Genomic DNA, 115,004 nt, shown 5'->3' on the forward strand with positions numbered 1-115,004 from the left:
CGCGTACGGTCTCCGAGAAAGCCGGAAATGGCCTTTTCGTGACCCGCCCCTCCCCACCCGAGTATTTCCGCCAAGACAGTAGCGGACCAAATCCGCCCGATTACTGGGCCCGTCACGACGGGAATAACGGGCCACTTCCGCCGTCGCGCAAATTTCCTGACCAAACCCTTTCATACTCGGCCATGGCCGTCCGCTGCCTGTTATCCGGCGCGTCCTCATTAAAAGCTCCAAACCACTATTCGTCGCAACTAACACGATCCACAGTGGCGTTGAACGCACGATTTTCTGCTTTCACCGGCACTTCGCGGGCGATCAAAGATGCCTCCATCCGACGTTTCATAAAGTCTTGACATCCCTATTTTGTTGAACAATATTATTAACATTGTTCAACAATTTGGATCGCCAAGAGTGATCCTTTCTTCAGAAAGGGAACGTCCATGCACGCCTATCGTCCGTCCTTCTCGCCGCGTCGCGCCCTGCTTTCCGGGCTCACAGGTCTGATGCTGCTCGTCCTGCAGGGTGCGGCCAACGCCGCCACGCAGGCACCGCCCACCATCGCCTCGGGCACGCTTACCATTGGTTCCGACCTGACCTACCCGCCGTACGCATTCATGGACGGCGACACACCCGCCGGACTCGATCCTGATTTCATGACCTCGCTCGCGTCGCACTTGCAACTCAAGCCGCAGTTCGTCGACACGCGGTTCGCCAACCTGATCCTGGGGATCAACGCGAAGCGCATCGACATCATTGCGTCCGCGCTCTATGTCACGCCCGAACGCGCCAAACAGATCGATTTCGTGCCTTACTTCAAGACCGGCGGCTCGCTCCTTGCGCTGACCGGCAGCGGTTTCGTGCCCGCGACGCCCGAAGCCCTGTGCGGCAAACGCGTCAGTTCGATCAAGGGCGCCTCGTGGATTCCCAAGCTGGCGAAAGTCAGTCAGGACACCTGTGCAACGAAGGGCCTCCCGCCTATCGATGTACGCGAGTTCGAGACCTCGCCGCAAGCCTCGCAGGCGCTGTTGGCCCACGCTGTCGATGCGCAGTTCGAGGACTCGGCCGTGGCAAAGATGGCCGTCGACAAGATGAGTGGGCGCCTTGCCATCACATCGACTACGCCGCTGTTCCCGGTGGTGGTCGGCCTGGGTGTGGCCAAGAACGACCCGGCGCTGCTTGCTGCGGTGAAAGGCGCGCTCGACACGATGAAGCATGACGGCGAGTACGCCACGCTGCTCAAGCGCTACAACGTCGCCGAACCGACCGGCGCGGAAATCGCACAAGCACTCGGCGCGGCGAATTGAGCGTCATTTAACTGAGCGTCATTTAACTGAGCGTCATATCACTTGGCGTCATACACCAGTCCCACACCAGTCACGGACAACGCGGCGCGTTTGAACGGCCGCGTTGCCCTGCGGAGAAAGATGAATGATTTTTGACTGGCACTACGCCCTGTCGCTACTCGCCGACAAGGCATTCTGGAGCGCATCCTGGCGCGTGGTCGAACTCAGCATGGCGACGTGGGTGATTGGCATCGTGGCCGGGTTCCTGCTGGCGCTCGGCAAGCAGTCTCGCATCGCACCATTGCGTGTGGCGTGCTCGGCTTACATCTGGCTGTTTCGCAGCTTACCGTTGCTGGTGCTGCTGATCTTCGTGTACAACCTCCCGCAAGTGTTCCCGGCATCGAGCATGGTGCTCGCCGACCCGTTCTGGGCGGGCTTGATTGCGCTGTCGATCAGTGAAGCCGCTTATATAGCGGAGATTCATCGGGGCGGGTTGCTTTCCATCGGCCGAGGCCAGTTCGAGGCCGGTCGCGCGCTGGGATTGCGGACCCTCGGGCTGCAGCGGCTGGTGGTGGTGCCGCAGGCGTTTCGCGTGGCCTTGCCGTCGCTCGTCAACGAATACATCACGATAGTGAAGCTCACCTCGCTCGTGTCCGTGATCTCGCTCGCCGAAATATTGCTGGTGGGTGAGCGGCTCTACACGCAGAACTTCAAGGTCCTGGAGACGATGCTCGCAGTGTCGTTCTACTACGTGTTGATCGTGACCGTGGTCGGGTACGCGCTGAAACTGCTTGAACTGCGCCTGGACGTTGTGCGCAGGGAGCCCGCGGCGTTCAGTCCTGCTGAGCCGGCGGCGCCCATCAACACACCAACGGCGCAGGTCGGAAAGACCGGTCGCGTAGCGCTTGAGGCGCTCGGCTTGCGCAAGCGCTATGGCGTGCACGAAGTGCTGAAAGGCGTCAACCTCAAGGTGCAGGCGGGTGAAGTCATCTCGGTGATCGGGCCGTCGGGGTCAGGAAAGACTTCGCTGATCCGTACACTCAATGGTCTTGAGGCACTCGACGAGGGCGAGATCGTGCTTCACGGCAAGCTGTTCCAATGGGGTGCAAGCCGAGCACGACGAGCGGTGTCGCATCGCGAGCACATGCGTGGCATTGTCGATATCGGCATGGTGTTCCAGAGCTTTAATCTCTTCCCGCATCGCAGCGTGCTCGACAACGTGACGCTGGCGCCACGCTATCACGCTCGTGGCTCAAAGGCTGCGCTGCGCGCGCTCGGCATGGAGATGCTTTCAAAGGTCGGATTGGCCGCGCATGCGCACAAGTATCCGCACCAGCTATCCGGCGGCCAGCAACAGCGGGTGGCGATTGCGCGGGCGCTGGCCATGAAACCATCGATCGTCCTCTTCGACGAACCGACCTCCGCGCTCGACCCCGAACTGGTGGCGGAGGTCCTGAAAGTCATCGAGCAGCTTGCGCGCGAAGGGATGACAATGGTGATCGTCACGCACGAGATCAATTTCGCATTCCGGATCTCGGATCGGATAATCTTCCTGGAGAATGGCTCGATCGTGGCGGATGCCGCGCCTCACGTCATGACTGCGTTCGACAAGGATTCCCGCGTTGCGCACTTTCTCAAAGACCTCCAGATCGCATGACCGATCAGTTTCATCGACCGATTCCGTGACCGTTTCCCTGACCGATTTCAACCGCGCCGTGACCAAGAACAAGACCGTGACCGAGCACATCGAAGAAGAGTCCGTGACCGAGCGCATCGTCACGCAGATCCGCGACAAGATCATCTGCGGCGACCTGTCTCCCGGCACTCCGCTCACCGAAGCCGATCTGACGAAGGCGTACGACGTCTCGCGCAATACGCTTCGCGAGGCGCTGCGGCAGATTTGCCGTGAAGGATTGACCGTGCATTACCGGCATCGAGGCGTGGTGGTGCGCACGCTCACACGCACCGACGTGCGCGATATCTTCCGGGTCCGCCGGACCCTGGAACTGCAGGCGCTTGCGCTGCCGGGAAAGACCGACCCGCCCGACCCTGAGGTGCTGCGCGCCATGGCCGATGCCTGCGATGCCGCTGCGCAAGCCGTCTCGCAAGAAGACTGGCGAAGCGTGGGCACGCATAGCTTGCGGTTTCATCAGCACATTGTGGAGATGATCGGCAGCGCGCTGCTCGACCAGTTCTTCCGCACGATTCTCGCGCAGTTGCGCTTGCTGTTCTCCGCTGCACCCGACGAACGGCGCTTCCAGTTGCCGTGGATCGAGCGTGACCGGGAACTCTACGACCTGATCGTGGCCGGGGAACTCAAGCGGGCGAGCAAGAAACTTTCCGACTACCTGGACCGCTCCGAAGAAGCGTTGATCGACCTTCTCTGAACCGCTTCTTTCCAGGGTCCTTTTCGCGAGCGAGGCCTGGCGCCCCGCATCGATTCATTCAGGAGAATCAGAACCATGTTGAACTACCCTGCCGCTTATCAGGTAACCCAGGGTTCCGCACTCGAAGTAGACCGGGACTTTTATACGCGCGTTGCCACCGCGCAGGAAACGCGCACGCTGGTGGACTCGGCGGTAGTGCCAATCCGCTCCGGCTATGCGTGGAAGGTACCGGCCGGACACGTGTTCCGGATCGTAACCATTGAAGGCCCGCAGGTCGCGGATCTCAACATCTGGAACCTGCACAATCCGCGTGAGCGCTTCTGGGCATCACGCACGCGCCAGTTGCAACAGGCGCATGTGAGCACATTCGACCGGCTGTGGTCGACCCTGCCGTATCTCCGGCCGCTCGTGACGATCACCGACGACAGCCTGGCCGGCTACGGAGTCGACGAACATGGCGGCCGCGTTCACGACCTGCTGGGCACACGCTGCGATCCGTACGTGAACCGGATGCTGACCGGCGAAGATTTCGATTTCCATTGCCATTCGAACCTGACGCGCGCGATCGCACCGTACGGTCTCACCGAATTCGATGTGCACGATGTACTGAACGTGTTCCAGTGCACCGGGCTCAATCTGAACGACCAGTATTTCATGAAGGCGTGCCCGGCGAAGAAAGGTGACTACCTGGAGTTCTTCGCGGAGATCGACCTGTTGTGCGCGCTGTCGACTTGCCCGGGCGGCGATTTGTCCTTGCCGATGTGGGGCCCGGACGCGCGCGATCCGCTCGAAGTATGCCGGCCGCTGGGTGTGGAGGTATATCGGCTTGCGCCCCAGATGCTCGATGGATGGAGTTCGCCGGAGGTACCGCCTTACCGCGGTCTGCATGGAATGCGGCTCGATACATCGGGACGTGGCGGCTGTTGCTGAGAGCCGTGTTCCGGATGTCCTCTGCTTAAATGGTGATGACGCCATCGGGCGGGCCGCTCGATGGCGCCGGTCATCTGCGAATGCCACAACCCATACTATTCACGATGATGCGAAGTACGGCGCAGCTTGTCGCAGCCAATTGCCATCGCGAATGAGACCGCCCAGAAGGCGATGATTGCACCAATGAAAAGCAGGTCCACGATTTGTCTCCTGACGGATTGATAGGTCTTTGTCTTTAAGACTAGGCAAGGACCAGTCAACGAGGTGCTAAGAGATCGACGGGACTTATCAAAAAGGGGTAAAGGCCGCGTGAACTGATTGCGGATGGCAGCACGGTTCGGTTACTCGCTGTCAAATTGCGTCGTGGTACTGCTCGGCACGCCGCCCGGTCCGGCAGGATTGGGGTTGCCAAAACGCGGAAGCGACCCGTCCGCACGAGCGCGAGCCAGCTCCGCGCGCACCTGGGCACGCGTCTTTGGAGCTTGATCGGATTGCATTGGAAGCGGCTTTGGCGCTACAGGCTGTACTGCTGGCAGCACTTCCTTGACCCGCGGCTTCGCGAGAACTAACGCTACCCGTGGTGCCGTGCTGGCTGCGGTTGGCGCTCCCTCTGGCGAACCTGGATTTTTCCTTCCGGCTCCCAAGGCCGGGCTTGCTGCTTCGGCATCTACAGCGCCATTCGATAGAGTTTTGATCTGTGGCGTATCCCCGATCAAGGACTCAAGAGACGTGCCCATCGCATGCTCGCGCACCCGGGATTTGCCCTTATGTGAACGTTCGGCTCTCGCAGGCAAACGCGTTGCAGGCCGACTCGACTTTGCCGTATTGCGCGAGTTGTCAGGCGGCGTAACAGGCGGCACTGAGTCAGCTTTTTCCTCACGCGCCTGCAACTCTTTCTGGAACGGGAGCGCGCGGCTATCGTCCATGTGAAGCGTTTGAACCGCCCCCGAGAGAACCTTCGCGGAAGCAAGATCGTTACGCTTCAAGTTTTCTCGAATCACCCGAAGAATATGGAAGATATCGTCGGAATGGCTGCTCGCTGAAGACAGATTTGATATCTGGGATTCAACTGAGCCATCCTCCGGATCGCCGGAAATGGAAGCGCCATCGCGTTGCGAGCCTGATTGCGCCTGCGGCAGTTTGTCTTCGCCTGACCGCATTACAGATGCGCCGATCACCAGGGCACCGAGAAGGAGGCTCGCGAGGAGTATCCTCTTAGGATTGCTCAACATAAGTGTCTGTCCCGTAGCTTGGAAATGCACATCCGACACCCGGATAACATCGGCTTCACCGACCTTCACTCGCATGGATGCAGCGCAAAAAGGAACGCGCATGCGCTGCGGTCTTGCCAACTATAACTTACGCGCTCAAATGGAAGATTGGATGCGCCAAACCCTAGCCGCTATCCGCCAAAGTTAGAATTTCTGAAGGGCTCCAAACGGTGCCGTTCCCCGGATTGTTTGTTAGGACGATTGGAATTCTCCTTCCGTTTTATCGACAGCCGTCGTTTGCACTCGTCAATCCTGCCGGAACGACAAACGGTGGCAGGCAATTCGGCGGTATGATAATAACTGTACATTCATACAGCTATCATGAACGACCTTACATTCGCGGGTCAGGCTGAATCCCAACAGCGCTTCTACTATCTCCACAATTTCGAGTTCGCTCTCCAATGGCTCGCCGATCGATACGACGACCTGTGGATCGACGACGAACGTGCTTTCCTGATAGCGTTCCCTACCCTTCCCCTGGCGTCCCGCGCACTGCTGGTGCGAATGCTGATGCGCACCGGGCCACTGTTCCGGGTAAGCGCGTTGGGCTATGACGAGATAGGCAGCCCTACAGAAGCCGTCAGTCCTCTCAACGCGTTGGGATGGGTCGATCCCGACCCGGCACTGACAATCGACGAAATATTTCGCCTGCATACCGTGCGCGAACTGGCGAATATCTTTCCTGATGCATTCGGAACGACGAAACTGCGCAAGTCCGAATTGCTCGAGACGCTTCGCAGCCGGCTTCAGACAGCGTGCACCTATTTGCACTGGTGGCCCGGATCGAATGATCAGGTGGTACGCGTGAACGTGGCATCACTGTGCGATCGCTTGAGACTCATGTTCTTCGGTAATTTTCGTCAAACCTGGTCCGAGTTTGTTGTGAGTGACCTGGGGATTATCCGGTATCAGCACGTCCCAATTCAGCCGTCCTCCCGCGCGTTTCAAAGCCGTAAGGATATCGAATCATTCCTGACGATTCATGCCTGTCGGGAATATCTGGAGACGTGCGATGCAATCGATTCTACCGAGCATGCGGCCTCTCTCGAGGCAATGATCCAAGTGATAGAAGCGCTCCCCTGCGGGCAGGGCTGGATCGACGCGCGGCAACAAAAGCTTCTGTTTCGTATCGGCCAGCACTTCGAACGGCGGCGGAACTGGAATGCTGCGCTGGCGTGTTATGGCAACTGCCGTTTTCCCGGCTCCCGGCACCGACGCATGCGAGTCCTGGAACTATTCGGGCGCCACCAGGAGGCGCACGATTTGGCGCTCCAGGCGCAAGCCGACCCCGAAAGCGAAGAGGAAGCGCAACGAGCAGGACGGATGTTGCCCCGGCTCCGCCGTGAGTTGGGACTCTCGGTGAAGGTGATGCGCAGGCCGGACCCGGTCAAGCGCATCGATCTCATCCTGCCACGGCCGGCCGAGCCCACCCCGGTCGAGATGATCGTGTGCAACGCGTTGAGCGAACCCGGTACAACGGTGCATTACGTTGAGAACGCGCTGATCAATTCCTTGTTCGGATTGCTCTGCTGGGATGCGATTTTCGCGCCGCTGCCTGGCGCGTTTTTTCACCCGTTCCAGCGCGGTCCGGCGGACCTGCATTCCCCCGGCTTCTACGCAACACGGCGAGAGGAATTTACACGATGCCTGGAGCGGCTCGACAATGGCGGCTATGTGAACGCCATTCGACAAACATTCCAGACGAAGGCCGGGGTGGCATCGCCCTTCGTGCACTGGCGCCTTCTCACAAACGAGGTTCTTGAAGCGGCGCTCCGTTGCATTCCGGCCGCGCATCTTAAGAAGTGGTTCGTTCGGCTCGCTCAGGACGTTCGCTTGAACCGTACAGGCTTTCCCGACCTGATTCGTTTTTGGCCCGCAGAAGGCCGATACGAAATGATTGAGGTTAAAGGCCCTGGCGATCGACTGCAGGACAACCAGATCCGGTGGCTGGCCTATTGCGTCGAGCACGGCATGCCGGTGCGCGTCGTCCACGTTCAATGGTCGCAGGAATCTTTCGAGTTAATAACGCAGTCTTGACGTGGTCGATGACGCACGCGTGTGATTCACAGGCGCGCTGGCTTGTCCGTCCAAGCGCGCCTGCCTGCGCTGCTACACTTGCCGCAATATTAATTGCCGCGCAATGCTCGCCGCCCGGCACGATGCCGATCGGTATCCGCCATAAACCCGCGTCCATTCTTCTTCTGACAAAGTCTGCAACCCATGCTTCGATTCGAGAACCTCTGTAAACGATACGACGAGCGCGTCATCTTCCAGGGATTGCGTTATAGCGCCGGCACTGGATGCGTGGCACTGAACGATGAAAGCGGCAGCGGCAAGTCCACGTTGCTCGGTATTATCGCGGGCGAGATTGAACCTGATCACGGCGAGGTATGGATAGACGGGCATTCCCTGCGTAGCGCCCCGCTCGCGGCAAAGTCCCTGCTCACATACGTGCCGGACGACTGCATGCCGTACTCGCTGCAGACCGGTCGCGAGTATCTGGAGCGGGTGGCAGCGAACAGGAAAACAGACGTCGACAGCCGCACGCTCGACTTGGCGGACCGCTTTGGCTTAACGCCACATTTGGAGAAGCGTTTCGAGCAGATGTCGTTTGGCACGCGCAAGAAAATCTTCCTCACGGCGGCGGCGTTGGGCGATGTGAAGCTTGTTATCGCGGATGAACCAGGAGCCGGCCTCGATGCGCCCGCGCGCGCTGTTCTGATTGATTTGTTCAGGACCCTGGGTGAAGACCGAACGGTTTTCTTTTCGAGCTATGACGTGGATTTTTCCCAGGCTTGTAGCGCGAAAGTGATCAGTTTTGCTGAGCTTGGCGTAGGGGTGTAAGCGAGTGCTGAGAGCGTGAGCCATCGCGCTCGAACGTACACCGGGATGCTTCATCCAAGCCCCATTGCTCGAACGAGCATGGCCAACCCGGCCACAACGACGACGGCTCCGATAGCTCTCGCCACGCGCTCACCTTCCGGTGCGAGACGTTCGACGGTAATGACTGCCGTCACGGCAGCCATCGCGCGCAGATCCATCACGCCGATCACGAGAAGGACCGCCGTCAGGCCGGCACAGCAGGTGCTGCAGTGAAGCCCGAGGCGCAAGCCATGTCGCCAGGCCGTGCCGGCGTCTGCCTGCAACGCCTGCAACATACAGCCGTGCCTCGACGTGACCCGGCAGCAGGCAAGGTGATGTGCCTTCCACGCAGTGAACTGAAGCGCACCAGCGATCACGACGACCACGCCGGACGCGATCGGAACAGTGCGCGCGAGTGCAGGCACCTGCATTTGGAGCGACGCCAGCGCGCTGCCCAGCGCAAAGGTGGCCATTCCAAATACGGCCCATACGGAGAAGTATCCGATGCCCACCAGCGCAGTCATCCAGCCCGGTCCTGTCCTGTCAAAGGCCTGACGGTAGCGCCAGAGCATGGGAGCGAGGGATGGCAGCATCATCGCCACCATCATCGCGACCCACATGCCGATGAACGACGCCGCAGCATTGGGCCACGTCTGTCCGCACATTCGCATCCATGCCATCGACATCGTCCAGCCGCCGGGCATCGGCATCTCGCCCATCGCCGACATGGACGCGCACCAGACGATCGTCACCGTCGCGCTGGCGGCGAAGAGCACCGCAGAGACGCCGAAGAAGATCCGCTGGGAAACGCGTTCGGAAACCATGCTTTGTGGCATCTCCTGCCTCCCGCGATTTCGCTCAGCGCTTGCCGTACTCGTCGTGGCGCTTCCACCAGACACCTGTCTCGTTGCGCCCCTTGGGCGCGCGATCAAGCCACTGGTACATGCCCCATAGGCCATCCACACCACGCGAATAGGAGGAATAGGTGTGATAGACCACGCCGTCCTCAAGCACAAAGGCACTGACGCCCGGTCGCTCGCGTGCATACGTAGCCGTGTCGGTGCCGGACATGGTCGCGAACGTAGTGACCCCGTCGGGGGTCGTACGCGAGGGTATGTCGACCACAGGCGCCTCGCGAACGTAGTTGTATTCGACCGTCCCCTCGCGCTGTTGCTGCTCCGTGAGCGAGATGTTGAAGTCGAAGTTAAAGTCGCTGCCGAACGAAGACGCCCAGGGAAACGTCCACCCCATCCGACGCTGGTACGCCTGCAACTTCGCGAGCGGCGCCCGCGACACCGCCATAAGCGTGACGTCATGGTTCGCAAGGTGCACAACAACGCCGTCGAACCCATCCGCGATCGACGAGCACGACGGGCACCCCGCGGTGTAGTCGGGCCCGAACATGAAGTGATACACGAGGAGTTGCGAACGCCCCTGGAAGAGGTCTGCCAGTGAGACGCTCCCTTCATTGGTCTCGAACCGGTAGTCCTTGTCGACGCGGACCCACGGAAGTGCCTGACGTTGCCGCGCCAGCTCGTCGCCGCGCCGCGTGAGTTCCTTCTCCGCACCCAGCAGCTTGAGCCGCGCTGCCAGCCATTCTTCACGTGTCCCGGTTACGTGTGTCGTCATCGTTCTTGCCTCCGTTGGGTGGTCTTCGTCGTTCGTTAGGTGATAGATTAGTACCGTGCATCGAACGATGGGAGTGACAAGTGTGGCGGGATTCAGATAGACCATGGACCCACTAGTTGCGGCCGCGGCGCGTGCGCTTGCCACCGGTGACCCGCTCGGCGCGCTGAACCGGATCGCCTTGCGCGACGATGCGCCCGCGCTCGCGCTTCGAGGCATCGCGATGGCGCAACTCGGCGATCTTGTTCGAGCGAAGGCCCTCATGCGAAGTGCGGCGCGCGCGTTCGGTCCGAAGGAAGCCGTGGCCCGCGCAAGGTGTGTCGTCGCCGAGGCCGAGATCGCGCTCGCCTCGAGAGACCTGGGCTGGCCCGTGAAGACGCTCGACGCAGCGCAGGCGACGCTCGAAGCACACGGCGATCGCGTGAACGCCGCCCATGCGAGGTATCTCGCGGTCCGGCGCCTGCTCCTGATCGGCCAACTCGATGAGGCCGAACAGACGCTCGCCAGGCTGGACCCCACGCCCTTCCCGCCCGCGTTGAGGGTGGCGCACGAACTGGTCGTGGCGGGCATCGCCATGCGGCGCCTCCAGGCGAAGACGGCGCGCGCTGCGCTTGCGCGGGCCGAACACGCCGCGCAGCATGCGGGTATTCCTGCGCTCACCGCAGAGGTCGAAAGCGCATCCCTCATACTGAATACGCCCGCCGCGCGCGTGATTTCGGGTGGTGAGGAACGGCTCATGCTGCTCGATGATGTCGAGGCGTTACTGGCATCGAAGGCGCTCGTGGTGGACGCGTGCCGCCAGATCGTGCGCGACACAGGCAACGTGGTCTTGTTGGCGAGGCGTCCGGTATTGTTCGCGCTCGCACGCGCGCTGGGCGAAGCCTGGCCCGAAGACGTGCCCAGGGACACGCTCGTCGCGCGGGCATTCCGGGCGAAACACGCCGATGAATCGCATCGCGCACGCTTGCGGGTTGAAGTCGGACGGCTTCGTGCGGTGCTCGGGACGCTGGCCGGCGTAAGCGCGACGAAGCGAGGGTTTGTACTGGTGCCACGTGCCGCACGCGAGGTCGTCGTGCTGGCACGGCCCGTTGAAGACAAACATGCGGCAGTGCTGGTCTTCCTCGCCGACGGCGAGTCGTGGACGAGCTCGGCTCTCGCGCTTGTGCTTGGAGCCAGCCAGCGCACCGTGCAACGTTCACTCGACGTGCTTGCGGCAGAAGGCCGGGTGCAGTCGTTTGGGCGTGGGCGGGCACGTCGCTGGGTGACCCCGCCGGTTCCGGGATTCGCGACAAGCTTGTTACTCCCCGCACCACTTAACTAATGATTAGGATGCCACTATGAAACGAGCAGAGGCAGAAATCATCCGCGAATATGGGCCCTTTCCGGGTATCGATAGCGTGCATGGCGTCACGTATGACGGTCAGCATGTCTGGTTTGGATCCGGGGACAAACTGAACGCCTTCGATCCGGCGAGCGCCAACCCGGCGCTACGCTCGCTTGATGTCCCCGCCGACGCGGGAACGGCCTTCGACGGCCAGCACCTGTTTCAAATCGACGGCGATCGTATCCAGAAGATCGATCCGAAAACCGGTCAGGTGCTCGCCACGATCCCCGCGCCCGATGGCGGTGGCAACTCAGGGCTCGCGTGGGCCGAAGGCTCGCTTTGGGTGGGGCAGTATCGGAGCCGGAAGATTCATCAGGTCGATCCTGAAACGGGGGCGATTCTTCGCGCCATAGAATCCAATCGCTTCGTCACCGGTGTGACATGGGTCGATGGAGATCTCTGGCACGGCACTTGGGAAGATGACGCGAGCGAGCTGAGACATATCGATTCGCAAACGGGTGAGGTCCTGGAAAGCCTCGAGATGCCGACTGGAGTCTACGTGTCGGGGCTCGAATCCGATGGCGGCGAGCAACTCTTCTGCGGCGGCGGAACCAGCGGCAAGGTAAGAGCGGTTCGCCGCCCCCGCCGAGACTCGGCGGCCGGCAGCGATGCCGGCGTTCCTATCGAATCTACTAGCGAGTAGTTCAAACGGTGGGCGCGTTTCGAAGTCGGACTCTGGTGCTGACCGCGCACTCGTCCGTTCTTGAAAGATCGCCTTACGGATTCAGTGCATCGAGCGTCAATCCACGCATCAGACTTCGTCCGATCTCAGGCTCCTGAGTCAATGCGCAAGCTCCGTATCGCGAAGCACCATTCCGTGGCGCTGCCGGGCGATGTCGCGGGACGCTTCGATTTCCTGCCGCGTGCGGACCGCGTCCCATCCCAACACCCCCGCCGCGATCGCCGCAATCTCATCCAGCAAAGCGCCGGTCAATTGGCCAGAGATCGCGATCGTCGTTCGGCGGAAAAGCAGGTCCGCAAGATGCGTCACTGCTTCGTGCTCGCATAGGTACTGAATCTCTCGCACGGTGTAACTCGGCTCGCTTGCGAGCGGCTTGTCGTGCGGCGCGTCGTGCATCGGCGAGCAGAATGCTGCGATGACCGATGCACTCGTGCCGTAACGCGTGAACAAGGTTTCAGCTCGTGCGACCGGAAGACCACAACGCGCGGCAAGCTCGCTGATCCATGCAGCCCGATTCGCGGAGGTGAGCGGAAAATCATGGCCGCCACCAATGGCTTCGTCGCGAGTGCTGACCCGGCGCGTACGCCCGAGGCGCTTGAGGGTATCGTCGGCGACGGATTCGGCGAATCCGCGGAAGGTTGTCCATTTGCCGCCCACCAGCGAGAGCACAGGAATCGCGGTATTGGGCAGATGATCGATGTGCACTACGTGATCGCGACTCACGTCGCCGGGATTCGCGGCATCGGAATACGGCAGCGGCCGCACGCCGCTATAGCGGAACGTGATGTTCGATGCATCCAGTTCCAGGCGAGGAAATATTTCACGCAAGACGCCGAGCATATAGTCGACCTCACTGTCCTCACAGCGAACCTGGTCGGGATCGCTCACGCGTATATCGGTCGAACCGATCAGCAGCCGATCCATAAACGGATAGACAAGACAGATGCGGCCGTCCTTCGAGCCGAAGTACACCATGCGGCCCCGCAGTTGCGCATGGAGCTCCGGGTGCGTCACGATCAAGTGCGATCCTTTCGCTCCACCGATGTACTTTCGCTCGATCGCGAGCGACCGGTTCACGCTGTCGATCCAGGCGCCACCAGCGTTGATGATAACGGTCGGTGTCACAGAAAAGAGCCGCTGCGACACGAGATCCCGTAGCCAGACCGTGTCGCCTTCCACATGGTCAACCGTCACGTAGTTTGCCGCCGCGGCTTCCTCGCAAGCGGCCAGGCCATCGGCGACCAGTTCGTAGTTCAGTCGTTCGGCCTGTGTCACCTGTGCGTCGAAATACGTGGCGGTTGCCTTGATGGCAGGATCGAGCAACGGAAGACCCTGGAGAGAACGTCTCCTGAGCGCGACATGGTGGCGCGGCATGGTCCGGTGATGGCGACCGAGAAAATCGTAGATCGAGAGACCCAGTTTTGAAATGATCGCGCCGCGGTCGGCGAGCTTCGACTTGACACCGAAAAAACGCAGCGTCGACGCGACAATGCCACCAAAGTAAGAATGGATCGGCAATACCGTTTCAAGCGGCAATACAAAGTGCGGCGCGTTTTTCAGCAAGAGGTTGCGTTCCAGTGTGGATTCGGCAACCAGGCCAAATTCCCCGGTTTCAAGGTACTTCAGGCCGCCGTGAATGAGCCTCGATGGCGCTGAACTCGCCCCTGAAGCGAAGTCCGCCTTGTCGATCAGCAAGCAGTCGACCTGTTGCAACGACAGGTCACGGAATAGTCCCGCACCATTAATCCCGCCACCAATAATCAGCACGCTGACACGGCGCTGTTGCGTAAGCCGGTCGAGAAAAAATTCGCGGGATCGTTCGGTCATCGCTTGTCTCGTATCAATCGCATCATCAGTCGCATCGTCAATACCCGGTGGCTGCGCGATCGAGCGCCGGCCACAATGGGTTCATGCCTGAAATGAGCTGCATGTAAAGGTTGTACGCCTCGGTGAGCCGGCAGTGACGTTGCGGGTCCGGCAGGTGCGTCCGCTGAATGCGGCATGCTTTCATGCCGGCCTCCGCCAGCGATGCAAACACTCCCGCGCTCACGCCGGCACAGAGCGCGGCGCCAAGCGCACTGGCTTCCTGATTTTCCGGAATATCGATAGGAATCCCGAGGGTGTCGGCAAATAACTGGGCAAGCATGGGACTCGATGATCCTCCACCGGTCAAACCCACCCGCCGCGCGGGAAGCACGCTGGTCAGTGCTTCGACGTGGTATCGGTGATTGAAGACCATGCCTTCAAGCACTGCCCGCGCCATATGGGCACGACGGTGCCAGCCGCGGATGCCGAAGAACGAAGCGCTCGCGGGCTGCTCGAAGGGGGAACCGAACAGGAATGGATGGAACATGACGGAACTCGGCTCGGCGAATGCAGCCTGCAATTCGTCGCCGATCAGGTCGAACAGCGAGCATCCACGTTCTGCCGCCTGTTCCGCTTCGTGCGCGAAAAACTCGCGCAAAAACCAGTCGACATTGCTCGACGAGGCCGGCGAAATCGACATGTTCATCCATTGGCCGGGACGTGTGCCATTGCGGCACGACCAGCGCGGATCCAGTTGAGGACGATCAGAGAGGATCTCGTTGATGCTGAATGTCCCCGCCGTAATCGACACAATACCCGGCTCCGTGTTGCCCATCCCCAGGGCGCTGGATGTGACATCGTGCAATCCGCAGGCAACAGGCATACCCTCCTTCAGGCCCGTCTGTGCGGCAGCTTGTGCGGTGACACGTCCAGCAATTGCTCCGGACGGCACGATTGGCGGTAACGCGGGAGCAATAGATGTGAGGCCGTATAAATCCAGTACCTCGGCGCTGTATTGTTGCGTGCGGACATCGGTAAAGGAGGAACTGGCTTCCGTCGGATCAGTCGCCGCGACGCCAGTCAGACAGAGACGCAGCCAGTCCTTGCAGAAGAGCACATGGCCTATCTTTGCGTACCGCTCAGGTTCGTTGACCTGGATCCATTTCAACAGGCTGACAGCGGCGTACGGATACGGCTGCTGCCCGGTCAATTCCAGCGCCTGTGGCAACAAACCTGCTTCGCGCCATTGATCGCGAACGTCAAAGGCCCGGCTGTCGAGCGACAGGATCCCGGGTCCAAGGGGAGCACCGTCGTGGTCGACCAGGTACAAGCCGTCGCCGTGCCCCGTCACCCCGACGGCCGCGATCGCGTCGGCGGGCACATGGCTAAGCTCGAGCGCATCGCGAATGGCGCCGCTTGCCGCTGCCCAGGTTTCCTGCATGTCCCGCTCGACGTGACGCGGACGCGGCTGCCGCTGCTCCACGCGCCGGGATCCAACGGCTACGGTACGGCCAGCGGTGTCGAAGATAACGGCCTTCGTCGCGGTCGAACCGCTGTCAAGGCCGAGCAGATATGTCTCCATCGTGTCTCCGATCCATTGTGATGCTGCCGCGACGTCCCTCGGAGCGCAGGAAGCGGTAAAGAATGAGGCTTACTTCAACATGCCCGGCGGTAGCGCATGATTCCGCCGATACTTAACCGTGGTATTTGGAATCAAGCTCGTTAATTGCTGCCACGTTGCCTGCGCTTCGGCCGTTCTCGTCGAAGGTCAGTGCAAGAAACGCATCGGCAATAGTCTTGGCCACCTCGGTCCCGATCACTCGAGAACCCATCGTGATGATCTGCGCATTGTTCGACAGTGCGGCGCGCTCCGCGGAATACGTATCGTGGCACAAAGCAGCGCGGATTCCGGGCACCTTGTTGGCCGAGATGCTGACGCCGATCCCCGTGCCGCAGACCAGAATGGCGCGGTCGTAATCGCCGCGGATCACGCCCGAAGCCACGCGGTCGGACAGGTTTGCATAGAACTCCTTCGGATCCGCCTCATTGGTCGACACCTCGAAAACTTCGAAGCGGTCCTTGAGGTGTTCAGCCAGCACATGGGCCAGTCCTTCCCCCGCGCTATCTCCTGCAATTGCCAGTTTCATGAAGATCTCCTTCAGTTGAAATTCCACGCATGCGGAACGGTCAGAGCACCGCCCTGACGCGCTCCACAATGTCCAGATACCCAGTGACGTCCCAGGCAGAGCGCCCGATGAACAGCCCGTCGATATGTGCGCACGCAGCGAGTTCAGCGCAGTTGCCGGGGTTCACCGAGCCGCCGTAAAGGCACGGCACACGACGGCCAAGAATCTCTTGCGCGACCTCGATGATCTCGGCCTGGCGAGCATCGGCATAGTCGGCGCTGGCCGGTATGCCGTGTTCGCCGATAGCCCAAACCGGCTCGTATGCAAGCAGGATCGGGGCAGCGTGTTGTTCCGGCTTTAGTCGAGCCAGTGCGCCGCGAACTTCGGCAGCCAGGACTTCGGGTGCTCGCCCGCCTTCGCGATCGGCAAGCGTCTCGCCAATGCAGATCAGCGGCGTCAGCCCGTGACGCACCGCCGCCTCGACCTTCAATCCGACCTTTTCATCGGTCTCGCCAAAATGTTCGCGCCGCTCGGAGTGGCCGAGTTCAACCAGGTCCATGGCGCAATCGACCAGCATCGTCGGTGAGATTTCGCCGGTCCAGGCGCCGTGATCGGCCCAGTGCATGTTCTGCGCGCCGACCTTCACCGTCGTGTCTTTGAGGATTGCCTTGACCTCGCAAATCGCGGTGAACGGCGGAATGACGAAACGCTGCATGCGTGGGTCGGCGACGTCTGTAAGCAGACCTTGGGCAAAAGCGCGCGCCTGCGCCAGGGTCTTGTTCATTTTCCAGCTGGTACCGATCCAGAAAGGGGAATGGGTCATGATGATGTCGTCAATCGGATGCACGAACCGGCGCTGCTGTGCGTCGCGCCGGCGTGGGTTCCGCTACCCCGGCGCGCAGCGTGAAAAAACCGCAGGTACCTTTCGGTGCCCTGCGGGTTCGAGCCATAGCATTACTTCGAAAGCGTAAATGCCGAGGTGTACTTATCCACGTTGGCCTTGGTGATCAGGACGCAATCGAAGAGCTGCTTTTCAGTCTTGGCGCCCGTCTTGCCGGTCTTCAGGAACTGATCGGCCTCCTGCACCGCCTTGACGGAAAACGTGGCTACCGGCTGCAGCACCGTGTACTGCAACTCGCCGGCCTTGACCGCGGCCACCGCTGTCGGCGAACCGTCAAAACCACCCACCTTGATGCTCGACAGTTTGTTCGCCTGCTTGAGTGCGGCAATCCCGCCAAGCGCCATTTCGTCGTTGCCGCTGATCACGCCAATGATGTCCGGGTGCGCTTGCAACAGGCTCTGCATCGCGTTGAAACCCTTGGTGCGATCCCAGTCGGCCACTTGCGACCCGACCTTCTTCAGGTCCGGATACTGGCTAAGCACTGACGTATAGCCGTTGGAACGCGTGGCGGCGTTGTTGTCGGACGGCGCGCCGAGCAATTCGACGTAGTTGCCCTTCGATCCGACGTCCTTCACCCATTGCTGTGCGCCCAGCGCCGCACCCTGTGCGTTGTTGGACACGAGCTGCGCCTTGGCCAGGCCTTCCTGGTTGATCTCGGCATTGACGAGGAAAACCGGAATGTTGGCCGCAACCGCCTTTTTCACCGCACCAACGGACCCGCTCGCATTCGCCGGATCGAGAATGATCGCAACCGATTTGTTGGTGATGGCGGTGTCGATCAACTGGCTCTCGGTGTTAGTGTCGCCTTTCGAAGCCGCGACGTTAGCGGTGTATCCGAGCCGTTTCGCCTCGGCGGCGGCAACGTTGCCTTCGGTAAGCCAGTACGGGTTCGAGGGATCGTTGACGATAATGGTCACGAGCCCTCCCGCCGCGTGAGCTTGCGTGGCGAACAGAGGCGCAGCGATGGCGACGGCGGCGAGCAGCAGGGTTCTTCTCTTGGTTGTCATGGTAAGTCTCCGTTTTTGATTGGTGATAACGTCGATATAAGACATTCTTCTCAAGGACCGGTGGCGCGGCTCAAGCCTTGCCGCCTTGTGGAGAAGTGGGTTGGCCAGCGGTCGGCGCAGGACGCTTGACACGGCGGCGATATTGAATGGCGTTGAGCAACACCGCGAGCACGATGACCGCGCCGGTGAACACCGTCTGCCAGTAAGAAGAGATGCCGATGATCACCAGACCGTCGGACAGGAAACCGATCACGAAGGCCCCGAGAAGCGTTCCGCGGATGTTGCCGGTGCCCCCCATCAACGACGCGCCGCCGATCACCACCGCGGCGATGGCCGTCAGTTCATAGGTCGTGCCTGCCGTCGGACCTGCGGACGTGAGCTGCGAGGAAAGGATCAACCCGGCAATGGCCGCACAGACTCCCGAAAGCATGTACACGCTGATCTGCACTCGTTTCACCGGCACGCCGGAGAGCTGGGCCGCGCGCTCGTTGCCGCCTGAGCCATACAGCCAGCGGCCGAACGCCGTGCGGTTGAGCATGATGCTGCCCAGGACTCCGATCACCGCGAGGATCAGGACGCCGACGGGAACATTGAACAGACGATCGAAGCCGAGCCCGTTGAAGCCGACGTTGCCCAGATCAGCATGGCCGCCCAGGTTGTTATAGGTCAGGCCGTTAGTCATCAGGAGAGCCAGCCCGCGCACCACGTACATCACCCCGAGCGTGGCGACGAAGGCAGGCACTTTGAAGCGCGCGATGAGCACGCCGTTGACCAGGCCGATAAAGGCGCCAAGCAAACAGCACAGCACCACCACGACCCAGACCGCCGGATACAGCACGACGCCGAACAGGTTCAGTGTCACCCCTTGCAGGAAGAATCCCGCGACCACACCAGAGAGCCCAAGCGTGGACCCCACCGAGAGATCGATGCCCCCGTTGATAATCACCAGCAGCATGCCGATCGCGAGGATGCCGTAAATGGCCACATGCGAGGCCATCGTCAGGAAGTTTTCCGTTGCGAAGTAATACGGCGAGAGAAACGAAAATACGATGATGATCACGATCAGCGCAAAGAACGCACGCCCTTCGAGCAGCATCTTGCCCAGGTCGAAACCGTCGCCGAACCGGCTGGCGCGGGTTGACGTGGAAGGTTTGGCGGAGTCGTTCATGTTCTAGTCTCCATGCATTTCTATGATCAGATCGCCACGGCTTCGCCGGAGGCGGCCATGATCTGGTCTTTGGTGGCATCGGTGCCGAATTCTGCGGAAATCTTGCCGCGGCGCATGACAACAATGCGATGCGCAATGCTCAGGCATTCACCCACTTCCGACGTGGAAAACACCACGGCCAGGCCCTTCGCGGCGCTCTCGCTGAGCAAGCGAAAGACCTCGGCTTTGGCGCCGATGTCGATGCCACGGCTGGGCTCGTCGAGCAGGATGACTTTCGGGCGGGTGGCGAGCATCTTGCCGATCACGACTTTCTGCTGGTTGCCGCCGGACAAGGAGCCGATAGGTGCACCCGGGCCAGCCGTCTTGACGTGAACGTTTCGGATCGATTGATCGACGAGCGCACGCTCGCGGGGGAAGGACAGCAGCATCCCCCTGACGAACGTGCCGATGCTCGCAAGCGACAGGTTCGTGCCAACGCTCATAGTGGGCACCAGGCCATCGCGCTGCCGATCTTCCGGCACCAGCACGAGGCCGCGGGCAATCCGCCCGGCGATGCTCAGGGAGGCTATATCCTCGCCTTCGAGCAGGACCTTTCCACCGGACACTTGAGAGCGACCGGCAACCGCTTCAAGCAGTTCCGTGCGCCCCGCCCCCATCAAACCGTAGATGCACACGATCTCTCCCGCGCGCACCTCGAGCGACAGATGATCCACCACCGAAATGCCGGACCCGGCGTCGTCGGCCACGCTGACATCGTCTATCGCCAGCGCCACGTCGCCAAACGCGTAGCCTGTCGGCGGCGAGCCGAGGTCGAAGTTCTCACCCACCATGTTGCGCACGATCCACGCGAGGTCGATATCCTTGGCCTCGGCAGTAGCCGTCATCCTGCCGTCGCGCAGCACCACGGCGTAGTCGGTGATTTGCAGCGCCTCTTCCAGATGATGCGAGATATAGACAATCGACACGCCGCGGCTGGTGAGGTCGCGGATCACCTTGAACAGCACCTCGACTTCGGACGCGCTCAGCGCGGAAGTCGGCTCATCCATGATGAGGATGCGCGATTCAACGGAAAGCGCGCGAGCAATTTCGACGACTTGCTGCTGGCCCAGGCGCAAGTCCTGGACGCGCGTCAATGGATCGATTTCTTCCTCGAGATCGGCCATCAGCGCCCGCGCCTGCCGCGCTTCTTCGGCGAAGTTGACGCCTGTAGCAGCGCGCAACTCCCGGCCCATGAAGATGTTGTCGCGCACGCTGAGGTTGGGCGCGAGACTCAACTCCTGATGGATGATCGAGATACCGTGGTCGCGCGCATCGTTTGACGAAGCAAACGCAACGCGCTGACCATCGAGTTCGATATGCCCCGATGTCGGCATCTCGACCCCGGCGAGGATCTTCATCAAGGTCGATTTGCCCGCGCCGTTTTCGCCGAACAGGGTGGTGACCTTGCCGCGATGGATATCGAAGTTCACGCCCTTCAACGCATGCACTCCGCCATATGACTTGACGATGTCACGCGCCGACAGCAGGACTTCGTCGGCCACGGGCTGAGTTTGACGGGTTTCGTTTAGAGTGCTCATTTCACGTCCAGCTTCACCGGTGTCACCAGCCAGCCGTTCGGATTGATCAACTGGAAGACGCCGACAACCGAAATGGTCTTGCCCGTCAGCTTGGCGGCATCGACCTTCGACAGGACCGCTTTTTTCATCGCCGTGTTGATCGCGTATCCGGCATTCTGATAGTCGATCTGGTTGGTGAATTGCTCGAAGCCGATGGTGCCGGTGGCATCGCGCAGATCCGTGCCGTTGATCGCCGGTCCGGTCTGCACGCGGATGACCACCGAGTCGGGCACGTTCGGCACCTTCAGGGTATAGATCCCGGCATCTTCACTGCCCGCCACGCCAGTGAACTTGACCGATATTTCAGGGCCGATGCCGCCTGCAACGCCGTACTGCTTGCCGGCAGCGTCCTGGTCCTTGGCGATGGCCGCGGCCAGCGTGTCGGCGCTGACTGCGCGGCCATCGATTGCCGCCTGTGTCTTTGGAAATTGCGCTTCGCCGTAGGCCGCGGGATCGAAGGTCTTCACTTGCGCGTCGCCGGCAGACCCGATCTTCACGACCTTGGTGCTGAAGGCCATCGCCACGAGCAGGATCACCACCAGCACTGCGGCGATGGCTGCGCGAACGCTGCGCTTCGAGCGACGATTCATCGATGGGGTAAGTGTGCTCATGAGGTTGTCTCCCGTACTTCTGAACTATGCAAATGCAAAGCGGACGTGGTGAATCCCTTCGCTTTGACCACTATTTCATGCTGTGCCACGTTGCCCCCAGTCATCAGCAATCACGTTGAGCACCATCGCCGCGGATGCCGCGCCAGGATCGATATGTCCAAGACTGCGCTCGCCGAGACGCGCCGAGCGACCCTTGGTCGCGACCATCGATTTGGTTGCCTCGGCGCCTTCAGCTGCGGCATAGCGGACCCGCGCCACGATCTCGGGCAGCGACAGCCCATTTGCCATGCCTTGCTCCGCCGCTGCGGCGGCGGGCGTCCAGACATCGACCATGGTTTTTTCTCCCTGCTCCGCCTTGCCACGCGACCGGATGCCTTCGGCCATTGCGACGATCAGCATCGGCGCTTCGGTCAGCGGCATTTCTGCGCGCGCCCCGGCAGCCTTCGCCGCACGCATGAGCGCGGTGGCGTAGAGCGGCCCCGACGAGGCGCCGACAGCGTTCAGGAACGCCTTTGCCGCGGTGTTGAATTGATCGGCGAGCGTTGCTTCCACAGACAGCGCCTCGATCGCACTCGATGCCGCGGCAAATCCGTCCGCCATCGCGATGCCGTGGTCGGCATCGCCGATCACACCGTCGAGCCGGCACAGCTCATCTCGCGCTGCGCGGATGGTTTCGGCGAGCTGGCGGAACAGGCGCGCAATGTCAGCGGTCGTCAGCATCGCCCGGTCCCCTGTTGGAACATCGCGCACTCGCACGGATGATCCAGCAAGCGCTGCAGTTCTTCGTCGAGATGCATCAGCGTGATCGACGCACCGGCCATTTCGAGCGACGTGCACAGCGGCCCGACCAGCGTGCGATGCACGATCAACCCTGCCTCGGCCAGGCGCTGCGCGACGCGGCGGTTCATGATGTACAGCTCCATCAACGGCGTCGCGCCGAGCGAGTTCACCAGCACCGCCACGCGGTCTCCTTTGGTCGCGCCCATCTCAGCGAGGATGGCGTCCATGATCTCGTCGACCACGGCATCAGCGGGACGCAGCGCCTCGCGACGCATCCCCGGCTCCCCGTGGATGCCCATGCCGATCTCCATCTCGCCCACTCCGATCTCGAAGTTGGCGCGCCGCGTCTGCGGTAACGAACAGGGCGCAAGCGCCACGCCTAATGTGTAAATGCGGGCGTTGGCGTGACGCGCCACTCGCACCACTTCGTCCAGCGACATCATCAAATCAGCCGCTGCACCGGCAGCTTTGAAAATGAACACATTGCCTGCCACCCCGCGCCGTTGTTCGCGCTTGTCACGCGGCGCGGAAGCGATGTCGTCGGTGGTCAGCACGGTGCGCGCCTCGACGCCCTCCAGCTCCAGCAATTCGGTGGCCATGTCGAAATTCATCACGTCGCCGGCATAGTTGCCGTACATGAACAGCACGCCTGCGCCTCCGTGCGTGGCGAGCGCCGCATCGACGGCCGGTTGCGGCGGCGGTGAGGCAAACACATTGCCGATTGCGGCCGCGTCGGCCAATCCTTTGCCGACGAAGCCCAAAAAAGTAGGCTCGTGACCGGACCCGCCGCCGATCACCAGCGAGACCTTTCCTTGTCGCGGTCCGTGACGCGCGACGATCGCACGCGGCGCGGCGTCCAGGCGCCGCAGCAAGTTGCCGTGTGCGGCCATCACGCCATCCAGCATCTCGTCGACGGCGGCATTGCCGTCGTTGATCAGCTTCTGTGTCATCGCATCTTGCATGGCAGTCTCCCCTTCAGATGTTCAGGTCGGAAACGCCGGTATCGAAATGAGGAGCCCAGAACGCCACCGATTCAGCGATCTGCTCAACGACCTGTCGATCCTTCGGTTCGCGTTCCTTGAACGACAACTCCAGGCATATTTCGTTATCCTGTCCACCGCCCGCTTGAATGGCTTCGATCAACGGGCCGGGCTGGATGCGCCCGCGTGCGTTGAACTCGGCGGTGAAAGGATGGTGACCGCCCTTGTCCATCAGCGACTGCTTGATGTGGATGATGGGCGAGACGCGCGGCACCGCGCGTGCCCAGGCGTAGGGGTCAAAGTCGTCGGGGTTCGAGCTGGTGACGTCGCCGTGATCAATGTCGGCCATCATCCACATTGGCACCGCCATGTTTGCGGCGCTCAGCCGTTTTTGCAGCGCCATGCACGCAGCGATCGTCTCGCCGAACTCGCGCCCGACCGACATCGGTTCCCAGAACACGTATTGCAACCCGGCGCGCTTGGCGTGTTCTGCGACTTCCGCCCAGCAATCGATAGCGATCTGCATCAACGCCTCGCGACGGCCGGCATCGTCGAAGTCGCGGTAGGTGAAGATGGCGAACTGAGTGCCGATTGAATTCCCGCCAAGGTCCGCCGTGATGTCGGCGAAGGTCTTGAACCAATCGACGTAATAGCGCCGTACATCGGCATCCGGGTGGCCGAAGTGGTTGAGGCGACCATAGGGGCCCGTCATACCCGACGTGATGCGCACGCCGGTTCGCGCCATCGCCGCACGCATCTGGCGCGTCAGGCGTCGCGTGACTGCAGCGGGCCACGACGGATTGATGAACTCATGCGTGAGTTGCACGTCGCGGATCTTCATCTTGTGCGCGATGGCGTCAATGAGATCATCCGGCTCGGCAAAGCGATTCACCAGCGGATTCGTGTTGAGTGCGAGAGTGAAAGCCATTTGCGTCTCGTGTTATATGTGGTTCAGCCGAAGCGTCAGGCGGTTTTTCTATCGAGGCCGTCGAACCAGGCACCGAACGCCGCCGTTTGCTCAGTACTCATGTGCAGTCCGTGCTTGGTGCGCCGCGTCAGGATGTCCGGCGCCGTCTCGGCCCACTCTTGCGCCATCAAGTAGCGCACTTCGGCCTCGTACAAATTCGGTCCGAACTTGCGGCCGAGATCGGGTACCGAATGGGCCGAGCCGATCACCTGAGCCGTGCGCGCACCATAGGTCCGCGCGTAATGAAGCATCAGATCCCGTGGCAACCAGCCAAACTCGCGTTGCAAACGCGCGATGAATTTCGGCACGTCGGCGTTCTCGATCTCCCCACCGGGCAGCGTTGCTGTCGACGTCCAGTCTTTCCCCATGTCGGGAAAGGTCGGCCGAAGGTGTTGCATCGCGTGCTCGGAGAGCTTGCGAAAAGTCGTGATCTTGCCGCCGAAGACATTGAGCAGAGGCGCGCCGCCATTGGTGTCGAGGTCGAACACATAGTCGCGCGTCACCGCCGACGGATTGCCTGCACCGTCGTCGTAAAGCGGGCGCACACCGGAGAAGGTCTGCACCACGTCCTGGCGTCGCAGCGGCTGCTTGAAGTAACGGTTCACCGCAGCCAGCAGGTAGTCGATTTCCGCTTCGTCGATCGATACGTTTTCAGGCGCGCCGTCCCAGGGGATGTCCGTGGTGCCGATGAGCGCCTTGTCGCCTTCGTACGGGTTAATGAAAATCACCCGCTTGTCGTGGTTCTGCACCAGATAGGAATGCGGGCCGTCCCAGAACTTGGGGGTAACAATGTGGCTGCCCTTGACGAGCCGCACCTTGCGGGTCGAATGACCGCCCGCGCGTTCGATGACGTCGGCCACCCACGGCCCTGCGGCGTTGACCAGCGCCCGCGCAGTGACAACGCGGGTTGCACCGTTGCGCGTGTTGCGCAACTCGATGCGCCACGCATTGCCCTCGCGCCGCGCCGAGACGCATGCGGTGCGCGTAAGCACTTGCGCGCCGAGTTGCGCTGCGTCGACGGCATTGAGCACCACGAGGCGCGCGTCATCGACCCAACAATCGGAATATTCAAAACCCCTGTGGTACTCGTCCTTGATCGGCGCGCCTTCCGGACTGCGCCGCAGATCGAGGGTCCGCGTGCCCGGCAGCTTCTTGCGGCCGCCGAGGTGATCGTATAAAAACAGCCCCAGCCTCACCAGCCACGCCGGGCGATCATCCGGACTGTGAGGAAGCACAAAACGCAGCGGCCAGATGATATGCGGCGCAGCGTTGAGCAGCACTTCGCGCTCGATCAACGCCTCACGCACGAGCCGGAATTCGTAGTACTCAAGATAGCGCAGTCCTCCATGCACCAGCTTGCCCGAGCGCGACGAGGTACCTTGCGCCAGGTCGTCCTTCTCGCACAAAATCACCGACAGCCCGCGTCCCGCAGCATCGCGCGCAATGCCCGCGCCGTTGATGCCACCGCCAATGACGAACAGGTCGACCATCTGGCTGCCGTTCATCTCACCGCCCTCCGTTCGACTGCTTTATTGACCGTGCCAAGGGCTCCGGGATGACTCCTGCCCCTAGCCTGCCGTGCCATTTCATCCCACACGGGTTCCAGAGCGTGTCGCGCCTTCTGGTAGACCGGGAACGCCTGTGCATAGGTTTGCATCCGCTCCGGATCGGGCGTCTCGACCGGTCCCAGCAGCGGAGTAACCCACTCGGCGATGCACGCCTGCATGTCGGGATAAACGCCAAGTGCGACCGCCGCCATCATGGCCGCACCGGCCGCGCCCGCTTCTTCACGCGTGGACGTTCGCACCGGAGCGCCTACCACTGCGCCAAGCACCGCACGCAACGCGCGCGACCGGGTTGCACCGCCTGTCAGGCGGAGCTCTGCCGGCATCGCGCCGCCCATTGCCGCATAGCAATCGCGCGCGGCCATTCCGAGCCCCTCGACCACCGCAAGCAACAAATCCGGGAAACGGCTTTCGCTTGTCAGTCCTGTGAAGTTGGCGCGCGCGTTGGCGTTAACGAATGGACCACGCTCGCCTGCATCGGAGATATAAGGGTGGTAAAGGTGCGCTCCTGGCCGGCCTGCTTGCAGCCATCCATCGATGCGTTTCACCCGATCACTTTGCGAGAGCGGTGTGCCGAATTCCGCGAGCAGGTCGCACGCCAGATTCAAGAGCCAGTCAACGTTCAGCGTCGCCGCCATGTTCGACTGCACCTGCGCCGACATGCCCGGCATTGGCAACGCGATGACGTACCCGGTGCCCTCGGCGTTCAGATATACGTCGGTGTTCTGTACTGCACGCATATGCATGCCCGTCGATCCTATGATCGAGCAGGTGGCGCCCACCGCACCCTCTGTGTGGATGCCGGCGCCCAACGCCGTCAGAACAATATCGACGAATCCCAGGCACACCGGCGTTCCAGCCAAGAGGCCCGTTGCCGCCGAAGCTTCAGGCGACAGCGCATGGGTGGTCTCGGTGCCGTCGACGATCTCGGGCAACAGACCACGCCGCGCCGACAGGCCCAACGTTTCGATCACCGAGTCGTCATAGCGCCGGGTGCGGAAATTGCCATAGGTAAAGCTCGCCTCCGACGGGTCCGTTGCGCGCACCCCGGTGAGGTTGAGATATAGCCAGTCCTTGCAATGCAACGCGACTTCGGAGCGATCGAGCACATCGGGCGTCGTCGCGTCCATGTGCGCGATCTGCGCGCCCTGGCTGCACGCCGCCAGCCCGGTGCCCGTGGCCTCGAAGCGAGCACGGCTTGCCGGGCTTCCTTGTAGCCGTCGCACGGTATCCGCGGCACGCGCGTCCAGCCAAAGCCAGGCGTCGGTCGCGGGCTTATTTCCCGCACCGACCAGCCAGGTTCCATCGCCCTGCCCCGTCACCGCCACCGCCGCGGTGCGTCGCGCCAGGCCATCGACCTTGGCGCCAAGATCACGCAGCGTCTGCGCGCAGTCCGCCCACGTTTGGTCCAGCGACTGAAAGGCCGCGCCATCGGCACTCGTGGTGTAGCGGTTAGGAACCGATGCAACCGCAATCTGCCGCCCTGCCAGGTCGAAGGCAACAGCCTTGATGACCGACGTGCCGGCGTCGATACCGATCAGGAGATCGCGTCCGGCGCTGGCGCTCGGTGAGGGAACCATCACGCGGCCTCCTCGTTGATCGTTCCGCGATTCAACGCGAGCGCCGTGGCTTCATCCGTGATCAATCCGCTGAGGAGCCCGCTGTTCAGAACGGCCCGGATCGCGTCCACCTTTTCAGCGCCCCCGGCGATGGCGACAATGCGCCGCCCGGTCAGATCAGAGAGATTGGGCGCCACCGTGCGCGCAGCCAACGATGTTTCGACGGACTTGCCAGCCTCATCGAAAAAGTGGCCCAGCACTTCCCCTTGGCCGCCCATGTCGCGTACTTCGCGAATTTCTGCCGGCTCGATCATCTGCGATGCAACGAGTTGCGCGTCGGGCTGCGCGGTGCCGATACCGACGATCATCAGGTCCGCATGCGCCGCCAGATCGAACACCTCCCGCACGCCGCGCTGCGACAGCAACACCTCGCGGTCTTCAGCCGTATTGGCGAAAAACGGCAGCGGCAGCACGTAAGACACAGCACCAGTTTTTTCCGCCAGACGGTGAATGACGTCGTACGGATTCGCCGTGTAGTTGCGCGTGACGCCGCCCAGCAGCGACACGAAACGCACCTTGCCGGCATCGATGCGCGGCATGTCGGCCACGACGGCAGCAAGCGTCCGGCCATGCCCCATGCCGATCACGCCGCCTTGACGAGCCGCGATCTCGCGCTGCAGAAAGTGCGCCCCGGCAACGCCGAGCGCACGCAGCGGCAAGCCAACCTCGTGCAGATCCGGAACTACTTCGCAATACGCCAGCCCGTAGCGCTCGGCAAGTTCTGCTTCCAGTACGACGCATTCGGCCACGTCGCCGTCGATCGTGACCTTTACCGCGCCGCTCTGATTAGCGCGCGTGATAAGCCGATGCGCCTTGACGTTGCTTACCCCGAGGCGCAAGGCGACATCGGCCTGCGTCTGCCCTGCCGCGTAATGCAACCACGCCGCCCTGATCGCGAGACTGTCTTCGGCATCACGCCTGTCGGCGGACTTCGTCATGTCTTCTCCACGTGCAAATCGAAAAAATGAATTTTTTTTCGTCTGCTGTAATTTATTTCATCTGTGCCAAGGATAGCAAGCAAATCCCCTGTCGGCATCCGCTAAAACCCTTACTCGCAAGCCGTCATACTTATGAAAGCTTGGTCGCGAGAGTTTGGGTTTGGGGAAGGTTCAGCGATGCTTCCGGCGGCCATTCGCATAGATCAGCCGTATGGGATGATTTGCAATCTGGATAAAGGAAGGACGAGCGATGAACATCGAAGCGTTGAGCGACGGCAAGATAATCGAGGCCTGGAAGCGCAACGCTTCGCCCTGGACGAATGCGGTTCGTGCCGGCGAAATCGAGAGCCGGAGATTGGTGACCGATCGCGCAATCCTGGACGCGGTGCTCGCGTGCAAACCGCAGACGGTCATTGATCTGGGTTGTGGCGAAGGCTGGCTTGCCCTTGCGCTCCAGCAGAATGGGATCGAGGTAACGGCGGTGGATGCGGTGCCGGCATTGGCCCTCGCTGCGAGGCAGGCGGGCGTGGTCGACAGCCGCGTGATGTCTTACGAAGAGATCGCGGAAGGACAGCTAAAACTTAGCGCCGATGTCGTGGTCTGCAACTTCGCGCTACTCGGAAAGGAATCCGTAGACGGCCTGCTGCGGACCGTTCCACAGTTGCTCAAGCCGGATGGCGCCTTGATCGTGCAAACGCTGCATCCGCTTGTTTCATGCGGTGATCTGCCTTACGTCGACGGCTGGCGGCCAGGTTCATGGGCAGGGTTTGGCCCCGCATTCACCGATGCCCCGCCCTGGTACTTCAGGACATTGGGCACGTGGCTCGACCTCATACGGACTAGCGGGCTGACGCTTCGCGCACTGCAAGAGCCCATAGACCCGCGAACTGGCAGGCCGGCATCCGTTGTGTTTCGTGCGCATCGGATTGGATGACCGGCCCCAACTACACACTACGCGGACTGTAACGCCATCACGATCATGGTCACCAGCGACACGACGAAGATCGAAGCGCCGATCGTCTTGCGTCGATTCAGCTCGGTCCAAAGCAGCACGCCGGTAAGCGACAGCAAAATCAGGCTGCCCGCGATCGAATCCGCAAACAGGATCCAGCCGACACCTGCTCCTTCCGAGCGATGCAACCCTTCAAGTGTGCTAATCAAACCCTGATCGCGACGTTCGACGTTGACGAGGTTCCCGCCCTTCCACATATCCGCCGTGACCAGATAGTGCGGCGCTATAAAGCGGATCACCCAGTGCTCGGGCTGGATCACGGACTGGTCGCCCCACGTGACGGGTTTGGCCTTTTCACGCGTCACTCGCTCGGCAGGACGGTCGAGCTTTAATTCGGCCTGCAGAAATTGCGCAAGCTCAGCAGGCGACTTGGGCGGTGGCGTCGGCATGGCGACCTGGATCGCCGATACGCTGGGACCGCCGACCTTGATCTTCATCGTCGCACGATGATTCTGGAGTATCCCTGTCACGCCAAAGAGCAGGCCGAGTACCGCACCCCACAATCCGATCCAGCCGTGAACGCGGCGCAGCCACTTGAGAAAAGTGCTGCGGCGAGAGCGCGATTTCTGCGCGCTGTCCTGGGATGCCGCCGCCGGTTCGGCGTTATTTTTTAGTGTGCTTGCCTGCATGGTTTCGTGTGGGTGTATTGAGGGGAAGCGCGAAGCGCTAGAAATCGAACGTAGAACTAAGCTCGAGCGTGCGGCCGAGGCCAACACCAATCTGATTCGATCCGACGGCACTCCAGTAACGCTTGTTGGTCGCGTTTTCAAGGTTCGCCTGGATCGTCGCCCGCTTGCCGAAGATGCGCGTCGTGTAGCGCAGGCCGGCGGTCAACAACGTGTAGCCGCCTATCGACGCCTGGTCGAGATCGTTCACCGCGCGAGGCCCGATGTAGTACAACCCGCCATTGATCGAGAGCCCGGCCACCGCCGGTATGCGGTAGTCGGCAAACAGGCTCGCGGTGACGTGAGCAGCGTTTTCGGGGGTCTTGCCTACCAGTGTTGGATCGGGCGAGTCGACCTGCGTCGCATCAAGATAGACTGCTGAAGCGATGACCGACAGGTCGCGCGTCAGATCCCCTTGCAGCGAAAATTCGACGCCTCTATACCGTGCATTGCCGTTCATCACGAAGACGTTGTCGGCGTTGGTACCGGTCGATGGCTGACGCAAATTGAACAACGCGACCGACGCGAGCATGTTGTTCGTGATCCGGGTCCGCACGCCGATTTCTTCTTGCTTGCTGACACCAGCAGGCAGGATCTGATTGGCGTTTTCGGCGGTGGCGGGTGCGCTGCCTTCGGACTCCAGCGCTTCGACATAGCTCGCGTAGACGCTGGTGCTTGGCGTCACCCTGAAGCTCAGGCTGGCGGACGGTGTTGTCCTGCTGATGTCGGAGTTGGGTGTTCCCGCTTGCGACGTGATGTATTCGGATTGCCGTAGCCCCGGAATGAATTGCAGCCGTGAGGTCAGGTCGATCCGGTCGAACACATAAGCGCCGCCGTTGCGCACATGCTGCGCGAAGAATTGCTTCGGCGTGCCGCTTGGCGTCAGCGTGGTGATATCGACAGGGTTGTAAAGGTTTTGCGGCGCAGTGAAGGTGTACGACGTGAAGTTCGGCTGATACATCCAGTCTTGCGAGACGCCCATCGTCAGGTCATGAGCGATCGAGCCGGTCTTGAACACGCCGTTCGTCTCGAGGCGGACCGTCTCGTTCTGGTATCGCTGACCGAATTGCTGGGTGGCCTGCACGGTGCCGGCGCCCGTTGTCACATTGTATTTCTGGAAGACCCAGTTCCAGCGGTCGCGCCGCGTGATCGACTCGCCCGCTGCAAGGTTCACGCTCCAGTTGTCCGATAAAGCGTAGTTGGCGCGGAACAGGTTCGTGTCTGCGCTTGAACGCGTCGGATAGCCGGCGCCTGACAACAATTTGTTTGGATCAGGAATGCCGGGCAGGGAAATGACGCCCTGTTTGTTCGCCGCGAGCGGCACGATGCCCGCTTGCTCGACAATGCTGGTCTCGATGTGTTCAAGATCGTACTGGAGCGTCAAGCGGCTGTTCACACGCCAGTCGAGCGCCGCACTGATGAACTTTCGATAACCGTGATCGCCCTCGATCGGCGCCTCGACATGCTCGTCCATCGCGTTGACGCGCACGCCGAACTGATCGTCCGTGCCGAAGCGCCGGGCGATGTCGACGTGCGTGCCGTACGACCCTCGCGAATCACCGAGCAGCGAGACACTCGTAACCGGCTCGGTGCCGGCGTGCTTGGTGACCATGTTCACGATGCCGGCCGGTGCGGCAAATCCGTAGTAGAGCGCGGACGCCGCTTTCAGGACTTCGACGCGCTCCTTGTCTTCCATCGGCATCCAGATGTTGTTGTCGATCGGCAGGATCCCGTTGAAGTAGAAGCTCGCGCGGTTGTCGAGCGGGATGCCGCGAATAGACAGATTATCGTAAGCAAGACCGCTGAGCTGCTGGCGAGTAACGCCGGCCACATTGCGCAGCGCATCGTAAAGGCCGGTGTCTCCCTGAGCATCCATCACGCTGCGCGTCACTACATTTACGGTAGCGGGCACGTCAAGCACATCCATTCCACGATACGGACCCGTTTCAACCGATGCAGGCGCAAAGCCCTGTGCCCGCTGACTTGTAACCGTTACCGCGGGAAGCTGCTGGGCGCCCGATTCATCGGTTGTGGGAACTGCTGTGCTGCTGGTTGTATCGGCCATCGCCGGCCGTGCTGCCATTCCGATCAAGCCTGCTGCCACCAAAGCGCTGACGAGCGGCGCCCTTTTATTGAGCGGCAACCGTCTACCCGCCCTTTTTCCGCGACACATCGTTAAAACCCCCGAATGAACGTGTGAGCGCGATCCCGCAGGCCAGCCGTTTAAGCTGGATCGAGGGATGCGCACTCCCGTTCATTTATTCAACAAATAAGAATGATTCGTGTTTATATTATTATTTATGTAAAAAATCAAGTGACACTTTCGCGTCGAGTGCTGCGGGCGTAGTGTTCGGGCCTCGCGGCGGGTCAGGATTATCAATAGGAATGCTGATCGTCTTGCTTACGCATGACAATTTGAAAGAACCCGCTCACGCTCACGGCTCACTGCGACCGTTCGACATTGCGGTCCGAATCGCCGACAATCGCACCTGGCGTGCTTCCTCACGACCGAAACCGCAGCAAGACTGTCCGCACACCTATAACAACCGCCATCCATGCTTTCAACTTCTAGCGCCACGCTGATGACGTTAGGCACCGCTATCGTGCTTGTCATGCCGGGTCCGACCAACACGTTGCTCGCCACCGCCGGTCTAAGATGCGGTTTAAGGCGCTCTGCCCATCTGACTGCCGCCGAGTTCGCCGGCTACCTCGTGTCGATTTCAGGCTGGGGATATTTCCTGTCACATGCGGCGACCTCGCTCACCTGGCTACCGACGCTATTGCGTATTGCGAGCGGCCTTTATCTTGCCTACCTCTCGGTTCGCATGTGGCAAACAGCGAACTCGTTGCCTTCATCGGCGCAAGGGACGATCGGCCTGCGTGTGTTGTTTACCGCGACATTGCTCAACCCGAAAGCCATCCTGTTCGGCGGCACGATTTTCCCCGTGGTTGCGTTCGAGAGTTTCGGCGCTTATCTTGAAGCCATGGCAATCTTCACGGCCCTGCTAGTTCCAATCGGGCTGGCATGGATCGCATTTGGCGCAGAACTCGGCAGCGGCCGCTTGATGCGGGTCAGTCCGGTGCACATGCAGCGTTGTGCATCGATTGTCCTGGCGGCCTTTTCCTTATCTCTTGCGTGGGCAGCCTTGCATTAGCCTCTGCCGACACACCACCCGCGTTTCACGAACGCACCAAGCACATTACACTTCGCTGCGCTTGAGCAAGTAATCGAGCCCACCCACGCGATACCACCGGTAGCCATAAGGCTCGAGAACGACGCTATGGCGGCCATCGGCGCCCACTTGGCTGTGGTCGTCGGACAGCAGGTTGACGAGCATGTCGTCGCCGGGATTCGTACAGCCCGACCTGAACTTCACCGTGCACGCCTCAGCGCTGAAGTTATGCAGGCACAAGACCGAATTGTTGCGCCAGTCGTAGCGCAGGGCGAGGACATCGTTGCGAGAAACGCGTAAGACCGCGAAGTCGCCCCAACTGATCTCAGGCACCTCCCGACGCATGCGAATCAGGCGTTCCGTCCAGTTCAGGAACGAATTGGGGTCGCGCCGCTGGTCGGCCACATTGACCCGTTCGTAACCGTACGGACCACCCGAAATGACTCGCGCGACAGGCCGCGGATGCTTGGTAAAACCTCCATGCGGCTCGCTGGACCACTGCATCGGCGTACGCGCGCATTCACGTTCTGGCAGACGCAGATCGTCACCCATGCCGATTTCATCGCCGTATCGGAAGACTGGAGTTCCCGGCAGCGTCAACATCAAGCTGTAAGCCAGTTCAAGACGACGCCGGTCGCCGGAGAGCATCGGCGCAATCCTTCTGCGGATGCCCCTTTCGTATAGCTGCATGTCCGGATCCGGCCCGAAGGCCGCAAAGACCGTGGCACGTTGCTCAGGCGTCAGGCGGCCGAGATCCAGTTCATCGTGGTTGCGCAGGAACACGCCCCATTGCGCCGTCGCCGGCCGCGGTCGGGTCGCGAGCAGCGCCTTCTTCAGCGGCGCCGTATCCGCGCTAGCCAGCGTGTAGAACGTATTCTGGTTGACCTGGAAATTGAACATCATCTGGAGACGCTCGCCGTCGTCGCCGAAATAATCCAGGTCGGTATCGGGCAGGACATTCGCCTCCGCGAGGATGATCGCGTCGCCCTTGCGCCACTGCAGGAACTCCCGGAAGGTACGCAGCATGTCGTACTGCTCGACCGGCTTCGTGACCTTGGCGCCCTTTGTCGATATCACGAAGGGCACGGCGTCCATCCGGAAACCCGACACGCCAAGTTGAATCCAGAAGCCCATCACTTTCAGGATCTCCGCCTGCACATGCGGGTTGGCGGTATTCAAGTCCGGCTGGAAGTCATAGAAACGATGGAAGTACCAAAGCGCTGCTTGCTTGTCGTAAGTCCACGTCGACTTCTGAACGCCCGGGAACACGATTCCGTCCCGGGCATTGCGCGGTTTCTTGTCGGCCCACACATACCAGTCGCGATATTTCGAGTCAGGATCGCTACGTGCTTCGCGGAACCATGCGTGCTGATCGGACGTGTGGTTGACCACGAGATCGATCATGACGCGCAGGCCGCGCTGATGGCAGGCATGCGCAAACTCGGCGAAATCGCCTAGCGTGCCGTAGCGGGGATCGACGTTGTAGTAGTCAGAGATGTCATAGCCGGCATCAAGGCCGGGCGACGGCTGGAACGGCATCAGCCAGATAGTGGTAATGCCGAGGCCTTGCAGATAATCAAGGCGGCGGATAAGGCCCTGGAAGTCGCCGACGCCATCGCCGTTTGCGTCCATGAACGTGCCTACCGAGAGGCAATAGACGACTGCATTCTTGTACCAGAGGTCGTTTAGCATTTAAACCTGCTCGTTGGGTCCAACCTGTGCAGTCATTCGAGGAACGAAAATGTCAGACTTGGCGTGGTGGCAGCGAGGCGTGATTTACCAGGTCTATCCGCGATCTTTCCAGGACGAAAACGGCGACGGCATTGGCGATCTTGCGGGCATCACGGCGCGTCTGGACTACCTCCGCGCGCTTGGCGCAGACGCTGTATGGATCTCGCCTGTGTACCCATCGCCCATGGCCGACTTCGGCTACGACGTCGCCGACTATTGCGCCATCGCGCCGGTGTTCGGGACGCTTGGCGACTTCGACCGGCTCGTGGCACATGCGCACGAACTGGGCCTGAAGGTGCTGCTCGATTTTGTCCCCAATCATTCCTCCGACCAGCATCCGTGGTTCACGGAGAGCCGCTCATCACGCGATAACCCGAAGCGCGACTGGTATTTGTGGCGGGATCCCGCTCCCGATGGCGGGCCTCCGAACAACTGGCTGAGCCGCATGGGTGGTTCGGCGTGGGAATGGGACGCCCTCACGGGCCAATACTACTATCACGCGTTCCTGCGCGAACAGCCCGATCTCAACTGGCGCAACGCCGAGGTACGCACGGCAATGGACGGCGTCTTGCGTTTCTGGCTGGATCGGGGCGTCGATGGCTTTCGTGTGGATGTACTGTGGTTGCTCATCAAGGACGCGCTCTTCCGCGACAATCCACCGAACCCGCAGTTCAAGGCCGGTGAACCGGATCATCATCGGCAGTTGCAGACCTATACGGAAGATCAGCCTGAAGTCCATGACATTGTCCGGTCGATGCGCGCGACGCTCGACGAATACGGCGAGCGCGTGCTGATCGGCGAGATTTATTTGCCCGTGCATCAACTCGTCAGCTATTACGGACCGAATGGTAACGGCGCAAACATGCCGTTCAACTTTCAACTGATCAGCGCGCCCTGGAACGCGGCGGAGATTGCGCGGATCGTGTCCGAATACGACGATGCGCTTCCGTTGCATGCATGGCCGAACTGGGTGCTCGGCAATCACGACAACCCGCGTGTTGCGTCACGCATCGGCGCGGGCCAGGCGCGAGTCGCCGCGATGTTGCTGCTCACCCTGCGCGGCACGCCCACGCTCTATTACGGCGATGAAATCGGCATGGTTGACGGCGTGATTCCGCCCGATCGCGTGCAGGATCCTGCAGAGTTACGACAACCTGGCATTGGTCAGGGCCGCGACCCGGAACGAACGCCCATGCAATGGGATGGATCGCCGAACGCCGGCTTTTCAAGCGGTGTGCCTTGGTTGCCAATAAGCGGTGGCGATGGCGTCAATGTCATTGATGAGGATCGCGAAGCATCGTCTATGCTGACGTTTTATCGACGCTTGCTTGCGTTGCGCAGAAGCGAACCGGCGTTGGTGGAAGGAACGATCGAACGGGTTGCTTCCAGCGGGAGCGTATTGACCTATGAACGCCGGCTGAACGGGGACCGGTTTTTCATCGCGTTGAACATGGCAGGAGCGGATGCGCCGGTGCAAGTACCTCCGGGAATCGTGGTGTTATCGACCACGGAAGATCGTGAGGGTAAGCGAGTCGCAGGACCCGGCTTAGTGCTCGCCGGCAATGAGGGCATCGTCATTCGCGCTCCGGAACCGGGTTAGCAGGTGCCTGAATATGTCCTGAGAATTGTGGCGTTCGCTATGCCGCTGTGACGCCGGGCGGGTTTCGCACGGCGCACCGGGTCAGACCTTCAAGTTCTCGACGGCCATCCATGCTGCGTTCAGCGCGGGCAAGTCAAGGGCAGCCTGCGTCTCACAAGGCTTCCAGCACATTGATGACACGACTGGCGAGCAAGGGCTTGGTAGCACGCCCATATTCGGCCATATGCGCAGAGGCGCCATGTGCCTTCAACGCCTCGGCGCTTTCCCAGCGTTCAATTACTGCAAACGTGTCATTACCGAGCGGTGTCTGAATCGCCCCGAAATCCGGTACGTCGATTACCGCTTCGTAGCTGATGCATCCAACTTCGGCCAGCACCGCTGGACGGTTCTTGCTGAATAGTTCCAGCACGGCGTCGCGTGAACCGGGCAGCGCGGTGATCGTGGCAATGACGTGAATCATCCGGACATTCTCCTTTCGTGTTGGGCAGGGCTTGCCGTTCATAATCATAGCCGCGTCCGGAAACGTATGCTGCCAGCGGCCTCTGTTGTATCGCAGCCAGGTCTATGTCTTGAAGGTGTGTCCCCGCGATAGTTCTCTTCATTCCGAAGTCCGCTTTTGTTCTCTGGCGAACTCGGTGAAAACGTTGTAGCGCCCCATTACCGACTACACCTGTGGCTAAGGCCGAGCCCGACGTTCCAGCATCGTTAGTGGCATGTCGAACGCCCTCAAATTCCTACTCGCGCGCCATACTGATCAACACGTGGGCAGCTGCGATCGCGTCCGCGTGTAAACTAGCGGACTTTTTGACACTGGTGGTAAGGTGCAAGCCCCTCAGCGCACAGCTTTCAGCGGTCCGACACTTATTCGCTTACTGGCTCGTCTGGCGGATGTCGAAGTTACCGAATCCAGACAGCCGCTCTCTGACAGGCTGAGCCAATGGCTGCACTGGACAGACGCCATCGCGCTGTCCACGGCGCTTAGCGGCAATGTGCCTGCCGTCCCTCCCGGCGCGCGAGCCCCCGGCAGTGCGGAGGAGACCGAGTGTGCCCGCGTGCGCGGCACGTTGGTGAATGCCATCGCCGGCGGTGCGCCCGCCGCCAAGCGGCACGGAGCCGCGAAAACATCCGCTCATGGAGCGCCCATGGACGCTGCCGTCGACTACGCGGCTTTTCGTCAGATCTATCTGTCGATGCAGCAGACGATGGAGACGGGCATCGGCAACCTGCGTGGCCGCCTGCGGACAAAGCTTTCCGCCGGGACACCCGGCATGAACCGGCTGGCGGAGGTCGATGCCGTCATGGAGCGCGCGCTAGGCGCGCGCGAGCGGAGTCTGCTGGCCACCGTACCCGGGTTGCTCGGCGGGCACTTCGAGCGCTTGCGTAAAGCCGAGCGGGAGACGCTGGCCGACGCCCAGGCGCCGGAGGACGCCCCGGTGGGTAAGCCGGGCGCGTGGCTGAACGTGTTCCGCAAGGATATGCAGAGCGTGTTGCTGGCCGAACTGGATCTTCGTTTTCAACCGGTCGAAGGGTTGCTCGCGGCCCTTCGCACCCGCTAACTGGGACGCTATGTCCAGATATTTGAATCTTGTCGTTTTTTTGGTAGGTCTGGCCGCTGTGTGCTGGATCGGCGCGGGCTACGTCGGCTCGAACACGCTGGCGCTGGCCGTCACTATGTTGGTGGCGGCCTGCTATCTGGCGGGCGCGCTCGAGTTGCAACGCTACAGCCAGGCCACTTCAACCTTGGCGCGTGCCGTCACGGACCTGTCCGGACCTCCGCCCAGCCTTGCCGCGTGGCTTGACCGGTTGCATCCCAGCTTGCGCAACCCGGTGCGCCTGCGCATCGAGGGCGAACGTGTGGCCTTGCCCGGACCGGCGCTTGCGCCCTATCTGGTCGGCTTGCTCGTGTTGCTGGGCATGCTCGGCACGCTCCTGGGCATGGTCGCGACCCTGAGAGGGACAGGCATGGCGCTGGAAAGCGCGACGGACCTGCAGGCTATCCGCGATTCGCTGGCCGCACCGGTCAAGGGCTTGGGCTTTGCGTTCGGCACTTCGATTGCAGGCGTGGCCACCTCCGCCATGCTCGGGTTGCTTTCCGCGCTGTGCCGGCGCGAGCGAATCGAGGCCGGGCAGATGCTCGACGTGAAGATCGCGACCACATTACGCATCTATTCGCAGACTCATCAGCGCGAGGAAACCTTCAAGCTCCTGCAGCGCCAGGCCGACGGGATGCCTGAGCTGGTCAATCGTCTACAGATGATGATGGCGGCCATCGAGCAACAGAACCTCGCCGTGAACGCGCGGCAGATCGCCAGTCAGGAGGCCTTCCACGACAAGGCCGAGGCCACCTACGCCCGGCTCGCTTCATCGGTGGAGCGATCGTTGAAGGAGAGCGTCGCCGACAGCACCCGTGCCGCCGGCGCCGCGCTGCAGCCGGTCATGGAAGCTACGATGGCAGGCCTTGCCCGCGAGACGGCTTCGTTGCACGCCACCGTCACTCACGCCGTGCAGCAGCAACTGGACGGATTGTCGAGCGGCTTCGAGGCCAGCACCGCGACCGTCGCCGGTATCTGGAATCAGGCGCTAGAAGGACACCAACGCTCGAGCGAGGCGCTGGTCCAACAGCTTGGCACCTCGCTGGATCGATTCACCGAAACCTTCGAGCAACGTTCTGCCGGCCTGCTTGCAGGCGTGGCCTCGCGCCTGGACGCTACGGCAGGCAGTGTGTCCGCAGCGTGGAACGAAGCGCTGTCACGGCAAGAACGCGCGGGCGAGACGCTGGCGGCTCACAACCAGCAGGCCTTGGCCGAGGCCGCCGCGACCTTCGAGCAGCATTCAGCTTCGCTGCTGCGCACCGTGGGCCAGTCGCAGGCGGACTTGCAGGGCGAATTGGCATCGAGGGACGAGCAACGGCTTGCGGTCTGGACCGAGACGCTTGGTTCGATGGCCGCTACGTTGAGCCGCGAGTGGGAACAGGCGGGCACGCGCACAGCGAGCCGGCAGCAGGAAATGTGCGACACGCTGGCGCAAACTGCACGCGATATATCGGTCCAGACGCAGGCGCACGCCACCAACACGATCGCCGAAATCGACCGGCTGGTACAAGCTGCGTCGGAAGCGCCCAAGGCCGCGGCGAACCTGCAGGCGGAATTGGCATCGCGCGATCAGCAGCGGCTGGCGGCGTGGACCGAGACGCTTGGTTCAATGGCCGCTACGCTGAGCCGCGAGTGGGAACAGGTTGGTACGCGTACCGCGAGCCGGCAGCAGGAAATCTGCGACACGCTGGAGCGGACCGCGCACGAGATATCGGCCCAGACGCAGGCACACGCCAGCAACACGATCGCTGAGATCTCCGGGCTCGTGCAGGCGGCATCGGAGGCCCCCAAGGCTGCGGCCGAAGTCGTTGCCGAACTGCGCCAGAAGCTCTCCGACAGCATGGTCCGCGACACCGCGATGCTGGAGGAGCGCAGCCGTCTGCTGGCCACGCTTGAAACCCTGCTCGATGCGGTGAACCATGCATCCACCGAGCAGCGCACAGCCGTTGACGCGCTGGTCGCGACGTCGGCAGGTCTGCTGGAGCGTGTGGGCACCCAGTTCGCCGATAAGGTCGAAGCTGAAACCGGCAAGCTCGGCGCCGTAGCCGCGCAGGTCACCGGCAGCGCGGTCGAGGTCGCGAGCCTGGGTGAAGCATTCGGCATGGCCGTACAGGTGTTCGGCGATTCGAACGACAAGCTGGTGACGCATCTCCAGCGGATTGAAACCGCGCTGGACAAATCGCTCGCACGCAGCGACGAACAGCTTGCCTATTACGTGGCGCAGGCTCGGGAAGTCATCGACTTGAGCATGATGTCGCAGAAGCAGATTGTTGAAGACCTGCAACAGCTCGCCGGACGGCGTGCGTCCGCCGGAGCCGAAGCTGCATGAGCGAGGATATCGACGGCGGCGTGGAGACGGCCGCGCCTGTATGGCCTGCGTTCGCCGACTTGATGTCGGTGCTGCTGGGCGCCTTCATGCTGATCATGATCGGCGTCATCGGCGTGCAGCTCGAGCTGTCTTCCAAGCTCGAACAAGAGGTCAAGCAGCGGCAGATGGAAACGCAGCGCCGCAAGACGCTGGAGCAGGCGCTGGCCGGGCCGCTGGCTGCTGGCCGGGTGACGCTGGTCAACGGACGTATTGGCATCAACGGCAGCGTGTTGTTCGCGCTCAACTCCGATCAATTGCAGCCCGAAGGCCGGGAAGTATTGAAGAGCCTCGCCGGGCCGCTAAAAGTTTATCTCCAAGCCAACGAGCAGATCCTGATGGTGAGCGGCTTTACCGATGACCGGCAGTTGCGAGAGGGCAACCGTCGCTTTGCCGACAACTGGGAGCTGTCGGCCCAGCGCGCGTTGACGGTAACCCGCGCGTTGATCGACGCGGGCGTCCCCTCCTCCTCGGTATTCGCAGCCGCGTTCGGCTCACAGCAGCCCGTGAGCTCGAATACCGACAACGAGGGGCGGGCGAAGAATCGACGAGTGGAAATAGCGCCGGTCCCAAGGCCGTCGAGCGCAACGGTGAAGCCCGGTGAATAGCGACGCTGGTGGTGTAACGAACAGTGTTCGCTCGACGCTCGATGCATGGCGCGAGCGCGGCGCCGATCGGCTGGATCCTGTCCGGTTTTATTTTATGGAAGCGCTGGATCGGCGAGCGGCCAGCCATAGCGGCGAGGCGCGACGCATCCTGGATGACAGGCTGGCCAAACTGCTTCAGGCGTATGCCGACGATCTCGAGAATGCTCCGTCCCAAACTGCCAGTGCTGGTGAGTCCGCTCGGGGTGCGCTCGCCGGGCTGACCGAGTACATGCGCAGCCGTGCGCCGGCGGATGGTGACGAGGGTCACGCCCTGCCCCGCCCCGCGTCCTATCCAGAATTGGAAGTGCTCGATTACTTCCGGAAAACCTGGACCAGGGTCAGCGCCGAAAAACAATTTCGACAGTCGCTGGCGCAAGTGCCCGGGAATGCCGGTCCGCTCAATTCGAGCAGCCTTGTGCATCGGTCGCTCTCGCTGATGCGCGAGTTGTCGCCGGGGTATCTGGAGCAGTTCTTGTCGTACATCGACGCCTTGTCGTGGATGGAGCAGATGAACGGCGGCGGCGCCTTGCCGGATAAAGACGCGTCTCGCTCCGGCAACCCTCGGAAAAGTACGCGCGGCAAAGCACGCTAGCGAGGCACCGGTCGTCAACGATGCTCACCCAGCGTCAATCTCCCAGCCTAATGACCAAGACCGCTCGCCGCAACCTGCTGCTCCACGTACTGCGCGAACAGCGAATGCAGACGCGTCGTCGGATGAATATCGTCGGCGAATATGTATGTCTGATCGGCATTGGCCGTCGCATAGGTGGCAGGCGAGCAGAGCAATGACGTGTCATCAGGCGTTTTCGAAGGGTCGCAGGCGGTAGCGGTGTTCGACACGACAAAACCATTCGCCTGAAAGTTCGCGATGATCTGATCCGCCCATGTGTAAGCATCGATCTGGATCACCTTGCCTTGCAGGCCATCGGCTTGCAGGGCAGCGTTCAAGTCATTGTTGAACAGTTGTGACAACTGGGTCAGGTTTGCCCCGCCGTCGGCCGATGTAATGCCTTTGGGCGTCAGTCCGATATTCGGGACATTCACCACCACGACATGAGTGGCGCCCCCCTGCACGATCTGTCCGACAACTTGAGCCAGGGTGCTTGCCGCCGTCTGCACGATCGGCGCCGCGGCCGGTAGCGATCCGGCGCGGAGCACGTCGTTCGCGCCAGCCCAGACGAGCACCAGTTGACCGGAGTTAAAGCTGCCGTGAGCGGCCAGATAGCTCGACACCTGCTGATTGACGGGCATTTCTATATTGCCGATCACGTCAGTCAGAAAGTCATACAGGTTTGCCGGCGTGGCCACGGTCGCACCGCCCTGCGCATAGCCTAGACCGCCTTGCGCCTTCAACTCGTGAGTGATGTCGATCGTAAAGGCAGCGGTGAGCACGTCACCGTAGTACTGCGCAACATCCTGAGTCCACACCTGCCCTGGATTGGTCGTGAAACGCCCGCCGCCGACCGCGCTGGCGAGCGGCGCGTACGTCCCGACGTCCGACAGACTGTCGCCGAAGGAGACGACTTGCAGATCGATGCCGCCGGGCGGTGAAGGCGCGCCGCTCGAACCGCTGCCGCCCCCGCCACATGAGCTAAGCAGCGAAACCACTACGGCAAGAATTGCAGCGCGTACCCGGTCATTGCTTCCTGGCATAGATCCTCCCCTGCTGGTTGGCCGGGCAGCGGCCCTTGTGCGTTGGGCTTGTCGTCAGCCTGTGTATCGCTCTCGCGTTACACACCTTCGCTTAAGCAAAAAGCATGCGCTGTCGTCCGGAAGCCCCCGATCCACTAACCCTTCCGCGCTTTCACGGAATCAGCCCGGCCGCCCGGTATGCCGTAATCGCGCGGTCGAACATGGCGATGTCGCCCCGCCCTCTGGCCACGAGTTGAGCCCCTCCAATGGCGGCGTAGATCGCCAGCGCCTGGTGTTGAATTGCATCTTTGCCTGTCTTGGCTTTTCGAAGTGAGAGCACTTCAGTCAACCATTTGACGTTGACGTCGGCGAATCGGTCCACCTCTGTTCGCACTTCATCGGGCAAGTCGTCGTATTCGGCGGACATCAGTCCTACAAGGCACATCCGATTGTCATTGAGCAACGCAGCACGAAAGATCGCCGCGTAACCCGTCATGCATTTGTGAGCGTCTTTGGACGTAGCCAGCAATTTTTCAAGCGCCACGCTGCCGTCGTCTGTGTAGCGTTGCGCCAGGGCGGCGCCAAGGTCGCCTTTCGTCGGAAAGTGATGGTGGATGCTCGCGCTGGACACACCCACCTCTTTTCCAATTTCACGAAAACTTAGCGCGTTGTAGCCGTGCGCCTGCACCATGAGCCGCGCCACGCTCATGATTCGTTCCTTGGTGTCTGGGGTGGTCATCAGGAGTCTTCGCCGGAGAAGGAGATAAGTTGCCGCGAGTATATCTCTATCGATAGATAAGCACAATTGTTCGGCTTTCCTATCGATAGATAGTTGTTGACAGCGTGACCTCCGCGTTTCATGCTTCGTTCCGCGCCTTACCTATCGATAGATAACACGGAGAATTGATCATGAAAATTTACGACATCCCTGGCTTCCCGAATCCGGCCCGCATTCGTATCGTCCTCGCCGAGAAGGGACTGGATTCCGAAATCGAATTCGTCAAAGTGGATCTGTTTGCGGCCGAGCACAAGCAAAGCGCGTTTCTCGCCATCAATCCGACGGGGACGGTGCCCGTTCTCGAACTCGACGATGGCACGTTCATCTCGGAAGGCGTTGCGATTACGGAATATCTCGACAACCTGGATGGGAACCCCACGCTCACCGGCAAGACTCCGAAGGAAAAAGCGGTCATTCACATGATGCAGAAACGGGCCGACGATCAACTCATTGATGCCGTCGGCATCTATTTTCACCATGCAACGCCTGGACTGGGTGCACGCCTGGAAGCCTACAAGAGCCCCGAATGGGCGCACAGGAAGGAATGGGGTGAGCGCCACCTTGAGAAGTTCGTGCGCGGCATGAAGTACTTCGACGGGGTCCTTAAAGCGCACCCCTACGTGGCTGGCGATGATTTCTCAATGGCCGATATCACGGTCTATGCCGCGCTGATGCACGCCGGCGCCGCAGGCATTGCGATTCCAGACGATTGTTCGGCGTTGTCCGCGTGGCAGGCGAAGATATCGGAGCGGCCGAGCGTGAAGAATCGAAGCGGACAGGTGATGGAACTGCCCGGCTGATACAAGCAGTGCGAAGGCCGTTTGCTGCGGCCCATGGCTCAGGCCGCCCGTTTGCTCCGCGGCGGCCCCGTCAGCGCATCCACGTTAGCCTTCGCGATCCGGATGGCTTTGTCGAAGCTGCTATCGGTAGCCACGTGCCTGTTATTCACGCTTACGAGCCAACGGTCCCCGCTGCAGCACCAGCGGATCCTCCGCTCCTCGAGGAGCGGTGCGAACCACCGCCAGATGGCGGCGTCGTCGGCGTTGGCGGCCAGGGCCGCTGCCACCCTGACCTGGCTCATATCAATCTCCATCGTCCCTTCTCCAATCCGTTTGCACGCCAGTCTGCTTATCTAAATCATTCATTGGAATTCGGCATTGTGGAACGCGGCATTCCGGTTGCCCGAAGGCGGATGCGAGCACGCCGGCTAATTCTCAAACCCCGTTAACCCCAGCCTAATCGCCCCTTCCGCAACCAGTAATTGAGCAAAGACTTTGGCTGTTGCACGCTGTCACTTATCGAAGCACGGCAATGCATCAGCTTTGCTTCACGCGACGGCTATCCGTTTTCATCAACTTATCGACTCCAACTCGTCACCATGTCAGCCAACTGGCCGGAAACTATCTTCGAGCACTTCAAAGCCGCTGACGTGCGGCAAGTGGCCTATGTGCCGGATGCGGGGCACAAACTTCTTATCGAACGCTGCGAGGCGGATGCCGACATTCACGCTGTTTCCCTGACCACCGAAGAAGAAGGCGTGGCCATGATGGGCGGCGCATGGGTCGGCGGCCAGCGCGGTGTACTGCTCCTGCAGTCGAGCGGCGTGGGCAACTGCATCAACATGCTCTCGCTACAGCACGAATGCCGCATGCCGATCGTGATGCTGGTCACCATGCGCGGAGAGTGGGGCGAATTCAATCCCTGGCAGGTTGCCATGGGCAAATCCACGCAGACGGCCCTTGAATCAGCGGGCGTCTACGTCTACCGCGCCGATGATCCCGACGACGTCGCCGAGACCGTGCGCGCCGCGTTGAATTTCGGCTACAACACGTCCCGCATGGTTGCTGTCCTCATCGGACAGCGTGTCATCGGCACCAAGAACTTCCAGAAGTGATGTCATCAGTGAGGTCAACCATGACACAGCAGACGAAACCCTTGAACCGCCGGCTGGCGGTGAAGCGGATTCTCCGCGATCGACAGCAGGATGTGCTGGCTGTGACCAGCCTTGGCAATCCGACCTTCGACGTGGCAGCCGCCGGCGACACGCCACAGAACTTCTATCTTTGGGGGGCAATGGGTGGAGCCGTCACCTTCGGCCTGGGCGTGGCACTGGCCCAACCAGCGAAGGGCGTGATCGTATTCGTGGGCGATGGTGAAATGATGATGGGCCTGGGGTCGCTCGCGACAGTGGGAGTCGATCGACCCGCCAATCTGTCGATCGTCGTAATCGACAACGAACACTACGCAGAGACAGGCATGCAATTGGCGCACGCAGGCCGTGGGGTGGACATCACGGCCATTGCACGCGCCGCAGGATTCGAAAAGGCAACGACGATCCGTGCTGAGAACGAACTCGAGGAGTACGTCGACGTCATTCTCAAAGCTACGGGTCCGGTGCTTGCCACCGTGAAGGTCGGCACCGATCCCGAGCCGACCGCCCTTCCCCCCCGAGATGGTCCGTATCTACGCAGCCGTTTCCGCGAAGCGCTATTGGGCGCCAAGGCCCACGCAAGTCAGTAGGCTAGCATTGGAGATCCTCTGCAAGAGTGTGTTGAAGGGGGCAAGCATTCTTCGATCTCGCCCCCTTTTTTAGCCTCTGTACAATCGGGATTAATTGTAACTTCACAATGATCCCCCATGCCCGCCAAGGCCTATTCCGATATGTTGGTGGAGGTCTTTCGTCAGTTGGACCGCCAGCCTGAGATGCTTGAGCGCGTCTTCGACTGCTTTCCGGATGTGCTGTACTACATCAAGGATGCGCAGGCGCGTTATCTTTCCGTCAATCAAACCCTCATCACCCGAAGCGGATTGTCACGCGACGATGTGATCGGAAAGACCGCCGACCAGCTATTCCCGGTTACCGGTGCAAGTACCAACGCGCAGGACTTGAACATTATCGAAACGCGCTCTCCCATCGTCGATCGGCTGCGCCTCTACTCCGCAGGAATGGGGCATCGATACTGGTGCCTGAGCTCCAAGTTTCCGGTACTCAACGAAGATGGAATGGCGATCGGATTGATCGGTATATCGCGCGATCTGCCGCGGCCTGACGAACGTCACCACGGCTACCGGCGTTTGCTCGAGTATCTGGATTATCTGGAACAGAACCTTGGACAGAACATCCTGGTCACTGAAGCGGCGCAGCGCGCCTCCATATCTGTCGACACCCTGGAACGTCTGACCCGTGAAGTGTTTCATCTCACGCCCAAACAGTTGCTGATGAAAATGCGGATCGATCACGCGTGCAAGCTGTTGGAAACGACTGATAACACTATCACGGAAATCGCGACGGATTGTGGTTACGCCGATCACAGCGCGTTCACGCGTCAATTCAAATCTGCCACGCACCTCACGCCCCGGCAATATAGAAACGCGCGAGGGCGTGGCCTGAACCCTCACTGATAAAACGGCCGGTCGTGGGCGTCAGTAGTTAGTAAACACCCTCTTCGATCACCAGTTGGCCCGACGTAAGCCGCGCCGGCGAGAGAGGCGAGAGGTCCAGCGTTTTGAAATCGCCGAAGCTCAACAACTCGGCAACGGCCCGCCCCACACCCGGACTGTGCATCATGCCGTGGCCGCTGAAACCCGCCGCCACGAACGAGTTCTCCGGCCCCGACTGACCGACGATACCGTTCTGGTCGAGAATGTTGTATTCATAGTAGCCGGCCCACGCGTGTTCCACGCGCAGCGCTTCAAACGCGGGGATCCGCTCTGCTAAGGCCGGCCAGATTACCTCGTCAAATTCGGAAAACTGCACGTCAAGGGGCGGGTAATCCAGATCAAGCTCCGCGGAGGGCGAGACGATACACAGGAAATGGTTCTGTTCACGGCGCAAGTACACGCCGGAGGTATCAATCAGGATCGGCATATCCGGAATCGACGTAGGGCATGACACGACGAACGCTGAACGTCGTCGCGGCCGAACCGGCAAATCGACACCCACGCTTTTCGCGAGATCTGCGCACCACGCTCCGCTGGCATTGACAAACTTGTTCCCAGCGATTTCCCGCCCATCCTTCAGTTCCACATGAGTGATCAAGTTTGCGCGCATACGGTAAGCCGCCGCTTCACCCGTGACGAAGTGGACGCCCGCTTCGCGCGCACGATTCCTAAACCATTGCATGACGCTGTAACCATCGAACCAGCCCTCACCGGCAAGACCTTCGACAGCGTAAGTCAGATCGCTTACGTTCATCCATGGATAACGCCGCTGCAGCTCTTCAACGGAATGTTCCCGCAATTCGACACCTAACGATCTGGCAAGTGTGCTTCGTCGACGTAGAACCTCCTCTTGTTCAGCATTCCCAACAAATAGATATCCGCAATCCACCAGATCGACGCCGCTACCGTATCGCGTCTTTTCTCGCTCGCAAGCGGAGAAGAACTCATAACCGAACTGCGATAGCTGAATGCAGATGGGTGTCGAAAACTGCTGGCGGATCGAACTGGCCGAAAGCGATGACGACGCGATCCTGTACGTCGGATCTTTTTCAATGACCCAGATCTCACGCTTGGCAGATTCCTGGAGACTCAGGAAATAGGCGATGGAACAGCCAATCGCGCCTCCGCCCGTGATGACAATTCGTTCGCTCATGCTTTACCTTCGAATGGGAACCCGGCAATGCGGATAGCAGACATTCAAACAACTGCTGTTTCGAGGCTTTGACACGCGGCACGAATCCGGCTCAGCGCTTCGTTCAATTCTGCAATGGACGCCGCATAAGAGAGCCTGAAGTATGGCGAGAGCAGAAAACCTGAACCCGAAACGACGGCCACGTTCGCCTCTTCCAGCAGGTACATGACGAAGTCCTGATCGTTCTCCAGCAACCTTCCCTTCGCCGTCCGACTTCCAACGACTCCGTGACAGCCGACGAACGCATAGAACGCGCCCTCGGGCTGGTTACTTCTTAGTCCCGGTATGTTGCCCAGTGTCTTGACGACCAGCTTCCTGCGTTCATCGAAAGCCAGTCGCGAGGTTTCGACGAAGGACTGGTCCCCTGTGAGCGCTTCGATCGCAGCGTACTGTGATATCGACGATGCACTGGTTACAATCTGGCCTTGCACCAGATTCATGGCCCGGATGAGCGCCGCGGGTCCAGCAGCGTAGCCAATTCGCCAGCCTGTCATCGAATACATCTTCGACACGCCGTTGATGATGAGCGTGCGCTCTTTTAGATCCGGCGCGACGTTCAGGATATTAACGAACGGTCTGCCGGTATAGATGAGCTTTTCGTAGATGTCGTCGGACAGAACCCAGACTTGGGGGTGTCGACGAAGCACCTCCGCGATCGCGCTGAGTTCGTCAGCCGAGTACACGGCGCCAGTCGGATTCGATGGCGAATTCAGCATCAGCCACTTCGTACGCGGCGTGATTGACGCATCAAGCTGAGCCGGCGTGAGTTTGAATCCCGCCCCTTCACCGCACTCCACGACGATGGGTATTCCATTCGCCATCTTTACGATCTCCGGATAGGAGACCCAGCAAGGCGCCGGCACGATCACTTCATCGTCCGGATTCAGCGAGGCAAAAAATGCCGCGAAAATGGCCTGCTTCGCGCCGACCGATACGCTGACGCAATCAACCGGATAATCAACGCCATTGTCCCGCTTCAGCTTCGCGACTATCGCCTCCCGTAACTCTCGAACACCGGCCGCCTCGGTGTAACGTGTCTTGCCTTGGCGCATCGCACGAATAGCCGCAGCCTGGATATTCTCGGGTGTGTGAAAGTCCGGTTCGCCCTGCGACAGGGAGATAACGTTCTTCCCCTCTCGCCGCAGTTCCGCCGCTTTTGCCGCCATTGCCATGGTCTGCGCAGGGGCAATCTGGCCAATGCGATCTGCAATGAAGCCCATTTTATTTGTTCCGTTCAATTGGGAAATCTGACCCGTCACTAGGGGCCACCCCGGGTGACGGACCTGACAGCACTTGCTTTTACAAACGCTCAGCCACTGACTTCATCTGCAGGAACTGCAGAAGGTAGTCGGGGCCTCCAGTCTTCGTATCGGTGCCACTGAGGTTGAAACCACCGAACGGCTGAATGCCAACGAGCGCACCGGTACATTTGCGGTTGAAGTAAAGATTTCCGACATGAAAGTCGCGACGGGCTCGCTCCATGCGACCGCGGTCGTTCGAGAAGAGCGCGCCTGTCAGGCCGTAGACGGTGTCGTTGACAACGGCCAGGCCTTCTTCAAAATCCTTGACGCGGATGGCGGCGACGAACGGGCCGAACACCTCCTCTTGCGCAATGCGCGCGCGAGGCGACACGTCACCAAAGATGGTCGGTTCGATCAGAAAACCCGCGGCATTTTCAACGGCCTTGCCGCCTGTCAGCAGTTTCCCCTCAGTGTGACCAATATCGATGTACGACAGCACCTTCTTGTACTGCAATTCGTTGCACACCGGACCGAAACTTGGATTGTCCCTGGCGTCACTGACAACCAGTTCCTTTGCCTTCGCGACGATCTTCTCGAGCAACGCGTCGTAGACCGAATCAACTACGATCAAACGCGAGCAAGCGGAGCATTTCTGGCCTGAGTACCCGAAAGCGGCCTGGATAACGCCAGCCGCCGCGTCATCGAGGTTCGCAGTTTCATCGACCAGGATTGCGTCTTTGCCACCGAGCTCAAGGAAAACCCGCTTGAGCCATTTCTGGCCTTTGGCAAGTTTCGCTGCAGACTCGTTGATCTGCGCACCGGTCGCGAGAGAGCCCGTAAAGTTGATAAAGCGCGTCTTGGGGTGAGCGACCAGATATGAGCCGATCTCCCGGCCGGTGCCCGGCAGATAGTTCACCACGCCGGGCGGCAGGCCCGCTTGCGCGAAGATGTCGAAGATCTTTGCGAGTGAAACCACCGTGTCTTCGGCCGGCTTGCAGACGACCGTGTTACCCACCACGATCGCGCCGACAGTCATGCCGGTCATCAACGCCATCGGAAAGTTCCACGGCGAGATGGTGACTCCCACGCCCAGCGGAATATAGAAGCTCTCGTTCTCTTCGCCCGGAGCATCGACCAGCGACCCCAGGGCGCCCACGTGCTTGATCGCCTGGCGTGCGTAGTATTCGGTGAAGTCGATCATCTCCGCGACTTCGGCGCTTGCTTCCACATAGTTCTTGCCGATTTCATAGACCAGCCACGCCTCTAGTTCGCGCTTGCGTCTGCGCATGATTGCAGCCGCCTTCAGCATGACGCGCGACCGGTCTTCCTGGCTCCAGCGCTTCCACGATTCGAATGCTGCCCATGCTGCATCCAGTGCGGCGTCCGCGTGCTGTGTTGTCGCCTTGGCGGTGTAGCCGACGATCTCTTGCGGATTCGACGGATTCGTCGAGACGAGTTTTGCCTCGGTCTGCACACGCTCGCCGTTGATCACCAGCGGATACGTCTGGCCAAACTCGGAACGCACCTTTTTCAAAGCCCGCTGCATATCTGCTTTAGCATCTTCGGTATCGAACAAATCGAACGGCTCGTTCTTGAACGGTGCAATCAGCATCGCTTTCTCCAGGTTGAATGGTTCTGGCTGCGCGGCCGCCCGACGAGCACGGCACGCTACCGAGAAGCCATTGTCCGGCGCGAAATTGTTCCGGTCTTGATCGGACTTCCTTTAATATTTGCGGCGTTTTGCATAGTTGCGTCCATGCGCAAGTTCCGGAATGCAAGCCAATAGTCAATTTCTATAAGGATTCCTGCAAATCATCCTCAAGATATAGTAAATACCGATTTTCGGATTTCTGCTATTTGCTACACTTAGATTAACGGCAGCATCTCTTCATTCGGAGCACGCATCATGGCCATGCATTTCGATCTGGTGGATCTTCGTCTTATCACCTGTATTGCCGAGACGGACAGCTTGACGCGCGGTGCCGAGCGGTTCCATATGTCAGTACCTGCAGCAAGCACCCGCATTAAGAATCTCGAAGAAAGCATGGGGACAAAGCTGTTGTATCGGACGAGCCAGGGTGTGACCCTCACGCCACCGGGCCAGGCGTTCCTTCATCACGCCCGGCTAGTGCTGTCGCAACTCGAACAGTTGCGCGGCGACATGCAGGAGTACGCGCGCGGCGTCAAAGGTCATGTGCGGATCTTTGCGAACACCACGGCCACCACTGAATTTCTTCCTAACGACCTGCGTGACTTCCTCGCCGAGCATCCTGACGTGAACGTCGAGCTCCGCGAGCGGTTGAGCCATGATGTGGTGCGTGCAGTCAGTGAAGGCACCGCAGATGTCGGCATTGTGGCAGGCAATGTCAGACCCGAGTCCTTACAGGTCCTGCCCTATCGATCAGACCGGCTCATTCTGGCGGTTTCGAATTCGCATCCCCTAAGCGAGAAGGCGTCGATTCCTTTCCAGGAGGCAACGGCGTTCGACTTCGTCTGCATGCCGGAAGCCAGCGCAATCCACACCTTCCTGAATCGGGTTGCAAATGACATGCACAAGAAACTCCAGGTGCGCATCGAGGTCGGCAACTTTGAAGCGTTGTGCCGGATGATCGAGGCCAACGTCGGGATCGGCGTACTGCCGTGTTCATCGGCGGTGCGCTACGTGAAGACCATGAATATCAAGCTCGTTGAAATTGAAGACGACTGGGCCACGCGTAACTTGTTGATTTGCGTGCGCAACCTCGACCTGTTGCCGTCGTTCGCGCGGGAACTGGTCGACCTCCTCACGCAAAAGTGCAAAAACGACAGCGGCTCCGAAGCCTCGGCTCACATAGCCTCTCATTTAGCCTCGCACTCAGCTTGAACGTCAGCTTTAGTCTGCGTTTAAAGCCCTCTTCTCAAGACACAAATTGTAGTCAGCGCGCCGGTGCGTCAATCTAGCTTCAACGACGCTTCCCGACGACCCCATGACTGCTGAACTCAACTATCTGCGCACCTGGATCGGCCGTACACAGGCCGAGCAGGAATTCGTCTCCCCTCGGCTTGCCAGCCAGCTTGCGGCCACGCTGGGATTTGAGGGCGAGGTAGGCATCCGCAGTCCTTTGCCGCTTTTATGGCACTGGGCGCTCTTTCCTCATATTGTTTCTCAATCGAACATCGGCTCGGATGGGCATCCGAAACGCGGTGGATTCCTGCCGCCCGTACCCCTGCAAAGACGTATGTGGGCGGGTAGCCGGGTTCGGTTCGACCGCTCACTCCTGGTCGGTAGCGAAGTCTCCAGGACGTCCCAGATACTCGATGTCGCAGAGAAGGATGGGCGCTCCGGAAAGCTCGTATTTGTGCGTCTGCGTCATGAACTGGAAGACCTCGACGGCCCGCTGATTTCCGAGGAGCAAGACATTGTGTACCGCGAGTCCTCGACGACGGCGTACACCGCGGCGACGGGCCCGTTGGCGCCAACGGAGTTCACGTGGCAACGGCAGATCGTGCCCGACCCGGTTCTGCTGTTCCGCTACTCGGCTGACACCTTCAATGGGCACCGCATTCACTATGACCGCACCTACGCGCATGAGCAGGAAGGTTATCCCGCGTTGGTCGTCCACGGGCCACTGACTGCAACGTTGCTGATCGATCTCGTCCGGCGCAACATTCCTGGTAAATCGATCGCTTCCTTCTCGTTCAAAGCGGTCAACCCGCTCTTTGATCACGCCCCGTTTCACATCAATGCGGCCCATGCCCCCGGATCGACCGAGGTGAAGCTCTGGGCTGCCAATTCCGATGGCGTGCTGTGCGTCGACGCAGCGGCAACGCTAACAGCAAACAACTAACGGCAAGCTAACGGCGCCCGCAGGTATTTTCCAGGAATGACGATAAAGGAGCAGAGACAAGTGTTGGCTGACATTGACCCCTATCAGGACATTCGCGAAGCGGTTCGCGACCTGTGCTCCAATTTTCCGGCCGAGTATTTCCGCAAGATCGACGAGGAGCGGGCCTATCCCGAGACCTTCGTGCAAGCCCTGACGGACGCGGGATGGCTCGCGGCCCTCATTCCCCAGGACTACGGCGGCTCCGGGCTCGGACTGACTGAAGCGTCGGTGATCATGGAAGAGATCAACCGCAGCGGCGGCAATTCCGGCGCGTGTCACGGGCAGATGTACAACATGGGGACACTGCTCAGGCATGGTTCCGAAGAGCAAAAGGCTCGCTACCTTCCGGATATCGCCAGCGGCAAGTTGCGGCTGCAATCGATGGGCGTAACCGAGCCGACAACGGGTAGCGACACCACCAAGCTCAAGACGACCGCGGTTCGCTACGGCGACCGATATGTGGTCAATGGACAGAAGGTCTGGATCTCCCGGGTTCAACATTCCGACCTGATGATTCTGCTGGCGCGGACCACGCCTATCGATCAGGTCGCAAAGAAATCGGAGGGCATGTCCATATTCCTGGTCGACCTGCATCAGGCAATCAGCAAAGGCATGACGGTCCGCCCTATCCCGAACATGGTCAATCACGAGACGAACGAACTCTTCTTCGACAACCTCGAGATCCCGGCGGAAAACCTCATCGGCGAAGAAGGCAAAGGCTTCAAGTACATCCTCGATGGCTTGAATGCGGAACGAACGCTGATCGCTGCCGAGTGCATCGGCGACGGATACTGGTTCCTCGACAAGGTCTGCAATTACGTTAAAGACCGTGTCGTCTTCGGCCGCCCGATTGGACAGAACCAGGGCGTGCAATTCCCGATAGCGCGCGCGTATGTCAACGTGGAAGCGGCGAGCTTGATGCGATATAAGGCCTGCGAGTTGTTCGATGCCAGGCGGCCGGCAGGCGCGCAAGCCAACATGGCAAAGCTGCTCGCCGCGGACGCTTCGTGGGAGGCAGCAAACGCTTGCCTGCAATTTCACGGTGGCTTCGGGTTCGCAAACGAATACGACATCGAACGCAAATTCCGCGAGACAAGGCTATATCAGGTCGCGCCCATCTCGACCAATCTCATCCTTTCGTATGTAGCCGAGCATCTGCTCGGTCTGCCGCGTTCCTTTTGAAGGGGCGAACATGAAACCGCTTGACGGCGTGAAGGTCATCACCCTCGAACACGCGATTGCAGCCCCGTTTTGTACGCGTCAACTTGCAGATCTCGGCGCACGCGTGATCAAGATCGAACGCCCAGGTGTTGGTGATTTCGCCCGAGCCTACGATGAGCGCGTGCACGGTATGGCCTCGCATTTTGTATGGTGCAATCGCTCGAAGGAAAGTCTGACACTGGACGTCAAGGCCCCACAGGCAAACGAAATTCTCGAGCGGTTGCTGGAAAATACCGACGTGCTGGTTCAAAACCTTGCGCCCGGCGCGGCCGCGCGGCTGGGACTGTCGTTTGAAGCACTGCATGAAAAGTATCCGCGCTTGATTGTCTGCAACATCTCGGGTTATGGATCCGATGGCTCCTACCGGGACAAGAAAGCCTACGACCTCCTGATCCAGAGTGAATCAGGATTCCTGTCTATTACCGGGGACCCGGATTCACCAGCCAAGGCAGGCTGCTCCATCGCTGATATTGCCGCAGGGATGTATGCGTACACCAACATCCTCTCCGCGCTTTTGCAACGAGGAAAGACCGGCCTGGGAAAGGACATAGACGTTTCAATGCTGGAGAGCATGGTGGAATGGATGAGCTACCCCATGTACTACGCATTCGAGGGGGCACCTCCTCCCCCTCGCGCCGGGGCCGCTCATGCGACGATCTATCCCTACGGTCCCTTCCCTGCCGGCGATGCCAAGACCGTTCTGCTGGGATTGCAGAACGAGCGTGAATGGGCGGCCTTCTGCTCGCAAGTCCTCCTTGCACCTGAACTCGCGACGGATCCCCGCTTCAATTCCAATTCGAAGCGAACAGCGGCCCGGCTGGAACTCCGCGACATCATCGTGGCCGCATTCAGAGAATTGACTTCCGAAGAAGTCATCAGCCGGCTGGATGCAGCACAGATTGCCAACGCCCGCATGAACGACATGGCCGATGTGTGGTCACATCCGCAACTGCAAGAGCGCAATCGCTGGGTCACGGTCGATTCACCCGCCGGACAAATTCCCGCCTTGCTGCCACCCGGCATCAGCAACGCAATCGATGTTCGACTGGGCGCCGTTCCCGCGCTCGGCCAACACACAGACGCCCTCTTGAGTGAATTGGGCTTTTCGACCGATGCCATCCGCGAGCTTCGCGAAGCAGCCATCGTCTAACCCATTTTCCAAGGTAAGCCTTTCATGAGCAACACCCGGATTCTTGCTTCGTTCGCGGCCAATCTCGAGTTTGAGCAGATTCCAAAGGCGGTGGTGGACCGCACGGAAGATCTGTTCCTTGACTGGTTCGGCTCGGCACTAGCCGGCCGCGGCGCCCGCCCCGTTGAGACGATCCAGAAACAGGCATTTGACTTTGGCCCGCAGTCCGGTCGCTGTGAAGTGCTGATCTCGCGACGATCGACCAGCCCGCTTTTCGCGGCGATGATCAACGCGGCCGCATCGCATTTCGCTGAACAGGACGACCTCCACAACAGCTCAGTCCTGCACCCGGCCACCGTCGTGTTTCCCGCAGCGTGGGCCGTCGCGCAAGCACTTGGCAGAAGCGGCAAGGAGTTCATCGCGGCGTGCGTCGCGGGGTATGAGGTGGGCATTCGCGTCGGTGAATTTCTCGGTCGCTCGCACTACAAGATTTTTCATACCACCGGCACAGTCGGTACGATCGCAGCCGCCGCGGCGGTCGGACACCTTTTGCGATTGAACGACGAGCAGATGGTGAATGCGTTCGGCTCTGCCGGCACGCAAGCAGCCGGACTCTGGGAGTTCCTGAAAGACGCGGCGGACTCCAAGCAACTGCATACGGCTAAAGCGGCGTCGAACGGACTTCTGGCAGCCTACCTGGCGGCCGACGGCTTCACCGGCGCGAAGGATATATTCGAGGGTGCAAAAGGCATGGGCGCCGGCATGTCTGCGCAAACGTATCCAGACAAGCTCACAGAAGCGCTAGGCACGCGATGGGCGCTGATCGAAACGTCGTTCAAATATCACGCTTCCTGCCGGCACACTCATCCGGCGGCCGATGCTCTTCTGCAGGTTATTCAGCGTGAGAAGCTCTCGCCAGATGACATCGAGACGGTGGTGACTCATGTTCATCAGGCTGCCATTGATGTCCTTGGACCCGTAACCGATCCAAAGACAGTCCATCAGGCGAAGTTTTCCATGGGCACCGTGCTTGCTCTGGTTGCGAAGTTCGGCCACGCGGGCGTGCGTGAGTTCGACGACCACTACAAGGAAGGCGCGATCGCGCACTTCTGCAACAAGGTTTCGATGGTCTTCGACCAAGAAGTCGACACAGCCTATCCGTCACGCTGGATCGGGAAGGTGACGGTTCAAACGAAGGATGGCCGGACGTTCGAGGGACGCGTCGATGACCCGAAAGGAGACCCGGGCAACACGCTAACACGCGCTGAAATCGAGCATAAAACTATCACGCTTGGTCTGTATGGCAATGCGGCCACTGAAGACGAACTCAAGCGCGCAATCGTGTCGGTATGGGCGATTACGGAAGCTGTTGTCGTACCCAAGCTACTCCCTGAATCGATACTGGAAATTCATCATGGCTGACCTTGCTCCCCGGTCCTATCTCTTTGTCCCCGGCAACCGCCCGGACAGGTTTGCCAAGGCCGCTGCATCGGGTGTCGATGTGGTCGTGATCGACCTGGAGGACGCCGTGCCGCCGACCGAGAAGAAGGTCGCACGGGCCGCGCTTGCAGAGTGGCTGTCGGCCAGTAGTACACCGGTGACCGTACGCGTCAATGACGTGAACAGCGAATGGTTTCGCGACGACATTGCCCTATGCCGCGCCCCGTCCGTCACCGCAGTCATGCTGCCGAAGACAGAACGCATCGACGATATCTTCCTCTGCGAGTTCGCCGGCAAGCCGACTGACATCTTGCCAATGATCGAAACCGCCCAAGGTTTTCGAAATGTGGTCGCCATCGCCCAGCACCGGCTGACCAACCGCCTCGTATTCGGGAATGTGGATTTCCAGCTCGATCTCGGCATAGATGGCGACGATGAGCAACTCCTCTACTTCCGCTCACAGATCGTCTTCGCCTCCCGCATCGGCAATTTGCTTCCACCGGTGGACGGCGTCAGTATCACACTCGACGACGCCGAGCAGATCACGCGCGACACACTCCGCGCAAAACGGCTCGGCTTCGGCGCCAAGCTTTGCATTCACCCCAGGCAGGTAGCTGCAGTCAATGCGGCGTTCGCCCCCACTGTGAAAGATCTGGAATGGGCGCGACGGGTTGTTGAAGGCGCGACTGCATCCCATGGAGCAGCCGTCGCTGTGGACGGCCGCATGGTCGACCGGCCGGTCATTTTAAAAGCCCGGGAAATACTGGCAGAGTCTCAGCGACGTCCGCCCGTTAGCGCGTGATGCGATAGCACTGGTTCAAAAGGAGACGAAAGTCATGCAACGATTTGAAATGGTTATCAACGGCGAATCATGCCCGTCGGCATCGGGCGAATGGTTCGATACTGAAAACCCCTTTACGGCACAAACCTGGGCGCAAATCCCAAGAGGTAATGGCACTGACGTCGATCGCGCTGTGCAGGCGGCGCATGCGGCATTCAGTACGGGGCCATGGTCGCAGATGTCTCCGAGCCAGCGAGGTCTGCTGCTTCATCGCGTGGGCGACCTGATCGCGCGCGACGCGCAGAAGCTTGCCGCGCTCGAAGTACGGGACAACGGCAAGCTCATGGCGGAGATGCTCGGCCAATGCCAATATTTGCCCCAGTGGTATTACTACTTTGGCGGCCTGGCGGACAAGGTTCAGGGCACCGTCATTCCGCTCGACAAGAAGGGCTACTTCAATTTCACGCGCAATGAACCGCTAGGTGTCGTTGCTGCCATTACGCCGTGGAATTCACCGCTATTGCTAGCCACGTGGAAAATCGCGCCCGCGTTGGCCGCAGGTTGCACGATAGTGATCAAACCGTCGGAGTTCACTTCAGCGTCCACAATCGAGTTTGCAAAGTTGTTCGCTGAGGCCGGTTTTCCGCCGGGCGTGATAAACGTCGTGACCGGATTCGGTGCGGACGTTGGCTCTCCTTTAGTTGAACATCCGCTAGTCAAGAAGATCACCTTTACCGGCGCAGATTCCACGGGCCGCAAGATCAACGAAGCGGCAGCTCGACAATTCAAACACGTGAGCCTCGAACTCGGCGGGAAGTCGCCCAATATCGTTTTCGACGATGCCGATCTGGACGACGCCGTAAATGGTGCGGTCTCAGGCATCTTCGCCGCGACCGGACAGACCTGCATTGCGGGTTCGCGGCTGTTGTTGCAGGAAAGCATCTACGAGACGTTCGTCGACAAACTCCTCACCCTGGCACGGACCGCGAAAATGGGCGATCCGTCGAGTATGGATACACAGGTCGGGCCGGTAACTACACGCCCTCAATACCAGAAGGTCTTGTCCTACATCGAGACCGCGAAGCAGGAAGGCGCTTCGTTGTTGCTCGGTGGAAAACCCGGCAGTGCGCCCGAATGCGGCAATGGCTGGTTTATCGAACCGACCATTTTCGGCGATGTGAACAACAAGATGCGGATTGCGCAGGAAGAAGTCTTCGGTCCTATCCTGTCGATCATCAAGTTCAAGGACGAAGACGAGGCGGTCGCGCTTGCCAACGATGTGCGCTTTGGCCTGGGCTCAGGCGTCTGGACGAAGGATATCGGCCGGTCGATTCGTGTCGCCGAAAAACTGCAGGCGGGCATGGTCTGGGTGAACAGCTATCGCGCAGTGAGTTATATGTCGCCGTTCGGCGGCTACAAGGATTCCGGACTCGGCCGCGAAAACGGCATCGACGCGATCCGCGAGTATTTGCAAACGAAGAGCGTGTGGATCAATACGGGCGTCAAGACTGCGAACCCGTTTGTCATGCGGTGAAAGTGTTGAAGCCCCGCGGCGAGCCGCGGGGCAGTAGCAAATTTTGGTAAATCTATTTGGATAACGAAATATCTACGCGTTGCCTGGCGATACTCGCCGGACATCAGGACTTGATACCTTGAGGTCCCTTGCTGCTCGGCGCGCGGATCTCCAACGTGACCCCTGCGCCTTCGTTGACGGTTTTGAAGTACGTGAACCCGCTTCGATCATCAAGACGTCCCCGTGCGAGAACATCCAGTCCGGCGTTCGATGCCTGTTCCTCCGCCTTGTCGCAGCTGTCGACAGAAAATCCGAGATGAAAAACACCCTCGCCGCGTGTCTCCAGAAAACGTCGTTGCGGCGTGTCTCCTTTGCCCGGCTGGCAAAGCTGCAGTTGCGCGTTTTCGATGTTGGCGAACTTATAGCGCATCTTCAGGAAGGCCTCGCGATCGTAGCCGTTCAATTCGTACGCATCCAACGGTGGAAAATCAGTCCAGGGGCCAACTCCGATCGACTCGTAATACTTCACAGCGTTCTCGATATCACGAACCACAATGCAGACGTGGTGCAGCTTTTGAAAAATCGGCAGTTTTTCCATTTCGCGTTTGATTCCTGGTGAGTTTTGATAACGGATCAGCCGGCCTTGGCAATCTTTGTCGGGACAAAAGTTTCTGCCGCCTCGCCATGCGATTGTCCGGTGGCTGGGTTCCACTGGAATCCGGAACGGGCTACGACTCCCGGCTTCAGACGCTGGTCCGGACCATAGTCCGCATGAGGGTGAAAGAACAAAGGCTCCGTGCTTTCGATATTGCGCAAACGCGCTGCGTAACTGTCGAGGTATGCCTGCCGCTCCTCGGGCGTCACACGACCCGGCATCCAGGACATATGTGGCGGCAGCACGTCGAAGCCGAGGTACTTGAAGATCCCATTGTGGATTGGCCAGAGAATGTGGTTGATGTCGCCGTCGACGCCATCCGGTTCGTAGAGACTGGAGGCCGTTCCGGTCGTGGCCGAGACCATGGCGCGGCGGCCCTTGAACATGCCGGTGTCGTATTTCCGGCCAGTGGCATACGCGAATCCACGCGTCATTACACGGTCCACCCAGCCCTTCAGTATTGCCGGCATCCCGAACCACCACATGGGATATTGGAAGATGATCAGATCGCACCAGAGCACTTTCTGTTGTTCGGCGTAGACATCGGGTGTCGGCTTCGTCGACGTCCCGAACATGTGCTCCTGTTCCGCCGAAAGGTCGAGGAAGTCCGGGTCAAGACGCTCACCCACGAAGTCTTCCGGGCCAAGCTCGGGCCGCCACTTCAGTTGGTACAAGTCTGTCACCTGAACCTCGTGACCCTCTTCGTTCAGGGTCGACACAGCCGTATCTTTCAGCGCACCGTTGAACGACTTAGGTTCCGGGTGGGCAAAAACGATGAGCACTTTCATGCCAATACTCCATAAAAATCAGTTCATTGAGCGTGCCGGCCGTTAGCCCACGCTTGTTGGATTCGTTCCCTATATGCGGCGATCTTCCCGCGCAAAAATCAGCGAAAAAGCTGATCTATCGACCGCGACGCTGAGGATCGATCCCGGCGTAGCGCTCGAATCGGTTTACAACATTCTGGATCTTTACAAGATTCCGGTCTTGAAGGGGCTCGGCTAATTTGCGCGGAATTCTGCACATTTCCCGGTGGCACGCGCACCGGCACAGGTCATTGAACCCTCCGTCACCATAGCCTTTACGTATCCTTGCAACGCACCAGTGGATCTGCGGAGAACTGCTGCATTTCACCTGCACAGAGTGTCGGGATGACAGTCGCGAGCCGTAAGCGCCTTCCGGAACACTTACGCTCAAGCCGCATCCAGCTGGGCGGCATCACCTTCAAGATACGCTGCCCGCACTGCAGGGTTAGCGAGCAATTCGGCGCCGCTCCCCTCAAGGGCAATCTGTCCATGCTGAAGAACGTACCCTCGATGTGCAACACGCAAGGCGTGATGAGCGTTCTGTTCAACAAGCAGGATCGTCATACCCAACTGCTCGTTCAACTCCTTGATGACCGAAAAAATCTTCTTGATGAAAATGGGTGCGAGACCAAGCGATGGTTCGTCGAGTAACAACAACCTCGGCTGCGACATCAATGCGCGGCCAATGGCGAGCATCTGCTGCTCGCCTCCCGACAGCGTGCCCGCGCGCTGCGAGGCCCGGCCTCTGAGGATCGGGAACATCTCGTACATACGCTCGAGGTCATCACCGGTCCTGCGGTTATCCGACGTATCGCCCATCAGGAGGTTCTCGAGAACGGTCATCCGCTGAAAAATGCGGCGTCCCTCAGGCACCACTGCAATATCGAGTTTGCCGATCGCATGCGATGCCAGGCTCGTAATATTCCGGTCATCGAATTCGACCTTGCCGCTACTCGCCCGGGGATAGCCGAAAATGGTATTCATGAGGGTTGACTTGCCAGCGCCGTTCGCACCGATCAACGTGACAATCTCACCGGTATTCACAATCAGGCTGACACCGCGCAGCGCTTGCACGCTGCCATAGTGAGCACTTAGATCGGTAATCCTAAGCATGGGCTGATCTCTCCTACGATGCTTCGTCGTGTAGCGACGTCTCGTCATCCTCTCCAAGGTAAGCGCTGATCACATCGGGATTCGCCTTGATCGCGCTAGGCGGCCCTTCTGCGATCTTCTTTCCATGGTTGAGGACGACAATATGGTCTGACACTTTCATGACTACGCTCATATCGTGCTCGATCAACAGTATGCCAATACCCTGCTCCCTGGAGAGCGTGGTCAACAGCGCTGTCAGTTCAGACGACTCGCGCGGATTAAGGCCGGCAGCCGGTTCATCCAGGCAGAGAAAAATCGGCCCCGCAGACATCGCACGCGCGATCTCTACCCGTCGCTGAACCCCGTATGGCATGTCACCAGCAGGTTTATTGGCTAACTCTCGAACGCTTAAACGCTCGAGCCACGTCAAAGCGTTTTCTATTGCCTTATCGTTCGCACGCCGGTACGACTTTGAACAGAACATCCCGGCAATCGAGAACCTCGACGCTTCCTGCAAAACGTTGTGTTGGGCGATCATCAGGTTTTCGAGCACCGTCATACGCGGAAACAGCCGTATGTTCTGGAACGTCCTGACGACCTGGCCAACCCGCGCAACATCCACGTTCCGCATTTCATCAAGCCGGAGTTCGCCATGCTGTGGATGAGTCAGCTTGACGCAACCTTTTGTGGGCTTATAGAAGCCCGTCAAGCAGTTAAAGAAGGTCGTCTTTCCGGCTCCGTTCGGCCCAATCACTGAAGTCACCTCTGCGGATCGAGCGCTCATGGAGAGGTCTTCAATGGCGCGAAGTCCGCCGAATTGCATCGTCAGGCACTCCACGCTGAGCAGCGGTTTGCTGGCATTCATGGCTTCGCCTCCACGCCTGGAACGCTGACAGTGGCGCGGCGATGACTGATGAGTCCGCCGGGCCGCACTATCATGATGAAGACCATAGCGACACCGAACAGCAGCATTCTGTACTCGGAGAAATCGCGCCCCAACTCCGGCAGAATCACGAGCAGCGAAGCCGCCAGGACGACACCGAGTTGGCTGCCCATGCCGCCCAGCACCACGATCGCAAGGATGGTGGCCGACTCCGAGAATGTGAAGCTCTCCGGCGAGATAAACCCCTGCCGTGCCGCGAAGAAAACGCCGCCGAATCCTGCCAGCATTGCACCGGTTGCGAAAGCCGACAGTTTCACATTCGTCACGTTGATGCCCATTGCCTTGCAGGCGATCTCGTCCTCGCGCACCGCTTCCCACGCGCGTCCGACAGGCAAGCGCCTGAGTCTCGAGACAAGGAGGTTTGTGAGCAGTGCAAGTACAAGGATCAGGTAGTACAGGAAGACGACTCTCTGACCGGCCGAGTATTCAAGGCCGAACACGGAGGCAAACGTAGGCCCCTCTCCCGACGCCTGCATGGGGAGGCCGAAGAAGGTCGGTTTCGGAATGGACGAGATGCCGTTTGGTCCACCGGTGACATCCCCCCAATTGACGAGCACCAACCGTATGATCTCTCCGAATCCCAGCGTCACGATGGCCAGATAGTCGCCCCTGAGTCTGAGCGTGGGATAGCCGAGCACCACGCCGAACGTGGCAGCAAGCCCACCGGCAATCGGCAGACACTGCCAGAACCCGAGACCGAAATGAGTCGATAACAGGCCGTACGTGTACGCCCCGACTGCGTAAAACGCGACGTAGCCCAGGTCGAGCAAACCCGCAAGACCGACAACCACGTTCAGACCCCAGCCCAGCATCACGTAGATCAGTACGGTCGTCGCGGTATCGACCACATAGCGGTTTCCTGCGAACAGCGCCGGGAGCAGCACGGCGAATGCCACACATGCAGCGCCGGCCCACACGAGCGAGCCGTTGCCGGTGACCTCGGAAACGGGCCTGGCGCGCAATCGCCGCTTTGAAAACAGATGAAAGCGTTGAAGCAGCATTTGCAATGTGATGCGTCCGGCAAACGCGATGACAATGAAAGCGCCGAGCAGCGCCCATCGGGTCTGAACCTCCAGGCCATTGGCTCCGTCTCGCGTCGTCAAACCCAGCATCGGCAAGCCGACAAGGCCGGCGACCACCGCTGCGCCGAGCGCGTCCTTGACACGAAAGTGCAGATTCATTTCTTGCGTGGCAGTCGAACTCATCACACTTTCTCCACTTCGGGGCGGCCGAGAAGCCCGGATGGGCGAAACATCAAAACAACAATCAGAATCACGAACGTAGCCACATCTTTGTATTCCGGTGAAAGATAAGCAGACCAGAATGCTTCGATCAAGCCGATGATCACACCGCCCAGCATCGCCCCGGGGATTGAGCCAATTCCACCGAGCACCGCTGCGGTAAATGCCTTGATACCCGCCTCGAATCCGATAGAGAAGTCGATCACGCCGTAGTACAGCGTCACCATCACGCCTGCGACGGCAGCCAGTGCAGCGCCAATCATGAAGGTAAGCGCAATAATCCGATCCACGTTGTAGCCGAGGAATTGCATCATTCTTTGATCTTGCTCACACGCTCTCTGCTGTCTGCCGAAAGCGGTTTTGTTGATAAACAACGTGAACGCGATCATCAGCAGGATCGTCACCGCCACGATCAGAAGTTGCACGTACGACACGTAGGGTCCGTGGAATCCTTCGCCCCCGAAAAGGCTCACACCTCCCGTTACCATCGGCGGAATCGATTTGACCCGTGCGCCCTGGGTCAGCTGGACCATGTTCTGCAGGAAGATGGAAATCCCGATTGACGAGATCAGCGGTGCGAGACGATTCGATCCGCGAAGCGGCCGATAGCCCACACGTTCGACAGTCCAGCCGAACACGGACGTCAGTGCGATCGATGCGATCAACGTAATTGCAATGCTCGCCACCACGGACGAGATTCCACTGTTCGCGAGAAGCGTGAAACACGTGACGGCAATGAAAGCGCTGACCATATAGATATCGCCGTGCGCGAAATTGATCATGCCGATAATGCCGTACACCATCGTATAGCCGATCGCAATCAGCCCGTAGACGGCTCCCAGGGTCAGCCCGTTAATCAGTTGTTGCAATGCCTGGCTCATGTCCTCTCCGATGAATCTGCTTCAGAGGCGGCGCAGTGGACCAACGCGCCGCCTCCTTCCGTATTACGTCGACGGAAAAGGACTCGTCACTTCACATACTCGTAGTTGTTGCCCTTCCATCGGTAGACCACATATCCCGGGCTCTTGAGATCACCTTTCGCGTCGAAGTCCACCTGACCCACCACCGTATTGAAGGATCCGTTGTGAAGCTGCTTCACGATCGCCGCATAGTCGGTGGAGTTGGCCTTTTTGGCCGCCTCTGCAAATACCTGCATGGCAGCGTACGAGTACAGCATGTAGCCCTCCGGCTCGATCTTCTGCGCACGGAACGTGGCCACCACTTTTGCAGCGGCCGCACTCTTGCGCGGGTCAGGCGGGAACGTGAACAGGACCTTGTTGATTTCCGGTCCTGCAGCCGTGACCAGTTCATTGTTCGTGAGCGTGTCGCCGCCCAGGACTGTCAGATTGAGCCCGGCCTGCGCCGCTTGCCGCAAGATCAGCGCCACTTCCTGGTAATACCCGCCGTACGCGAGGATCTCAACGCCGTTCGCCTTCAGTTTGCTGATCAGACCGGAGTAGTCCTTTTCACCGGCCGTGATCGACTGGCGCAGTACCACAGCGGTCTGCTTTGCAGCCAGATCCTTGGCGATCTCGTCAGCCAGGCCGCCGCCGTATGCCGTCTTGTCGTCAATGACGGCGATTTTCTTGCCCTTGAAATTCGTGGCGATATAGTCGGCCGCAACCTCTCCCTGCTGGTCATCGCGACCGGTGATACGGAAGACTCCTTTAATGCCTCGTTCCGTGATCTTGGGGTTCGTTGACACGGTGACCTGTGGAATCTGCGCGTCGTTGTAGACATCGGAAGCGGGCAGCGTGGAACTGGAGCACCAGTGACCGTCGACAAACGCGACCTTCTTGTTCACGAAACTGTTTGCAACGGAAACTGCCTGCTTGGGATCGCAGACGTCGTCGCCGACAACCAGGTCAAGTTGCTGTCCAAGCACACCGCCCGCCGCGTTGATGTCTTTCACCGCCTGCTCCGCGCCCTTGCGAAACTGGTCGCCTCCCGACGCGTACTCCCCCGTCATCGGACCCGCCACGCCTACTACAACGCCCGCGTCCGCCGCGACCGAGCCGGCCAACGCCATCCCGCCCATGCCGAGCAGCGCGCCAAATTTAACCAATCCTTTCCGGCCGTTCATAACGATCTCCAAGAGCCAGGCTTCGATGCAGGAACGAACAGGACTCTGCGTTTCGTCCCCGGTGTTGCCTCGTGTTCAATCGCGAGGTAGACCGAAGGTTGCCGACACAAAAAACCGGCTGGAATTCAATTGTGCGAAAGTAGGGATTAGGTTCAGCTTAAAGATGCGCAACGGCGAGGTTAGCTTGCGGGAAACCGCACAATTCAGACGCTCCGCTCTCAATGCAGCCGTGTAAACGACTATGCTTACCGGCTTGTCGGAGGGTCGATCCATTGCGGGATATGGTGCATTTTGTTCCGGATCAAACGTTAGTCAGCTTGCCGCTTACCATTCGCTCACGCTGAACGCCGGGGAACGGTTCATCCAGTCGAAATTGGTGTTGCAGCTAAATGGCAAGGGTTCTCGATGGGCGACCTCGCGAATTGATCCCGCGCCGCCAGATCTCGTGATTATGCGTGCGCCCTGCTGATTGAGGTCCGTGCAGTTTCAGGATTTCTCAGGGATGGTCGGGTTAATTTTTTAATCATTACGTATTCCGAATTATCCCTGGTACTTGTACCGGTGCAACGGAAATAACCTTATAGGACGGGAAGAATTTCTGAGATCTCTTGCTAACCGTATGAAGACCGCCAGATTGCAGCAGTTATCCGCACGGCACAATTAAGAATATTGGAACAACGCATTGGCGCGCCGCAAATAATGGAGCAACGCGATGGTTGGTTGACCCATCACTGCCTGATGAAACCATGGTCGAACGGCACATGAAATCGGCTGTGATCGTCGATTCATCATGCTAGCCAAATTCGTCGTGCTGCGGCAATTGGTCGGTGATGGAATACCACGGCGCTTTGGACCCGACAAAAATGTGTGCGGTTGGGCGAATACTCGGAGTGTCGCTGAGCGTTCCTAAAGTGACGTGAACAAACTCACCTTCACCCACCACGGAAAACAAAAGACTCCCGCAGATCCTGCAATGAACATCGTGAGCCGCGTTCTTGTCACCGAAAACCAAAAGGTCGGCGTGCCCGCGAGTAATGCTTAACTTGCTGCGCTCGACTCCCGCGAATGGCTTGAACGCGGATCCCGTCGCGCGCCGGCAGTTTGAACAGTGGCAGTTCAATGCATAAACGAACTCGTCCTTCACTGCGTAGTGGACTGCGCCGCAAAGGCATCTGCCTGCAAGCAATGAATTCACGTTTTCCTCTATCAAAGAAGTTACGTCGACGAACCGGTTCGTCAAGTCTTGATCGGTGGGATCGCGCCGCCTCTCGCCGACACTCAAGAATGTTAGCGTCGGCAGACATTCTAGTGCGATTTTAGCGAGGTGTTTTGCTGACCGGTTCGATCCACGTCGCCGGGCAGCTCACGGCCGTGCCGGCACGAAAAATCCGATCAAGGCGCGCAACGCGAAGAACGCCCAGCCAGGGCAGCGGGCAATTTGGACTAGATAGGCGCCGCGGTATGAATGGAGAATGAAAGCGCCGTTCTTTGGGCGTATTCGGATCGCCGGTGATCCTCGCCGATGGCAAACAGTTACGTTCCAAGCGCATGAACTAAAGGCGTTCTGCTCAGGGCACTCTGCCTGTGCCACAATTGTTATATGCCGGTATGCGCATCGCCTTGTTACGATTGGCATTACGCGCCATGACATGTTCCAATTGAAAAACCCGAGTGCAGCGCGTCATTTACGCATTCGGCCGCCCCTCACCTCGCTGCGCCATGCCAGAAAATCAACAGAAACCAGAATCAGACACTCCGTCGGACCCGGAGCGGATCAGCGCCGCCCCGCAAAAGCGGCGGCGCTGGCAGCCGTCCAATGCGCTGCGCAGCAGCCTGATGGTGCTCGCGGGTTTTATCGCCTTCGTTGTTGTCTCGGGCATTGTTCTGTACAAACCGATCATGTACGGCGACATGATCGAGAACTTCGGCATCGTCATGATGCTGACGGTTCCGGTGATTGCAGCCGTCGCGTTCCGAGTAGGTCTCGATTCCTGGCTGGATGCGGAGTAAACCGGTAGGCCCCCCTCGCTCAGGCCGGTTCATCCGCCTCCAGCCCACGCAGGATCGAGCGCATGCCTGACAGTTCATGTGGTATTTCGAGTGGCAACTCATGACTCACGTGCCGCGCGTTTTCGAACAGTTCTGCGAGCCAGTTGACGAACGCACGCACGCGCGGCGGAACGAGGCGATGACGCAGATAGGCAACCGACACCGGCACGGCTGCGGGCCGGTAGCGCGGCAGCACTTCACGCAGCCGCCCGGAGTCAAGATACGGCTGCGCGAGCGTCCGCGGCGGCTGGATCAGCCCTAGCCCTCGCAGCCCGCACTCCAGATAAGCATGCTCGTCGCTGACCTGCACGAAGCCCCCAAGCGGCACGTTGACCGTGTCGCCATCGACCTGAAAACCAAAGTCCTCCGGGCGCCCGGTCTGCGCGCACATGCAATTCACCGCGACGTGACCGCTTAGCTCCTCGAGTCGCAGCGGCATGCCCTGCCGCGCGAGATATAGCGGGCTCGCACAGGTCACATGCTCCAGCGCGCCAAGCCGGCGGACCGACAGACCCGATAGCCTTGCATCCGGCAATGTTCCCAGCAGGATGCAGCAATCGATCGCGTCACCGACCAGGTCGACCTGCCGGTTGCTGACGCCGAACGCGAGCGAGATATGCTCGTAGCGCGCGTGGAAGTCATCGAGGGCGGGAAGCACGATCGCATTGGCGACTGCCGCCGGCAGTTCAACCCGCAACCGTCCACGCGGACGGTCGTCGGTATGCTGCAGGCTTGCCTCGATGTCGTCAATGTCGGCAAGAATCTGCACACAACGCTCGTAATAGGCTGCCCCCTCGGCGGTCAGGTTGAGCCGGCGCGTAGTTCGTACGAGCAACTGGATGCCAAGCAGTTCCTCAAGGCTCTGCAGCAGCGTTGTCGCACTTGCGCGCGGAATTCCAAGCGAGCTTGCGGCACGGGTAAAACTGTTGGTGTCGACAATGCGCACGAATGTCCGCATCGCCATGATGCGGTCCATCACGGGCGTTTCTCCTATGGATTTAGAGGCGCCGCACGCGCTGCCGGCGCGCGGCGCCCATGACTCTTCGCAGTTTTTAAATCCACTGCGAACGGCTAGTGGCAACCGCGTCCGGCTTCGTTCTTCGGAGTCTCAGCTGTCCCCGTATCTGCACCGTTACGCACGTCGTCGTAACGATCGTGATGACGCAACCATTCCATCATGTTGCGCTTTTCGTCTCGTCCCTTCGGGGTGAGGTCGAGCAAGGTATAAGTGCCGATGAGCGGCTCGCCGCCGCGTCCATATACCGAGAACGTATGGAACACATCACCCGCATCGTCCTTGTAGAACACGCTGAGCCCGGGTAATTCGTCGCTGTCAAATCCCCCCTTCGTGACGTCGCTCGTCTCGAAGTTGTAGTACACCTGACCTTTTTCCCGCTGCTCAGGTGTGAACGACACGTGGTAGACGTAGTTGAACTCGCTGCCGAACGACGACACCCAGCGGAACTGCCAACCCATGCGTTTTTTGAACGCTTCGATTTTCTCGAGCGGCGCACGCGATACCGCGACGTACGCAACATCGCGCCGCTCGACATGCTGCAACGCACCGTCGATATGATCGGACACGAACGAGCAGCCCGGGCAGCCCTCCTCCCAGTCGGGCCCCAACATGAAGTGATAGACGATCAACTGGCTGCGTCCGTTGAACAGTTCAGCGAGCGTCTTGCAGCCTTGCGGCGTGTCGAACGTATAACCCGTGCCGACCTTCTCCCAGGGCAACGCGCGACGCTTTTCGGCGAGCGCGTCGCGCGCATGCGTCAGCGCTTTTTCCTCGGCCAGATGCGCCTTGTGCGCCGCAAGCCATTCTTCCCTTGAAACAATTCGGTGCGGTTCCATGTCTGCATCCTCCTGAAGTGATCAGGCAAATTGCCGTGCAAGTTCGTCGAGTACGTTGTTCCAGCCAACCTCGTGATTGTCTCGTGCTTCAACATCCGCGAACTGCTCATGCTTTAACGTGAGCAACGTGCGCTCGCCGTCCTCCTCGCTGCGCAGCGTGAACGTCACGAGGGACTCCCGCTCCGGTGTGCTGCGCCATGCCCACGTGTAGACGAGTTTTTCGTCCGGAACGACTTCCTGAAAGACGCCGCTCACGTCGTGCTCCTCGCCCTCGGGCGTGCGCAACAAAATGCGAAAACGCCCGCCGACCCGCACGTCCATCTCCGCGTGAATAACGTCGTTATTGTTGGGATGCATCCACTTCACGATTTGCGACGGGACCGTCCACGCGGCGTAGATTTTGGCGGGCTTTGCGTTGATTCGGCGCTGGAGCGTGAGACTGGGTTGGGTGGGCATGGGTCTTCCTCCACAAAGGCGGCAAGGCGATCAAGGGTATCGGTCCAGAAGCGCTGGTAGCGGGTGAGCCATTCCATTGCTTCCTCCATCGGTCCGGCGGCAAGCCGGCACGCGACGGTGCGGCCCGTCTTGGCGCGCGTGATCAGACCAGCATCCGACAAGACATCCAGATGCTTCATCACGGCCGGCAACGACATCTCAAACGGCTGCGCGAGTTCGCTGACGGACAGGTCCGCATGCGCGGACAGACGTGCAAGGAGCGCACGCCGCGTTGGGTCAGCCAACGCGGCGAAGGTGCGATCCAATGCGTTTTCCTGAAACTTAACCATAAAGTTAACTATAGAGATTCATCGCGCGATGTCAAGCCGCTCTTTGAAGTTTTTTTGGTGAGACATTCATGAATCTCGCTCATATGAGCTTGCCGATTCCACCGTCTAGTCACATGCGGACACAGCCGGTAAATTGAGCGCTGCAGGCACACGACCGTGGCCCAGACCCAGACCCAGAGTTGGAGATGACTTGATGACTAACGAACCCACCGCTGCACGCAAGGCGTTCGGCGACCTCGCACCTGCACTCGCGGACTACTCCGACAAGGTCCTGTTCGGCGACGTCTGGGAGCGCCCCGGGCTTTCTCCGCGTGATCGCAGCCTGATCACGGTCGCCAGCCTCGTCTCGCTTTATCGCACTAACGAGCTTGCGTTTCATATCGGCAAAGCGCTGGACAACGGAGTGACTCGCGACGAACTGATCGAGCTGATCACTCACCTCGCTTTCTACTCTGGCTGGCCGACGGCAATGACGGCGCTGCCCATTGCAAGGCAAGCCTTCGATAATCGCGGAGCTTGATCAGCCGGATCAAATTTTCCTGGCGCTTGCTTGCCGCGAGCGTTGCTTGAATGGAGCAAACAGAATGGACTATCGGTATCTGGGCCGCAGCGCCCTCAAGGTCTCGCCCTTGTGTCTGGGCGCGATGATGTTCGGCGGCGAAACGGATGAGGCGACGTCAAAGCGCATCGTCGACAAGGCGTTCGATCAAGGCGTTAATTTCATCGATACCGCTGACGTTTATCACGCGGGTCGTTCGGAGGAAATCGTTGGGCGAGCCATCGCTGATCACCGGGACAACTGGGTCGTCGCCACCAAGTTCGGCTATCCGACCACGCAAGGACCGAACGAACAAGGTCAGTCGCGCAAGTGGGTCATCCAGTCTGTTGAAGCGAGCCTGAAGCGTCTGGGCACGGACTACATCGACATTCTGTACTTTCACCGGGCGCTAGTTGACGCACCGCTGGACGAAAGCGTACGCGCGATCGGTGATCTGATTCGCCAGGGCAAGATCCGTTACTTCGGCTTGTCCAATTTCCGTGGCTGGCGCATTGCGGAAATCGCGCGTCTCGCCGACCAGATGGGAATTGACCGCCCCGTCGCGAGCGAACCGCTCTACAACATTGTCGACCGTACCGCGGAAGTCGAGCAACTGCCGGCTGCGGCGCACTACGGTCTGGGCGTGGTGCCGTACAGTCCCCTCGCGCGTGGCGTCCTCAGCGGCAAATATGCAGTGGATACGCCGCCGCCCGCCGACTCGCGCGCAGGCCGTGGCGACAAACGAATCCAGCAAACCGAGTGGCGTTCGGAATCGATCAGGATTGCAAACATTATCGCGGATCATGCAGCGAAGCGTGGAACGACTTCCATTGCCTTCGCTCTCGCGTGGGTGCTCAAGAACCGCATTGTCAGCAGCACGATCGCAGGTCCGCGTACCGAAGCGCAGTGGGACAGCTACGTCGAAGCACTGAAGTTGCAACTGGGACCCGAGGATGAAAAGCTTGTCGATAGCCTCGTTGCACCGGGGCATGCGTCGACACCTGGCTACACCGATCCCGGATACCCGGTCGAAGGGCGGCGAGTCGGCTGACCTATAGGTCGGAGATTGCCTGAGCGCCACGCCCCGGCTTGCATCGCGCGACTGCAAGCCGGGTGTAATGACCCCGCTCGCCTGTGTCTACAGGACGCTCGCGAAGCAACCGCCACGCCGCTAACCGTCCGCGCTGATCCGCTTGACAATCGCCTTATATGCCCATAATAATGGCTACAAATATCCTCGTCGTTTGATCGAACATGACTGCGTCTCGCCTGCCAATCAATCCGGGCATCTGCAACAACACTGCGCTGCGTAAAGCCGCACGGCGCCTGACCCGTTTCTACGATGCCTGCATGGCGGACACTGGTTTGCGCGCCACGCAATACACCATCCTGAGCCTGCTCGCGAACCGCGGCCCCACTACCATGGCCGCGCTTGCCGACCTGCTGTCGATGGATCGGGCGACGATGGGACACAACCTGCGCCCGCTCGAGCGCGACGGGCTGGTGATAATTCAGGTCGGGCGCGAGGACCGCCGGGAGCGCGAAGTGGCGTTGTCCACTGCAGGCGCCAACATCGAGGCGCAAAGCAAGCCCTATTGGCTGAAGGCCCAAGCAAGCTTTGAAAAGGAATTTGGCAAACAGGACGCGCTAGCAATGCGGCGAATGATGGCTCGAATCACGCAACTGGAACTCGACGCCGAGCAAGCAAATTCCTGATAACGCGAGCGCAATATCCAACACGATCACCCCGTGGCATGCGGCGAAGGATACCCGTTCTCTCGCCGCAAAAAAATCCCTGATACGGGTATATGAGACTATATCCATGAATATTCAGCGCAGTCAGAAAACCCTCGCTTCGCTCATCGCCGCTGTAGTCCTGAGCGCTGCTCATCTGTCGGCCCACGCCGCAGCAACGCATGAATTCACCGACCAGGACAGGCAAGAGGTCAAGGATGTTTTTCTCCGTCAGGCGGCTGCCGCCAGCGCCCATGACATAGTGGCGTTCGAGGGCGTATTCGCGTCGGCGCCGGCTGGTCAACCCGACCCCGTCGTGTTAGTCGCCCGTCCGTACCGTTTCTGGGGAAAGCCGGCGCTGATCGCGCACTTCAAGGAAACATTCAAAGGCGTGTGGAAGTTCGATCCGAATGTCGAGAGCATCAAAATCATTCCCCTGACTGCGGATGTTGCCCAGGTGTATGCAGAGACGCAGATCACAGGCGGACCCTTGGACGCGCCGAGCAAGCCCGCCCCATACCTCGTCTATGAGGTTGCTGTGCGGACCGCCGAAGGCTGGCGCATTGCGGCGATCGTGCCTTTGGCTGCTCAAGCCCAGTAAACACCGTTTCTTCGTTGATCTTGTTGGGGGAGCGGTCGGCTGCGGACGCCGACCGTTGCCACCTCAACTGCCATACGCGTCCCGCCATGCGCAGACATCGCCAGTCGCAAGCTGCCGCTGCCCAAGCACGAACGTCGCATTGACCGGTGCAGGCGCTTGCACTTGCTGCGCGCCAAAGTTGAACGCGAAAGTCAGGTTGCCTCGGCGGCGAATGCGTAAGCCTTCAGCCAGCAGTTGAGTCGCAATGCCCGCCTCCTTCGCCGCCTGCTCCAGCACCGCGCGATGCAATCCGTGCGACAGCCATGCCGCCACATATCGAACCTTTCCGTGACTCAGCACGGCCGGCCATGTGTCGTCGAAATGCGCATCGACACGCGTGTCACCGTTCGCGCGGACATGCTCGCGCCAATGCGTTGCAACACCTTGCGTGCCACCGAAAGAGATCGCGGGCGTGAGCGTCGGGCGCAGCGTTTCGACTTCCAGCACCTGCATCGGCAACACTTGCTGCAGCGCACCGGGCGGGAGGTCGGAAGGAATCGCGAACGCAGTCGTCTTCGAACCGCTCCTCGGACCGAATACCCACTGCGCAGAACTCTTTTCTATCTGGCCGACGAGCGTTTCGTCGATGACCGCAATGCTCGGTACAACCACTAACCGGTACGACGACAGATCAGCCTTGCTCGAAACAATATCGACGTCCAGGCCGAGTTCACGCAGCGCCTCGTAGTAGTCGAACGCCAACATCTGGTAGTCGAAGGTTTTGCCATGACGCTGAATCTCGAACATCCATTGCGTCTCGTAGTCGAACACGATCGCAGTAGCGGCGCGCGTCGGGGCGCCGAGTTCCGACAGCGCTGTGGATGCCGCGATCTCCCGCGCCGCCTGCTGCACTTCAACGCCGCCCGGCGACAGTTCGTTGTTCGGCAGATTGAGCCCGGAGTGCATCTGTTCCTGGGCAAACGGACACTGACGCCAGCGGAAATACGACACCAGTTCTGCGCCGTGCGCGAACGCTTCATAAGCCCAAAGCCTGACCATGCCCTTGGCCGGGACCGGATTCCACGATGCCCAGTTCACAGGTCCCGCCTGCTGCTCCATCACCCAGAAACGACCACCTCCTACCCCCCGATAACGATCGTGATCGAATGCGGACACGTCGGGATGCGCGGTGCGTGCGTAACGCGCTTTCTGCTCTTCCGGCAGTGCGATCGATTCGGTGCGTGCGATCGGATAGCTATCCCACGCAGCCACGTCGATCGCGTTGTCTTCAGCAAAGCGGTAGTGATCGAAGGTCGTGAAAAAGCCCATGAAGTTATGCAGCAGGTCAGCGCTGGGCGCATGCTGCCGCAGTACCTCGATCTGCTCGCGATGAAAACTCGCTACTTCGTCGGACATGAAACGGCGGAAGTCGAGCAGATGGATGGGGTTGGCATCGGTCGGCGTCAGGTTCGGTAATTCGATCGCGTCGAACGACGAATACTCCATGCTCCAGAATACGTTGCCCCACGTTTCGTTCAGCGCACTAACGCTCTCATAGCGATGCCGCAACCACTCTTGAAAACGCTTCAACGCGGCGGGGGAGTAACTCGGTACCGTATCGTGACAGCCGAGTTCATTATCGGTCTGCCAAGCGACAATGGCGGGATTGCGCCCATAGCGCTCCGCCATCGCGGTCACAAAACGCACGCATTCATGCCGATAGATGTCGCTGGAAATATCATAGTGACGGCGCGAACCGAAATTCCAGCGCACGCCATCCGCGCGCACCGGCAACACGTCCGGATACGCGTCGATCAGCCATTTCGGCGGCGACGCGGTCGGTGTACCCAGCACGAGTTTCAGCCCCGCAGCAGCCAGTGTCTCGATAGCTTCGTCAAGCCATTCCCAGACGAATTCACCGGCGCGCGGCTCCATCCTGCTCCATGCAAATTCCGCAATCCGCACATGCGTGATGCCAAGCTCGGCCATACGCTTTGCGTCGTCGGTCCACATTGAACGGGGCCATTGTTCCGGGTAATAACACACACCAAGTTGCATGAGAGAGTCTCGTTAGAGGATATCGGGAGTGGGTTTCGTTCGCACTCGGGGTTGGATGGGGGTGGTTTTGGGGTTAGCGGTCGGAGTCGGTGCCGGGTTGCTAGGTTCCAGGGTTAGCTGTCGGAGTCAGTGCCAGGTTGCTGCTTTCAAGGTTAGTGGTTTGCTTAGGTTGGCTAATTTCTTTATCACTTTTAGCCACTGCGCGTGGCGGCGCGTCATTTCTTTGTCCAAAGCGACAAAGAAACGAAGCAAAGAAAGCGCTTTCAGAACGAGGGCTCATAAGTTGACCTAGCGTGCAGTTTCCACGTTTTTGGCACCCCAAAAGCACGGTGCTCGCCAGAGCGACGGATGTGTGAACCCCTCTTTCTCCGAACACGGATACCCACACGCTTCGCCACCAGTGACTGAACCTGCCCAAGGAACACCCCGCGCTATCCGCGAAAAACCATCCTCTGAATTTGTCCGCATACCCGAACCACGTCGGCAACCCACCACCAAACGAGGCCGCTCGGTTACATGAGGCCCTACCAACAAAAGCGACTGCGTTGATCATGCCGACCAAGCAGCCGACCCGCGAAGACCCGCAGCGGTAATCACGGGTGCGGCGGCGCGGGTTTCCTTGGCAAGCGTGCTTGCCCGAGAGCGTACGGGGCGAAGCGTGTGCGTGTAAGAATTCGCGAGAAGGAGGGTTTCACACATCCGTCGCTCTTGCGAGCACCGTGCTTTTGGGGTGCCAAAAACTTGCAAACTGCACGCTAGGTCAACTTACGAGCCCTCGTTCTGAAAGCGCTTTCTTTGCTTCGTTTCTTTGTCGCTTTGGACAAAGAAATGACGCGCCGCCACGCGCAGTGGCTAACAGTGATAAAGAGAAAATCCGAATCACGCAGACCACTAACCCTGAAAGCAGCAACCCGGCAATGACCCCGACCGCGAACGCAGAACCCCCGCAACCCAGCACCGCCCCCGACCACTAACGCCGAAAGCACCAACCCAGCGCCGCCCCGACCACTAACCAACAACCAACGCTCAAGTGCCAACCGTAACGACGCAAAATCGTTCAGCCCTTGCTTGCACCGAAAGTCAGACCGGCGACGAAATGCTTTTGCATCGCGAAGAACATCAGCACGGAGGGCAACGCGGCCAGCACCGAACCGGCGGCCACAAGATTCCACGCAGTCGTCCATTGCCCTTTAAGCGCAGCGACGCCCACGGTGATCGGCGCGGCCTCATCGCCTTGCGTGAGGCACAGCGCCCAGAAGTAATCGTTCCAGACAAACGTGAACACGAGGATGCCGAGCGCGGCGAGCGCGGGCCGAATCAGCGGCAGCACGATGCGCAGATAGATCGTCCATTCGCTCGCCCCTTCCACGCGTGCAGCCTCGATCAACTCGAACGGCAACTGCTTGATGAAGTTGCGCAGAAACAGCGTGCAAAAGCCGGTCTGAAACGACACATGGAAAATCACCAGCGCCCACACGGTATTGAACAGGCCCACTTTCAGCGCCATGTCGCGTACCGGGATCATCAGGATCTGGATCGGCACAAAGTTGCCGGCGACGAACGCGAACAGCACAGCCGTATTGCCCGGGAACTTGTAGGTGGCCAAAGCAAAGCCTGCCATCGAAGCCAGCACGATCGCACCGATCACCGAGGGCACCGTGATCAATACGCTATTGGCGAAGTAATGCAGCATCGGCGTTTGCGTGAGCGCTGTGCCGTAGTTTTCAATCAGCGCAAAATGCTTCGGCCAGCCCCAATAGTCGCCTTGCGACAGTTCATCGGAAGAACGTATGGAGGTGACGAGCACAGCCAGCATAGGCAACAGCCATATCAGCAATGCGAGCGGCAGCGAGGCTTTGTACAACCTTCGGTTAAGCGGTTTCCAGCGTTCAACGGGAAGTGGATACATGACACGTGACTCCTGGAAATCAGCGTTCTTCGCGCAGCATGCGGCGCAGGTGGAACACGATATAAACGAGCATGATGGCGAACAGCACGACTGCAATCGCTGCGGAATACCCTTCGCGGTAGTACTTGATCGCCTGGTCGTACATGTAATAGGCAAGCACGGTGGAACTGTCGAACGGCCCCCCGCCGCTCATCACGGCGATCAGGTCGAAGCTGCGCAACGCGCCGATCACAGTGAGCACTACGGCCATGAAAGTGGCGGGCCGCAATTGCGGAAGGATCACGTGCCACAGCAGCGCCACGCCCTTCGCGCCCTCCATGCGCGCCGCCTCGACCACTTCCGGATTGATGGCGGTCAGACCCGTGAGGTACAGCACCATGCAGAACGGCGTCTGCGGCCATAGCGCGGCGAAGATGATGCCGAGCGTCACCGTATGGGGATCGCCGAGTACAGGAATGCCGTGACCGACAATCAGCCTTAGCAAACCAAAGCCGGGGTCATAAAACCAGCTGAACACGAGCCCCACCACCACGCCCGATAGCACGAACGGTGCGAAGAACAGCGACTTCACAATGCGCATCCCACGGACATGCTGATTCAGATACAACGCGAACAGCAAGCCAAGGGGAGGCGCAAGCAGGAACAGCGCGAGCCAGATCAGGTTGTTCTTGAGCGCCGTGTAGAACGTGTCCGAGTGAAACAATTCGATGTAGTTATCGAAGCCGGCGAAGGTCTTCGGCGTCATCCCGTCCCAGTTATAAAAGCTGAGGTTAATACTGCTGATAATCGGATACACCACGCACAGGCAAAACAACGCGCAACCCGGCAGCAGGAAGAAAAATGCGGCGCGGTGCTGATGACGGCGTGTAGTAGAGACGTGCCGGCGCCGAGCCGCGGGTAAGCGGCGCGCTGCGGAATCAGACATGATCGGGCCTCGTCAGGAATCGAGTGCGAGCGCCAGCCGCGAATGCAACATGCGGCAACATTCAACCGCTGGCGCCGCGGGCTTACTTCTTGTAGATACGCTTGCGAGTCGCTTCGAGGCGAACGAGCACGGCGTCGAGTTGCGATGGATCGCTATAAAACTGCTGCATCGCCTTCATCCCTTCGTCGGCCATTTCCTTGGTCATGTCGCGATCGTAGAACTGCGCAATGCCGCCCTTCGTATTCGCGAGCGTCTGGAAGCCGACCTTCGAAATTTCATCTTCGGGTTCAGCAGACTGACTGTTCGATGGCAATTGTCCCCAGCCCTTCGCGAGATCGGCGTTGATCTGCGGCGTCTCCATAAAGGCCAGCAGCTTGCGGGCATCGGCCTTGTTCTTCGCCTTCGCCGGAATCAGCAGGACGTTGACCGGACCGTCTTCAGCCGTCGGCACGTTCGCGTCGATCACCGGGAAGCGGAAGAAGCCGGTTTGCGGACGGATCGAGGCCGGAATGCTCGCCGAGAAGAACGTGCCCATCAACATCATCGAAGCTTTGCCGTTCGCGAGGAACGGCGCGATGGAATCGAGATCGTAGGACAGCGCGTTGTCAATGAAGTAGTGATCGTCGATCAGCGTTTTCCACGCCATATAGACCTTCTTCACGCGTGCATCGGTGTACGGAATTTCGCCTGCCATCAATTGCTGATGGAATGCGTTGCCGTTGATACGGAGGTCGAGATAGTCGAACCATGCAGCAAGCGTCCAGCTGTCGCGAGCGGCTACCGCTATTGGCGCAACGCCGCTTGCTTTCAGCTTCGCGCAGGCATCGAGGAATTCATCCCAGGTCTTCGGCTCGCCCTTGATGCCGGCCTTCTCGAACAGATCCTTCCGGTAGAAAAAGCCGTAAGCGTCGTAGCCAAGCGGCGCCGCGTATTGCTTGCCCTTGTAGGTGGACGCTTCCTTGACCGACGCATATTGCTGCGACCAGCCGTTCTTGCTCCAGTCCGGCGACAGGTCTTCCAGCAGGCCGCGTTGTGCGTAATACGCCATGCGTTCGCCGTCGTGCCACGAGACCACGTCAGGCGGATCGGTGGCGAGCCAGCCGCCCATCTGGACCTTGTACGCCTCTTCGGTGATATAGGTCACCTTGAGGTCGACGTCGGGGTTGGCCTTCTTGAACTTGTCGAATGCGTCTTGCCAGGTCGAGCGCTGGTTTCCGCGTGCGGACACGTTGACAGTGAGTGTGGCGGCGTCGGCCACGGTGCAGCAGAGCACGCCTGCCACCAGCGCGAGCGCCGCTGATGCATGAGCCAGACTGCGAAGGCGATGAGCAATCATCTTTGTCTCCTTGACTACCTTGTTAGCTGACAGCGATTAACTGCCAGACGATGTAACCCGCTCTGTGGCGGAATTGGGTTTTAACGCTATGCGCTTGCGCTGCACATGCCTTACTTAAGCGGCGATTCGTTCGGGCTCGAGCGTGCTGCGCCGAAGCGCAAGTCCATCAGCGTCGAACAAGTGGCACGCCGACGCCGGGACGTGAACGCGGATACGCTCTCCTGGACTGATCGACGTATCGCCGGGCGCTTTTGCGACGAGCGTGCCGGTCGAGTGATCCGCGTGAATGTAGCTGTGCTCGCCGAGCTCCTCCGACAGCACCGCCGCGCATTGAATCGACTGCTCGCTGCCATCAAGCCGCAGATGTTCCGGACGCACGCCGAGCGTGACCGGCTGGCCGCGCTGCAAGCGCTGGCCATCAACGTGAGCAACCAGCCGTTCGCCGCTTGTCGCCAGCGTGACCGTCACACTGCCGGCACTGATCGACTCGACAACAGCATCGATGAAATTCATTCTCGGTGAGCCGATGAAACCCGCTACGAAGCGCGACTTCGGATGGTGATACAGATCAAGCGGTGCACCGGTCTGCGCGACGCTGCCGAAGCGCTCTGCGTCCGCGCCTGCGTGCAGCAGCACGATCCTGTCGGCGAGCGTCATCGCCTCGACCTGATCGTGGGTCACGTAGACCACGCTCGCGTTGGCAAAGCGCTGGTGCAGCCGGGCGATTTCTACACGCGTCTGGCCGCGCAGTGCGGCGTCCAGATTCGACAGCGGTTCATCGAACAGGAACACGCCTGGCTCGCGCACGATGGCTCGGCCAATTGCTACACGCTGCCGTTGGCCGCCCGAGAGCGCTTTAGGAAATCGATCAAGGTAGTCGTCCAGTTGCAGGATGCGCGCGGCATCACGCACCTTCCGGTTGATCACGTCCTTGGGCTGCTTCGCGAGTTTTAAGCCGAACGCCATGTTGTCGTACACGGTCATGTGCGGAAACAGCGCGTAGCTCTGGAATACCATTGCGACGCCGCGCGCCGCTGCGGGCACATCGTTCACAAGACGCCCGCCAATATGCAGCTCGCCTTCGCTCAAGTCTTCGAGACCGGCGATCATTCGAAGCAGGGTCGACTTGCCGCAACCCGACGGCCCCAGGAAAACGCAAAACTCGTGCTGCGCGATATCGAGGTTCACCCGCCGGATCACCGGAGGGTGGTCACCGTATGACTTCTGTACGTTCACAAGACGAATTGCCGCCATGTCTGTCTCCCGGATTTAACCGCTTAAATTTTTGCGTAAAATAAGTGGCACGTCCTTGTGCCACGTGTATTTAACCGCTTAAATTCGGGTACGATGCAGGAAGTCATGGTGAGCGTCTCGGTTGTGTTTTGCAGAAGTTATCAACGTCGCCCATCGCTTGCAACATTTGAATCGCATTCCCTGAATGTGGGATAACCAGAAAAATGGTCACTCTGTCCGAAGTTGCGAAGCGTGCGCATGTCACTGCGGCGACCGTGTCCAACGTGCTGCGCAACCGCGAAAAAGTCCGCCCGGAAACGGCCGACCGCGTGTTGAAGGCGATTGACGAACTCGGCTATCGGCCTAACCTCAACGCGCGTGCGTTGGCTGAAGGCCGTTCGTCGACGTTAGCCTTGATGCTCTCCAATATTTCGAACCCGTTCTATCCCGAGTTCGTGCTGGCGGCCGAACGCGCGGCCCGCAAGGCAGGTCACTTCCTGATGGTGTGCAATACCGACGACGACGCGGAGATCGGCCGCGCGTATCTGAATCAGATCGCGGGAACGCTGGCGGATGGCGTACTCGTGATGAACACGGACATTGCCATCAACGACCTGTGCGCGTCGGCCATGCATAGCGCGCCGATTTTGCTTGCCATGTGGGAGCATCCCGAGACGCCGCCCGCCCTGCCCTGCGTTGCCGTGGATTTCGCGCATGCGGGCGCGCTGGCCGCAGGACATCTGCTTGAACTCGGCCACCGTGAGATCGGTCTGCTGATCGGCGATGGCTGCGGCGGTTTGCAGGATGCCCGTTCCAACGGGTTTCGCGCCGCCATGCGCGAGGCCGGGATTGAAGCAGACGCCGCCGCGGTGCTGCAGATCCGCGATTCCATCGATGCAGGGTATGCCGCCTGCATGCAGTTGATGTCGAACCGGCCGCACCTCACCGCCATTTTCGCGACCAATGATTTGCTGGCAATTGGTGCGGCGCAGGCGTTGATCACGCTTGGCCGCAAGGTGCCCGACGACGTGTCGGTGATCGGCATCACGGACATCCAACTCGCGCATCAGGTGCACCCGGCTTTGACGACCGTCGCAATTCAGACCGCAGCCATTGCCGAGTTATCTGTTGATCGACTGATTCAGCTCATTGATGCACCCGCGATGCAACCAACCATGGTCATCGCCCCACCGCCGACACTGGTTGTGCGTGCATCCACCGGGCCGCGGCGATCAGGATCAACCTGAAGTCCAGGCAAATGACATTCACAGCGCATCGCGCGACTATTTAGTTAGTAATCCACAAGCAATTTGTAATTAAACTCAAATCACCCTCGCGCATTCGCACACTGCTTGCGCACCCTAATCTTTCTTTTTGCTTTCTTAATCCTGACAACTATCGATAGCACCCCATATCGATGCTACTTGCGGTACTTTCTTAAGAAAGGCCGCCGTCGTGTTACACGGCATTACGCACGCTCCTATCGTAATGGTTCGGAATGCTTCACCGCACACGATCGTTCATCAATCAGCCTCCGGTTCGTTACACTGCGATACGGTCTTATCCAGTCGTTGTGGATGGCATTGCATCCGGCCCAATGAACTTGTATGCACTCGTTTGCTCACAAGGGACGCAATACTTTCGATGCCACGCCATATCCGCTTAACGTTGAATGAGACCTGAAGAAGCAGCCACAACGCGAATCGAAGAGCACACCTACGTCGTTGCCGGATCTTGCCCAAGGGCTTCTTCGCAAACGAATAAAACCGCAGGAATGCCCGGCTGACCCAGCGAGCTATTTTGCGGACCATGACGGAGCTTCCGTCATACCCCGGCTGAGTTGGGGATCAGAGACATGCGGCACTTGCCGGGCTGGCTTCTTCAGCGGGCCACCCGGTTATCCAGGGCAGAGATTGTTTTCGGAGGGCGTAGGTATGAGCGGTATGAGCGACACCGGTTCCACGCAGGTAAAGCGCTCGACGCGCTGGCGTGTCTTGCTGTTGTTGGTGGTGCTGGTGCTGATAGGAGTCGTGGTCGTGCATTTGCTGCGGGCCAAGAAGCCGCAGCGCGCGACCCCGCCCCAAGTGGTGACGGTCGCCACCGCGACGCTTGGCTCGATGCCGGAAGTTCTGAGCGAGCTGGGCACGGTGACTCCCACCGCCACCGTGACCGTGCTGCCGCAACTGAGCGGATACCTGACTGCTGTCGGTTATCGCGAAGGCCAGGACGTGCAGAAAGGACAGTTCCTTGCTCAGATCGACCCGCGCCAATATGAAATCGACAAGCAGCAGGCCGAGGCAACGCTCGCCAAGGACCGTGCTGCACTCGCACAGGCGCGCGCCGACCTCGTCCGCTTCACGCAACTGAACGAGCGCAAGTCCATTGCTGAGCAGACCTTTGCCGACCAGCAATTCCTCGTGCAACAGGACGAGGCCGCGGTGAAGGTCGACCTGGCCAACATCGCCCAATTCGATCTTGACCTGGCTTATTGCCGCATCACAGCACCGGTGTCCGGGCGCGTCGGCCTGCGCCTCGTCGATCCGGGCAACTACGTGACCGCTTCGTCGTCGCCGGGTATCGTGGTCATCACCACCATGAAGCCCACCACCGTGCAATTCACGGTGCCGCAAGACTCGCTCGCGAGCGTGCTGCAGCGCATGCACGGGGGCGCGAGCCTGCCGGTCACCGCGTACAGCAGCGACAACTCGAAGGAGATCGCCACCGGCACGCTGTACGCAGTGAGCAATCAGATGGCAACGAGCACGGGCACGATTACTCTTCGAGCCACTTTCCCCAACGACGACGAGGCGCTGTTCCCGAGCGAGTTCGTCAACGTCAAGCTACTGGTCGATACCTTGCAAAACGCCGTACTGGTGCCTACGCCGGCAGTGCAAACCGGCGCGCCGGGCGACTATGTCTACCTCGTGAATACGGATAACTCCGTGTCCGTGCACAAGGTCACGCTCGGCCCGAGCGACGGCAAGAACACGGTCATTACGTCCGGGCTTGCGGCGGGCAACATTGTGGTTACCGACGGCACCGACCGCTTGAGCGACGGCGCGAAGATTCAGGCCGCTGCGGCGAAGCCTGCATCGGGCGGCGTGGGCGCCAAGGCACCGGCGTCTGCCGCGCCGGAGTCCACCGCGGGCGCGGCCAGCGGCGCACAGGGTCAGCATAAGCACGCCCACGGCGGCGCCTCGGGCGCAGCCGCGGCCGATGCTGCCTCGTAGAAGCTGAAGCCACGCGCCGATGAATATCTCCCGCCTGTTTATTCTTAGACCGGTAGCCACGTTGCTGCTGATGATCGCCCTCGTATTGGTGGGCCTCGTCGCGGTGCGCGTGCTACCGGTTTCCTCGCTGCCCAACGTCGACTATCCGACCATCCAGGTGCAGACCTTCTATCCAGGCGCGAGCCCGGATGTGATGGCCACCACGGTGACCGCGCCGCTCGAAGTGCAACTGGGCGAGATTCCCGGCTTGCAGCAGATGACGTCCTACAGCTCTGACGGCGCCTCGGTCATCACGTTGCAGTTCGACCTGTCGCTGAACCTCGACATCGCCGAGCAGAATGTCCAGCAGGCCATCAACGCCGCCAACAGCTTCCTGCCGACCGGCCTGCCCGCGCCGCCGACCTATGCGAAGGTGAATCCGGCCGACCAGCCGATCCTGACGCTGGCGGTCACCTCGACGTCGATGTCGCTCACGCAACTGGAAGATGCCGCCAACAACCGCCTTGGGACGAAGATTTCGGAAGTGTCAGGCGTGGGGGTGGTGACCACCAGCGGCGGCAATGTGCCCGCTATCCGCGTTGAAGCGGACCCGCACAAGCTGGCAGCCTATGGCCTGAATATCGACGACCTGCGCACGCTGCTCAGCTACGTCAACGTCAGCCAGCCGAAGGGCAACTTCGACGGTCCGGACCTCGATTACACGATCAACGGCAACGACCAGATCAGCGATCCGAAGGACTACCTGAACACGGTGATCGCTTATCAGAATGGCGCGCCAGTGTTCATGAAAGACGTCGCCAACGTGAGCCAGGCGCCCCAGGATGTCGAGCGCGGCGCCTGGTACAACGGCACGCCGGCCATTGTGCTGAACGTCCAGCGCCAGCCGGGCGCGAACGTGATCGCGACCGTGAACCAGATCATGAAGCAGTTGCCGCAGCTCGAATCTACGCTGCCGGCCGGCATGAAGGTCACGGTCGTCTCGGACAGCACGGGCGTGATCCGCTCGTCGGTCTCCGACGCGGCGCTCGAACTCGGGCTGGCCATCGTGCTGGTGGTGGCGGTGATCTTCGTGTTCCTGCGCAACGTGCCGGCAACCATCATCCCGAGCATCTCGGTGCCGGTATCGCTGATCGGTACGCTGGCCGTGATGTACCAGCTGAACTACTCCATCGATAACCTCTCGCTGATGGCGTTGATCATTGCCACCGGCTTCGTGGTCGATGATTCGATCGTGATGATCGAGAACGTCGTGCGTTATCTGGAGGAAGGCAAGACACCGCTCGAGGCGGCACTCGAAGGCGCCGGGCAGATCGGCTTCACGATTCTATCGCTGACCATCTCCCTGATTGCCGTGCTGATCCCGCTGCTCTTCATGGGCGGCGTGATCGGGCGTCTCTTCAGCGAATTCGCGGTGACGCTCGCGGTCACCATCGTGTTGTCGGCAGTGGTCTCGCTGACCGTGGTGCCCATGCTTTGCGCACGCCTGTTGAAGGCCCAGGCCGAACGCCATCCGAGCCGCTTCGAGCGCATCAGTGAAGGCCTCTTCGACAAAACCCTCGCCGCTTACGAACGCGGCTTGCGCTGGGTGCTGGATCACCAGGTCCTGACGCTGATGGTAGCCATCGGCACCGTCGTGCTGACGGCTGTGCTGTATATCGTGATCCCGAAGGGCTTGTTTCCGGTGCAGGACGTCGGTGTGATCGAGGGGATCAGCGTGGCCGACAACTCGATCTCATACAAGGCGATGGTGACGCGCCAGCGTGCACTCGCCGATGCGATCCTGAAAGATCCCGATGTCGTCTCGCTCACCTCCTACGTGGGGATCGACGGCACCAACTCGACGCTGAACAACGGCCGCTTCCTGATCAACCTGCGCGATCGCGACAAGCGTTCGGACACGGCGCAAGAGATCGCGCGGCGCCTGCAGGATGAAGTCGCCAATGTGTCCGGGATCAAGCTCTACATGCAGCCGGAGCAGGACCTGACGCTCGACACCACGGTCTCGCCTAACCAGTACAGCTTCGTGCTGCGCGGACCAAATCAGCAGGCGTTCCAGAAGTACGTGCCGGAACTGGTTGCACGCCTGAAGGCGATTCCATCGATTGCCGATGTGCAAAGCGATATGAACACCGACGGCCTGAGCCTGAACGTTGAAGTCAACCGGCAACTCGCCGCGCGTTTCGGCATCACCCCGGCCACCGTCGACAACGCACTCTACGACACGCTCGGCCAGCGGATTGTCTCGACCATCTTCCAGCAGTCGGACCAGTACCGGGTCATCCTCGTCGCCAAGCCCGAATCGCTGCCCACCGTGCAATCGATCGGCGATATTTATCTGCCGAGCCAGACGAGCAGCACCGGGCAGGTGCCGCTCTCCGGGATCGCCAAGATCCAGATCGTCAAGTCGCCACTCGTGATCAGCCACCTGGCGCAGTTCCCGGCCGTCACCATCTCGTTCAACCTCGCGAAGGATGCGTCGCTGAGCACGGCGGTCAAGGACGTCCACGCAGCCGAACAGGCGGTCAATCTGCCGCCGTCGATAACGTCCTCGCTGCAGGGCGCGGCGCAAGCGTTCCAGGACTCGCTCTCGAGCGAGGTGTACCTGCTGGTCGCTGCGCTGGTCGCGGTGTATATCGTGCTGGGCGTGCTGTATGAGAGCTTCATCCATCCGGTGACGATCCTCTCCACGTTGCCCTCGGCGGGGATCGGCGCCCTGCTCGCGCTGATGATCGCCGGCAGCGACCTCGACGTGATCGGCATCATCGGCATCGTGCTGCTGATTGGTATTGTCAAGAAGAACGCCATCATGATGGTGGACTTCGCGCTCGACGCCGAACGCAACCATGGCAAGCCCGCGCGCGAGGCGATCTTCGAAGCGTCGCTGCTGCGCTTCCGGCCGATCCTGATGACGACGCTCGCGGCCATGCTCGGCGCCCTGCCCATGCTGCTTGGCAGCGGCACGGGTTCGGAGTTGCGTCGTCCGCTGGGTCTGGCGATCATCGGCGGGCTGACCTTGAGCCAGGTGCTCACGCTCTTTACCACGCCCGTCATCTATCTGTTCTTCGACCGGATGGCGGAGCGCACGAGGCGCTGGCGCAAGCGCCGGGGTGGTGACAGCACGCCGGACACGCCATCTGTTCCGGAGGAGGGTACGCCGTGAACATATCGGCGTTATTCATCCGGCGCCCGGTCGCGACCACGCTTCTGGCGATCGCTATCCTGATGTCCGGCGCGCTCGCCTATTTCCAGCTGCCGGTCGCGCCGCTGCCCAACATCGCCTTCCCGGTGATCGTGGTGCAGGCCAACATGGCCGGCGCGAGCCCGAGCATCATGGCGGCCACCGTGGCTGAACCGCTCGAACGGCGGCTCGGCACGATTGCCAACGTGGAGGAGCTGACATCGATCAGTTATGTAGGGTCGTCGATGATCGTGGTCGAGTTCGGCTTGAACCGCGATATCAACGGCGCCGCCCGCGACGTCGAGGCGGCCATCCAGGCAGCGCGCGCAGACTTGCCGACCACGCTGCGCAGCAACCCGAGCTATCGCCAGTACAACCCGGCGGACTCGCCCATCATGGTGCTCTCGCTGACGTCGGACACGCTCACGAAGGCGCAGCTCTACGACTCCGCGGATTCCGTGATCCAGCAGCAACTCTCGCAGGTCAACGGCGTGGGTCAAATTACGCTGGGCGGCGGTGCCCTGCCCTCGGTGCGCGTCGAATTGCAGCCGGGCAAGCTGAACAGTTATGGCCTGGGCCTTGAGGACGTGCGCGCGGCCATCAGCGCGGCGAACGCCAACAGCGCGAAGGGCCATCTCGAACAGGGCGACCAGCGCTACGTGATCTTGTCCAACGACCAGATCAACAAGGCGGCGCCTTACCGCGACCTGGTCGTCGCCTACCGGAACGGCGCGCCCGTGCTATTGCGCGATGTCGCCCAGGTCAGGGACTCCAACGAAAACATCCGCAACGCCGGGCTCTATAACGGCAAGTCGGCCGTGCTGGTGATCGTCTATCCGATGCCCGGCAGTAATATCGTCAATACGGTCAGGCAGATCAGGAACGTGCTGCCGGCCATCGAGGCGACGCTGCCGAGCAGCGTCCACGTGGGCGTGGCCATCGATCGCTCGGAGTCGGTCCGGGCGTCGGTGGCGGACACCGAGCGCACGCTGTTCATCGCCGTGCTGCTGGTGGTCGGCGTGGTGTTCATCTTTCTGCAGTCGCCGCGTGCCACGCTGGTGCCGGCGGTGGCGTTGCCGCTGTCCATCGTGGGCACCTTCGGCCCGATGTACCTGCTCGGCTATAGCATCGACAACCTCTCGCTGATGGCGCTGACTATTGGCACCGGCTTCGTGGTCGACGATGCCGTGGTGGTGCTGGAAAACATCACGCGCCACCTCGAACTAGGTCTGAGTCCTAAGGAAGCTGCGCTGAAAGGCAGTGGTGAAGTCGGCTTCACGGTGATCTCGATGAGCCTCTCGCTGATCGCGGTGTTCCTGCCCATCCTGCTGATGCCGGGCATTGTCGGCCTGCTGTTCCACGAGTTCGCAGTGACGCTGTCGATAGCCATCCTGATCTCGCTCGTGATCTCGCTGACCGTCACGCCGGCCATGTGCGCGTATGTGCTGAGCCGCGAGCACGCCGGCCATTCCAGGGCTCGCTGGGCAACCTGGGTCGAGGCGCAATTCGATCGTTTCAAAAACGCCTACGCGCGCTCGCTCACCGCCGTGCTGGACCATTCGCTGCTGGTGATCCTGTTGCTGATCGGCTTGCTGGTCGCGAACTTCTTCCTGTTCAAGCTGCTGCCCGCTACCTTCTTCCCGGAGCAGGACACCGGCATCCTGGGCGGGCAGATCATTGCCGACCAGAGCATCTCCTTCCCGGCGATGGAAAAGAAACTCGCCCAGTTGCAGGCGATCGTGCAGAAGGATCCGGCAGTTGAATCGGTGGCGGGTTTTACCGGTGGCCGTGCGCTGAACACCGCGAACGTGTTTATTGAACTCAAGCCGCTGGCCCAGCGCCATGCGAGCGCGACAGAAGTGGTCAACCGTCTGCGGCCCAAGCTGAACGCGGTCTCCGGTGCGCGGCTTTTCCTGCAGGCGCAGCAGGATCTGCGTATTGGTGGACGGCAGTCAGCCGCCGAATACCAGTACACGCTGACAAGCGATGATTCCGCGGCACTGTTCGCGTGGACGCCCAAGCTCGTGACCGCGCTCAACAAGGACCACGATCAGTTGCTCGACGTCAACTCGGACCTGCAGCAAAATGGTCTGCAAACCTACGTCAATTTCAATCGCGCCACGGCGGCTCGTTATGGCTTCGCGCCGAACCAGATCGACAACGTGCTGTATGACGCGTTCGGCCAGCGGACAGTATCGACCATCTACAACGCGCTGAACCAGTACTTCGTGGTGATGGAAGTGGCGCCGCAGTATTGGCAGTATCCGCAGACGCTCAACCAGATTTTCATGAGCACGGCGGCGGGCAATCCGACCGGTTCGCAGCAGACGCAAATGCCGGGCGCAACAGTCAAGGGCGTAACGGCCGCGAGCGCGGTGAGCACCGCGTCGAGTTCGTCGAGCACCAATTCGCTGAACTCGAACGCGCAAGCCAACGCGACCAACAACAGCATCTCCAACAGCAAGGGCGGTAGTTCGAGCGGCAGCGCGGACAGCACCTCGGCCGAGACAATGGTGCCGTTGCCGGTGCTCACCAGCTATGTCAACAACCATACGTCGACCCAGGTGAACCATCAGAGCGGGCTCGTGGCCGCAACGATCTCCTTCAACCTCCCCGCCGGCGGGTCGCTCAGCAAGGCCCAGGTGGCGCTTCAAGACGCGGAGCGCGAAATCGGCATGCCGGCCAGCATCCACGGCGCGTTCGCCGGCGCCGCGCAAGCCTACGCGGCGTCGATGGGCACTATCCCGCTGCTGATCATCGCGGCGCTCGGTGTGGTGTACATCGTGCTGGGGGTACTCTATGAGAGTTCGATTCACCCGCTCACGATCTTGTCGACGCTGCCCTCGGCCGGTATAGGCGCCACCCTCGCGCTGCTGATTTTCGGCACACCGTTTTCCGTGATCGCGTTGATCGGCATGATCTTGCTGATCGGTATTGTCAAGAAGAACGGGATCATGATGGTCGACGTGGCGATCCAGTTACAGCGCAACGAAGGCATGCCGGCCAAGGAGGCGATTCATGCCGCCGCCGTCGTGCGTCTGCGGCCGATCATGATGACCACGTTCGCTGCCGTGCTCGGTGCGGTGCCGCTTGCGATCGGTATTGGCCAGGGCGCGTCGCTGCGCCAGCCGCTGGGTATTACCGTGATGGGCGGCCTGATCCTGAGCCAGGTCTTTACGCTGTACACCACACCGGTGATCTACCTGTACCTGGACCGGCTGCGCTTCAAGCTCGTCAAGTGGTCTTCCGGATTGCCGTGGAACCGGCAAGCGGATCAAATAGGGCCGCCGGAGCAATCGGGGCAAACGGACACGAAGGCTTGACATGCTCCCCGACCTGAAGGACGGAGATTCCCACTTCAAAGAATGCAACCCGACATCATCTCAAAGAGACATGGGACTTACGCTTTCTCCATGGGCTGACACCGCCAGCCCGGCGGCCAAAACATTGCGCGCAGCGTTGATGTCGCGATCGTGGATTGCCCCGCATTCCGGGCATGTCCACGCACGGACCTTTAACGACATTTTGGCGACCGTATGCGCGCAGTCACTGCATCGCTTGCTGGATGGATACCAGCGATCGATACCGATCAGCGTGCGCCCATACCACTGCGCTTTGTACTCTAATTGCCGCCTAAACTCGGACCAGCCTGCATCGCTGATCGACTTGGACAGGCAGCGGTTCTTCTGCATGTTCTTGACGGATAGGTTTTCGATGGCGATTACTTGGTTTTCGTTGATCAACCTGGTCGAAAGTTTGTGCAGGAAGTCCCTACGGGAGTCTGCCGTCCTGGCATGCATGCGTGCGACTTTGAACTTTGCCTTCTTGCGATTGGCCGAGCCCTTTTGCTTCTTCGCGAGGCGCCGCGACAACTTTGCGAGCTTCGCCTCGTTCTTGCGGAATACATTTGGCGCGGCAATCTTCTCGCCATTCGAAAGAATCGCGAAATGGGTAAGCCCTAGGTCAATACCAATCTTTCCAGTGGCGACCGGGCGCGTGCTCACCACGTCGTCGCACAGCATTGAGACGTGGTGCCGGCCCGCCGTGTCCTTCGACACGGTGACTGTCGTTACCCTGGCGCCTTTGGGGATCGCGCGTGACCAGCGGATCGCGAGTGGCTCATCCATCTTCGCGAGCTTGAGCACCGCACCGTCCCACCTGAAAGCGCTCGCGGTATATTCAGCCGACTGCGTGCCATCCTTGCGCCTGAATTTTGGATACTTCGCCCGCTTGGCGAAAAAATTGGTGAACGCAATTTGCAAATGCCGAAGCGCCTGCTGTACGGGGACCGAACTCACTTCGTTGAGCCAAATGTGCTCCTCAGTCTTTTTAAGCGCAGTCAACGCTGCGGAGGTCTCGTGATAACCCATGCGTTCCCCCCGCTCATTCCAAGCATCTGTGCGTTGCCGGAGCATGTGGTTATAGGCGAAGCGCGCACATCCAAACGTTCGCGCAAGAATCGCTTCCTGCTCGGGTGTAGGGTAAAACCGGAATCGGTATGTGCGCTTAGCTTCCATTCATCAGAACATACCACTGAGATGTTTGAGGCTGTCAAGTGGAGAACGGAAGCAGCGTCAAGACCGTCTCCTTTCCTGCACCTTAAGGCCGAGGCTTCTCGGAGACACTGATGAAGATTTCCTCCAAACCCCTGGCCGCCGCGGCGGCCCTGCTGCTCGGCGGCTGCATGGTCGGTCCGGACTACCACCGGCCGCAGGTCAGCGTTCCTGCGACCTTCCGCGAGCTACCCGGCTGGACCCAGGCCGAGCCAAATGCGAGCGGGCCGAAAGGCGCATGGTGGACCGGTTTCAACGATCCGCTGCTTGACGAGCTTGAACCGCAGGTCGAGGTGTCCAACCAGACCGTGGCGCAGGACTATGCCAAATACCAGGAGGCAATCGCCGAGGTGAAGGTCGCACGCTCCGGCCTGTTTCCGGTCATTGGCGTCACCGGCTCGGGCACCCGGCAGCGCAGCGCAACCGGCACGTCGAGCACCAGCGCGAGCCGGAGTTTAAGCGGCATCCAGACGGTGAACAATTCGGGCTCACTCGAGGGCAATGTCAGTTGGGCGCCCGACCTGTGGGGTTCGGTGCGCCGCACGATTGAAGAGAATGCCGCGACCGCGCAGGCCAGCGAAGCGACGCTCGCCAATGCGACGCTCTCCGAACAGATTGCGCTCGCGACCGCGGTGATCCAGTTGCGTACCAGCGACGCCGATATCGACTTGCTGCAGCAAACGGTCAAGGCGTACCAGCACTTCCTGAGCGTGGTGTCTGACCAGGACAAGTTCGGCACCGTCGCGCCTTCGGACGTGATCACCGCGCGCACCCAGCTCGAAACCGCGCAGTCGAACCTGATTGCGCTCGGTGTGGCACGCGCCCAAAACGAACATGCGATAGCGGTGCTGGTCGGCAAGAACCCTGAGGACCTGGTCATCCCGCACAGCACCACGATGCCCACGTTGCCGGCCATTCCGGTTGGCGTTCCTTCGACCCTGCTGCAGCGCCGGCCCGATATCGCGACGGCCGAACGCCAGATGGCGTCCCAGAATGCAGCGATCGGGGTCGCGGTCGCGGCGTATTACCCGACGGTGTCGTTGTCCGCACTGGACGGCTTTACGCAGTCGCCATTGGGCGGATTGCTGCGGGTTGCCAACTACGTCTGGTCACTCGGCGGCAGCGCCACTGAAACGCTGTTCGACGGCGGCGAGCGAAGCGGCGAAGTCGCTGCGGCCAAGGCGGCTTATCAGGCGGCTGTCGCGAATTACCGCGGCACCGTGCTGACCGCGTTTGAAGATGTCGAGAATGATTTGTCCGGCTTGCGGATCCTGGCCGAGCAGTCCGACGCGCTCGATGCCGCCGTGCGCGATGCAAACCGCGGCGCCGAAATTGCCTTCAACGAGTATCAGGCCGGCACCGTGGACTACACCACCGTGGCGACCGCCCAAGCGACCCAGTTGAACAATCAGCAAACCGCGTTGAACGTGCAGCAGTCGAGATTGCTCGATGCCGCTACGCTGATTGGCGACCTGGGCGGCGGATGGTCGGACAGCACGTTGCACGATCCGCGGCATCCGGTGGAAGCGGCTAGTGCTGCGAGTCAGGTGAGTGGGGCGCTGGCGAATCCTGTAAGTCAGTGAAACGGGGGTGTTCACACGGAATGAAACTGGACGCGCCTCCGGACACGAAGGTGCGAATTCTGCATTCGTGCGTACTCGACGAATCGTGTAGTCAACGCCGGCACTTTGTGTCCGAGACGCTTTTTGGCGGGCCGGAAGGGAGCATTCTTACGTCCGTGCGCCGCTGCTAGAGACCGATGATCGAGTTCCGGTGTTTGTTCGGGCGCGGGCAAAAATTCAGAACGAGCCCACATACCCGAGAATATCCAACGGTCAAGCGGAGTAGTCTGCGCGCTCGCCGACACGCTCCCCTATACCGATGTCCGCGATTACCGCCATGCCCCTGCTAATCCTGTTCACCGATCGTTTGAGCGTACGTCCTTCCGTACGGGTAGAAGAGTTCCTTTCGGCCTTGCTGCCATGCCGCCTTGAGTTCGGGCGCCGTGATGTCCCAGTCCGGACGGCATTTCTTCGTCACAGCACGTAGGTCCTGGCGCAGCTCTTCCATAGTGGGACGGCCGAAGAACCAGTAGCCGTTGTAGATCTGATAGATGACGAGACCTGGTTCGAGGACGATCGTGTAGGGAATCATCGGATTGTGGCCCGGGTCGGTGTATTCCGCGATGTCGAGGTCCTTCTGTACGGTACGCCGCGGGTCCGACAGGAAGGGCCAGTGGGCGCCCAGTCCGCTGCGGAATTCATTGGTCTCGGTGATGTTGTCGGTACTGATCGTGACCAGCCGGCAATAGCCGACCTCGAGCTCACGATGCAATTGAACAAGCCCTTCGTGCTGGCGGCGGTCCTTGGGGCAGAAACCTCCGCGGCTCAGGACCAGAACCATGGGGTTCTGCCCTTGCAGGTCTGAGAGCCTCCGGTGTTTGCCGGTGTGATCGGACAGATCATAGTCGGGAAAAGTGGCCCCTGGAATCATGTCGGGTCGCATATGAAGGTATCCTCCTCAATTGTTCCGTGATCGGCTGCCCGTAAATCATACCGCCGTTGTGCAGTGGAATTGCGCAGCAAAAAAACGCAATCTTCAGTCAACTACCGGATGTAGCTAACCGGTGCAGTAACCCTTCGACGTTGTTCACTCGGTTTCCCGACACTCGATCAAGCTCCCTGCCCCCTTCAACAAAATCCCCCGCGTTACACTACGCTCCACTCCAGCGGGGACTCCTCAAGTGGCAAAAGTACCCACGATTCGCGATGTCGCCGAACTGGCGGATGTGTCGAAGGCAACCGTTTCGCGCTACCTGAACGGTAGCCTCGCGCTGCCGCCCGAGACGGCCAAGCGCGTGGACGACGCCGTCGTCGCGCTCAACTATCGCCAGAACAGTCTGGCCCGGCGCCTGAGCATCGGTAGCAGCGAAACCATTGGCCTGGCCATGCCCGAAGTCGCTAACCCGTTCTTCGCGGAGCTCGCGGATGCCGTGGAGGAAGCCGCCTCCGAAAGCGGCTATGGCCTCGCGCTCTGCATCACGCGCAACAAGCTCGAGCGTGAGGCGCTTTATCTGCGCTGGCTCGATACCCGCCACCTCGACGGCCTGATCTTCGCGACCAATCGCCCGGACGACGGCTCGCTGCGCAGCCTGATTGGCGAGCGCGCCAATATCGTGCTGGTCGACGAGGACGTGCCGGGTACCGACGTGCCCAAGGTGTTCGTCGACAATGTGGAAGGGAGCTATCTGGCGACTCGCCATTTGCTTGACGCGGGGCATCGGCGGATCGCGCACGTGACCGGTCCCGAAACGCTGTTCACCGTGCAGGAACGGCTGGAAGGCTACCGCCGGGCGCTGGCCGAAGCACAAGTCCCCTTCGATACCAACCTTGTACGTTACGGCGCCTACGACCGCCGCTTCGGGCGCGCCGCGGGTGCCGACCTGATCGCGTGCGCGCAACCGCCCACCGCGCTGTTCGCCACCAGCGACTACATCGCGGTCGGCGTGCTCGACGCCTTGCGCGAACGCGCGCTGGACGTGCCCGGCTACATGTCGATCGTCGGCTTCGATGACATGGAATTCGCCAGCCTCCTGATGCCGCCGATCACCACGGTGCGCCAGTCGGCCGCCGAGCTGGGCCGGACCGGCGTCGCCCTGCTGGTCGCGATGCTCACCGGCAAAGCCACGTCGTCGCCCACCGTGCGCCGCCTGCCGGTCGAGTTGATCGAACGCGCATCAGTCGGTCCGCCGCGCGCCGATTAGCCTTCGCCTATCTCCGTACTTACCCTTATCTTTTTTTGAAACAGTTGACAGTCCAATACTCGCGGATTAATTTTTATAAACCGGTTTACAAGCGAACGGCGCAATGTCGGTTGCGCCCATGAAGTCCTTCTTTAACCACCGGCCGCGGGGCGCTCATGGAGCGCGCGAGCCACGTCCGGATCAACCAGGAAAGGGATTCCAATGAGCGCAGCAGTGAATTTCCGCCGTATGACCGCCGTCTTGTTGAGCGCTACGTTGCTTTCCATTGCGGGCAGTGCGGTGGCGGCAGGCAAAAAGATCGCCATGGTGCAGATCAACCAGGAGGCGCTGTTTTTCACGCAGATGGACCAGGGAGCCCAGGCAGCTGCAAAAGCCGCGGGCGTCGAGCTTGCCATCTTCAACTCGAACAACGACCCGAGCGCGCAGAACAACGCGATCGAAACCTATATCCAGCAAAAGGTCGATGCCATTCTCGTGGTCGCCATCGATGTGAACGGCATCAAGCCCGCCATCACGGAAGCCAAGAAAGCCGGCATTCCGGTGGTGACCATCGACGCTATCGTCGACGGTGACAACTCAGTGCAAGTCGGCGTGGACAACAAGAAAGTCGGCGAAGACATCGGCAAGTACACGGCGAATTACATCAAGACAAATCTTGGCGGTAACGCGAACATTGGCGTGGTCGGTGCGCTGAATTCGTTCATCCAGAACGTGCGCCTCGATGGCTTCAAGGCGGGCATCGCGACGGTGCCGGGCGCAAAGATAGTCTCTACCGTCGATGGGCAAAACGTTCAGGATCAAGCGCAAACCGCCGCCGAAAACCTGATTTCCGCCAATCCGAATTTGCAGATTGTCTATGCAACCGGTGAGCCTGCATTGATCGGTCTCGTTGCGGCAACATCGGCACAGGACGCCACCGGCCGCGTGAAGATTGTCGGTTGGGACTTGAGCGCCCAGGCCATCAAGGGCATTGATGCCGGCTTCGTGACAGCAGTGGTTCAGCAGGACCCGGAAGGCGAAGGCCACGCCGCCCTGAATGCCGCGATGAAGCTCATCAACAAGCAGCCGGTCCAGAAAAACATCTCGGTACCGGTGACGATCGTGACCAAGGCGAACGTCGGTAAATACCGGGCCATCTTCAAGTAAGCCCGTCAAGTAAGCCCTTCAACCAGGTCCGCTTCGGCTTCCTCGGAGGATCAATATGCAAACCGATGCGGCAACGCCGCGCGTTCGCATGCAGAACATCGCCAAGAGTTATGGCGCCGTGCAGTCGTTGCGCGGCGTTGACCTGCACGTGATGCCCGGTGAAGTGCTCGGGCTCGTTGGCGACAACGGCGCGGGCAAGTCGACCGTCTCGAAGGTGCTGTCGGGTGCGGTGATACCGGACAGCGGCAGCATCGAAATAGACGGCAAGCGGGTCAGTTTCTCCGACCCGGGCGATGCTCGCGCGCATCACATCGAAATGGTTTATCAGGATTTGTCGCTGTGCAATACGGTCGATGTCGCCGGCAACCTGTTCCTCGGCCGCGAGCCCATGCGCCGCATCTGCGGTGTGCAGGTGCTCGATCATCGCAAGATGCATCACGACGCGCGCGACATGCTGAACAACCTCGGTATCCGCATCCCGAGCACGAAGCTGGATGTGGAAAACCTGTCGGGCGGCCAGCGTCAGGCCATCGCGATTTCGCGGGCCGTATCGTTCGATCCGAAAGTGTTGATCATGGATGAACCCACGGCCGCGCTGGCCGTGGCCGAAGTCGAAGCGGTGCTGGAACTCGTGCGCACGATCAGCGAGCGCGGTGTCAGCGTGATCCTGATCAGCCACCGCCTGCAGGACCTGTTCCTGGTGTGCGATCGCATCAGCGTGATGTACGAAGGGCAGAACGTCGCGGACCGGAAGATCGGCGAGACGAATCTGGAGGAGATCGTCGATCTGATCGTGGGTCACAAGTTCAGCGCTCGCTCGGCACGCGCGCTTGCGGAGGATTGACATGGAACTCGCCATGCACGACAACAAGTCCAAGGCGCCGCGCCTGTCGCTCAGGCACTTGCTCGGCCGCAATGCAGGCGTAGCGAGCATCGCAGCATTCTTCATTGTCTGCGCCCTCGCCTTTACGCTCACGACGCACACATTTCTCACCGCCGGCAACCTGCTCAACGTGCTCCGTCAAAGCGCGCCGCTGCTGATCGTCGCCACGACCATGACGCTCGTCATCACGACGGGCGGTATCGACTTGTCGATCGGCTCCACGCTCGCACTGGTGGGCGCGCTCTCGGCCATCGCGTTGCGCGCCGGCGCGCCGGGCATCGTGGTGCTGCTCGGTGGCCTCTCGCTGGGTGCGCTGATCGGCGCCATCAACGGCTACTTCATCGCGTTTGCGGGAATGCCTGCGTTCATCGTGACATTGGGGACACTGTCGGTCGTGCGCGGTATCGCGTTGCTGATCACACAGGGATTTTCAGTGCCGATCGAAAACGACGGCTGGTTCGTCGAACTCGGCCGCGGCCGTTTGCTCGGCGTGCCAACGCCCGCGGTCATCGCGATCGTCACGCTGCTCGCGGGATGGGTCACGCTGCGGCATACGCGGTTCGGGCGCTATGTCACCGGCATAGGTACGAACTCGGAAGGCGTGCGGCGCGCGGGTGTCAACGTGCGCGCCGTCACCCTGAAAGTCTATGTCCTCAGCGGCGCAGCAGCGGGTCTCGCCGGACTTATCACAACGGCGCGGCTCGGCAGCGGGTCGTCGAATCAGGGTGTAGGTTTTGAACTTGCCGTGATCGCTGCGGTTGTGCTCGGCAGTACCGATCTCTTTGGCGGCAGGGGCACCATTCTCGGCACCTTGCTGGGAGCGCTGACCATCGCAGTGCTCGGCAACGGGCTGATCCTGATCAACGTCTCGCCGTTCTATACGCAGATCATCCAGGGCGCGATCATGCTGCTTGCGATATGGCTCAATACGCGCATCTTCTCGGCGCAACGGCGCAAGAAAGGCTAAGCGATGAGTTCGATCTTCCGCCGCGACGCGCCGTTGCCAATCGGCATCGGCAGCGGCCACGTAATGACCGTGCTAGGGCCACTCCCCATCGCGCAGATGGGGGTCACGCTGATGCATGAACACATCCTGCTGGATGCATCGGGGAAATGGGTGCCGCCCAGTTGCTGCAGCGACCGGTTCATCGGTGAGCAGAAGGTTCATATCGGCATTCTGGGTGCGCTGCGGATGAATCCGCTGATGAACCGCGACAACTGCCAGCTGTTCGACGCCGACGTAGCCGTTGAAGAACTGATGCGCTTTCGCGAACTGGGCGGCAATACGGTGATCGATCCGACCAATCTCGGCATTGGACGAGACCCCGCCGCGCTGCAACGGATCTCACGCCGCACCGGCCTGAACATTGTGATGTCGACGGGTTTTTATCTCGAACCCTCGCATCCGGATTACGTGAAACACAAGTCTGTCGATGAACTGGCCGCTCAACTGATTGCCGATGTTGGCGGCGCTGCTGAAAAGCCCGACGTGGTCGCCGGAATGATCGGCGAGATCGGCGTCTCGGCAGCGTTCACGGCCAACGAGGAAAAGTCGCTGCGCGCGGCCGCGCGAGCGAGTGCGGCAACGCATGTGCCTTTGTCCGTGCATCTGCCCGGCTGGGTCCGGCACGGGCATCGCGTGCTCGATATCGTGGCGCAAGAAGGCGCCGACCTGAACCACACCGTGCTGTGCCACATGAACCCGAGTCACATGGACGTGGAGTACCAGCATTCACTCGCCGAACGCGGCGCCTGGCTCGAGTACGACATGATCGGCATGGAGTATTTTTACGCCGACGAGAACGCGCAATCGCCCTCTGATGAAGAGAATGCCCGGGCGATCAAGGCGTTGATCGATGCCGGATTTATTGACAGGATCCTCATGTCGCAGGACGTGTTCATGAAGATCATGCTGACGCGTTTTGGCGGCCACGGTTACGGCTACATCCTCAAGTATTTCGTGCCTCGTCTGCGACGTCATGGCGTGACGAACGAACAGATTGAAACAATGATGATTGCGAACCCGGCGAGAGTTTTCTCGGGCAGATAACGGCAGTTCGCACCACACTATGTGAACCGGTTCCACCTTGCGCCGCGTGCCGCCGACACGGTCCGCCGCGCGCTTAAGGAGCACATGCATGACCAAATCTGTTTTGCTCGCCGGAGAGAGCTGGACGAGCATGTCGACGCACATCAAGGGCTTCGACCAGTTTCCAACCGTGACCTATCAAAACGGCGCCACGATCTTCCTGGATATCTTCAAGGACAGTGACTATGCGATCACGCACATGCCGAGCCACGAAGCGCAGGAAGCCTTCCCCTCCACGCTCGACGGATTGCTTGCTTATGACGCGATCATTCTCTCGGACATCGGCGCGAATACGTTGCTGCTGCATCCTGATACGTGGGTCAGGAGCCAGCGCACACCGAACCGTCTCAAGCTGCTGCGAGAGTACGTCGAGGCCGGACGCGGGCTGATGATGATCGGCGGGTATCTGAGCTTCCAGGGCATCAACGGCAGTGCGCGGTTCCGCAACACGCCGGTCGAGGATGTGTTGCCGGTCACCTGCCTGCCTTACGACGATCGTGTTGAGGTCCCGGAAGGATTCACCGCGAGCGTGGTTGCTTCGCACCCGGTAGTCGAGGGGCTTGGAACGCAGTGGCCTCACTTGCTGGGTTATAACGAAGTGCAGTTGAAAGCGGGGGCGACACTGATCGCGACGGTGCCCGAAACGGGCCACCCTTTGTTAGTCGCCGGGACACACGGCCGCGGACGCACGCTTGCGTGGACCAGCGATATGTCAAGTCACTGGTTGCCACCGGAGTTCTCCGCCTGGGAAGGCAACGCGCGGCTATGGACGAACTGTCTCGACTGGTTGACCTCGGATGAAAAATGAACGCGAATGAAGCGCGCGTTTGCGTTATCGGCAATGCGGCAATCGACCAGGTGTTTCGGGTCGATCACTTGCCGCTTGCCGGTGAGACTTCGCTTGCTATCGATACGTTGCACGACTTCGGCGGCAAGGGTGCGAATCAGGCGGTGATGGCACAACGCGCGGGCGCCCAGGTGCAGTTGTTTGCTGCGCTCGGTGACGACGCCGATGGCGATCGTTTCCTGGCCCGGCTCGTGGAAGAAGGTATCGATGCCCGTCATGTCAAGCGCTTGCCGTGCATGACGGATATCTCAATCGTGACGGTCGACCAGCGAGGCGAGAATACGATCGTGACTCGCAACGATGCAGCGGCTCGCTATGTGCCCTCGCCGGGCGCGGTACTCGATGCAACCCGCAGCGGCGACTGGATAGCCATGCAGGGCAACCTGGGCGAAGCCATCACAGCCGAGATCTTGCGTCACGCGCATGTGGGCGAACGTCGTGCCTTGCTCAACCCCGGACCCGTTTGCTTCGATTGCCGCCCGTTGCTGAACCACGTCGACGTTCTCGTGGTCAATCGCGTAGAGGCCGCGACGCTGACCCGGCTGGAGAACCCCGAGGACGCTGCACGTTCGCTGCGGGCATCGGGCGCAGGCGATGTCATCGTCACGCTGGGTTCCGAGGGTGTCCTCTGGTGCAGCCACGAGCACTTGGTGCTGATACCGGCAAAGACGGCCAACGCCATCGACACCGTGGGTGCCGGCGACGCTTTCTGCGGTGCCCTCCTCGCGGCACTTGCGCAGGGCATAGCCATGACGTCTGCGTTGCAGCGTGCGCAAACCGCCGCCGCGTTCGCTGTCGCAAGGAAGGGTACGCAGGCCGCTTTCCCCAGCCGCGCAGAATTGTTCGCGCTATTCCACTCTCTAACCTGAATTCAATCGATATGAACACTTCTTCTGGCGTTGGGCGCGGACGCACCGATTGCGTCGAACAGATTTTTGGACGTCCGCGCGGCGTGGTGATCGGTGTGATCCACTGCCCGGCGTTTCCCGGTTCGCCACGGTATCAAGGCGCATCGAGCGAGGCGATGTATAGCGCCGCACTCGCCGATGCCGTGGCCTATGCGAAAGGCGGCGTCGACGGACTGATCGTCGAGAATCACGGCGACGTGCCGTTTTCGAAGCCGGACGATATCGGTCCGGAGACATCGGCGTTCATGTCTGTTGCCGCCGATAGAATTGCCCGGGAAACCGGCTTGCCGATTGGCATCAACGTACTTGCAAACGCGGCGCTTCCCGCGCTTGCAATCGCGGCCGCAAGCGGCGCGGCGTTCGTGCGCGTGAATCAGTGGGCTAATGCGTATGTCGCGAACGAAGGTCTGATAGAAGGCGCGGCGGCGCTTGCGTTGCGCTACCGGGCAAAGCTGCGCGCCGACGGCATCCGCGTTTTCGCCGATGCCCACGTCAAGCATGGCGCGCATGCAATCGTATCGGACCGGTCGCTGGAAGAGCTGGTACGCGACGTCGAGTTCTTCGATGCCGATGCGATCATCGCGACGGGCCAACGCACGGGCGATGCGGCCAGTAGCGACTATTTGCGGCAGATCAGGAATGCGACCACGTTGCCGCTGCTCGTCGGCAGCGGTTGCACGGAGCGCAACATCGCGGAAATCCTGTCGGTGGTTGACGGTGTGATTGTCGCCAGTTCATTGAAGGTCGGGGGCGTATGGTGGAATCCCGTCGACGAAAACAAGGTCCGCAGTTTTATGCAGGCAGCGCGGTAGGGGATTGGTTTTCGCTCGCACTGGTGGATCCGTCGAGTCGACTCTTGGGTGGCTGCTGATCCATGGCTTCGTCCGAGGTTATCTTCGCGAATTAGTCTATGTCATCGGCATATGAGCGCGCAGTTCAACGAACCGCTGGATGAGACTAGTCGATGGCCGCACCCGTTCACCCATTGATGCCGCCTTTTGTTCGATGGCATTATTCGTCATGGTCGTCCCCATCCGAAACGCTTCAGCGAGCCCGCGAATGTCCTTTCACACCTGGTTTCTTTTCGCCATAGCGTATCTGGTCACCACCATTTCGCCAGGACCCAACGTGCTGCTCGTCATCCGCAACACGGTTCGATTCGGCTGCCACGGCACCGCTGCGACCATCGCCGGGAATCTGCTGGCTCAGTTGGTCGTGGTGATGCTGGTGGCGCTGGGCGTGGGCGCGGTGCTTGCAGCCATGCCGCCATTGTTTCTCGCCATGAAGATCCTGGGAGCGGTTTATCTCATGGTCCTGGGCGTAAAGCAGTTGAGAAGCGGGAAGCCTAAAGCGGCCGCATCGGTCAACGCAACGCCCACCCACGCTCTCGACAAGCGCAAAATTTTTCGGGAAGCGTTATTGGTGTCGGGAAGCAACCCCAAGACGTTGATCTTCCTTTCTGCGTTCATGCCGCAATTCATCGTGCATGACCAACCGCTGCCCACGCAGTTCATCGTGATGTACCTGACCATCGCTTGCACCGTAGCGCTGGTTCACACCGTCTACTCGTTCGGGGTGCGCCGTATCCATGACGGGCTTGGCACAAGCCGGTGGATTGAAGCCCTCAAGCGTTGCAGCGGTTTGGTTTTTTTCGGCCTGGGCATCAAGCTTTTAACGGCAAGGCAGGCTTGAGGAGCTGCCGTGCGCGGCTCGCGGACAACCCCTAGTTAAGAACCTGTTTTTGAGCGTCGAGACATTCGTGAAGGACACGGGGCCCGGCAACAACGCCGAGGCAGCCTGGCGGCATTCAATTCGGTGAGACGTTGGCGGGTGCTCGCGAAATCAGTTTGGTGTTGTTCGATTTGAGCGGGTGCGTAGTGTGCGTCTGCACCGCCTCCGTTTTTGGAAACGCAAGCGTATTGCTCGCCAGAAGCTGGCGCCCCGTCGGAATGATTTGAGTCCCGATAACTATCCCCAGCAATCCCACCAGAGCAACCATGGGCGGTGCCGGCGAGCGAACACGAATAAGACTGTATATCGCCCCGGCGAGAATGCCGCCAAGGAGCGAAAGAATATAAGGCTTCATCGGTAGAAATTCCTCGGACTCGCGTATCAGCGTGCTTGATGATTTTGACATTGGGCGAAAGGCCCGCACCAGAATGATTATTCTGGTGCGGGCCTCGCATCTCAACTGCTCAGCGTGCGTAGTTACGTCAGGTCTTCGCCGGGACTGGAGCGAGCGATTCGTGCTTTGTCTCGGTACGCTGGGGGGCGTTATGAACCCTCGTGTAGGCGTAGTCGACGCCCATTCCGTATGCACCCGAATGCTCCCTCACGATTTCCATCACCGCGTCGTACGTTTCTCTGCGCGCCCAGTCGCGCTGCCACTCGAGCAGGACCTGTTGCCACGTGACCGGGACGGCGCCGGCCTGGACCATTCGCTGCATTGCGAAGTCATGAGCGTCTTTCGACGTGCCGCCAGATGCATCGGCGACCATGTAGATCTCGTAGCCGCCTTCGAGCATCGCGCAGAGCGCGAAGGTGGTGTTGCAGACCTCCGTCCACAGGCCGGACACGACGACCTTGTTCCGACCGTTCTTCTTGAGTGCGTCACGAACCTTCTGGTCGTCCCACGAGTTCATCGAGGTTCGCTCGAGAGTGGGCTGGTCGGGGAACACGTCGAGCAGTTCCGGGTACGTGAAGCCGGAGAAGCTTTCGCTTTCGACCGTCGTTATAGTCGTCGGGATGTTGAAAGCCTTCGCCGCCTTCGCCAGTCCGACGACGTTGTTCTTCAGTACTTGCCGGTCGATTGACTGGACGCCAAAAGCCATCTGAGGCTGCTGGTCGATGAAAATGATCTGGCTGTTGGTGGGAGTAAGTACCTCCAGTTTCTCTTGGCTCATGATGTCCTCTCTTCGTATGAGGTTTCGACAAAACGTCGCTCCAGACTTGAGCGCCAGGCGCGCTCTCGCGTTGCTCTAGTGACTCCACGAACGACGTGTTTCTCGCTGGAAAAACAGGACATGAGCAATGGCGTCTCGTGGTCTAAAATTAGCATAGCCCACATTGCCCGGATGTGAAGTTGTCGATAGTGATATCAGGGTTTTTTGTATGGGGTCGATGCCAACAAGACCCTTTTCTTTGGAGATTGAAAGTCCTAAGCTGCTAGGATACCGAAATAGTTTCGGTCCGCAGGTCGCCGGGTTCTGCTTACATTTTTCGGTCGGTGTGTGTATTTCCCGGAGAGTTGCATGCGCTATCCGGGCGGGCGTCCTTTGACGCCCGGTCATCGGTCGTCGCATCAGTGCAGGTACTTCTTTTTTCGGCTTGTCATCGTCGTCGCGAGTGGTTGCTTTCGGTGTACCAGAGGAGGGTTGGTCGATGAAAGCTTATGTGCTTTCGCTTCTGGCTGGAATCCTTGTAGGCGTGGTCTATAGCTTGATTGGCGTGACGTCGCCAGCCCCTCCTGTTGTCGCCTTGGTGGGCCTTCTAGGCATACTCGCGGGCGAGCAAATTTTCCCGGTTGCAAAAAAGATGCTTTCCGGTGCCAACTTTCGTTTGGCCTGGAAGGAGGAGCATTGCGACCAACACCTGTTTGGGTCTTTGCCTGGCCGGAACTCCGGAAGTCCTCGGCCCATGGCGGAGGTAACGTCCGAGGAGAAGCGTTCATGAGCTCTCATCAAGATGCGCCGGACCTGATTCTTTTTAATGGCCGGTTTACGACACTAGATAAATCGAAGCCAGCTGCCACTGCGGTTGCTACGAGGGACGGCAAATTCATTGCCGTCGGCGGCGACAGCGAGATAAGTCAGCTCAAGTCCGTTAGCACGCGCACGGTCGACCTGAAGGGACGCTCAGCGCTTCCAGGGCTAATCGACAACCATCTCCACATCATCCGTGGCGGGCTGAACTTCAACATGGAACTGCGGTGGGATGGTGTGCGCTCACTGGCGAGCGCCATGGAGATGCTCAAGGCGCAGGTTGCCATCACGCCGCCACCTCAATGGGTACGTGTCGTCGGTGGATTCACGGAGCACCAGTTCGACGAACGTCGCTTGCCGACCATTGAGGAGTTGAACGCTGCAGCACCAGACACGCCGGTTTTCATGCTGCACCTCTACGACCGCGCGCTGCTGAACGCTGCGGCGCTGCGGGTGGTCGGCTACACGAAAGACACTCCTGAGCCTCCCGGGGGTGAGATTGTGCGCGATAGTGCGGGCAATCCGACAGGGTTGCTCCTGGCGAAGCCCAACGCGGCCATCCTCTATGCGACGTTGGCGAAGGGCCCCAAGCTTCCGCCCGAATATCAACTGAACTCGACGCGGCATTTCATGCGCGAGCTTAATAGATTGGGCGTCACCGGAGCCATTGACGCGGGTGGCGGTTTCCAGAACTTCCCGGACGACTATGAGGTCATTCAGAAGCTTGAGGCTGAGGGACTGCTGACCATCAGGCTCGCCTACAATCTGTTTACGCAAAAGCCCAAGGGTGAGAAGGATGACTTCCTCAACTGGACGAAGACCTCGAAGTATAAGGACGGGAGCGACTACTTCCGGCACAACGGCGCAGGCGAGATGCTCGCGTTCTCTGCGGCAGACTTCGAGGACTTCAGGGTGGCGCGCCCGGACATGCCTCCGGAAATGGAGGGCGACCTCGAAGGGGTCATCCGCGTGCTCGTGGAGAATCGCTGGCCGTGGCGCATGCATGCGACGTACGACGAGACCATCAGTCGTGCGCTCGATGTGTTCGAAAAGGTAAACCGCGATACACCCCTTGCCGGGCTGAACTGGTTCTTCGACCACGCGGAAACGATTACAGAAAAGTCGATGGACCGCATCGCTGCTCTCGGTGGAGGCATTGCGGTCCAGCATCGAATGGCGTACCAGGGCGAGTATTTTGTTGAGCGATACGGTGAGAAGGCAGCTGAGGGAACGCCACCTGTTGCGCGAATGCTCGAGAGAGGGATTCATACGTCAGCAGGGACCGACGCAACTCGTGTGGCGTCCTACAACCCGTGGGTCTCCCTCTCGTGGTTGGTGACCGGCAAGACGGTCGGCGGCATGCGCATTTATCCCCGGCGCAACTGTCTTGACCGTGAGACGGCCCTGCGCATGTGGACCGAGAACGTCACCTGGTTCTCGAATGAAGTCGGCAAGAAAGGGCAGATTGCAGTGGGTCAGCTCGCGGACCTTATCGTCCCTGACCGCGACTTCTTTGCCTGCGCCGAGGACGACATCGCTGGCGCTTCGTCTTTGCTCACGGTGGTAGGCGGCAAGGTGGTGTATGCGACCGGTGAATTCGCCGCCCTGGACGACAGTCCGCCGCCTCCCGCGATGCCAGACTGGTCGCCGGTGCGAAGGTATGGCGGGTTTGCCGCCTGGAAGCAGGACGACGCCTCCGGTGCTCCACTGCAGCAGGTTGCGTCCACTGCATGTGACTGCGCGCGCGCTTGTGGGGTACACGGACACGACCATGTACGCGCTTGGCTCGGCAATGCGCCGACATCTGACTACAAGGCCTTTTGGGGAGCGCTGGGATGCGCGTGCTGGGCTGTCTAGAGAGGGGGCCATGATGGACAGTCCATCCTGGGTCGCGACGCTACTGCGTCAACCGTGGTTAATGCCACTGCTGCCACTGCTGCCACTGCTCCGCATCTGTCTCGTCTCAGCGTACCTCGTTGGCGGCGTCACCAAGTTGTTGCATTTCGATGCTGCGGTCGCTGAGCAGGTGCACGTCGGCCTCCACCCGGGATGGCTCTGGGCTGCCTTCGCAATTCTCGTGGAAATAGCCGGCTCCCTGTGCGTTATCTTCAACAGGTTCACGTGGCTCGGAGCGGGAGGGCTGGCTGCGTTGACGGTGGTGGCGATGCTGGTGGCGAACAACTTCTGGCGTCTGGAAGGTGTGGCGCGCTTCATGGCGTTGAACAGCTTCTTCGAGCACCTCGGGCTGATTGCCGCCTTCGTAATGGTCACCTATCTGGCCAGCGGTGAGCGACGCCCTCGCGTCTAGAAAAACAGAACAGGAAACTCACTCATGCGTACCGTTCAATCTCTCGGTGTCGCCGTTGCCCTTGCTTTCAGCCTCGTTGCAACTGCCCCGTCGGTTTCTTTCGCAAAGGCAAACCTCGGCACTCCGCAGTCGGCGTCCTTCTCTGTTGGGACGCAATACGACACCACTCACGTGTACGTGGCACCGGAGGACTTCGACAAGTTCACGGACAGCTTCGTCGCCACGTTCGGCGGCCACAAATCGCCGCAGGGCGTCTTTCAGGTGACACCGACGCCTAGCCAGACGATGTCTCAACTGGTCTTCACGCCGGTAGGCACTATTTCGGTGTTCGGCTTCAAGACGCCGATTCCGTATCCTTTTGGTGACGAGCGTACCGGCTACCTCGTCACGGACATGGACGGTGCAATGAAGTCGGCGAAGGCTCACGGCGCCGATGTCGTGGTCGATACGTTCCCGGACCCAATCGGGCGCGATGCAGTCATCTCGTGGCCGGGCGGCGTGCACATGCAGCTCTACTGGCACACGCAGGCTCCGAACTACGGGCCGCTCGAGACCGTTCCGGAGAACAGAGTGTACGTTTCGCCGGGACGCGCTAATGCACTCATCAAGAACTGGGTCGCGTTCTCGAACGGGAAGGTCCTCTCCGATAACCGCCGCGCGCCGGGCGTCGAAATCGGGCGGCCGAACGATACCTTCCGGCTCGTTCGGCTGACATCGGGCTTCGGGAACATGACCGTCTTCGTGACCGACGGCCATCTGCCGTACCCCTACGGGCACGAGATGACCGGGTATGAAGTGAAGGATTTCGATGACACCATGAAAAAGGCGCAAGCCGCTGGTGTTTCGATTCTCGTGCAGCCTTTCACGGCGGACCAGAGAGAATCTGCCATCGTCCAGTTCCCCGGGGGATACATCGCGGAAATTCACGCGACCGCGAAGTAGCACAGCGTCACGACGAAGATAAAGCACCGATATTTGAGAGGCCAATTCTCGCTAACGCTTCTCCACAGAGTGCGCAATGAATGACGACAATTTGCTCTCACACCGACTGAAACGTGTGACGCCAAGCGGCCGGTCGGCGCAGGAGCCGCACCGGCATGCCTCGCGATCAAAAGAAGTGAATCATCCCGGCAACGACGGAGCGCTGGTTGATGCCGGCGCTAGCTGGCGAAGTGCTTGAGATACCAAGCGTACCTTGAGCGTTGTTTCTGGACAGTCCCGCTTCCGTGTACAGATCCGTAGACTTCGACAGCAGGTAGTGAACACCCAGTTTGAAGAAAGCGCCGTTGCGCTCGCTGTTCACCCTGTCGGACAAGTATGTGTAGTCCGAAACAAGCCTGAATGACGGAGTGATGTCGTAGCGGCCACCGACCGAATAGTAGTCCTGGCTGCTTCCGGTTGCGGGATCCCTGAAGTTCTGGAAGTTCAGACTGGCCTTGAACACGCTGCCCGTATAAGCGAGGAATACGGTATAGGCCCGCGCCACCGTTTGATCGGTCAACCCGGTCGGGTCGTTGGCGGAGATATAACCGGCGCTCGCGGATACGGGACCCAGCGCGTAGTACAGCGCAGCCGACACCTCCCGTTGGTTCTGAAAATCACCCGCGGTCCCGCCAAAGCTGTTTAACACGCTGGCACTAAGACCGTAGATCGTCGGCGTCTGATACTTGACCGAGCTATTGGCCCATGTATATTGAAAACCGTTGAAGCCGGTGCGGGTTTGAAAGACCGTGTTTGCCACTGAGCCGAAGTTCTCAAAGCCACTGGCATCCGTGCGATAGAGTACTTCGATGAATGGGGTGTAGTGGCGCCCAAACGAGATTGTCCCGAAGTCATCCTTTCTCAATCCCACCCATGCGCCACGGTCGAACAGGAAACTGCCCGCCGTGGTCGGCTGGCCCGAGTTGGTACTCTTCCCGGAACCCGACAGAAAACCCGACTCAAGTCTGAACAGTGTCGCCATCCCGCCGCCCAGATCCTCCACCCCGGAGAAGATCAGCCGGCTGACGATCAGATTCGCCTGACCGTATGCCCACTGATTCTTGTCATTTGCACCCACGCCATTGGTGAAACTGATGCCGCCATCGATGATCCCGCTCAAGGTGACACTCGATTGCGCGTGCGCTTCGCCCATCACGAGAGAAACGGCTAAGACAGCAATAATCTTCTTGTACATTCCTGGTCTCCATTATTTCGCCAATCGCACGGTCTCACGACCTATTCGATTCGCAATACTAATCATAATGATTCGATAAGCAACGGTCGCAAGTTCTTCGCTGGGTCGCCCGAATCCCTATTCCACGCGTGCCGGGTACGTTAATACGAGCCTTCGCCGTGCCGCCGACACGCACGGTTCCGACGTCAGACCAGTCCTTCGTGTGTCTATCGTGGACCTAAGACATGCCTTGAGTCCGCGCCTGCGGACTCTGCAGCCGCACTGGGAGACGCCACTAACGCGCGTAGCGCATCAGGAAATCCCGCAGCGCTGGATTGACCAACTCGGCGTGAGTCAGGTTTGGGGTATGCCCCGCTTTGTCGACGAGGACGAAGCCTTTGCAGTTCGGCAATCCGGCGGCGATCGATTCGCCGCAGAGCGGGTTGATGGCAATATCATCGCTGCCGTGAAAAACAAGGGTCGAGTGCGTGATTTCGTGAAGGCGTGACGTAATGTCATCCCTCGAAATCAGTGCATTCACTGGATGTTCGAAGTGCTCGGCGCCAAGCCGCATCCATTTTTCGATCCATGCGGGCGACGCCTTGCAATCAACACCGAGCAGGAACACTGATAGATCCTGAGCCAAGTGAGTGGCGCCGTTTCGGGCCCACTCTGCCTTGATATCTTCGAACGATTTTTGAACCTCCTCGCCGTCGATATCACTTCGTGTCGATATCAGTACGAGCGCCCGGAATCGATCGGGTTCGAGCAGCGCGGCCCGCATCGACAGGAAGCCGCCCTGTGACATGCCAACAAGCGATGCCGAAGCGATTTCCAGATGGTCGAGCAGCGCAATCAGGTCCCTTGCCGAGTCCCAATAGCTAAACGCCCTGGTGGTCGGACCGGTTGCACCAAACCCCCGTTGATCCCAGACAATGCACCGGAACGCATCGCTGAGTTCCGCGATGTTCGGCTGAAACATCTCCCCGTCCATCAAGAAACCGTGGCTGAAAACCACCACTGGCGCACCCGCTGGACCCGATTCTTCGTAAGCGAAACGGATTCCTTCGCGTTCAAAATAGCGCATGCCTCTCCTCCTGATGTAACTGACTGGTTGCCGCATGGCCGTCGCCGATTCCGGGCGCGACCCGCTGGTCTATTCCGTGCAGTTGGGTCATCTCCCCCAACAAGCCGTTCTGTCGTGATCAAAGCATCGAACCCTGACGAGATGCAAAAGAGTCGCGGTGGTCCGTAGGCATTCTCTGACTACCCATTCAGCACGTGTGCTTATCGTTAGACTTACTATACGGCCAACACTGAAAGGACACCTGATCAAAAGGAGCAGGGGCTTGCCAGATCGTCCATATATTCACTGCTTCAGCGCTGCCACATACGCGGAAACAGCGACAATCTCGTCGTCGCTCAACAGCGGAACGATCAGGCTCATCAGCTTTCCCTTGCCGCCGCGCTCGCCGCTCTTCCAGGCGTGGAGTTGCGTTTTGACGTACTCCTCATGCTGACCCGTGATGCGCGGGAAGTCAGGCTCGATACCGCCTCCCGCTGCACGGTGACATGAAATACACGCTGGTGCACCGTTCGCGCCACCGTGTGTATAGACCAGCTTGCCAGCATCGACGAGTGCTGCGTCTGCAGCGGAACCCTGCGCAGGCTTCTGCGCCGCATAGAAGGCCGCGAGCGCTTTCATCTCGTCCGTCGAGAGGTCTTTCACCATTGCCTGCATGATTTCGCTGTGCCGCAACGGCGGCATACCAGGGCCGCCCTTGAACTGCGTGAGCTGCTTGTAAAGATACTCCGGATACTGGCCGGCAAGGCGCGGATAGGTGCCGACCGTGCTGTTTCCGTCGACACCGTGACAGGCCGCGCAGCGTTGCGTCGTTAGTTCTCCGACACGTGCTTTCAGATCAGCGGCGCGTGCACCCACCGCAGCGCACAGCAGGACCCCGGCGACCAGCGCGGCCCATGCTGCCGGGCCCGCCACGCCTCGTTCGGAAGCTGTTCCAGTCATTGGCATGTCTCCTCGCGTCGGGTTATGTAAAGCCTGTTTGGGCCGCACGTTCGCGTCCTTGCCGTCGCACCGCTAGACGCGGCGACACGCGGCGACACGCGGCGACACGCGGGCTTCAACAGCAACGGCGCCATGTTGCTACGGCGGTCACGCCGTGTAGGACGTATCGGCGGTCACCGTGTTGCGTAGCACGCCGAGTCCTTCGATCTCGACCTCGACACAGTCGCCAGGTCGCATGTGAACGAGGCCGGGCGTCGGAAATGGCCCATATTGACGGCTGAGATCCTGGCCTTCCTGGTCAGCGGGTTGCGGTTTCAGCGCGCCGGGCGTGCCCATCGCGATGAAATCCCCTGGCCGCAAGCGGTAACCCTGGCTCAGATAGCTGACCACCTTTGCCACATCCAGCAGCATGTCATCCAGCGGCGCACGTTGGCGCACGACACCGTTGACGCGCGTGAGGACCGAGTGCGTCGCGGGCTCGCCAAACTCATCTCCCGTCATCAGCCATGGCCCATAGGAGCCGGATGCTTCGAAGTTCTTGCCGAGACCGAACTGGCGATTGTGCATCTGATACTCGCGCACCGACCCTTCGTTGATGCACGTGTAACCCACTACGTGCTCCATCGCCCGCTCCACCGGGATGAAGCGGCCAGGCTTGCCGATCACGACGCCCAGTTCGCCTTCATAGTCGAAGGCACGCGCGATCGCTTCCGGCGGGGCGACGATCGCTTCGTCCGCGCCCACATACGACGCAGCCGTACGCATGAACAGGTGCGGGAACTCCATCGAGGTTTGCAGTCCAGTCTCCGCAATATGGCTTTTGAAGTTCAGCGCGAGTGCCCACATTGCATTCGGCCGGTCGAGGAACGGCTTGAGTGTGACGTCGGCTAGCACCCGGTCGCCCTGGCGGCCCTGGACTGCCTGCTGGAGTCGGGCCAGGCCATCCTCCTGCTCGAGAATCGCAATCAGGCTGGCGGGCAGATGCGGCGCGATGTCGGCAACGGCCAGGAAGTGCGTCGGGCTGGTGACAACGCCGAGCGCGATACGGCCGGCTTCGGCGTAAGCGATGATTTTCATGATCGAGGTCTATCCGTGAAGTAACAGCGAGAATTTGAAGCTTGAATTGGCGAGCCTGCATGCTGCTGGGCGTAACAAGGCCCAGCAGACAGTGACTGCCCCTGCTGCCGCTGGCAACGGGCCAGCGGGCGCTGAATGGCGGCAGATGGCTTAGCGCTCTGCCACCGCGGTACTGCCGAAACCTCGGGCCGTTCTGCGACCGGCCAACGCCAGCGCACCGAGTACAAGGATCGCAGCCGCTGCGGGCAGTACGGCAGTGAGGACGATCTCGCGTGCGGGCCACCCTAACGACAGCAATGCACCGCCAATCGCAGGGCCGACGAAGGAACCGACGCGCCCGACCGCATGCCCCCACCCCACGCCGGTCGCGCGTATTTCAGGGGGGTAGAAGGAAACCGCCAGCGCGGTCTGGCCCATGATGCCGTTGACGAGACCCGCCCCGATCACAGCGATGAGCAGCAGCGTCGTGCCCGGCGTTACAGCAATCTGGCTAAGCACGCCGAGGCTCAGGATCATGAGCACACCGCCGAGCACCAGCGCCGACTTCAATCGGAGCGTGCCGGCGATCGTCATCATCGCAACGGCGACCGTCATCAGGATGTTGCCGGCCAATCCACCGACGCTAAAAGCCGCCATGCCAACCGATGCATGGTCCGGTGCAAAGCCGAAAGCGGGCATCAGCGTAGGCAGCCAGAAAAGCAGCGCATAGACATCGGTAAAAATCAGGAAGGAAAATGCCCACAGCAGGCACGTATAAACGCCGAGCCCTTCTTTGAACAGCACCTTGAAGGGGTTGGTCGTCTGCTGGGCTGCGCCGCTGACGTTCGCATGACGCTCGTCCGGCAAAATCCTGAAAAACACCGGCACCAGGCCGAACGGCAACACACCGCCCACGACGAAGATGGACTGCCAGCCGAACTCGCTCATCAGCGGGCCACCCGTCACCCCGCCGATCACCGCACCCACCGACATGCCGGTCGTCACCAGGAGAGACGCCGCCACCTTGTGTTTCGGCCCGATGATGCCGGCCGACGCGGTAATGGCGATCGGCAGTGCGCCGCCCAGGCCAATCGCTGCGACAAGCCGCAGCGCGGACAGGCCGGCGATGTCAGCCGCGAACATCGTCGCGAGGGTGCTTCCGCCGAACAGCACGACACTCGCCAGCCCGATGAGCCGGTTTCCGAATCTTGCGCCAAGCGGCCCGCTAATCATGAAGCCGATGGCCGCGCCAATGTTGGTCGCCACGAAGACCGGCGTAAAGCGGGCCGGCGCGAACCCCCAATCATGCGATAACTTTGGTACAACGAACGAAATCGAGGTGGTGTTGAAACCGTCAAGAACGATCACCAGAAAACACACGAGCAGAGCCCACAACCAGCCCGAGCCTTGCGCCTGCCGAGGGTCCCCGCCGCTCACGGCTTGCTTGTCTTTCGCATTCATCAAATCATCTCCTTGCAGCTCACGCGCACAGCGCGCGAGCCGCGCTGGACCGTCGGCGGCGTGCCAGCATCGGCCGCCTCCAGTCCTGAATCAACCCGATCAGGTTCGCGTGAACGTCGAGATACGCTGTTGCAGGGCCGCCGAAAAAATGTTCTTCGGCAGCATGCAATGGATGCCCTTCGGGGGAATCGTCGCGTACACCGTCCCGGTCTGGTTTGCGTATTGCGTGACGCGAAAACTCCCCGCCACACTGAAAATGCCGTAGCAGTCCTCGGGCGCAATGCCGGTCGCCACGGAGAGCCAGCCGATCATCTGCCGCAGACACGCCACTAACGAGTTGTCGAGCGAGTCCGC

104 protein-coding genes (1 of these 104 running past the window's edge) are annotated in these 115,004 nt (G+C 60.1%); 49 read left to right on the plus strand and 55 right to left on the minus strand.

The window, feature by feature from the left end:
- The first annotated feature begins 500 nt into the window (after positions 1-500).
- The 4 genes from FH08_RS0102080 (at position 501) to FH08_RS0102095 (ending at position 4,597) form a co-directional block, all read left to right on the plus strand.
- On the plus strand, positions 501-1,301 hold the full coding sequence (locus tag FH08_RS0102080) for an ABC transporter substrate-binding protein (RefSeq protein WP_051887691.1): 801 nt from the start codon (positions 501-503) through the stop codon (positions 1,299-1,301).
- 124 nt (positions 1,302-1,425) lie between these two features.
- Positions 1,426-2,937, plus strand: coding sequence for an amino acid ABC transporter permease/ATP-binding protein (locus tag FH08_RS0102085; RefSeq protein ID WP_031356720.1), 1,512 nt, complete (start codon positions 1,426-1,428; stop codon positions 2,935-2,937).
- A 25-nt stretch (positions 2,938-2,962) separates the two neighbouring features.
- Entirely contained in the window at positions 2,963-3,667 is a 705-nt protein-coding gene (locus FH08_RS0102090) for a GntR family transcriptional regulator (protein WP_326928913.1), read from the plus strand.
- 75 nt (positions 3,668-3,742) lie between these two features.
- Positions 3,743-4,597: an urea carboxylase-associated family protein gene (locus tag FH08_RS0102095; RefSeq protein WP_031356722.1), complete on the plus strand. Its 855-nt coding sequence runs from the start codon at positions 3,743-3,745 to the stop codon at positions 4,595-4,597.
- Between the two features lie 95 nt (positions 4,598-4,692).
- Here the strand turns inward: FH08_RS0102095 and FH08_RS52900 are convergent, their stop codons facing one another.
- Positions 4,693-4,797, minus strand: a complete 105-nt coding sequence (locus tag FH08_RS52900) for a potassium ABC transporter ATPase (RefSeq protein WP_200878702.1) — start codon at positions 4,795-4,797, stop codon at positions 4,693-4,695.
- Positions 4,798-4,938: 141 nt separating this feature from the next.
- Positions 4,939-5,829: a DUF4148 domain-containing protein gene (locus FH08_RS0102105; RefSeq protein WP_160172429.1), complete on the minus strand. Its 891-nt coding sequence runs from the start codon at positions 5,827-5,829 to the stop codon at positions 4,939-4,941.
- 360 nt (positions 5,830-6,189) lie between these two features.
- Between FH08_RS0102105 and FH08_RS0102110 the strand changes: the two genes are divergently transcribed.
- Together FH08_RS0102110 and FH08_RS0102115 are read left to right on the plus strand one after the other, a co-directional pair.
- Positions 6,190-7,905, plus strand: a complete 1,716-nt coding sequence (locus tag FH08_RS0102110) for a VRR-NUC domain-containing protein (RefSeq protein WP_031356724.1) — start codon at positions 6,190-6,192, stop codon at positions 7,903-7,905.
- A 183-nt stretch (positions 7,906-8,088) separates the two neighbouring features.
- The gene (locus FH08_RS0102115; RefSeq protein WP_031356725.1) at positions 8,089-8,712 is read left to right on the plus strand and encodes an ABC transporter ATP-binding protein; all 624 of its coding nucleotides are present in this window, start codon (positions 8,089-8,091) and stop codon (positions 8,710-8,712) included.
- Between the two features lie 50 nt (positions 8,713-8,762).
- Here the strand turns inward: FH08_RS0102115 and FH08_RS0102120 are convergent, their stop codons facing one another.
- Positions 8,763-9,554, minus strand: coding sequence for a DUF2182 domain-containing protein (locus FH08_RS0102120; RefSeq protein ID WP_235210264.1), 792 nt, complete (start codon positions 9,552-9,554; stop codon positions 8,763-8,765).
- 34 nt (positions 9,555-9,588) lie between these two features.
- Positions 9,589-10,359 (minus strand): DUF899 domain-containing protein, encoded by a 771-nt coding sequence (locus tag FH08_RS0102125; RefSeq protein WP_031356727.1) that lies wholly within the window; start codon positions 10,357-10,359, stop codon positions 9,589-9,591.
- Positions 10,360-10,462: 103 nt separating this feature from the next.
- On the opposite strand from FH08_RS0102125, the gene FH08_RS0102130 reads away from it, so the two are divergent.
- Together FH08_RS0102130 and FH08_RS0102135 are read left to right on the plus strand one after the other, a co-directional pair.
- Positions 10,463-11,677 (plus strand): hypothetical protein, encoded by a 1,215-nt coding sequence (locus tag FH08_RS0102130; protein ID WP_031356728.1) that lies wholly within the window; start codon positions 10,463-10,465, stop codon positions 11,675-11,677.
- 16 nt (positions 11,678-11,693) lie between these two features.
- The gene (locus FH08_RS0102135) at positions 11,694-12,383 is read left to right on the plus strand and encodes a glutaminyl-peptide cyclotransferase (protein ID WP_031356729.1); all 690 of its coding nucleotides are present in this window, start codon (positions 11,694-11,696) and stop codon (positions 12,381-12,383) included.
- 138 nt (positions 12,384-12,521) lie between these two features.
- Here FH08_RS0102135 and FH08_RS0102140 read toward each other — a convergent pair whose 3' ends face one another.
- The 14 genes from FH08_RS0102140 to FH08_RS0102205 all read right to left on the minus strand — a co-directional run bounded on the left by FH08_RS0102140 (position 12,522) and on the right by FH08_RS0102205 (position 28,506).
- Positions 12,522-14,249 (minus strand): glycerol-3-phosphate dehydrogenase/oxidase, encoded by a 1,728-nt coding sequence (locus tag FH08_RS0102140; RefSeq protein WP_031356730.1) that lies wholly within the window; start codon positions 14,247-14,249, stop codon positions 12,522-12,524.
- 37 nt (positions 14,250-14,286) lie between these two features.
- Positions 14,287-15,810 carry an FGGY-family carbohydrate kinase gene (locus FH08_RS0102145; RefSeq protein WP_031356731.1) on the minus strand — a complete coding sequence of 508 codons (1,524 nt, stop codon included), beginning with the start codon at positions 15,808-15,810 and terminating at the stop codon, positions 14,287-14,289.
- A 112-nt stretch (positions 15,811-15,922) separates the two neighbouring features.
- Positions 15,923-16,375: an RpiB/LacA/LacB family sugar-phosphate isomerase gene (locus tag FH08_RS0102150; RefSeq protein ID WP_031356732.1), complete on the minus strand. Its 453-nt coding sequence runs from the start codon at positions 16,373-16,375 to the stop codon at positions 15,923-15,925.
- A 40-nt stretch (positions 16,376-16,415) separates the two neighbouring features.
- Positions 16,416-17,177, minus strand: a complete 762-nt coding sequence (locus FH08_RS0102155; RefSeq protein ID WP_031356733.1) for a triose-phosphate isomerase — start codon at positions 17,175-17,177, stop codon at positions 16,416-16,418.
- A 131-nt stretch (positions 17,178-17,308) separates the two neighbouring features.
- On the minus strand, positions 17,309-18,262 hold the full coding sequence (locus FH08_RS0102160) for a D-ribose ABC transporter substrate-binding protein (protein ID WP_031356734.1): 954 nt from the start codon (positions 18,260-18,262) through the stop codon (positions 17,309-17,311).
- 70 nt (positions 18,263-18,332) lie between these two features.
- Positions 18,333-19,430 carry an ABC transporter permease gene (locus FH08_RS0102165; protein ID WP_031356735.1) on the minus strand — a complete coding sequence of 366 codons (1,098 nt, stop codon included), beginning with the start codon at positions 19,428-19,430 and terminating at the stop codon, positions 18,333-18,335.
- 26 nt (positions 19,431-19,456) lie between these two features.
- On the minus strand, positions 19,457-21,007 hold the full coding sequence (locus tag FH08_RS0102170; protein ID WP_031356736.1) for a sugar ABC transporter ATP-binding protein: 1,551 nt from the start codon (positions 21,005-21,007) through the stop codon (positions 19,457-19,459).
- Positions 21,004-21,657, minus strand: coding sequence for a DUF2291 family protein (locus tag FH08_RS0102175; protein ID WP_031356737.1), 654 nt, complete (start codon positions 21,655-21,657; stop codon positions 21,004-21,006). Before FH08_RS0102175 ends, FH08_RS0102170 begins: the two co-directional genes overlap by 4 nt.
- A gap of 75 nt (positions 21,658-21,732) precedes the next feature.
- The gene (gene dhaL, locus FH08_RS0102180) at positions 21,733-22,377 is read right to left on the minus strand and encodes a dihydroxyacetone kinase subunit DhaL (RefSeq protein ID WP_031356738.1); all 645 of its coding nucleotides are present in this window, start codon (positions 22,375-22,377) and stop codon (positions 21,733-21,735) included.
- On the minus strand, positions 22,371-23,399 hold the full coding sequence (locus tag FH08_RS0102185; protein WP_235210265.1) for a dihydroxyacetone kinase subunit DhaK: 1,029 nt from the start codon (positions 23,397-23,399) through the stop codon (positions 22,371-22,373). The genes dhaL and FH08_RS0102185 overlap by 7 nt, the downstream gene beginning before the upstream one ends.
- Positions 23,400-23,412: 13 nt before the next feature.
- Positions 23,413-24,345 (minus strand): sugar phosphate isomerase/epimerase family protein, encoded by a 933-nt coding sequence (locus tag FH08_RS0102190; protein WP_031356740.1) that lies wholly within the window; start codon positions 24,343-24,345, stop codon positions 23,413-23,415.
- 35 nt (positions 24,346-24,380) lie between these two features.
- Complete coding sequence (locus tag FH08_RS0102195; protein ID WP_031356741.1) at positions 24,381-25,889, minus strand: glycerol-3-phosphate dehydrogenase; 1,509 nt, start codon at positions 25,887-25,889, stop codon at positions 24,381-24,383.
- Positions 25,886-27,529 (minus strand): FGGY-family carbohydrate kinase, encoded by a 1,644-nt coding sequence (locus FH08_RS0102200; RefSeq protein ID WP_081889331.1) that lies wholly within the window; start codon positions 27,527-27,529, stop codon positions 25,886-25,888. Before FH08_RS0102200 ends, FH08_RS0102195 begins: the two co-directional genes overlap by 4 nt.
- Complete coding sequence (locus FH08_RS0102205) at positions 27,529-28,506, minus strand: sugar-binding transcriptional regulator (protein WP_031356743.1); 978 nt, start codon at positions 28,504-28,506, stop codon at positions 27,529-27,531. The genes FH08_RS0102200 and FH08_RS0102205 overlap by 1 nt, the downstream gene beginning before the upstream one ends.
- A 250-nt stretch (positions 28,507-28,756) precedes the next feature.
- Between FH08_RS0102205 and FH08_RS0102210 the strand changes: the two genes are divergently transcribed.
- Positions 28,757-29,440 carry a class I SAM-dependent methyltransferase gene (locus FH08_RS0102210; RefSeq protein WP_031356744.1) on the plus strand — a complete coding sequence of 228 codons (684 nt, stop codon included), beginning with the start codon at positions 28,757-28,759 and terminating at the stop codon, positions 29,438-29,440.
- Between the two features lie 17 nt (positions 29,441-29,457).
- On the opposite strand, the gene FH08_RS0102215 is transcribed toward FH08_RS0102210, so the two are convergent.
- Positions 29,458-30,147, minus strand: coding sequence for a PepSY-associated TM helix domain-containing protein (locus FH08_RS0102215; RefSeq protein WP_081889332.1), 690 nt, complete (start codon positions 30,145-30,147; stop codon positions 29,458-29,460).
- A gap of 37 nt (positions 30,148-30,184) precedes the next feature.
- Positions 30,185-32,266 (minus strand): TonB-dependent siderophore receptor, encoded by a 2,082-nt coding sequence (locus tag FH08_RS0102220; RefSeq protein ID WP_063771159.1) that lies wholly within the window; start codon positions 32,264-32,266, stop codon positions 30,185-30,187.
- 472 nt (positions 32,267-32,738) lie between these two features.
- Between FH08_RS0102220 and FH08_RS0102225 the strand changes: the two genes are divergently transcribed.
- Positions 32,739-33,338, plus strand: a complete 600-nt coding sequence (locus FH08_RS0102225) for a LysE family translocator (RefSeq protein ID WP_031356747.1) — start codon at positions 32,739-32,741, stop codon at positions 33,336-33,338.
- A gap of 45 nt (positions 33,339-33,383) precedes the next feature.
- Here the strand turns inward: FH08_RS0102225 and FH08_RS0102230 are convergent, their stop codons facing one another.
- Positions 33,384-35,048: an alpha-amylase family protein gene (locus tag FH08_RS0102230; protein WP_031356748.1), complete on the minus strand. Its 1,665-nt coding sequence runs from the start codon at positions 35,046-35,048 to the stop codon at positions 33,384-33,386.
- 49 nt (positions 35,049-35,097) lie between these two features.
- Here FH08_RS0102230 and FH08_RS0102235 point away from each other — a divergent pair, with 49 nt between their 5' ends.
- Positions 35,098-36,687, plus strand: coding sequence for an alpha-amylase family glycosyl hydrolase (locus tag FH08_RS0102235; RefSeq protein ID WP_031356749.1), 1,590 nt, complete (start codon positions 35,098-35,100; stop codon positions 36,685-36,687).
- Between the two features lie 151 nt (positions 36,688-36,838).
- Here the strand turns inward: FH08_RS0102235 and FH08_RS0102240 are convergent, their stop codons facing one another.
- The gene (locus tag FH08_RS0102240; protein WP_031356750.1) at positions 36,839-37,147 is read right to left on the minus strand and encodes a putative quinol monooxygenase; all 309 of its coding nucleotides are present in this window, start codon (positions 37,145-37,147) and stop codon (positions 36,839-36,841) included.
- A gap of 361 nt (positions 37,148-37,508) precedes the next feature.
- Here FH08_RS0102240 and FH08_RS0102245 point away from each other — a divergent pair, with 361 nt between their 5' ends.
- The 4 genes from FH08_RS0102245 to FH08_RS0102260 are packed head-to-tail and all read left to right on the plus strand — an operon-like array spanning position 37,509 to position 41,883.
- Entirely contained in the window at positions 37,509-38,243 is a 735-nt protein-coding gene (locus FH08_RS0102245; RefSeq protein ID WP_031356751.1) for a DUF3348 domain-containing protein, read from the plus strand.
- Between the two features lie 10 nt (positions 38,244-38,253).
- A complete protein-coding gene (locus FH08_RS0102250; protein WP_031356752.1) occupies positions 38,254-40,608 on the plus strand; it encodes a DUF802 domain-containing protein in 2,355 nt (784 codons plus the stop codon).
- Entirely contained in the window at positions 40,605-41,252 is a 648-nt protein-coding gene (locus FH08_RS0102255; RefSeq protein WP_031356753.1) for an OmpA family protein, read from the plus strand. Before FH08_RS0102250 ends, FH08_RS0102255 begins: the two co-directional genes overlap by 4 nt.
- Entirely contained in the window at positions 41,245-41,883 is a 639-nt protein-coding gene (locus tag FH08_RS0102260; RefSeq protein WP_031356754.1) for a DUF2894 domain-containing protein, read from the plus strand. Before FH08_RS0102255 ends, FH08_RS0102260 begins: the two co-directional genes overlap by 8 nt.
- A 47-nt stretch (positions 41,884-41,930) precedes the next feature.
- On the opposite strand, the gene FH08_RS0102265 is transcribed toward FH08_RS0102260, so the two are convergent.
- Together FH08_RS0102265 and FH08_RS0102270 are read right to left on the minus strand one after the other, a co-directional pair.
- Positions 41,931-42,944 carry an SGNH/GDSL hydrolase family protein gene (locus tag FH08_RS0102265; protein WP_031356755.1) on the minus strand — a complete coding sequence of 338 codons (1,014 nt, stop codon included), beginning with the start codon at positions 42,942-42,944 and terminating at the stop codon, positions 41,931-41,933.
- Positions 42,945-43,095: 151 nt separating this feature from the next.
- Positions 43,096-43,662: a TetR/AcrR family transcriptional regulator gene (locus FH08_RS0102270; protein ID WP_031356756.1), complete on the minus strand. Its 567-nt coding sequence runs from the start codon at positions 43,660-43,662 to the stop codon at positions 43,096-43,098.
- 170 nt (positions 43,663-43,832) lie between these two features.
- On the opposite strand from FH08_RS0102270, the gene FH08_RS0102275 reads away from it, so the two are divergent.
- Positions 43,833-44,501: a glutathione S-transferase family protein gene (locus FH08_RS0102275; protein WP_031356757.1), complete on the plus strand. Its 669-nt coding sequence runs from the start codon at positions 43,833-43,835 to the stop codon at positions 44,499-44,501.
- Positions 44,502-44,539: 38 nt separating this feature from the next.
- Here the strand turns inward: FH08_RS0102275 and FH08_RS0102280 are convergent, their stop codons facing one another.
- Complete coding sequence (locus FH08_RS0102280) at positions 44,540-44,794, minus strand: hypothetical protein (protein ID WP_051887659.1); 255 nt, start codon at positions 44,792-44,794, stop codon at positions 44,540-44,542.
- 285 nt (positions 44,795-45,079) lie between these two features.
- On the opposite strand from FH08_RS0102280, the gene FH08_RS0102285 reads away from it, so the two are divergent.
- From FH08_RS0102285 to FH08_RS0102295, 3 genes are all read left to right on the plus strand, one after another.
- Positions 45,080-45,595, plus strand: coding sequence for a thiamine pyrophosphate-binding protein (locus tag FH08_RS0102285; RefSeq protein ID WP_031356759.1), 516 nt, complete (start codon positions 45,080-45,082; stop codon positions 45,593-45,595).
- 20 nt (positions 45,596-45,615) lie between these two features.
- Complete coding sequence (locus tag FH08_RS0102290; protein ID WP_031356760.1) at positions 45,616-46,221, plus strand: thiamine pyrophosphate-dependent enzyme; 606 nt, start codon at positions 45,616-45,618, stop codon at positions 46,219-46,221.
- Between the two features lie 117 nt (positions 46,222-46,338).
- On the plus strand, positions 46,339-47,103 hold the full coding sequence (locus FH08_RS0102295) for a helix-turn-helix domain-containing protein (protein ID WP_031356761.1): 765 nt from the start codon (positions 46,339-46,341) through the stop codon (positions 47,101-47,103).
- A 28-nt stretch (positions 47,104-47,131) separates the two neighbouring features.
- On the opposite strand, the gene FH08_RS0102300 is transcribed toward FH08_RS0102295, so the two are convergent.
- From FH08_RS0102300 to pruA, 3 genes are all read right to left on the minus strand, one after another.
- Positions 47,132-48,295, minus strand: coding sequence for an NAD(P)/FAD-dependent oxidoreductase (locus FH08_RS0102300; RefSeq protein ID WP_031356762.1), 1,164 nt, complete (start codon positions 48,293-48,295; stop codon positions 47,132-47,134).
- Positions 48,296-48,339: 44 nt separating this feature from the next.
- The gene (locus FH08_RS0102305) at positions 48,340-49,554 is read right to left on the minus strand and encodes a pyridoxal phosphate-dependent aminotransferase (RefSeq protein WP_031356763.1); all 1,215 of its coding nucleotides are present in this window, start codon (positions 49,552-49,554) and stop codon (positions 48,340-48,342) included.
- Positions 49,555-49,633: 79 nt separating this feature from the next.
- Positions 49,634-51,187, minus strand: a complete 1,554-nt coding sequence (pruA, locus tag FH08_RS0102310) for an L-glutamate gamma-semialdehyde dehydrogenase (protein ID WP_031356764.1) — start codon at positions 51,185-51,187, stop codon at positions 49,634-49,636.
- A gap of 294 nt (positions 51,188-51,481) precedes the next feature.
- Here pruA and FH08_RS0102315 point away from each other — a divergent pair, with 294 nt between their 5' ends.
- The 7 genes from FH08_RS0102315 to FH08_RS0102345 all read left to right on the plus strand — a co-directional run bounded on the left by FH08_RS0102315 (position 51,482) and on the right by FH08_RS0102345 (position 59,546).
- A complete protein-coding gene (locus tag FH08_RS0102315) occupies positions 51,482-52,438 on the plus strand; it encodes a LysR substrate-binding domain-containing protein (RefSeq protein WP_081889333.1) in 957 nt (318 codons plus the stop codon).
- A 103-nt stretch (positions 52,439-52,541) separates the two neighbouring features.
- Entirely contained in the window at positions 52,542-53,402 is an 861-nt protein-coding gene (locus tag FH08_RS0102320) for an FAS1-like dehydratase domain-containing protein (RefSeq protein ID WP_031356766.1), read from the plus strand.
- 60 nt (positions 53,403-53,462) lie between these two features.
- The gene (locus tag FH08_RS0102325; RefSeq protein WP_419177976.1) at positions 53,463-54,623 is read left to right on the plus strand and encodes an acyl-CoA dehydrogenase family protein; all 1,161 of its coding nucleotides are present in this window, start codon (positions 53,463-53,465) and stop codon (positions 54,621-54,623) included.
- 10 nt (positions 54,624-54,633) lie between these two features.
- Positions 54,634-55,812 (plus strand): CaiB/BaiF CoA transferase family protein, encoded by a 1,179-nt coding sequence (locus tag FH08_RS0102330; RefSeq protein ID WP_031356768.1) that lies wholly within the window; start codon positions 54,634-54,636, stop codon positions 55,810-55,812.
- A gap of 24 nt (positions 55,813-55,836) precedes the next feature.
- Entirely contained in the window at positions 55,837-57,213 is a 1,377-nt protein-coding gene (locus FH08_RS0102335) for an MmgE/PrpD family protein (protein ID WP_031356769.1), read from the plus strand.
- Positions 57,206-58,033 carry an HpcH/HpaI aldolase/citrate lyase family protein gene (locus FH08_RS0102340; RefSeq protein WP_031356770.1) on the plus strand — a complete coding sequence of 276 codons (828 nt, stop codon included), beginning with the start codon at positions 57,206-57,208 and terminating at the stop codon, positions 58,031-58,033. Before FH08_RS0102335 ends, FH08_RS0102340 begins: the two co-directional genes overlap by 8 nt.
- Positions 58,034-58,067: 34 nt before the next feature.
- A complete protein-coding gene (locus FH08_RS0102345) occupies positions 58,068-59,546 on the plus strand; it encodes an aldehyde dehydrogenase (RefSeq protein WP_031356771.1) in 1,479 nt (492 codons plus the stop codon).
- A 103-nt stretch (positions 59,547-59,649) separates the two neighbouring features.
- Here the strand turns inward: FH08_RS0102345 and FH08_RS0102350 are convergent, their stop codons facing one another.
- From FH08_RS0102350 to FH08_RS50210, 8 genes are all read right to left on the minus strand, one after another.
- Positions 59,650-60,123, minus strand: a complete 474-nt coding sequence (locus FH08_RS0102350) for a VOC family protein (protein WP_031356772.1) — start codon at positions 60,121-60,123, stop codon at positions 59,650-59,652.
- Between the two features lie 35 nt (positions 60,124-60,158).
- The gene (locus FH08_RS0102355) at positions 60,159-60,968 is read right to left on the minus strand and encodes an NAD(P)H-dependent oxidoreductase (protein ID WP_031356773.1); all 810 of its coding nucleotides are present in this window, start codon (positions 60,966-60,968) and stop codon (positions 60,159-60,161) included.
- A gap of 405 nt (positions 60,969-61,373) precedes the next feature.
- Positions 61,374-62,099: an ABC transporter ATP-binding protein gene (locus tag FH08_RS0102365; protein ID WP_031356774.1), complete on the minus strand. Its 726-nt coding sequence runs from the start codon at positions 62,097-62,099 to the stop codon at positions 61,374-61,376.
- A 13-nt stretch (positions 62,100-62,112) separates the two neighbouring features.
- Entirely contained in the window at positions 62,113-62,943 is an 831-nt protein-coding gene (locus tag FH08_RS0102370; RefSeq protein ID WP_031356775.1) for an ABC transporter ATP-binding protein, read from the minus strand.
- Positions 62,940-64,226, minus strand: a complete 1,287-nt coding sequence (livM, locus tag FH08_RS0102375) for a high-affinity branched-chain amino acid ABC transporter permease LivM (RefSeq protein WP_031356776.1) — start codon at positions 64,224-64,226, stop codon at positions 62,940-62,942. The genes FH08_RS0102370 and livM overlap by 4 nt, the downstream gene beginning before the upstream one ends.
- A complete protein-coding gene (locus FH08_RS0102380) occupies positions 64,226-65,143 on the minus strand; it encodes an ABC transporter permease subunit (RefSeq protein WP_031356777.1) in 918 nt (305 codons plus the stop codon). The genes livM and FH08_RS0102380 overlap by 1 nt, the downstream gene beginning before the upstream one ends.
- 86 nt (positions 65,144-65,229) lie before the next feature.
- Positions 65,230-66,345, minus strand: a complete 1,116-nt coding sequence (locus tag FH08_RS0102385; RefSeq protein WP_031356778.1) for a branched-chain amino acid ABC transporter substrate-binding protein — start codon at positions 66,343-66,345, stop codon at positions 65,230-65,232.
- A 793-nt stretch (positions 66,346-67,138) separates the two neighbouring features.
- Positions 67,139-67,540 carry a GFA family protein gene (locus FH08_RS50210; protein ID WP_152602715.1) on the minus strand — a complete coding sequence of 134 codons (402 nt, stop codon included), beginning with the start codon at positions 67,538-67,540 and terminating at the stop codon, positions 67,139-67,141.
- Positions 67,541-68,016: 476 nt separating this feature from the next.
- Here FH08_RS50210 and FH08_RS0102395 point away from each other — a divergent pair, with 476 nt between their 5' ends.
- Positions 68,017-68,355, plus strand: a complete 339-nt coding sequence (locus FH08_RS0102395) for a hypothetical protein (RefSeq protein WP_235210266.1) — start codon at positions 68,017-68,019, stop codon at positions 68,353-68,355.
- A gap of 19 nt (positions 68,356-68,374) precedes the next feature.
- On the opposite strand, the gene FH08_RS0102400 is transcribed toward FH08_RS0102395, so the two are convergent.
- From FH08_RS0102400 to FH08_RS0102415, 4 genes are all read right to left on the minus strand, one after another.
- On the minus strand, positions 68,375-69,373 hold the full coding sequence (locus FH08_RS0102400; protein WP_031356780.1) for a LysR family transcriptional regulator: 999 nt from the start codon (positions 69,371-69,373) through the stop codon (positions 68,375-68,377).
- A gap of 92 nt (positions 69,374-69,465) precedes the next feature.
- Positions 69,466-70,248, minus strand: coding sequence for a DUF899 domain-containing protein (locus FH08_RS0102405; protein ID WP_051887663.1), 783 nt, complete (start codon positions 70,246-70,248; stop codon positions 69,466-69,468).
- Between the two features lie 21 nt (positions 70,249-70,269).
- Positions 70,270-70,605, minus strand: a complete 336-nt coding sequence (locus tag FH08_RS48115) for an SRPBCC family protein (protein ID WP_031356782.1) — start codon at positions 70,603-70,605, stop codon at positions 70,270-70,272.
- A 5-nt stretch (positions 70,606-70,610) separates the two neighbouring features.
- Complete coding sequence (locus tag FH08_RS0102415; RefSeq protein WP_235210267.1) at positions 70,611-71,009, minus strand: ArsR/SmtB family transcription factor; 399 nt, start codon at positions 71,007-71,009, stop codon at positions 70,611-70,613.
- Between the two features lie 217 nt (positions 71,010-71,226).
- Between FH08_RS0102415 and FH08_RS0102420 the strand changes: the two genes are divergently transcribed.
- The 4 genes from FH08_RS0102420 (at position 71,227) to FH08_RS0102435 (ending at position 73,906) form a co-directional block, all read left to right on the plus strand.
- Positions 71,227-71,553: a carboxymuconolactone decarboxylase family protein gene (locus tag FH08_RS0102420; protein WP_031356784.1), complete on the plus strand. Its 327-nt coding sequence runs from the start codon at positions 71,227-71,229 to the stop codon at positions 71,551-71,553.
- Between the two features lie 64 nt (positions 71,554-71,617).
- Positions 71,618-72,622, plus strand: a complete 1,005-nt coding sequence (locus FH08_RS0102425) for an aldo/keto reductase (RefSeq protein WP_031356785.1) — start codon at positions 71,618-71,620, stop codon at positions 72,620-72,622.
- 203 nt (positions 72,623-72,825) lie between these two features.
- Positions 72,826-73,287, plus strand: a complete 462-nt coding sequence (locus FH08_RS0102430; protein ID WP_031356786.1) for a MarR family winged helix-turn-helix transcriptional regulator — start codon at positions 72,826-72,828, stop codon at positions 73,285-73,287.
- A 106-nt stretch (positions 73,288-73,393) separates the two neighbouring features.
- A complete protein-coding gene (locus FH08_RS0102435; protein ID WP_031356787.1) occupies positions 73,394-73,906 on the plus strand; it encodes a YybH family protein in 513 nt (170 codons plus the stop codon).
- A 63-nt stretch (positions 73,907-73,969) separates the two neighbouring features.
- Here the strand turns inward: FH08_RS0102435 and FH08_RS0102440 are convergent, their stop codons facing one another.
- The 5 genes from FH08_RS0102440 to FH08_RS0102460 form a co-directional block, all read right to left on the minus strand.
- Complete coding sequence (locus FH08_RS0102440) at positions 73,970-75,943, minus strand: beta-galactosidase (protein WP_031356788.1); 1,974 nt, start codon at positions 75,941-75,943, stop codon at positions 73,970-73,972.
- Between the two features lie 1,057 nt (positions 75,944-77,000).
- On the minus strand, positions 77,001-77,852 hold the full coding sequence (locus FH08_RS0102445; protein WP_031356789.1) for a carbohydrate ABC transporter permease: 852 nt from the start codon (positions 77,850-77,852) through the stop codon (positions 77,001-77,003).
- A 19-nt stretch (positions 77,853-77,871) separates the two neighbouring features.
- Positions 77,872-78,777, minus strand: a complete 906-nt coding sequence (locus FH08_RS0102450) for a carbohydrate ABC transporter permease (protein ID WP_031356790.1) — start codon at positions 78,775-78,777, stop codon at positions 77,872-77,874.
- Between the two features lie 82 nt (positions 78,778-78,859).
- On the minus strand, positions 78,860-80,113 hold the full coding sequence (locus FH08_RS0102455) for an ABC transporter substrate-binding protein (RefSeq protein WP_031356791.1): 1,254 nt from the start codon (positions 80,111-80,113) through the stop codon (positions 78,860-78,862).
- A gap of 114 nt (positions 80,114-80,227) precedes the next feature.
- Positions 80,228-81,367 carry an ABC transporter ATP-binding protein gene (locus tag FH08_RS0102460; protein ID WP_031356792.1) on the minus strand — a complete coding sequence of 380 codons (1,140 nt, stop codon included), beginning with the start codon at positions 81,365-81,367 and terminating at the stop codon, positions 80,228-80,230.
- Positions 81,368-81,570: 203 nt separating this feature from the next.
- Between FH08_RS0102460 and FH08_RS0102465 the strand changes: the two genes are divergently transcribed.
- From FH08_RS0102465 to FH08_RS0102480, 4 genes are all read left to right on the plus strand, one after another.
- The gene (locus tag FH08_RS0102465) at positions 81,571-82,593 is read left to right on the plus strand and encodes a LacI family DNA-binding transcriptional regulator (RefSeq protein ID WP_031356793.1); all 1,023 of its coding nucleotides are present in this window, start codon (positions 81,571-81,573) and stop codon (positions 82,591-82,593) included.
- A 696-nt stretch (positions 82,594-83,289) separates the two neighbouring features.
- Entirely contained in the window at positions 83,290-84,576 is a 1,287-nt protein-coding gene (locus FH08_RS0102470) for an efflux RND transporter periplasmic adaptor subunit (protein ID WP_035565173.1), read from the plus strand.
- Between the two features lie 19 nt (positions 84,577-84,595).
- On the plus strand, positions 84,596-87,736 hold the full coding sequence (locus FH08_RS0102475; RefSeq protein ID WP_031356795.1) for an efflux RND transporter permease subunit: 3,141 nt from the start codon (positions 84,596-84,598) through the stop codon (positions 87,734-87,736).
- Positions 87,733-91,077, plus strand: a complete 3,345-nt coding sequence (locus FH08_RS0102480) for an efflux RND transporter permease subunit (protein ID WP_035565128.1) — start codon at positions 87,733-87,735, stop codon at positions 91,075-91,077. Before FH08_RS0102475 ends, FH08_RS0102480 begins: the two co-directional genes overlap by 4 nt.
- A 60-nt stretch (positions 91,078-91,137) precedes the next feature.
- On the opposite strand, the gene FH08_RS0102485 is transcribed toward FH08_RS0102480, so the two are convergent.
- Positions 91,138-92,271: an RNA-guided endonuclease InsQ/TnpB family protein gene (locus FH08_RS0102485; RefSeq protein WP_031356797.1), complete on the minus strand. Its 1,134-nt coding sequence runs from the start codon at positions 92,269-92,271 to the stop codon at positions 91,138-91,140.
- A gap of 110 nt (positions 92,272-92,381) precedes the next feature.
- Here FH08_RS0102485 and FH08_RS0102490 point away from each other — a divergent pair, with 110 nt between their 5' ends.
- Positions 92,382-93,890, plus strand: coding sequence for an efflux transporter outer membrane subunit (locus FH08_RS0102490; protein WP_051887665.1), 1,509 nt, complete (start codon positions 92,382-92,384; stop codon positions 93,888-93,890).
- Positions 93,891-94,215: 325 nt separating this feature from the next.
- Here the strand turns inward: FH08_RS0102490 and FH08_RS0102495 are convergent, their stop codons facing one another.
- A complete protein-coding gene (locus tag FH08_RS0102495) occupies positions 94,216-94,812 on the minus strand; it encodes a redoxin domain-containing protein (protein ID WP_031356799.1) in 597 nt (198 codons plus the stop codon).
- Between the two features lie 238 nt (positions 94,813-95,050).
- Between FH08_RS0102495 and FH08_RS0102500 the strand changes: the two genes are divergently transcribed.
- From FH08_RS0102500 to FH08_RS0102540, 9 genes are all read left to right on the plus strand, one after another.
- The gene (locus FH08_RS0102500; RefSeq protein WP_031356800.1) at positions 95,051-96,070 is read left to right on the plus strand and encodes a LacI family DNA-binding transcriptional regulator; all 1,020 of its coding nucleotides are present in this window, start codon (positions 95,051-95,053) and stop codon (positions 96,068-96,070) included.
- Between the two features lie 201 nt (positions 96,071-96,271).
- The gene (locus FH08_RS0102505) at positions 96,272-97,216 is read left to right on the plus strand and encodes a substrate-binding domain-containing protein (RefSeq protein WP_051887667.1); all 945 of its coding nucleotides are present in this window, start codon (positions 96,272-96,274) and stop codon (positions 97,214-97,216) included.
- Between the two features lie 55 nt (positions 97,217-97,271).
- Positions 97,272-98,060 (plus strand): ATP-binding cassette domain-containing protein, encoded by a 789-nt coding sequence (locus FH08_RS0102510; protein ID WP_031356802.1) that lies wholly within the window; start codon positions 97,272-97,274, stop codon positions 98,058-98,060.
- 1 nt (position 98,061) lies between these two features.
- Positions 98,062-99,066, plus strand: coding sequence for an ABC transporter permease (locus FH08_RS0102515; protein WP_035565133.1), 1,005 nt, complete (start codon positions 98,062-98,064; stop codon positions 99,064-99,066).
- Between the two features lie 3 nt (positions 99,067-99,069).
- Positions 99,070-100,149, plus strand: coding sequence for a phosphotriesterase family protein (locus tag FH08_RS0102520; protein WP_031356804.1), 1,080 nt, complete (start codon positions 99,070-99,072; stop codon positions 100,147-100,149).
- Positions 100,150-100,237: 88 nt separating this feature from the next.
- Positions 100,238-100,996: a glutamine amidotransferase gene (locus tag FH08_RS0102525; RefSeq protein ID WP_031356805.1), complete on the plus strand. Its 759-nt coding sequence runs from the start codon at positions 100,238-100,240 to the stop codon at positions 100,994-100,996.
- The gene (locus tag FH08_RS0102530) at positions 100,993-101,904 is read left to right on the plus strand and encodes a ribokinase (RefSeq protein ID WP_031356806.1); all 912 of its coding nucleotides are present in this window, start codon (positions 100,993-100,995) and stop codon (positions 101,902-101,904) included. Before FH08_RS0102525 ends, FH08_RS0102530 begins: the two co-directional genes overlap by 4 nt.
- An 11-nt stretch (positions 101,905-101,915) precedes the next feature.
- Positions 101,916-102,755, plus strand: coding sequence for a BtpA/SgcQ family protein (locus FH08_RS0102535; protein WP_031356807.1), 840 nt, complete (start codon positions 101,916-101,918; stop codon positions 102,753-102,755).
- Between the two features lie 247 nt (positions 102,756-103,002).
- Positions 103,003-103,635: a LysE family translocator gene (locus tag FH08_RS0102540; protein ID WP_031356808.1), complete on the plus strand. Its 633-nt coding sequence runs from the start codon at positions 103,003-103,005 to the stop codon at positions 103,633-103,635.
- Between the two features lie 115 nt (positions 103,636-103,750).
- Here the strand turns inward: FH08_RS0102540 and FH08_RS48120 are convergent, their stop codons facing one another.
- Positions 103,751-104,029 (minus strand): DUF1427 family protein, encoded by a 279-nt coding sequence (locus FH08_RS48120; RefSeq protein WP_063771157.1) that lies wholly within the window; start codon positions 104,027-104,029, stop codon positions 103,751-103,753.
- 127 nt (positions 104,030-104,156) lie between these two features.
- A complete protein-coding gene (locus FH08_RS0102550; RefSeq protein WP_031356809.1) occupies positions 104,157-104,846 on the minus strand; it encodes a hydrolase in 690 nt (229 codons plus the stop codon).
- A 478-nt stretch (positions 104,847-105,324) separates the two neighbouring features.
- Here FH08_RS0102550 and FH08_RS0102555 point away from each other — a divergent pair, with 478 nt between their 5' ends.
- Genes FH08_RS0102555 through FH08_RS0102570 form a run of 4 tightly spaced genes read left to right on the plus strand, consistent with a single transcriptional unit; the run spans position 105,325 to position 108,894 of the window.
- Positions 105,325-105,615 (plus strand): XapX domain-containing protein, encoded by a 291-nt coding sequence (locus FH08_RS0102555; RefSeq protein ID WP_031356810.1) that lies wholly within the window; start codon positions 105,325-105,327, stop codon positions 105,613-105,615.
- Positions 105,612-107,501, plus strand: a complete 1,890-nt coding sequence (locus FH08_RS0102560) for an amidohydrolase (RefSeq protein ID WP_031356811.1) — start codon at positions 105,612-105,614, stop codon at positions 107,499-107,501. The genes FH08_RS0102555 and FH08_RS0102560 overlap by 4 nt, the downstream gene beginning before the upstream one ends.
- 10 nt (positions 107,502-107,511) lie before the next feature.
- Positions 107,512-107,952 carry a DoxX family protein gene (locus FH08_RS0102565; protein ID WP_031356812.1) on the plus strand — a complete coding sequence of 147 codons (441 nt, stop codon included), beginning with the start codon at positions 107,512-107,514 and terminating at the stop codon, positions 107,950-107,952.
- A 24-nt stretch (positions 107,953-107,976) separates the two neighbouring features.
- Positions 107,977-108,894, plus strand: a complete 918-nt coding sequence (locus FH08_RS0102570) for a VOC family protein (RefSeq protein WP_031356813.1) — start codon at positions 107,977-107,979, stop codon at positions 108,892-108,894.
- 166 nt (positions 108,895-109,060) lie between these two features.
- On the opposite strand, the gene FH08_RS49265 is transcribed toward FH08_RS0102570, so the two are convergent.
- The 6 genes from FH08_RS49265 to FH08_RS0102600 form a co-directional block, all read right to left on the minus strand.
- Positions 109,061-110,128, minus strand: a complete 1,068-nt coding sequence (locus FH08_RS49265) for a porin (RefSeq protein WP_051887669.1) — start codon at positions 110,126-110,128, stop codon at positions 109,061-109,063.
- Positions 110,129-110,402: 274 nt separating this feature from the next.
- Entirely contained in the window at positions 110,403-111,194 is a 792-nt protein-coding gene (locus tag FH08_RS0102580) for an alpha/beta fold hydrolase (RefSeq protein ID WP_031356815.1), read from the minus strand.
- A 282-nt stretch (positions 111,195-111,476) separates the two neighbouring features.
- Positions 111,477-112,133 (minus strand): c-type cytochrome, encoded by a 657-nt coding sequence (locus FH08_RS0102585; protein WP_051887670.1) that lies wholly within the window; start codon positions 112,131-112,133, stop codon positions 111,477-111,479.
- 147 nt (positions 112,134-112,280) lie between these two features.
- Positions 112,281-113,210 carry a fumarylacetoacetate hydrolase family protein gene (locus FH08_RS0102590; RefSeq protein ID WP_031356817.1) on the minus strand — a complete coding sequence of 310 codons (930 nt, stop codon included), beginning with the start codon at positions 113,208-113,210 and terminating at the stop codon, positions 112,281-112,283.
- A gap of 150 nt (positions 113,211-113,360) precedes the next feature.
- Entirely contained in the window at positions 113,361-114,650 is a 1,290-nt protein-coding gene (locus FH08_RS0102595) for an MFS transporter (protein ID WP_051887672.1), read from the minus strand.
- A 99-nt stretch (positions 114,651-114,749) separates the two neighbouring features.
- Positions 114,750-115,004, minus strand: the end of a protein-coding gene (locus tag FH08_RS0102600; RefSeq protein WP_235210268.1) for an acetamidase/formamidase family protein. 951 nt of this gene lie beyond the right edge of the window; only the last 255 of its 1,206 coding nucleotides appear in the window; its start codon lies off the right edge, out of view; its stop codon occupies positions 114,750-114,752.

This window comes from Caballeronia sordidicola (assembly GCF_000729995.1).
Lineage (GTDB): Bacteria > Pseudomonadota > Gammaproteobacteria > Burkholderiales > Burkholderiaceae > Caballeronia > Caballeronia sordidicola_A.

What these genes read in the sequence shown, in the direction of transcription:
- FH08_RS0102080 (WP_051887691.1), top strand. Translation starts at nt 501, where the DNA reads ATGCTGCTCGTCCTGCAGGGTGCGGCCAACGCCGCCACGCAGGCACCG.
- FH08_RS0102085 (WP_031356720.1), top strand. Translation starts at nt 1,426, where the DNA reads ATGATTTTTGACTGGCACTACGCCCTGTCGCTACTCGCCGACAAGGCA.
- FH08_RS0102095 (WP_031356722.1), top strand. Translation starts at nt 3,743, where the DNA reads ATGTTGAACTACCCTGCCGCTTATCAGGTAACCCAGGGTTCCGCACTC.
- FH08_RS0102105 (WP_160172429.1), bottom strand. Translation starts at nt 5,829, where the DNA reads ATGTTGAGCAATCCTAAGAGGATACTCCTCGCGAGCCTCCTTCTCGGT.
- FH08_RS0102110 (WP_031356724.1), top strand. Translation starts at nt 6,190, where the DNA reads ATGAACGACCTTACATTCGCGGGTCAGGCTGAATCCCAACAGCGCTTC.
- FH08_RS0102115 (WP_031356725.1), top strand. Translation starts at nt 8,089, where the DNA reads ATGCTTCGATTCGAGAACCTCTGTAAACGATACGACGAGCGCGTCATC.
- FH08_RS0102120 (WP_235210264.1), bottom strand. Translation starts at nt 9,554, where the DNA reads ATGGTTTCCGAACGCGTTTCCCAGCGGATCTTCTTCGGCGTCTCTGCG.
- FH08_RS0102125 (WP_031356727.1), bottom strand. Translation starts at nt 10,359, where the DNA reads ATGACGACACACGTAACCGGGACACGTGAAGAATGGCTGGCAGCGCGG.
- FH08_RS0102130 (WP_031356728.1), top strand. Translation starts at nt 10,463, where the DNA reads ATGGACCCACTAGTTGCGGCCGCGGCGCGTGCGCTTGCCACCGGTGAC.
- FH08_RS0102135 (WP_031356729.1), top strand. Translation starts at nt 11,694, where the DNA reads ATGAAACGAGCAGAGGCAGAAATCATCCGCGAATATGGGCCCTTTCCG.
- FH08_RS0102140 (WP_031356730.1), bottom strand. Translation starts at nt 14,249, where the DNA reads ATGACCGAACGATCCCGCGAATTTTTTCTCGACCGGCTTACGCAACAG.
- FH08_RS0102145 (WP_031356731.1), bottom strand. Translation starts at nt 15,810, where the DNA reads ATGGAGACATATCTGCTCGGCCTTGACAGCGGTTCGACCGCGACGAAG.
- FH08_RS0102150 (WP_031356732.1), bottom strand. Translation starts at nt 16,375, where the DNA reads ATGAAACTGGCAATTGCAGGAGATAGCGCGGGGGAAGGACTGGCCCAT.
- FH08_RS0102155 (WP_031356733.1), bottom strand. Translation starts at nt 17,177, where the DNA reads ATGACCCATTCCCCTTTCTGGATCGGTACCAGCTGGAAAATGAACAAG.
- FH08_RS0102160 (WP_031356734.1), bottom strand. Translation starts at nt 18,262, where the DNA reads ATGACAACCAAGAGAAGAACCCTGCTGCTCGCCGCCGTCGCCATCGCT.
- FH08_RS0102165 (WP_031356735.1), bottom strand. Translation starts at nt 19,430, where the DNA reads ATGAACGACTCCGCCAAACCTTCCACGTCAACCCGCGCCAGCCGGTTC.
- FH08_RS0102170 (WP_031356736.1), bottom strand. Translation starts at nt 21,007, where the DNA reads ATGAGCACTCTAAACGAAACCCGTCAAACTCAGCCCGTGGCCGACGAA.
- FH08_RS0102175 (WP_031356737.1), bottom strand. Translation starts at nt 21,657, where the DNA reads ATGAGCACACTTACCCCATCGATGAATCGTCGCTCGAAGCGCAGCGTT.
- dhaL (WP_031356738.1), bottom strand. Translation starts at nt 22,377, where the DNA reads ATGCTGACGACCGCTGACATTGCGCGCCTGTTCCGCCAGCTCGCCGAA.
- FH08_RS0102185 (WP_235210265.1), bottom strand. Translation starts at nt 23,399, where the DNA reads ATGCAAGATGCGATGACACAGAAGCTGATCAACGACGGCAATGCCGCC.
- FH08_RS0102190 (WP_031356740.1), bottom strand. Translation starts at nt 24,345, where the DNA reads ATGGCTTTCACTCTCGCACTCAACACGAATCCGCTGGTGAATCGCTTT.
- FH08_RS0102195 (WP_031356741.1), bottom strand. Translation starts at nt 25,889, where the DNA reads ATGAACGGCAGCCAGATGGTCGACCTGTTCGTCATTGGCGGTGGCATC.
- FH08_RS0102200 (WP_081889331.1), bottom strand. Translation starts at nt 27,529, where the DNA reads ATGGTTCCCTCACCGAGCGCCAGCGCCGGACGCGATCTCCTGATCGGT.
- FH08_RS0102205 (WP_031356743.1), bottom strand. Translation starts at nt 28,506, where the DNA reads ATGACGAAGTCCGCCGACAGGCGTGATGCCGAAGACAGTCTCGCGATC.
- FH08_RS0102210 (WP_031356744.1), top strand. Translation starts at nt 28,757, where the DNA reads ATGAACATCGAAGCGTTGAGCGACGGCAAGATAATCGAGGCCTGGAAG.
- FH08_RS0102215 (WP_081889332.1), bottom strand. Translation starts at nt 30,147, where the DNA reads ATGCAGGCAAGCACACTAAAAAATAACGCCGAACCGGCGGCGGCATCC.
- FH08_RS0102220 (WP_063771159.1), bottom strand. Translation starts at nt 32,266, where the DNA reads ATGGCAGCACGGCCGGCGATGGCCGATACAACCAGCAGCACAGCAGTT.
- FH08_RS0102225 (WP_031356747.1), top strand. Translation starts at nt 32,739, where the DNA reads ATGCTTTCAACTTCTAGCGCCACGCTGATGACGTTAGGCACCGCTATC.
- FH08_RS0102230 (WP_031356748.1), bottom strand. Translation starts at nt 35,048, where the DNA reads ATGCTAAACGACCTCTGGTACAAGAATGCAGTCGTCTATTGCCTCTCG.
- FH08_RS0102235 (WP_031356749.1), top strand. Translation starts at nt 35,098, where the DNA reads ATGTCAGACTTGGCGTGGTGGCAGCGAGGCGTGATTTACCAGGTCTAT.
- FH08_RS0102240 (WP_031356750.1), bottom strand. Translation starts at nt 37,147, where the DNA reads ATGATTCACGTCATTGCCACGATCACCGCGCTGCCCGGTTCACGCGAC.
- FH08_RS0102250 (WP_031356752.1), top strand. Translation starts at nt 38,254, where the DNA reads ATGTCCAGATATTTGAATCTTGTCGTTTTTTTGGTAGGTCTGGCCGCT.
- FH08_RS0102255 (WP_031356753.1), top strand. Translation starts at nt 40,605, where the DNA reads ATGAGCGAGGATATCGACGGCGGCGTGGAGACGGCCGCGCCTGTATGG.
- FH08_RS0102265 (WP_031356755.1), bottom strand. Translation starts at nt 42,944, where the DNA reads ATGCCAGGAAGCAATGACCGGGTACGCGCTGCAATTCTTGCCGTAGTG.
- FH08_RS0102270 (WP_031356756.1), bottom strand. Translation starts at nt 43,662, where the DNA reads ATGACCACCCCAGACACCAAGGAACGAATCATGAGCGTGGCGCGGCTC.
- FH08_RS0102275 (WP_031356757.1), top strand. Translation starts at nt 43,833, where the DNA reads ATGAAAATTTACGACATCCCTGGCTTCCCGAATCCGGCCCGCATTCGT.
- FH08_RS0102280 (WP_051887659.1), bottom strand. Translation starts at nt 44,794, where the DNA reads ATGGAGATTGATATGAGCCAGGTCAGGGTGGCAGCGGCCCTGGCCGCC.
- FH08_RS0102285 (WP_031356759.1), top strand. Translation starts at nt 45,080, where the DNA reads ATGTCAGCCAACTGGCCGGAAACTATCTTCGAGCACTTCAAAGCCGCT.
- FH08_RS0102290 (WP_031356760.1), top strand. Translation starts at nt 45,616, where the DNA reads ATGACACAGCAGACGAAACCCTTGAACCGCCGGCTGGCGGTGAAGCGG.
- FH08_RS0102295 (WP_031356761.1), top strand. Translation starts at nt 46,339, where the DNA reads ATGCCCGCCAAGGCCTATTCCGATATGTTGGTGGAGGTCTTTCGTCAG.
- FH08_RS0102300 (WP_031356762.1), bottom strand. Translation starts at nt 48,295, where the DNA reads ATGAGCGAACGAATTGTCATCACGGGCGGAGGCGCGATTGGCTGTTCC.
- FH08_RS0102305 (WP_031356763.1), bottom strand. Translation starts at nt 49,554, where the DNA reads ATGGGCTTCATTGCAGATCGCATTGGCCAGATTGCCCCTGCGCAGACC.
- pruA (WP_031356764.1), bottom strand. Translation starts at nt 51,187, where the DNA reads ATGCTGATTGCACCGTTCAAGAACGAGCCGTTCGATTTGTTCGATACC.
- FH08_RS0102315 (WP_081889333.1), top strand. Translation starts at nt 51,482, where the DNA reads ATGGCCATGCATTTCGATCTGGTGGATCTTCGTCTTATCACCTGTATT.
- FH08_RS0102320 (WP_031356766.1), top strand. Translation starts at nt 52,542, where the DNA reads ATGACTGCTGAACTCAACTATCTGCGCACCTGGATCGGCCGTACACAG.
- FH08_RS0102330 (WP_031356768.1), top strand. Translation starts at nt 54,634, where the DNA reads ATGAAACCGCTTGACGGCGTGAAGGTCATCACCCTCGAACACGCGATT.
- FH08_RS0102335 (WP_031356769.1), top strand. Translation starts at nt 55,837, where the DNA reads ATGAGCAACACCCGGATTCTTGCTTCGTTCGCGGCCAATCTCGAGTTT.
- FH08_RS0102340 (WP_031356770.1), top strand. Translation starts at nt 57,206, where the DNA reads ATGGCTGACCTTGCTCCCCGGTCCTATCTCTTTGTCCCCGGCAACCGC.
- FH08_RS0102345 (WP_031356771.1), top strand. Translation starts at nt 58,068, where the DNA reads ATGCAACGATTTGAAATGGTTATCAACGGCGAATCATGCCCGTCGGCA.
- FH08_RS0102350 (WP_031356772.1), bottom strand. Translation starts at nt 60,123, where the DNA reads ATGGAAAAACTGCCGATTTTTCAAAAGCTGCACCACGTCTGCATTGTG.
- FH08_RS0102355 (WP_031356773.1), bottom strand. Translation starts at nt 60,968, where the DNA reads ATGAAAGTGCTCATCGTTTTTGCCCACCCGGAACCTAAGTCGTTCAAC.
- FH08_RS0102365 (WP_031356774.1), bottom strand. Translation starts at nt 62,099, where the DNA reads ATGCTTAGGATTACCGATCTAAGTGCTCACTATGGCAGCGTGCAAGCG.
- FH08_RS0102370 (WP_031356775.1), bottom strand. Translation starts at nt 62,943, where the DNA reads ATGAATGCCAGCAAACCGCTGCTCAGCGTGGAGTGCCTGACGATGCAA.
- livM (WP_031356776.1), bottom strand. Translation starts at nt 64,226, where the DNA reads ATGAGTTCGACTGCCACGCAAGAAATGAATCTGCACTTTCGTGTCAAG.
- FH08_RS0102380 (WP_031356777.1), bottom strand. Translation starts at nt 65,143, where the DNA reads ATGAGCCAGGCATTGCAACAACTGATTAACGGGCTGACCCTGGGAGCC.
- FH08_RS0102385 (WP_031356778.1), bottom strand. Translation starts at nt 66,345, where the DNA reads ATGAACGGCCGGAAAGGATTGGTTAAATTTGGCGCGCTGCTCGGCATG.
- FH08_RS0102405 (WP_051887663.1), bottom strand. Translation starts at nt 70,248, where the DNA reads ATGGAACCGCACCGAATTGTTTCAAGGGAAGAATGGCTTGCGGCGCAC.
- FH08_RS48115 (WP_031356782.1), bottom strand. Translation starts at nt 70,605, where the DNA reads ATGCATCCCAACAATAACGACGTTATTCACGCGGAGATGGACGTGCGG.
- FH08_RS0102420 (WP_031356784.1), top strand. Translation starts at nt 71,227, where the DNA reads ATGACTAACGAACCCACCGCTGCACGCAAGGCGTTCGGCGACCTCGCA.
- FH08_RS0102425 (WP_031356785.1), top strand. Translation starts at nt 71,618, where the DNA reads ATGGACTATCGGTATCTGGGCCGCAGCGCCCTCAAGGTCTCGCCCTTG.
- FH08_RS0102430 (WP_031356786.1), top strand. Translation starts at nt 72,826, where the DNA reads ATGACTGCGTCTCGCCTGCCAATCAATCCGGGCATCTGCAACAACACT.
- FH08_RS0102435 (WP_031356787.1), top strand. Translation starts at nt 73,394, where the DNA reads ATGAATATTCAGCGCAGTCAGAAAACCCTCGCTTCGCTCATCGCCGCT.
- FH08_RS0102440 (WP_031356788.1), bottom strand. Translation starts at nt 75,943, where the DNA reads ATGCAACTTGGTGTGTGTTATTACCCGGAACAATGGCCCCGTTCAATG.
- FH08_RS0102445 (WP_031356789.1), bottom strand. Translation starts at nt 77,852, where the DNA reads ATGTATCCACTTCCCGTTGAACGCTGGAAACCGCTTAACCGAAGGTTG.
- FH08_RS0102450 (WP_031356790.1), bottom strand. Translation starts at nt 78,777, where the DNA reads ATGTCTGATTCCGCAGCGCGCCGCTTACCCGCGGCTCGGCGCCGGCAC.
- FH08_RS0102455 (WP_031356791.1), bottom strand. Translation starts at nt 80,113, where the DNA reads ATGATTGCTCATCGCCTTCGCAGTCTGGCTCATGCATCAGCGGCGCTC.
- FH08_RS0102460 (WP_031356792.1), bottom strand. Translation starts at nt 81,367, where the DNA reads ATGGCGGCAATTCGTCTTGTGAACGTACAGAAGTCATACGGTGACCAC.
- FH08_RS0102465 (WP_031356793.1), top strand. Translation starts at nt 81,571, where the DNA reads ATGGTCACTCTGTCCGAAGTTGCGAAGCGTGCGCATGTCACTGCGGCG.
- FH08_RS0102470 (WP_035565173.1), top strand. Translation starts at nt 83,290, where the DNA reads ATGAGCGACACCGGTTCCACGCAGGTAAAGCGCTCGACGCGCTGGCGT.
- FH08_RS0102475 (WP_031356795.1), top strand. Translation starts at nt 84,596, where the DNA reads ATGAATATCTCCCGCCTGTTTATTCTTAGACCGGTAGCCACGTTGCTG.
- FH08_RS0102485 (WP_031356797.1), bottom strand. Translation starts at nt 92,271, where the DNA reads ATGGAAGCTAAGCGCACATACCGATTCCGGTTTTACCCTACACCCGAG.
- FH08_RS0102490 (WP_051887665.1), top strand. Translation starts at nt 92,382, where the DNA reads ATGAAGATTTCCTCCAAACCCCTGGCCGCCGCGGCGGCCCTGCTGCTC.
- FH08_RS0102495 (WP_031356799.1), bottom strand. Translation starts at nt 94,812, where the DNA reads ATGCGACCCGACATGATTCCAGGGGCCACTTTTCCCGACTATGATCTG.
- FH08_RS0102505 (WP_051887667.1), top strand. Translation starts at nt 96,272, where the DNA reads ATGAGCGCAGCAGTGAATTTCCGCCGTATGACCGCCGTCTTGTTGAGC.
- FH08_RS0102510 (WP_031356802.1), top strand. Translation starts at nt 97,272, where the DNA reads ATGCAAACCGATGCGGCAACGCCGCGCGTTCGCATGCAGAACATCGCC.
- FH08_RS0102515 (WP_035565133.1), top strand. Translation starts at nt 98,062, where the DNA reads ATGGAACTCGCCATGCACGACAACAAGTCCAAGGCGCCGCGCCTGTCG.
- FH08_RS0102520 (WP_031356804.1), top strand. Translation starts at nt 99,070, where the DNA reads ATGAGTTCGATCTTCCGCCGCGACGCGCCGTTGCCAATCGGCATCGGC.
- FH08_RS0102525 (WP_031356805.1), top strand. Translation starts at nt 100,238, where the DNA reads ATGACCAAATCTGTTTTGCTCGCCGGAGAGAGCTGGACGAGCATGTCG.
- FH08_RS0102530 (WP_031356806.1), top strand. Translation starts at nt 100,993, where the DNA reads ATGAACGCGAATGAAGCGCGCGTTTGCGTTATCGGCAATGCGGCAATC.
- FH08_RS0102535 (WP_031356807.1), top strand. Translation starts at nt 101,916, where the DNA reads ATGAACACTTCTTCTGGCGTTGGGCGCGGACGCACCGATTGCGTCGAA.
- FH08_RS0102540 (WP_031356808.1), top strand. Translation starts at nt 103,003, where the DNA reads ATGTCCTTTCACACCTGGTTTCTTTTCGCCATAGCGTATCTGGTCACC.
- FH08_RS48120 (WP_063771157.1), bottom strand. Translation starts at nt 104,029, where the DNA reads ATGAAGCCTTATATTCTTTCGCTCCTTGGCGGCATTCTCGCCGGGGCG.
- FH08_RS0102550 (WP_031356809.1), bottom strand. Translation starts at nt 104,846, where the DNA reads ATGAGCCAAGAGAAACTGGAGGTACTTACTCCCACCAACAGCCAGATC.
- FH08_RS0102555 (WP_031356810.1), top strand. Translation starts at nt 105,325, where the DNA reads ATGAAAGCTTATGTGCTTTCGCTTCTGGCTGGAATCCTTGTAGGCGTG.
- FH08_RS0102560 (WP_031356811.1), top strand. Translation starts at nt 105,612, where the DNA reads ATGAGCTCTCATCAAGATGCGCCGGACCTGATTCTTTTTAATGGCCGG.
- FH08_RS0102565 (WP_031356812.1), top strand. Translation starts at nt 107,512, where the DNA reads ATGATGGACAGTCCATCCTGGGTCGCGACGCTACTGCGTCAACCGTGG.
- FH08_RS0102570 (WP_031356813.1), top strand. Translation starts at nt 107,977, where the DNA reads ATGCGTACCGTTCAATCTCTCGGTGTCGCCGTTGCCCTTGCTTTCAGC.
- FH08_RS49265 (WP_051887669.1), bottom strand. Translation starts at nt 110,128, where the DNA reads ATGTACAAGAAGATTATTGCTGTCTTAGCCGTTTCTCTCGTGATGGGC.
- FH08_RS0102580 (WP_031356815.1), bottom strand. Translation starts at nt 111,194, where the DNA reads ATGCGCTATTTTGAACGCGAAGGAATCCGTTTCGCTTACGAAGAATCG.
- FH08_RS0102585 (WP_051887670.1), bottom strand. Translation starts at nt 112,133, where the DNA reads ATGACTGGAACAGCTTCCGAACGAGGCGTGGCGGGCCCGGCAGCATGG.
- FH08_RS0102590 (WP_031356817.1), bottom strand. Translation starts at nt 113,210, where the DNA reads ATGAAAATCATCGCTTACGCCGAAGCCGGCCGTATCGCGCTCGGCGTT.
- FH08_RS0102595 (WP_051887672.1), bottom strand. Translation starts at nt 114,650, where the DNA reads ATGAATGCGAAAGACAAGCAAGCCGTGAGCGGCGGGGACCCTCGGCAG.